This is a genomic window from Janthinobacterium aquaticum (assembly GCF_009208565.1).
In the GTDB taxonomy this organism is placed as follows: domain Bacteria; phylum Pseudomonadota; class Gammaproteobacteria; order Burkholderiales; family Burkholderiaceae_D; genus Janthinobacterium.
The window spans coordinates 171,237-283,907 of the sequence record NZ_WFLK01000007.1 but is presented as its reverse complement, the minus strand read 5'-3'; the positions used below and the strand labels follow the sequence as shown (position 1 = coordinate 283,907).

106 protein-coding genes and 2 tRNA genes are annotated in these 112,671 nt (G+C 62.0%); 77 read left to right on the top strand and 31 right to left on the bottom strand.

Annotated features, from left to right (window positions below; all coding sequences use genetic code 11):
- Positions 1–204: 204 nt before the first annotated feature.
- The 3 genes from GCM43_RS13860 to GCM43_RS13850 form a co-directional block, all read right to left on the bottom strand.
- Complete coding sequence (locus GCM43_RS13860) at positions 205–555, bottom strand: ribonuclease E inhibitor RraB (RefSeq protein ID WP_152245188.1); 351 nt, start codon at positions 553–555, stop codon at positions 205–207.
- An 82-nt stretch (positions 556–637) separates the two neighbouring features.
- The gene (locus tag GCM43_RS13855) at positions 638–2,140 is read right to left on the bottom strand and encodes a sensor histidine kinase (RefSeq protein WP_152245234.1); all 1,503 of its coding nucleotides are present in this window, start codon (positions 2,138–2,140) and stop codon (positions 638–640) included.
- Entirely contained in the window at positions 2,140–2,844 is a 705-nt protein-coding gene (locus GCM43_RS13850) for a response regulator (RefSeq protein WP_152245186.1), read from the bottom strand. The genes GCM43_RS13855 and GCM43_RS13850 overlap by 1 nt, the downstream gene beginning before the upstream one ends.
- A gap of 201 nt (positions 2,845–3,045) precedes the next feature.
- Here GCM43_RS13850 and GCM43_RS13845 point away from each other — a divergent pair, with 201 nt between their 5' ends.
- From GCM43_RS13845 to GCM43_RS13825, 5 genes are all read left to right on the top strand, one after another.
- Positions 3,046–4,107, top strand: coding sequence for a porin (locus tag GCM43_RS13845; protein WP_152245184.1), 1,062 nt, complete (start codon positions 3,046–3,048; stop codon positions 4,105–4,107).
- 21 nt (positions 4,108–4,128) lie between these two features.
- A complete protein-coding gene (locus GCM43_RS13840; RefSeq protein WP_152245182.1) occupies positions 4,129–5,094 on the top strand; it encodes a Bug family tripartite tricarboxylate transporter substrate binding protein in 966 nt (321 codons plus the stop codon).
- A 44-nt stretch (positions 5,095–5,138) separates the two neighbouring features.
- Positions 5,139–6,236: an ABC transporter substrate-binding protein gene (locus GCM43_RS13835; protein ID WP_152245180.1), complete on the top strand. Its 1,098-nt coding sequence runs from the start codon at positions 5,139–5,141 to the stop codon at positions 6,234–6,236.
- 84 nt (positions 6,237–6,320) lie between these two features.
- A complete protein-coding gene (locus GCM43_RS13830; RefSeq protein WP_152245178.1) occupies positions 6,321–8,111 on the top strand; it encodes an ABC transporter permease in 1,791 nt (596 codons plus the stop codon).
- A gap of 37 nt (positions 8,112–8,148) precedes the next feature.
- Positions 8,149–9,216 carry an ABC transporter ATP-binding protein gene (locus tag GCM43_RS13825; RefSeq protein WP_152245176.1) on the top strand — a complete coding sequence of 356 codons (1,068 nt, stop codon included), beginning with the start codon at positions 8,149–8,151 and terminating at the stop codon, positions 9,214–9,216.
- A gap of 10 nt (positions 9,217–9,226) precedes the next feature.
- Here the strand turns inward: GCM43_RS13825 and GCM43_RS13820 are convergent, their stop codons facing one another.
- Both GCM43_RS13820 and GCM43_RS13815 read right to left on the bottom strand, forming a co-directional pair.
- Positions 9,227–10,018, bottom strand: a complete 792-nt coding sequence (locus GCM43_RS13820) for a DUF2145 domain-containing protein (RefSeq protein WP_152245174.1) — start codon at positions 10,016–10,018, stop codon at positions 9,227–9,229.
- Positions 10,019–10,022: 4 nt separating this feature from the next.
- Positions 10,023–10,427: a hypothetical protein gene (locus GCM43_RS13815; RefSeq protein ID WP_152245172.1), complete on the bottom strand. Its 405-nt coding sequence runs from the start codon at positions 10,425–10,427 to the stop codon at positions 10,023–10,025.
- Positions 10,428–10,560: 133 nt separating this feature from the next.
- On the opposite strand from GCM43_RS13815, the gene GCM43_RS13810 reads away from it, so the two are divergent.
- Positions 10,561–11,304, top strand: a complete 744-nt coding sequence (locus GCM43_RS13810; RefSeq protein WP_152245170.1) for a helix-turn-helix domain-containing protein — start codon at positions 10,561–10,563, stop codon at positions 11,302–11,304.
- A gap of 12 nt (positions 11,305–11,316) precedes the next feature.
- Here GCM43_RS13810 and GCM43_RS13805 read toward each other — a convergent pair whose 3' ends face one another.
- Together GCM43_RS13805 and GCM43_RS13800 are read right to left on the bottom strand one after the other, a co-directional pair.
- Complete coding sequence (locus tag GCM43_RS13805; RefSeq protein ID WP_152245168.1) at positions 11,317–12,798, bottom strand: DUF3999 family protein; 1,482 nt, start codon at positions 12,796–12,798, stop codon at positions 11,317–11,319.
- Positions 12,795–16,163 (bottom strand): DUF2339 domain-containing protein, encoded by a 3,369-nt coding sequence (locus tag GCM43_RS13800; protein WP_226929482.1) that lies wholly within the window; start codon positions 16,161–16,163, stop codon positions 12,795–12,797. The genes GCM43_RS13805 and GCM43_RS13800 overlap by 4 nt, the downstream gene beginning before the upstream one ends.
- Positions 16,164–16,398: 235 nt before the next feature.
- Between GCM43_RS13800 and GCM43_RS13795 the strand changes: the two genes are divergently transcribed.
- The 8 genes from GCM43_RS13795 (at position 16,399) to GCM43_RS13760 (ending at position 27,691) form a co-directional block, all read left to right on the top strand.
- Positions 16,399–18,285 carry an MFS transporter gene (locus tag GCM43_RS13795; RefSeq protein WP_152245166.1) on the top strand — a complete coding sequence of 629 codons (1,887 nt, stop codon included), beginning with the start codon at positions 16,399–16,401 and terminating at the stop codon, positions 18,283–18,285.
- Positions 18,286–18,685: 400 nt separating this feature from the next.
- Entirely contained in the window at positions 18,686–19,915 is a 1,230-nt protein-coding gene (locus tag GCM43_RS13790; protein ID WP_152245164.1) for an efflux RND transporter periplasmic adaptor subunit, read from the top strand.
- Between the two features lie 15 nt (positions 19,916–19,930).
- The gene (locus GCM43_RS13785; RefSeq protein ID WP_152245162.1) at positions 19,931–23,077 is read left to right on the top strand and encodes an efflux RND transporter permease subunit; all 3,147 of its coding nucleotides are present in this window, start codon (positions 19,931–19,933) and stop codon (positions 23,075–23,077) included.
- Position 23,078: 1 nt separating this feature from the next.
- Complete coding sequence (gene adeC, locus GCM43_RS13780) at positions 23,079–24,527, top strand: AdeC/AdeK/OprM family multidrug efflux complex outer membrane factor (protein ID WP_152245160.1); 1,449 nt, start codon at positions 23,079–23,081, stop codon at positions 24,525–24,527.
- Positions 24,528–24,598: 71 nt separating this feature from the next.
- Positions 24,599–25,210 (top strand): TetR/AcrR family transcriptional regulator, encoded by a 612-nt coding sequence (locus tag GCM43_RS13775; RefSeq protein WP_152245158.1) that lies wholly within the window; start codon positions 24,599–24,601, stop codon positions 25,208–25,210.
- A gap of 90 nt (positions 25,211–25,300) precedes the next feature.
- Positions 25,301–25,377: transfer RNA gene (locus tag GCM43_RS13770), tRNA-Pro, on the top strand.
- A 397-nt stretch (positions 25,378–25,774) separates the two neighbouring features.
- Positions 25,775–26,284: a hypothetical protein gene (locus GCM43_RS13765; protein WP_152245156.1), complete on the top strand. Its 510-nt coding sequence runs from the start codon at positions 25,775–25,777 to the stop codon at positions 26,282–26,284.
- Between the two features lie 897 nt (positions 26,285–27,181).
- The gene (locus GCM43_RS13760) at positions 27,182–27,691 is read left to right on the top strand and encodes a hypothetical protein (protein WP_152245154.1); all 510 of its coding nucleotides are present in this window, start codon (positions 27,182–27,184) and stop codon (positions 27,689–27,691) included.
- A 405-nt stretch (positions 27,692–28,096) separates the two neighbouring features.
- Here GCM43_RS13760 and GCM43_RS13755 read toward each other — a convergent pair whose 3' ends face one another.
- On the bottom strand, positions 28,097–28,417 hold the full coding sequence (locus GCM43_RS13755) for an Arc family DNA-binding protein (RefSeq protein ID WP_152245152.1): 321 nt from the start codon (positions 28,415–28,417) through the stop codon (positions 28,097–28,099).
- Between the two features lie 81 nt (positions 28,418–28,498).
- On the opposite strand from GCM43_RS13755, the gene GCM43_RS13750 reads away from it, so the two are divergent.
- The 14 genes from GCM43_RS13750 (at position 28,499) to GCM43_RS13685 (ending at position 37,031) form a co-directional block, all read left to right on the top strand.
- The gene (locus tag GCM43_RS13750) at positions 28,499–28,678 is read left to right on the top strand and encodes a hypothetical protein (RefSeq protein WP_152245150.1); all 180 of its coding nucleotides are present in this window, start codon (positions 28,499–28,501) and stop codon (positions 28,676–28,678) included.
- 167 nt (positions 28,679–28,845) lie between these two features.
- Complete coding sequence (locus GCM43_RS13745) at positions 28,846–29,184, top strand: hypothetical protein (protein ID WP_152245148.1); 339 nt, start codon at positions 28,846–28,848, stop codon at positions 29,182–29,184.
- Complete coding sequence (locus tag GCM43_RS13740) at positions 29,181–29,441, top strand: hypothetical protein (RefSeq protein ID WP_152245146.1); 261 nt, start codon at positions 29,181–29,183, stop codon at positions 29,439–29,441. The genes GCM43_RS13745 and GCM43_RS13740 overlap by 4 nt, the downstream gene beginning before the upstream one ends.
- Entirely contained in the window at positions 29,438–29,917 is a 480-nt protein-coding gene (locus GCM43_RS13735; RefSeq protein WP_152245144.1) for a hypothetical protein, read from the top strand. The genes GCM43_RS13740 and GCM43_RS13735 overlap by 4 nt, the downstream gene beginning before the upstream one ends.
- A gap of 311 nt (positions 29,918–30,228) precedes the next feature.
- Positions 30,229–31,101, top strand: a complete 873-nt coding sequence (locus tag GCM43_RS13730; protein WP_152245142.1) for a hypothetical protein — start codon at positions 30,229–30,231, stop codon at positions 31,099–31,101.
- Positions 31,102–31,217: 116 nt separating this feature from the next.
- A complete protein-coding gene (locus GCM43_RS13725; RefSeq protein WP_152245140.1) occupies positions 31,218–31,430 on the top strand; it encodes a helix-turn-helix transcriptional regulator in 213 nt (70 codons plus the stop codon).
- 14 nt (positions 31,431–31,444) lie between these two features.
- On the top strand, positions 31,445–31,834 hold the full coding sequence (locus tag GCM43_RS13720; protein WP_152245139.1) for a hypothetical protein: 390 nt from the start codon (positions 31,445–31,447) through the stop codon (positions 31,832–31,834).
- A gap of 106 nt (positions 31,835–31,940) precedes the next feature.
- Positions 31,941–32,864 carry a hypothetical protein gene (locus tag GCM43_RS13715; protein ID WP_193315616.1) on the top strand — a complete coding sequence of 308 codons (924 nt, stop codon included), beginning with the start codon at positions 31,941–31,943 and terminating at the stop codon, positions 32,862–32,864.
- Positions 32,861–34,330: a DEAD/DEAH box helicase gene (locus GCM43_RS13710; RefSeq protein WP_152245135.1), complete on the top strand. Its 1,470-nt coding sequence runs from the start codon at positions 32,861–32,863 to the stop codon at positions 34,328–34,330. Before GCM43_RS13715 ends, GCM43_RS13710 begins: the two co-directional genes overlap by 4 nt.
- A complete protein-coding gene (locus GCM43_RS13705) occupies positions 34,330–35,319 on the top strand; it encodes a topoisomerase (RefSeq protein WP_152245133.1) in 990 nt (329 codons plus the stop codon). Before GCM43_RS13710 ends, GCM43_RS13705 begins: the two co-directional genes overlap by 1 nt.
- Entirely contained in the window at positions 35,306–35,629 is a 324-nt protein-coding gene (locus GCM43_RS13700) for a hypothetical protein (protein ID WP_152245131.1), read from the top strand. Before GCM43_RS13705 ends, GCM43_RS13700 begins: the two co-directional genes overlap by 14 nt.
- A 222-nt stretch (positions 35,630–35,851) precedes the next feature.
- Entirely contained in the window at positions 35,852–36,184 is a 333-nt protein-coding gene (locus GCM43_RS13695; protein WP_152245129.1) for a hypothetical protein, read from the top strand.
- Positions 36,181–36,396 (top strand): hypothetical protein, encoded by a 216-nt coding sequence (locus GCM43_RS13690; protein ID WP_152245127.1) that lies wholly within the window; start codon positions 36,181–36,183, stop codon positions 36,394–36,396. Before GCM43_RS13695 ends, GCM43_RS13690 begins: the two co-directional genes overlap by 4 nt.
- 131 nt (positions 36,397–36,527) lie before the next feature.
- Positions 36,528–37,031: a hypothetical protein gene (locus GCM43_RS13685; RefSeq protein WP_152245125.1), complete on the top strand. Its 504-nt coding sequence runs from the start codon at positions 36,528–36,530 to the stop codon at positions 37,029–37,031.
- 209 nt (positions 37,032–37,240) lie between these two features.
- Here GCM43_RS13685 and GCM43_RS13680 read toward each other — a convergent pair whose 3' ends face one another.
- Positions 37,241–37,510, bottom strand: coding sequence for a hypothetical protein (locus GCM43_RS13680; RefSeq protein ID WP_152245123.1), 270 nt, complete (start codon positions 37,508–37,510; stop codon positions 37,241–37,243).
- Between the two features lie 484 nt (positions 37,511–37,994).
- On the opposite strand from GCM43_RS13680, the gene GCM43_RS13675 reads away from it, so the two are divergent.
- Positions 37,995–38,068 (top strand) — tRNA-Gly (locus GCM43_RS13675).
- Positions 38,069–38,443: 375 nt separating this feature from the next.
- Here GCM43_RS13675 and GCM43_RS13670 read toward each other — a convergent pair.
- The gene (locus tag GCM43_RS13670; RefSeq protein ID WP_152245121.1) at positions 38,444–38,806 is read right to left on the bottom strand and encodes a DUF2513 domain-containing protein; all 363 of its coding nucleotides are present in this window, start codon (positions 38,804–38,806) and stop codon (positions 38,444–38,446) included.
- Positions 38,807–39,016: 210 nt separating this feature from the next.
- Here GCM43_RS13670 and GCM43_RS13665 point away from each other — a divergent pair, with 210 nt between their 5' ends.
- The 28 genes from GCM43_RS13665 to GCM43_RS13530 all read left to right on the top strand — a co-directional run bounded on the left by GCM43_RS13665 (position 39,017) and on the right by GCM43_RS13530 (position 63,714).
- Positions 39,017–39,208, top strand: coding sequence for a hypothetical protein (locus GCM43_RS13665; protein WP_152245119.1), 192 nt, complete (start codon positions 39,017–39,019; stop codon positions 39,206–39,208).
- An 11-nt stretch (positions 39,209–39,219) separates the two neighbouring features.
- Positions 39,220–39,813: a hypothetical protein gene (locus GCM43_RS13660; protein ID WP_152245117.1), complete on the top strand. Its 594-nt coding sequence runs from the start codon at positions 39,220–39,222 to the stop codon at positions 39,811–39,813.
- Positions 39,813–40,244, top strand: a complete 432-nt coding sequence (locus GCM43_RS13655; protein ID WP_152245115.1) for an HNH endonuclease — start codon at positions 39,813–39,815, stop codon at positions 40,242–40,244. Before GCM43_RS13660 ends, GCM43_RS13655 begins: the two co-directional genes overlap by 1 nt.
- 101 nt (positions 40,245–40,345) lie before the next feature.
- Positions 40,346–40,651 (top strand): terminase small subunit, encoded by a 306-nt coding sequence (locus GCM43_RS13650; protein WP_226929481.1) that lies wholly within the window; start codon positions 40,346–40,348, stop codon positions 40,649–40,651.
- Positions 40,652–40,661: 10 nt separating this feature from the next.
- The gene (locus tag GCM43_RS13645) at positions 40,662–42,323 is read left to right on the top strand and encodes a terminase large subunit (RefSeq protein WP_152245113.1); all 1,662 of its coding nucleotides are present in this window, start codon (positions 40,662–40,664) and stop codon (positions 42,321–42,323) included.
- Between the two features lie 20 nt (positions 42,324–42,343).
- The gene (locus tag GCM43_RS13640; RefSeq protein ID WP_226929480.1) at positions 42,344–43,534 is read left to right on the top strand and encodes a phage portal protein; all 1,191 of its coding nucleotides are present in this window, start codon (positions 42,344–42,346) and stop codon (positions 43,532–43,534) included.
- On the top strand, positions 43,515–44,201 hold the full coding sequence (locus tag GCM43_RS13635; RefSeq protein ID WP_152245110.1) for an HK97 family phage prohead protease: 687 nt from the start codon (positions 43,515–43,517) through the stop codon (positions 44,199–44,201). Before GCM43_RS13640 ends, GCM43_RS13635 begins: the two co-directional genes overlap by 20 nt.
- Positions 44,202–44,210: 9 nt before the next feature.
- Positions 44,211–45,593, top strand: coding sequence for a phage major capsid protein (locus GCM43_RS13630; RefSeq protein WP_152245108.1), 1,383 nt, complete (start codon positions 44,211–44,213; stop codon positions 45,591–45,593).
- A 44-nt stretch (positions 45,594–45,637) separates the two neighbouring features.
- Entirely contained in the window at positions 45,638–46,081 is a 444-nt protein-coding gene (locus GCM43_RS13625; protein ID WP_152245106.1) for a hypothetical protein, read from the top strand.
- Positions 46,081–46,635: a head-tail connector protein gene (locus tag GCM43_RS13620; protein ID WP_152245104.1), complete on the top strand. Its 555-nt coding sequence runs from the start codon at positions 46,081–46,083 to the stop codon at positions 46,633–46,635. Before GCM43_RS13625 ends, GCM43_RS13620 begins: the two co-directional genes overlap by 1 nt.
- Complete coding sequence (locus tag GCM43_RS13615; RefSeq protein WP_152245102.1) at positions 46,632–46,967, top strand: phage head completion protein; 336 nt, start codon at positions 46,632–46,634, stop codon at positions 46,965–46,967. The genes GCM43_RS13620 and GCM43_RS13615 overlap by 4 nt, the downstream gene beginning before the upstream one ends.
- An 11-nt stretch (positions 46,968–46,978) precedes the next feature.
- On the top strand, positions 46,979–47,218 hold the full coding sequence (locus tag GCM43_RS13610; RefSeq protein WP_152245100.1) for a hypothetical protein: 240 nt from the start codon (positions 46,979–46,981) through the stop codon (positions 47,216–47,218).
- The gene (gene gp17 / locus GCM43_RS13605) at positions 47,215–47,622 is read left to right on the top strand and encodes a tail completion protein gp17 (protein ID WP_152245098.1); all 408 of its coding nucleotides are present in this window, start codon (positions 47,215–47,217) and stop codon (positions 47,620–47,622) included. The genes GCM43_RS13610 and gp17 overlap by 4 nt, the downstream gene beginning before the upstream one ends.
- A 93-nt stretch (positions 47,623–47,715) precedes the next feature.
- A complete protein-coding gene (locus GCM43_RS13600) occupies positions 47,716–48,168 on the top strand; it encodes a hypothetical protein (RefSeq protein WP_152245096.1) in 453 nt (150 codons plus the stop codon).
- Between the two features lie 117 nt (positions 48,169–48,285).
- The gene (locus GCM43_RS13595) at positions 48,286–48,738 is read left to right on the top strand and encodes a hypothetical protein (protein WP_152245094.1); all 453 of its coding nucleotides are present in this window, start codon (positions 48,286–48,288) and stop codon (positions 48,736–48,738) included.
- 80 nt (positions 48,739–48,818) lie between these two features.
- Entirely contained in the window at positions 48,819–49,142 is a 324-nt protein-coding gene (locus tag GCM43_RS13590) for a hypothetical protein (protein ID WP_152245092.1), read from the top strand.
- A gap of 34 nt (positions 49,143–49,176) precedes the next feature.
- Positions 49,177–49,680 (top strand): HK97-gp10 family putative phage morphogenesis protein, encoded by a 504-nt coding sequence (locus tag GCM43_RS13585; protein WP_152245090.1) that lies wholly within the window; start codon positions 49,177–49,179, stop codon positions 49,678–49,680.
- Positions 49,681–49,693: 13 nt separating this feature from the next.
- Positions 49,694–54,403, top strand: coding sequence for a hypothetical protein (locus tag GCM43_RS13580; protein ID WP_152245088.1), 4,710 nt, complete (start codon positions 49,694–49,696; stop codon positions 54,401–54,403).
- Positions 54,400–55,866 carry a hypothetical protein gene (locus GCM43_RS13575; RefSeq protein ID WP_152245086.1) on the top strand — a complete coding sequence of 489 codons (1,467 nt, stop codon included), beginning with the start codon at positions 54,400–54,402 and terminating at the stop codon, positions 55,864–55,866. Before GCM43_RS13580 ends, GCM43_RS13575 begins: the two co-directional genes overlap by 4 nt.
- A complete protein-coding gene (locus tag GCM43_RS13570) occupies positions 55,863–58,760 on the top strand; it encodes a phage tail tip fiber protein (protein ID WP_152245084.1) in 2,898 nt (965 codons plus the stop codon). Before GCM43_RS13575 ends, GCM43_RS13570 begins: the two co-directional genes overlap by 4 nt.
- 3 nt (positions 58,761–58,763) lie before the next feature.
- Positions 58,764–59,618, top strand: coding sequence for a hypothetical protein (locus GCM43_RS13565; protein WP_152245082.1), 855 nt, complete (start codon positions 58,764–58,766; stop codon positions 59,616–59,618).
- 27 nt (positions 59,619–59,645) lie between these two features.
- On the top strand, positions 59,646–60,911 hold the full coding sequence (locus tag GCM43_RS13560; RefSeq protein WP_152245080.1) for a hypothetical protein: 1,266 nt from the start codon (positions 59,646–59,648) through the stop codon (positions 60,909–60,911).
- A gap of 1 nt (position 60,912) precedes the next feature.
- Positions 60,913–61,350: a hypothetical protein gene (locus tag GCM43_RS13555; RefSeq protein ID WP_152245079.1), complete on the top strand. Its 438-nt coding sequence runs from the start codon at positions 60,913–60,915 to the stop codon at positions 61,348–61,350.
- The gene (locus tag GCM43_RS13550; RefSeq protein ID WP_152245077.1) at positions 61,329–61,763 is read left to right on the top strand and encodes a phage holin family protein; all 435 of its coding nucleotides are present in this window, start codon (positions 61,329–61,331) and stop codon (positions 61,761–61,763) included. The genes GCM43_RS13555 and GCM43_RS13550 overlap by 22 nt, the downstream gene beginning before the upstream one ends.
- Positions 61,760–62,341 (top strand): glycoside hydrolase family 19 protein, encoded by a 582-nt coding sequence (locus tag GCM43_RS13545; protein ID WP_152245075.1) that lies wholly within the window; start codon positions 61,760–61,762, stop codon positions 62,339–62,341. The genes GCM43_RS13550 and GCM43_RS13545 overlap by 4 nt, the downstream gene beginning before the upstream one ends.
- Positions 62,338–62,721 carry a hypothetical protein gene (locus GCM43_RS13540; protein ID WP_152245073.1) on the top strand — a complete coding sequence of 128 codons (384 nt, stop codon included), beginning with the start codon at positions 62,338–62,340 and terminating at the stop codon, positions 62,719–62,721. The genes GCM43_RS13545 and GCM43_RS13540 overlap by 4 nt, the downstream gene beginning before the upstream one ends.
- Positions 62,718–62,993 carry a hypothetical protein gene (locus GCM43_RS13535; protein WP_152245071.1) on the top strand — a complete coding sequence of 92 codons (276 nt, stop codon included), beginning with the start codon at positions 62,718–62,720 and terminating at the stop codon, positions 62,991–62,993. The genes GCM43_RS13540 and GCM43_RS13535 overlap by 4 nt, the downstream gene beginning before the upstream one ends.
- Before the next feature lie 187 nt (positions 62,994–63,180).
- Positions 63,181–63,714 carry a hypothetical protein gene (locus tag GCM43_RS13530; protein ID WP_152245069.1) on the top strand — a complete coding sequence of 178 codons (534 nt, stop codon included), beginning with the start codon at positions 63,181–63,183 and terminating at the stop codon, positions 63,712–63,714.
- Between the two features lie 183 nt (positions 63,715–63,897).
- Here the strand turns inward: GCM43_RS13530 and GCM43_RS13525 are convergent, their stop codons facing one another.
- From GCM43_RS13525 to GCM43_RS13515, 3 genes are all read right to left on the bottom strand, one after another.
- Positions 63,898–65,355 (bottom strand): tyrosine-type recombinase/integrase, encoded by a 1,458-nt coding sequence (locus GCM43_RS13525; protein WP_226929479.1) that lies wholly within the window; start codon positions 65,353–65,355, stop codon positions 63,898–63,900.
- A gap of 351 nt (positions 65,356–65,706) precedes the next feature.
- Positions 65,707–65,916 (bottom strand): helix-turn-helix transcriptional regulator, encoded by a 210-nt coding sequence (locus tag GCM43_RS13520; protein ID WP_152245067.1) that lies wholly within the window; start codon positions 65,914–65,916, stop codon positions 65,707–65,709.
- Complete coding sequence (locus GCM43_RS13515) at positions 65,913–66,149, bottom strand: hypothetical protein (RefSeq protein WP_152245065.1); 237 nt, start codon at positions 66,147–66,149, stop codon at positions 65,913–65,915. Before GCM43_RS13515 ends, GCM43_RS13520 begins: the two co-directional genes overlap by 4 nt.
- Positions 66,150–66,224: 75 nt before the next feature.
- Between GCM43_RS13515 and GCM43_RS13510 the strand changes: the two genes are divergently transcribed.
- Positions 66,225–68,153, top strand: a complete 1,929-nt coding sequence (locus GCM43_RS13510) for a right-handed parallel beta-helix repeat-containing protein (protein ID WP_193315615.1) — start codon at positions 66,225–66,227, stop codon at positions 68,151–68,153.
- Between the two features lie 271 nt (positions 68,154–68,424).
- Here the strand turns inward: GCM43_RS13510 and GCM43_RS13500 are convergent, their stop codons facing one another.
- Together GCM43_RS13500 and GCM43_RS13495 are read right to left on the bottom strand one after the other, a co-directional pair.
- Positions 68,425–68,649 carry a type II toxin-antitoxin system HicB family antitoxin gene (locus GCM43_RS13500; protein ID WP_226929478.1) on the bottom strand — a complete coding sequence of 75 codons (225 nt, stop codon included), beginning with the start codon at positions 68,647–68,649 and terminating at the stop codon, positions 68,425–68,427.
- On the bottom strand, positions 68,646–68,828 hold the full coding sequence (locus GCM43_RS13495) for a type II toxin-antitoxin system HicA family toxin (protein ID WP_152245061.1): 183 nt from the start codon (positions 68,826–68,828) through the stop codon (positions 68,646–68,648). The genes GCM43_RS13500 and GCM43_RS13495 overlap by 4 nt, the downstream gene beginning before the upstream one ends.
- 373 nt (positions 68,829–69,201) lie before the next feature.
- Here GCM43_RS13495 and GCM43_RS13490 point away from each other — a divergent pair, with 373 nt between their 5' ends.
- A complete protein-coding gene (locus tag GCM43_RS13490) occupies positions 69,202–72,987 on the top strand; it encodes an ATP-binding protein (RefSeq protein WP_226929477.1) in 3,786 nt (1,261 codons plus the stop codon).
- Positions 72,988–73,164: 177 nt separating this feature from the next.
- On the opposite strand, the gene GCM43_RS13485 is transcribed toward GCM43_RS13490, so the two are convergent.
- Positions 73,165–74,055 carry a LysR family transcriptional regulator gene (locus GCM43_RS13485; RefSeq protein WP_152245057.1) on the bottom strand — a complete coding sequence of 297 codons (891 nt, stop codon included), beginning with the start codon at positions 74,053–74,055 and terminating at the stop codon, positions 73,165–73,167.
- 132 nt (positions 74,056–74,187) lie between these two features.
- Between GCM43_RS13485 and GCM43_RS13480 the strand changes: the two genes are divergently transcribed.
- The 8 genes from GCM43_RS13480 (at position 74,188) to GCM43_RS13445 (ending at position 84,668) form a co-directional block, all read left to right on the top strand.
- Positions 74,188–75,039: a fumarylacetoacetate hydrolase family protein gene (locus tag GCM43_RS13480; protein WP_152245055.1), complete on the top strand. Its 852-nt coding sequence runs from the start codon at positions 74,188–74,190 to the stop codon at positions 75,037–75,039.
- Positions 75,040–75,062: 23 nt separating this feature from the next.
- Positions 75,063–77,165, top strand: coding sequence for a hydantoinase/oxoprolinase family protein (locus GCM43_RS13475; protein ID WP_152245053.1), 2,103 nt, complete (start codon positions 75,063–75,065; stop codon positions 77,163–77,165).
- Positions 77,165–78,910 (top strand): hydantoinase B/oxoprolinase family protein, encoded by a 1,746-nt coding sequence (locus GCM43_RS13470; RefSeq protein WP_152245051.1) that lies wholly within the window; start codon positions 77,165–77,167, stop codon positions 78,908–78,910. The genes GCM43_RS13475 and GCM43_RS13470 overlap by 1 nt, the downstream gene beginning before the upstream one ends.
- A 4-nt stretch (positions 78,911–78,914) precedes the next feature.
- Positions 78,915–79,295 carry a hypothetical protein gene (locus tag GCM43_RS13465; protein ID WP_152245049.1) on the top strand — a complete coding sequence of 127 codons (381 nt, stop codon included), beginning with the start codon at positions 78,915–78,917 and terminating at the stop codon, positions 79,293–79,295.
- Positions 79,296–79,309: 14 nt separating this feature from the next.
- A complete protein-coding gene (locus GCM43_RS13460; protein WP_152245047.1) occupies positions 79,310–80,356 on the top strand; it encodes a CobW family GTP-binding protein in 1,047 nt (348 codons plus the stop codon).
- A 46-nt stretch (positions 80,357–80,402) separates the two neighbouring features.
- Complete coding sequence (locus tag GCM43_RS13455) at positions 80,403–81,839, top strand: MFS transporter (protein WP_152245045.1); 1,437 nt, start codon at positions 80,403–80,405, stop codon at positions 81,837–81,839.
- A 105-nt stretch (positions 81,840–81,944) separates the two neighbouring features.
- On the top strand, positions 81,945–82,964 hold the full coding sequence (locus GCM43_RS13450) for a porin (protein WP_152245043.1): 1,020 nt from the start codon (positions 81,945–81,947) through the stop codon (positions 82,962–82,964).
- Positions 82,965–83,054: 90 nt separating this feature from the next.
- A complete protein-coding gene (locus GCM43_RS13445; RefSeq protein WP_152245041.1) occupies positions 83,055–84,668 on the top strand; it encodes a methyl-accepting chemotaxis protein in 1,614 nt (537 codons plus the stop codon).
- A gap of 69 nt (positions 84,669–84,737) precedes the next feature.
- Here GCM43_RS13445 and GCM43_RS13440 read toward each other — a convergent pair whose 3' ends face one another.
- Positions 84,738–86,972, bottom strand: a complete 2,235-nt coding sequence (locus GCM43_RS13440) for a TonB-dependent siderophore receptor (RefSeq protein ID WP_152245039.1) — start codon at positions 86,970–86,972, stop codon at positions 84,738–84,740.
- A gap of 325 nt (positions 86,973–87,297) precedes the next feature.
- Here GCM43_RS13440 and GCM43_RS13435 point away from each other — a divergent pair, with 325 nt between their 5' ends.
- Positions 87,298–88,491 (top strand): FAD binding domain-containing protein, encoded by a 1,194-nt coding sequence (locus GCM43_RS13435; RefSeq protein ID WP_152245037.1) that lies wholly within the window; start codon positions 87,298–87,300, stop codon positions 88,489–88,491.
- A 4-nt stretch (positions 88,492–88,495) separates the two neighbouring features.
- On the opposite strand, the gene GCM43_RS13430 is transcribed toward GCM43_RS13435, so the two are convergent.
- From GCM43_RS13430 to GCM43_RS13410, 5 genes are all read right to left on the bottom strand, one after another.
- Positions 88,496–89,227 (bottom strand): glycosyltransferase family 2 protein, encoded by a 732-nt coding sequence (locus GCM43_RS13430; RefSeq protein ID WP_152245035.1) that lies wholly within the window; start codon positions 89,225–89,227, stop codon positions 88,496–88,498.
- Complete coding sequence (locus GCM43_RS13425) at positions 89,224–89,874, bottom strand: class I SAM-dependent DNA methyltransferase (RefSeq protein ID WP_152245033.1); 651 nt, start codon at positions 89,872–89,874, stop codon at positions 89,224–89,226. Before GCM43_RS13425 ends, GCM43_RS13430 begins: the two co-directional genes overlap by 4 nt.
- Positions 89,871–90,662 (bottom strand): PIG-L deacetylase family protein, encoded by a 792-nt coding sequence (locus tag GCM43_RS13420; RefSeq protein WP_226929476.1) that lies wholly within the window; start codon positions 90,660–90,662, stop codon positions 89,871–89,873. The genes GCM43_RS13425 and GCM43_RS13420 overlap by 4 nt, the downstream gene beginning before the upstream one ends.
- Complete coding sequence (locus GCM43_RS13415) at positions 90,650–91,684, bottom strand: acyl-CoA dehydrogenase family protein (RefSeq protein WP_152245031.1); 1,035 nt, start codon at positions 91,682–91,684, stop codon at positions 90,650–90,652. Before GCM43_RS13415 ends, GCM43_RS13420 begins: the two co-directional genes overlap by 13 nt.
- Before the next feature lie 94 nt (positions 91,685–91,778).
- The gene (locus GCM43_RS13410; protein WP_152245029.1) at positions 91,779–92,186 is read right to left on the bottom strand and encodes a hypothetical protein; all 408 of its coding nucleotides are present in this window, start codon (positions 92,184–92,186) and stop codon (positions 91,779–91,781) included.
- Positions 92,187–92,305: 119 nt separating this feature from the next.
- Between GCM43_RS13410 and GCM43_RS13405 the strand changes: the two genes are divergently transcribed.
- Positions 92,306–92,590 carry a hypothetical protein gene (locus tag GCM43_RS13405; protein WP_152245027.1) on the top strand — a complete coding sequence of 95 codons (285 nt, stop codon included), beginning with the start codon at positions 92,306–92,308 and terminating at the stop codon, positions 92,588–92,590.
- Positions 92,591–92,603: 13 nt separating this feature from the next.
- Here the strand turns inward: GCM43_RS13405 and GCM43_RS13400 are convergent, their stop codons facing one another.
- Positions 92,604–93,305: a FadR/GntR family transcriptional regulator gene (locus GCM43_RS13400; protein ID WP_152245224.1), complete on the bottom strand. Its 702-nt coding sequence runs from the start codon at positions 93,303–93,305 to the stop codon at positions 92,604–92,606.
- 108 nt (positions 93,306–93,413) lie between these two features.
- Here GCM43_RS13400 and GCM43_RS13395 point away from each other — a divergent pair, with 108 nt between their 5' ends.
- Genes GCM43_RS13395 through GCM43_RS13385 form a run of 3 tightly spaced genes read left to right on the top strand, consistent with a single transcriptional unit; the run spans position 93,414 to position 96,369 of the window.
- Positions 93,414–94,208 (top strand): (Fe-S)-binding protein, encoded by a 795-nt coding sequence (locus GCM43_RS13395; protein ID WP_152245025.1) that lies wholly within the window; start codon positions 93,414–93,416, stop codon positions 94,206–94,208.
- Complete coding sequence (locus GCM43_RS13390; protein WP_152245023.1) at positions 94,205–94,927, top strand: LutC/YkgG family protein; 723 nt, start codon at positions 94,205–94,207, stop codon at positions 94,925–94,927. Before GCM43_RS13395 ends, GCM43_RS13390 begins: the two co-directional genes overlap by 4 nt.
- The gene (locus GCM43_RS13385; RefSeq protein ID WP_152245021.1) at positions 94,924–96,369 is read left to right on the top strand and encodes a LutB/LldF family L-lactate oxidation iron-sulfur protein; all 1,446 of its coding nucleotides are present in this window, start codon (positions 94,924–94,926) and stop codon (positions 96,367–96,369) included. Before GCM43_RS13390 ends, GCM43_RS13385 begins: the two co-directional genes overlap by 4 nt.
- A 336-nt stretch (positions 96,370–96,705) precedes the next feature.
- Here GCM43_RS13385 and GCM43_RS26505 read toward each other — a convergent pair whose 3' ends face one another.
- Complete coding sequence (locus GCM43_RS26505) at positions 96,706–96,945, bottom strand: DUF3563 family protein (protein ID WP_152245019.1); 240 nt, start codon at positions 96,943–96,945, stop codon at positions 96,706–96,708.
- Between the two features lie 304 nt (positions 96,946–97,249).
- Between GCM43_RS26505 and fucP the strand changes: the two genes are divergently transcribed.
- On the top strand, positions 97,250–98,554 hold the full coding sequence (fucP, locus tag GCM43_RS13375; RefSeq protein ID WP_152245017.1) for an L-fucose:H+ symporter permease: 1,305 nt from the start codon (positions 97,250–97,252) through the stop codon (positions 98,552–98,554).
- A 186-nt stretch (positions 98,555–98,740) separates the two neighbouring features.
- On the opposite strand, the gene GCM43_RS13370 is transcribed toward fucP, so the two are convergent.
- Positions 98,741–99,655, bottom strand: coding sequence for a LysR substrate-binding domain-containing protein (locus tag GCM43_RS13370; RefSeq protein ID WP_152245015.1), 915 nt, complete (start codon positions 99,653–99,655; stop codon positions 98,741–98,743).
- A gap of 154 nt (positions 99,656–99,809) precedes the next feature.
- Here GCM43_RS13370 and GCM43_RS13365 point away from each other — a divergent pair, with 154 nt between their 5' ends.
- Positions 99,810–101,315: an acetyl-CoA hydrolase/transferase family protein gene (locus GCM43_RS13365; protein ID WP_152245013.1), complete on the top strand. Its 1,506-nt coding sequence runs from the start codon at positions 99,810–99,812 to the stop codon at positions 101,313–101,315.
- A gap of 124 nt (positions 101,316–101,439) precedes the next feature.
- Here the strand turns inward: GCM43_RS13365 and GCM43_RS13360 are convergent, their stop codons facing one another.
- Complete coding sequence (locus GCM43_RS13360) at positions 101,440–102,159, bottom strand: TetR/AcrR family transcriptional regulator (protein ID WP_152245011.1); 720 nt, start codon at positions 102,157–102,159, stop codon at positions 101,440–101,442.
- Between the two features lie 289 nt (positions 102,160–102,448).
- On the opposite strand from GCM43_RS13360, the gene GCM43_RS13355 reads away from it, so the two are divergent.
- Entirely contained in the window at positions 102,449–103,570 is a 1,122-nt protein-coding gene (locus GCM43_RS13355; RefSeq protein WP_152245009.1) for a M14 family metallopeptidase, read from the top strand.
- Positions 103,571–103,580: 10 nt separating this feature from the next.
- The gene (locus GCM43_RS13350; RefSeq protein ID WP_152245007.1) at positions 103,581–104,045 is read left to right on the top strand and encodes a CYTH domain-containing protein; all 465 of its coding nucleotides are present in this window, start codon (positions 103,581–103,583) and stop codon (positions 104,043–104,045) included.
- Between the two features lie 182 nt (positions 104,046–104,227).
- On the opposite strand, the gene GCM43_RS13345 is transcribed toward GCM43_RS13350, so the two are convergent.
- The 5 genes from GCM43_RS13345 to GCM43_RS13325 form a co-directional block, all read right to left on the bottom strand.
- Positions 104,228–105,481 carry a DUF2863 family protein gene (locus GCM43_RS13345; protein WP_152245005.1) on the bottom strand — a complete coding sequence of 418 codons (1,254 nt, stop codon included), beginning with the start codon at positions 105,479–105,481 and terminating at the stop codon, positions 104,228–104,230.
- A 212-nt stretch (positions 105,482–105,693) separates the two neighbouring features.
- Positions 105,694–108,414, bottom strand: a complete 2,721-nt coding sequence (gene acnA, locus GCM43_RS13340) for an aconitate hydratase AcnA (RefSeq protein WP_152245003.1) — start codon at positions 108,412–108,414, stop codon at positions 105,694–105,696.
- Positions 108,415–108,531: 117 nt separating this feature from the next.
- A complete protein-coding gene (locus GCM43_RS13335) occupies positions 108,532–109,086 on the bottom strand; it encodes a hypothetical protein (protein ID WP_152245001.1) in 555 nt (184 codons plus the stop codon).
- Between the two features lie 13 nt (positions 109,087–109,099).
- Complete coding sequence (locus GCM43_RS13330; RefSeq protein WP_152244999.1) at positions 109,100–110,101, bottom strand: HpcH/HpaI aldolase/citrate lyase family protein; 1,002 nt, start codon at positions 110,099–110,101, stop codon at positions 109,100–109,102.
- Positions 110,102–110,245: 144 nt separating this feature from the next.
- Positions 110,246–111,235, bottom strand: coding sequence for a malate dehydrogenase (locus tag GCM43_RS13325; protein ID WP_152244997.1), 990 nt, complete (start codon positions 111,233–111,235; stop codon positions 110,246–110,248).
- 305 nt (positions 111,236–111,540) lie between these two features.
- On the opposite strand from GCM43_RS13325, the gene GCM43_RS13320 reads away from it, so the two are divergent.
- Entirely contained in the window at positions 111,541–112,419 is an 879-nt protein-coding gene (locus tag GCM43_RS13320; RefSeq protein ID WP_152244995.1) for a GntR family transcriptional regulator, read from the top strand.
- The last annotated feature ends 252 nt before the right edge of the window (positions 112,420–112,671 follow it).

The window sequence follows — 112,671 nt, the reverse complement described above, 5'->3', positions numbered from 1 at the left end:
CTAAGGGCGGATACGGCATCCAGTTACCCGGTCTTGATATGCCTACCAAGAATTTTGACAGCGGTTAATGTTGTTCGCAACACCATCAACTGCATGAGAGGAATAATACAAGGTCGGATTAGGCCCTTCGGGCCGTAATCCGACACCACCGCATGCGTCAACCATGTTGTCGGATTACGCGGGGCTTTGCCCCGCTAATCCGACCTACGCCGCCCCTACCGGCCCCACATCAACGCCGTCATAGCTGGCCAGCTTCTGCTCGCTGGCAAACGCCATCAGCTCCCCATTGCGCGCGTGCAGGCTTTCAACGTCGTGTACTTCTGCTTTTTCCACGTGCAGCACCCATACCTCGGGCGCTGCCGCGTCTTCCAGTTCGGGCTGGTAAAGCTCGACCGGGCGATAGCCTTGCAGCGCCAGCAGGCCGGCCGCCTGTTCCAGCGACTCTGGCGTCGGATTGGTAAAGTAGTAGCCCCACAGCAGCGGTTTGGACAGATCCCACGGTGCGTTGTCGCGGATATTGTCAAACAGTTCGATCACATCGTCTTTGCTCATCATGGCAGTGTTCTTTCATGGTTGGTTTGCGGCGCGATCTTACCATCGCCCTGTCATGCGCGGCGCTGCCATGCTCAATTCAAGGTCAGGCAGCGGTTGGCTGCAGCGCGCCAAAAACCACGCGCACCATCAAGCCGTGACCATTCGCCGCTGTCTGCAAGGTCAATTGCGCGTGATGCAGATCGGCGATATCGCGCACGATCGCCAACCCCAGGCCGGCGCCGCCCGGGTTGCTTTCCAGCGCTGCGCCGGCGCGGTAGAACGGTGTAAATACGCGTTCGCGCTCGTCGGTCGCCAGGCCGGGGCCGCTGTCTTCCACTTCCAGCAGCACGCCTGCTTGCATACCTTCATTTCGCAGGCATACGCGCAGGATCACGCTGCCGCCTGGCGGCGTATAGCGCAGCGCGTTGTCGACCAGATTGGCCACCAGTTCATGCAGCAGCAGCGCCTGGCCGTGCACCGGTGCTTCATCGGCCGCTTCGAGCGACAGATCGATCTGCTTGCCCACAGCCGTCATGGCCATTTCCAGGCCGACCTGCTGCACCACTTCACGCAGCGACACCGTCTGCATTTCCAGGTGCTCGCCGCCGTGCTCGATGCGCGCCAGCGTCAGCAGGCGGTTGGCCAGCAGCACGGCCGAATCGGTGGTGGCGGCCATGCTGGAAACGATATTGCGCACGGCCGCCATCGACGGCTCGCCGGCGCCCTGGCGGTCGCATTCGCGCAGCGCCATTTCGGCCTGCGTCTTGAGCACGGTGAGCGGTGTGCGCAGCTGGTGCGAGGCGTCGGCAATAAAACGCCGCTGGCTGGCGATCAGTTGCTGCAGCCTGGCCATCGAGCCGTTCATGGCGGTCACCAGCGGACGCATTTCACGGTGCACCAGGCTGGGGTCGACGTCCGACAGGTCCGACAGCGAGCGCGTTTCCACCTCGGTTTTCAGGCGCATCAGAGGCTGCAGTACCAGCCGCACGGCAAACCATACCAGCGCGGCCATCAGCAGCACCATGGCCGCCTGCCACAGCAGGGTATTGAGCAGGATCTGGTTCGACAGGCCGCGCCGTGCGTCCAGTGTTTCAGCCACCTGTATCAGCGCGATGCCGCGCATGGTGTCGTCATAGACTGGCTGCAGCAGGGCGGCAATGCGGATCGGCTTGCCGTGATAGTAGGCGTGGTAAAAGCGCACCAGGGCCGGATAATTTTCCGAACGCGGCACGTTTTTCGGCACCGCCGGCAGGTCGCCATAGCCCGATACCAGCTCGCCGTTGATGCCCGTGACCTTGTAGTAGATGCGCCCCAGCGTATCGGTTTCAAAACTGTCGAGCGCCACATACGGCACCTCGGCCACCACCTTGCCATTGACAATTGACACGCGTTCGGCCAGCGCGCGCGTGGACGCCAGCAGCGAGCGGTCGTAGGCCATGTCGGCCGCATCGAGCGCGTTGCGGTAGACGAAAACGGCGTCGAGCAGCACCAGCATCACCAGCGGAATCAGCAGCCAGCGCAGCAGCTGGCTGCGCAGGCTGCCCAGGCGCTGGCTGGCTGCTGCGCGCTGCAGCCGCTCCAGCCAGGGCACGGCGCGCGCCGGCATCATTTTGCAACTGGCATGGCGCTGCGCGGCTGCAGCAGGTAGCCGATGCCGCGCAAGGTGGTGATGGCGGCGCCGTCATCCTGGCAGCTGTCGAGTTTCTTGCGCACGCGGTGGATCAGCAGCTCGATCGCATCAAGGTTGACATCGTCGGCCAGCGCAAAAACTTCATCGAACAGCTTTTCCTTGGCCACCGCGCGTCCCTGGCGCGAGATCAGCGCTTCGAGCAGCGCATGCTCGCGCGGACTGAGCGACAGCGCCGCACCGCCATAGCTGAACATGCGCGTGACGGTGTCGAAGCTGAGCGCGCCGCAGCTGTGCACCAGCGCTTCGTTGCCCTGGCTGCGGCGCAGCAGCGCCTTGACGCGCGCTTCCAGTTCGGCCAGTTCGAACGGCTTGGCCAGGTAGTCGTCGGCGCCCAGGTTCAGGCCCTGCACACGGTCGTCCAGGCCGCCGCGCGCGGTCAGGATCATCACCGGCGTCTTGCCGCGCGCGCCGCCACGCGCACGCAGGCGGCGCAGCACATCCAGGCCATCCATTTTGGGCAGGGTCAGGTCAAGCAGCACCAAGGCATACTCCTGGGTATGGAGCAGGGCGTCGGCATCGGCGCCGTTGTGGGCGGTCTCCACCGTCAGGTGCGCGTCGCGAAGGGCTTTGGCCAGCCAGTGCGACAACTCCAGATGGTCTTCCACTAATAAAATACGCATGGTCTTCGCCATTCATTGATATGGATGCAGTGTAAGCCACGCTGGCGGCTGCCGCGTAGCTGCGTTGCCGTACCTGTGGCAAGGTGGCGACATCATCGCCACTGAAAGCCAATTGAAAGGAAGCCGAATTTATAGTGGAGTCCTGATTCACGAAAGTGATCAGCCATATCACCAAAAACTATAATCAAGGGACGCTACACCATGAAGAAATCCGCTTATTCCGTTGCCGCCCTGGCCTTGCTGGCCGCTGCCAGTGCTGCGCAGGCGCAGTCCAACGTCACGCTGTATGGCCGCCTCGATGCAGGCGTCAGCAGCACCACCAATGCCGGTCCCAACAAGGACTCGGTCACGCAAGTCAGTTCCGGCGGCATGAACACCTCGCGCTGGGGCATCCTGGGCAGCGAAGACCTGGGCGGCGGCCTGAAAGCCGTGTTCAACCTCGAAGGCGGCATCCTGGTCGATACCGGCGCGGCCGACGGCGCGCTGTTCAAGCGCCAGGCCAATGTGGGCCTGGAAGGCGCGTTCGGCAAAGTGGTGCTGGGCCGTTCGTTTACCACCGTGTACGACTTCGTGCTGCCTTACGATCCGATGGCCTATGCGCCGTTCTATTCGTGGGCCACCTCGGGCAATGCATCGGGCCCGAGCAAATACGGCATGACCACGGCGTTCGACAATCTGGTCAAGTATTCGGGCAAGTCGGGCGACCTGACCTACGGTGTATCGTACGGTTTCGGCGAGCAGACCACCGGCACCTCCGACAGCGCCAAGCTGTCGAGCGCCTTGAACTACAAGGCCGGCCCGGTCAGCGTGCTGGCCACCTACGAGCGCATCAACGGCAACACGATTGCCGGCGGCGCGCGCGACAAGACCACCGTGGTGCACCTGGCCGGGATGTATGAAGATGGAGCCTGGAAGGTGCAGGCGGCAGCGCGCGACTACAAGCTCGATCCGGCAGCGGCCGGCCGTGCCGACGTGCGCGGCACCTTGTACTGGGGCGGCGTCAGCTACAAGACCACGCCTGCCATTACCCTGACCGGCGTGGTGTACTACCAGAACGTGAAGAACGTGGCCGCCAACCTCGACGCCGATCCGGTCATGTACGTGGCGCGCCTGCGCTATGCACTGTCCAAGCGTACCGACCTGTATGTGGCTGGCGCCTACGCCAAGGCCAAGCATGGCCAGCTGGTCAGCCTGTCGCGCGATGACGCCGGCTTTGGCGACACCCAGCGCGGCCTGATTACCGGTATCCAGCACCGCTTCTAACCCTGCGTGCGAGCCTTCGAGATGCTGCGTTCATTGTTCCTGTTATTGGCCAGCCTGCTGTGCGCTGGCGCGCACGCTGCTGGCAGTGTCGAATGCGTGGTGCCGTCCAAGCCGGGCGGCGCGATGGACCTGACCTGCAAGCTGGCGCAAAAAGGGCTGGCGCAGGAGCTTGCCGCAGCGCCAGGGCCGGTACGCCTGTCGTATCTGCCCGGCGGCATCGGTGCGGTGGCGTGGCATTCGATGGGCTCGCAGCGCCGGCGCGCCGAAGCCAATACGCTGGTGGCGTTTTCGGGCGGCTCGCTGCTCAACCTGGCGCAAGGCAAGTTCGGCAATGCCAAACCGGGCGATGTGCGCTGGGTGGCGGCGCTGGGCGCCGACTACGGCATGATCGCCGTGCGCGACGACTCGCCGTACAAGAACCTGGCCGAGCTGATTGGCGCGCTGCGCCAGCATCCGGACAAGGTGCTGATCGGCGTGTCGGGCACCATCGGCAGCCAGGACTGGCTGAAGATGGCGCTGATCGCGCGCCAGGCCGGCATCGACCCGAAGGTGCTGCGCTTCGTGGCACTCGAAGGCGGCGGCGAAGTGTTTACCGCGATGCAGGCCAATTATGTGCAGGTGGTCTCGGGCGACACCTCGGAAGCGACGCTCAATGCGCGCGGCAACCATGCGCGCGTGCTGGCGGTGCTGTCGGAAAAGCGCCTGCCGGGTGTACTGGCCGGCGTGCCGACCGCACGCGAACAGGGCGTTGACGTGGTCTGGCCGATCATACGCGGCCTCTGGATGGGGCCACAGGTGCCGGACGCCGACTACCAGCGCTGGGTCGCTACATTCGAGCGCGCCATGGCTACGCCGCAATTTGCACAGTGGCGCGAACAGGCCGGCCTGTCGCCGTTTGCGCTGACCGGCGCGCCACTGACGAAGTACGTGAACCAGGCCTATGAGCGCTATGTCAGGCAGGCCACGGAACTGGGCCTGATGCGTTGAAAAAAACAGCAAGACATCACATCAATCACAAGACGGAGACAACCATGCAGACCAAAAACATACTCGGCATCACCCTGGCCGCTGCCTTTTCCAGCCTGGCAGGCGCCGCACTGGCGCAAGTGCCGGCCGGCTATCCTGCCGACTACCAGAAGATCATCGACGCGGCCAAAAAAGAAGGCAAGCTGGTGATTTACAGCGCCACCGACAGCAAGGCCGCCGCCCCGTTGATCAAGGACTTCAGCGCGCTGTACCCGGGCATTTCGGTCGAATACAACGATATGAATTCGACCGAAGTGTATAACCGCTTTATTTCCGAAGTCGCTGCCGGCGGCAATACCGCCGACGTGATGTGGTCGTCGGCGATGGACCTGCAGATGCGCCTGGCCTCGGACGGCTACGCGCTCAAGTACAAATCGGTGGAAGCGGCCAAGATTCCCGGTTGGGCCATGTGGGACGACCAGGCTTACGGCACCACGTTCGAGCCGGCCGCCATCGTCTACAACAAGCGCCTGCTCGATCCGAAGGAAGTGCCGAAGAACCACGATGATTTCGTCAAGCTGATCGCCACGCCGAAGTTCAAGGACAAGGTCACCACCTATGATATCGAGAAGTCGGGCGTGGGCTTCATGTTCATGTCGCAGGACGCCAAGGAATACCCGCAGTTCCTGGCGCTGGAAAACGCGTTCGGCACGGCCAAGGTGCGCGTGCAGTCCTCGACCGGCACCATGATGGAGCGCATCTCGTCGGGTGAAAACCTGATCGGCTACAACGTGCTGGGCTCCTACGCGCTGGTGCGCGCCAAGACCGATCCGTCGATCGGCGTGGTGCTGCCGAAAGACTACACGCTGATCCTGTCGCGCGTGCAGTTCATCAACAAGAACGCCAAAAACGTCAATGCCGGCAAGCTGTGGCTCGATTACATCCTGTCGCATCGTGGTCAGACCGTGATCTCGAACGGCGCCAAGCTGTTTGCGATCCGCGCTGACGTGACCGGTGAAACTACCTCGGCTGACCTGATCAAGGAAATCGGCGCGGCCAACGTCAAGCCGGTGCCAGTCCATCCGATCATCCTGCAGTTCCTGGGGCCAGCCAAGCGCATGGCGTTCCTGAAGCAGTGGAAAGAGACCGCCGGTAAAAAATAATACCGCGCCGTTTTCAAGTTTTGCAAGCCGTCCGCAGCGTCCTGCTGCGGACGCATGCCGCACCCTACACACACTGGATTCATCATGCAAACTGCTATCTTGCCGCTGCCTGCACGGTCGCGCTCCGGCTTGTCACGCCTGAACTGGCCGCGCGGCGTGGTCGTGACGATCACGCTGGTCGCCATTTTTCTGCCGCTGTTCCTGATTTTTTATCAGAGCTTTCTCAACGCGCCGTTCTTTATGCCGGTGCGCGAACTGGGCTTTGATTCCTACCGTTTCATCTTCGACGATCCCGATTTCTCGATGGCCTTCAAGAATGGCCTGATGCTGGCCTTTGGCCTGACGGTGATTGCCGTGCCGCTGGGCGGCATGCTGGCCTTCCTGATGGTGCGCACCGACCTGCCGGGTCGCGGCTGGGTCGCGCCGATGCTGCTGGTGCCGATCTTTGTGTCGCCGATGGTGATGGGCTTTGGCTATGTGGTGTCGATGGGGCCGGTGGGCTTCTACTCGACCTGGGCCAAGGAGCTGATCGGTTTCGTGCCCTGGAATATTTATTCCTTTACCAGCATCGTCATTATCGCCGGCCTGACCCACGTGCCGCATGTCTATCTGTACGCGTCGTCGGCGTTGAAAAGCCTGGGCTCGGATGTGGAAGAGGCGGCGCGCGTAGCCGGTGCTTCGCCGGTGCAGGTGATGATGAATGTGTCGCTGCCGATGATCATGCCGGCGCTGGCCTATGCCGGCGTGCTGGTGTTCTTCCTCGGTTTTGAAGTGTTCGGGCTGGTACTGGTGTTGGGCGATCCGGAAGGCCACCTGGTGCTGCCGACCTATCTGTACAAGCTGACCAACAAGCTCGGTACGCCGTCCTACCATCTGATGGCCGCAGTGGCGGTGTGCCTGGTGATGGTGACCATGCCGCTGGTGATGATACAGCGCTGGCTGCTCAAATCGGCCAACAAATATGTGTCGATCAAGGGCAAGGGCGCGCGCAGCAAGGCCATGCCGCTGGGCCGTTGGAAGTGGCTGGCCTTTGCCTTGCTGGCCGGCTGGCTGATTTTCACCATCGTGCTGCCGCTGTCGGGCATCGTGCTGCGCTCGTTCGTGCAGTACTGGGGCGAGGGCGTGCACCTGGCCGACGTGCTGACGCTGCAGCATTTCCGCGATATCTTCGACCAACCGTCGCTGGTGCGCGGCATCGTCAATACCATCCTGATCGGCGTGGTCGGTGGCGCGCTGGCCGTGGCCTGCTACAGCTTTATCGCGCTGGCCATGCACCGCAAGCAGGACGGTATCACGCGCCTGCTCGACTACAGCGTGCTGGTGCCGCGCGCCGTGCCGGGCCTGCTGGCCGGCCTGTCGTTCCTGTGGGTGTTCCTGTTCGTGCCGGCCTGGCTCGATGGCGTATTGAAAGGCATGGACAACGGCGTGGCCCTGTGGCTGAGCGGCCACGTAATTCCGGTGCTGCGTGAAGTGCGCTCGACCATTTTTGCGCTGTGGCTGGCCTATTCGGTGGTGTGGATGGCGTACGGCATGCGTTTGATTTCCACCGCGCTGCTGCAGGTTGGCCCGGAACTGGAAGAGGCGGCGCGCGCCGTTGGCGCCAGCCGCGGCCAGGTCACACGCGACGTCACGCTGCCCCTGATCAAATACGGTTTGCTGGGCGCCTGGCTGATGGTGTTCCTGATTTTCGAGCGCGAATACTCGACCGGCGTGTACCTGCTCTCGCCAGGCACCGAAGTGATCGGCGCAATGCTGGTGTCGCTGTGGGCCGGCGGCTCGACCGACCTGGTGGCGGCGCTGTCGTTCATCAACATCACCCTGGTGGCCATCGGCCTGGGCATCGCGCTGCGCTTTGGCGTCAAGTTACACAACTGAGTTACATAACTAAATAAAAATACACTGAGACCACATCATGAATGAATTGACCGTCAATGAGCTGCACCTGGACTACGGCACCGGCGCCTCGGCCAACCCTATCCTCAAGGGCGTATCGATGCACCTGAAAAAAGGCGAAGTGGTTGCCTTGCTGGGGCCTTCGGGCAGCGGCAAGACCACTTTGCTGCGCGCCGTGGCCGGGCTGGAAAGCCCGAAAGCGGGCACCATCGAGATCGGTGCACGCAATGTGTTCGATGGCGCCAAAAACTTTGAGATGCCGGCCGAACAGCGCAACCTGGGGCTGGTGTTCCAGTCGTATGCGCTGTGGCCGCACAAGACCGTGTTCGACAACGTCGCCTATGGCCTGAAACTGCGCAAAATGGGCAGCAGCGATATCGCCGCGCGCATCAAGGAAGTACTGTCGCAGCTGGGCCTGGGCCACCTGGGCGAGCGCTATCCGCACCAGTTGTCCGGCGGCCAGCAGCAGCGCGTGGCCATTGCCCGCGCGCTGGTCTATAACCCGCCCGTAATCCTGCTCGATGAACCGCTGTCAAACCTCGACGCCAAGCTGCGCGAAGAAGCGCGTGCCTTTTTGCGCGAACTGATCGTGCGCCTGGGGCTGTCGGCGCTGATGGTCACCCATGACCAGGGCGAAGCGATGGCCATTTCGGACCGCATCCTGCTGCTCAATAACGGCAAGATCGAGCAGCAGGGCACGCCGCAGAGCATGTATGAGACGCCCGACACCTTGTTTACGGCTGAATTCATGGGCAGCAACAACCGCCTGCCAGGCAAGGTCCTGCAGCGCAACGGCCCTCAGGTGAGCCTGCAGATCGACGGCACGCCGATGCAGGGCGTGGCGCGCGGCAGCAATACGGGTCTTGATGTGACCACCATGATACGGGTGGAAGAAGTGAAAATCAGCGCCACCCGCGTCGACAATGCCATCGAGCTGCCGCTGCTGACCTGCATGTATCTGGGCGACCGCTGGGAGTGCCTGTTCCAGGGCGCCGACAACCTGAGCCTGCGCGCCTATTCACGCTACAAGCTCGAGGCCGGCAAATACTGGCTGCAGATGCCGGCTGATAAGCTCTGGGTGTTTTAAGCGGGCAGGGTTAGTCGCCGCGCACCACGATCTCTTTGACCTCCGGCTGGCGCTGGCGCACGAAGCTGCTGATCGAGTCGACGGTCACCACATCGATGCGGCGCGTCATGCGCCGTTCGAACGGGTGGTCGTCAAAGGCGATATTGGCGCGGAACATGCGTGCGCCCAGGCGCGTGGCGGCTGGAATGCTCAGCGTCTGGGGCGCGTAGCTGGCGCTGCGCAGCCAGGTCTGTGCTTCAGCGCGCGTTTCGATCTGGCCCGGCTCGGCGCTGGCGGCGGCCAGCGTTTCCAGCACCCACTGGTTGGAATTCTGGTATTTGGTGGAAAAAGGGTAGGCCAGCATATTGTAGTGCGGCTCATGCAGGCGCTTCGGGGTATTGCTGGCCAGCAGACGCGCCAGTTGTTGCTGGGTCTCCTGCGACGGAATCATGATCATGCTTTCATACATGAACACATCGTCCATAAAGAAGTTGCCCAGCCCTTCGTTGTACAGCGACGACTGTGCCGTGCCGCATTCGTTCAGTTCATGCACCACCAGCCAGCGGCCTTTCGGGTGGTCGCGCCAGGCCAGCGCCATATGCGAGTAGCGCACCTGGTATTTCGACAGGTCCTGGCCGGCGCGTGCCAGCAGCGCCACCTGGGCGCCCGAGGCGTCAAGCGCCTGCAGGGTTTTCTGCGCCAGGTTCATCGACTTGATCAGGGTGGCCGCATCGGTCTGCTTTTCTTCGCACGAGCGGCCTGCCTGGGCTGCACCGGTGGTGGCCACGGCGGCGCACAGCACGATCAGTTTGAGGGTACGCATGGCATCAGGCTTTCGAGTGATGCAGCAGCGCCTTGCCCAGCTCGTTGGGAATAAACGCAATCGCCTTGCCGGACAAGACCAGCGCGTAGCCGGTCGACATCGCCACCACGCTCACTACCGTGCCCGCTGCCAGCGACAGGCCCTCGGCTGCCTTGGCGCTCATCTGGATCGAGGCGCCACCGGCTTCCGAGGCGCCTTTCAGCACCACCACGATGCCTTCGCCGACGTTCTCGATACTGGCCACGACGATTTCGCCGGAACCGGCCAGCATCGACAGCGAGCCGGCAACCACAACAGCCGAACCCTGGCTCAGGTGCTCCGAGCCGCGCGACAGGTTTTCCGAGGCGGCGTGGGAGAGGCCGGGCAAGGCCAGGGACAGGCTTAACAACAGGGGCAGCAGGCGTTTCATGGTATCTCCTTCAAATGTGCCAATTGGCAACGTCATGATTGTCGATGGGCGGTTTTTAGTCAATGCTGGCGCTACTCGTCTAGGCAAGGCATACTGCAAGTATCATAATATGCTACTTATTCAAGGGAATCCCATGCAGCAAACCCATGCCCTGGTCAACGCCCTCAAGCGCTTGCTTAAAACGCGTGCCATCACGTATGCCGAACTGGCGCAGCGCATTGGGGTTTCCGAAGCCAGCGTCAAGCGCATGTTTTCGCAAAAGCAGTTCACGCTGCAGCGGCTCGACCAGGTGCTGGTGGCCATCGGCAGCGACTTCGCACAGCTGGTGGCGGCGGTCCAGTCGGCGCAGGCGGCGCCCACGCTGATTACGGCGCTCACGTTCGAGCAGGAAAAGGAAATTATCGAAGACACGCGCCTGTTTATCGTGGCCGTTTCGGCTTTGAACCTGCTGCCGCTTGAACAGATACTGGAAATTTACGATATCAGCGAGGCGGACGCCGTCAAATGCCTGCTGCGGCTCGATAAAATCGGTTTCCTGGAACTGCTGCCCAATAACCGGGTCAAACTGCTTGTGGCGCGCACCTTTGCCTGGATACCGAACGGACCGATCCACAGCTACTTCAAGCGGGAGGCCTACGACGATTATCTCAATTCGCAATTCGATGGCGAGTCCGAACTGCTGCGGCTGGTTAATGTGATGCTGTCCAAAAAGTCGACGGTCGCTTTGCTGGAGCGGCTGAAACAGGTGGCTGTCGAGTTTTCACAGCAGCATCAGGAAGACGCGCGGCTGCCATCGTCCGAGCGGCGCGCGATCAGCTTTATGCTGGCGGTACGCCCGTGGATGCCGCAGACGTTCAAGGCGCTGCTGCGGCAGTAAGGCGGCGCTGGCCTAATTCTGCTCGCGTCCCTGCTCGCGCTCTTGCTGTTGGTCCTGCTCCTGCTTCATTTGCGTCAGCAAGCGCCAGGCAAAAAAGCCCAGCACGACCACGCCGAGCAACAGCGCGCCCCACAGGGCGGCGAGCCGCCAGGGCCGCGCTGCGTCGGCTGACGCCGGTGCTGCGGCCGGTGCGCCGGCCTGCGCAGTGAGCGCACCAACGGTAGCAGCAGGCAGTGCCAGCAATTCAGCGGACTGGAAGCCGGGCGCGACCTGCGACAGGCTGCTTGCCGCAGGGGGGGCCTTGCTGTTGCCAAACGCCAGCTGGTAGGGCGGTTTGCCACTGGCCAGGAAAAATAACGTATCGGGTGTCCAGCCCAAACGCAGTGCCGGCGCCTGGGCCAGGTTCGAGCTGGCGCTGCCCTGCAAGATCCATTGCGTGGTCTGTACTACCGGCATGGACAGGTCGCCCGACACGCGCTCTTTGCCGCCATTGCCGGCATTGCTGATGCGGTAGAACGTGGTATTGAGCAGCGGATCGATATAGCTGCCCTGGGCGGGGCGCGCCTGTCCATGGTGGCGATACAGGCGATGGCGCTGCGTGACTTGTTCAGCCTGGCGTAACACACCCAGCGTGACCGGCAGCACCGTATTGGGCTGGTCGAGTTGCAGGCCGATGCTGTCGGCGGGAATGGCGGGCGGGGTGGCGTACAGCCACTGGCTTGCGTCCTTGCCCGGTTTGCCCTGCAGCGTGATGCTGGCGCGCGGCGGGGCCACGCTGGCCTGGCTGACGGCTTGCGCGCTGATGCTGGCAAACGCCAGCGGCTGGCCGTCCTGCCAGCTCAGGCGTGCGTAGCGGAAACTGCGCGCCGCAAACTCCATGCTGTCGTTGGCCAGCGTTTGCGTGTCGCTGTTGCGCAGCCAGTTGAGGGTGGTGGTGCCGATGGCGTCCCATTGCTTGAGGTCGTCGCTGACCTCCAGCAGCACCTGCGCGCTGTAGTTGCCGGTGCCGCCGGGCAGGGTAAAGCGCAGGCCGGCAATGCGGCTGTGCTGGTCCTGCCGGCCCAGGTCGAGGATCAGCGCCTGCAGGACGTCAGCCTGGTCGCCAGGCCGGCTGCGGACGCTGACCGACAGCAGCCGGCCGTCGCTGGCCGTGCGGATGTCCACATTCTGCAGGCCCTCGCTACTGGCCGATGAACCGCTCAGCGGGAACACCCGTACCGGTAGTTCGCGCTGCTCGGTGTTGCTCTGCACGGCAGGCGCACCGATGGCAAACGCCAGCGCCTTGCCGTTGGCGTCAAACAGGCGCAGATCGGCCAGGGTGCTGGTGCGCGCATGCAGATAAACTTCTTTGGGCAGTGGCAAGCGCGCCACGCCGCCTGTTGCTGGCTGCACCGTCATGCGCCACGCATAGTCCTGCAACCGGTCCGTTGCCATTGCGCTGGTGCTGGCAGCGCATGTCGCCAGCGCAAGGAAGATCGTCAAACGCCTGTTCATGCTGCTCCCGTTTCTGGTTGGGTTGGCCGTTCGGCTGACATGTCGGCCGCCGCCTTGGGAAACGGCGCCAGATAGCCGATCAGCACCATCAGCAGGCCGACGCCGACAAAGGAAACAATGCGCGCAATACCCCCCGCATTGGACAAGTCGATCAGGAACAGCTTGGCCACCACCAGCGCCAGCAGTACGGCGCCGGCGCTCCACTGGCCGCGCCGCTGCGTGCGCGCCGCATGGCGCATCAGCAGCAGGGCGGTGACGCTCCAGACCAGCGACAGCATCGCCTGCACGAACTGCGAAGCGAGCATGGCGTCGAACTGGTAGGGCACGCCCATGTAGTTCGACACTGTGCGCAGCAGCATCAGGTTGAACCATGCGTAGGCAAAGCAGCCTGCCAGCAGCGGCAGGCGCGGCTGCCATGGCGCCAGCCAGGCTGGCGTGCCCACGCGCAGCAAACGATAGGTGACCAGGCCCAGCAGCATGGCAAAGGCGCTGCTCAGGTCCAATGGATTAAGCAGTGGTAGGTAGGGCAGCGGCGCCATGGCGCCATTGTCGGCAAAGTTCCATAGGGCGATCAGCACCAGCGACCAGGCGGTGGCCAGCGGGATCAGATAGCGCTGGTACCAGCTGACAATTGGCGCGACCGGCCAGCCGCCGGCGCGGCAGCGGCGGATCAGCCAGGCCAGTACCAGCATCATGGCCCAGGCCGGCAGGTAGCGCGACCAGGCCGGGCTGACAGCGTCGCCCCGGCCAGCCAGCCAGGCATCGATATGCATGGCGCCCACCGGCCACAGCATCAGCCACGGTGCGGCCGTGCGGATGGTATGGAGCAGGCGCAGCGCGCGCAGGTCGAGGCGCCAGCCTGCGCGCGACCAGCTGCGCATCAGATACTCGTTTGTCGCCAGCAGGCAGGCAAACGCCAGCCATGCCACAGCTGTCGGCAGGTATTGGCGCACATACAGCGCCATCAGCGTGTTCGCGCTCCAGAAGGCCAGTGCAAACCAGGCGGGCACGGCCAGCCAGCGCAGCTGCGGCCAGTGCAGGCGGCGCGCCGCTTGCACAAACAGCAGGGCACTGGCGCACACCGTGATCAAATACAGCGCCGCCCACTGTTCGCCGTTATGAGGCTGCAGCGCGGGATCGCCGTCGACCATGCGCAGCAGCCAGCTGGCCAGCGGCACCAGCACGCCGGCAAACCACAGCAGGCCGCTCCATTGCAGCAGTGGCAGCGCGGCTGGCGCCATCAAAGCATCGCCCTGGAGCGAGCGCTGCTGCGCCAAGCGTGCGCTGGCCAGGGCAGCCGTGGCCAGCAGCAAGGCGCTCAGGAAGGAACCAGCAAACAGGTTGGCAGGGTGGCCATCCCAGCTCCAGCTGGCGCGGCTCAGCATGACCGCGCCGGCTACCACCTGCACGGCCAGCATCAGCGCGCGCGGGCTGTGCCACTGCTCGCGGCGCGCCAGCGCGGCCAGCAGGCCGACCACCGCCAGCGCGCTGACGGTCAGCAAATTGAGCTGCGTGGTGGCCTCGGTACGGATCAGGATTTCAGTCCACAGGCCGCCCAGCAGCCAGGCGGTGGCGGCAACCAGGAACAGCACCGACAGGGGCGCGATCAGCTGCTGCAGCGGCATGGTGTGCTGCACGCCATGCTGGCGGCGGAAGTTGATCGCCATCAGCAGCGCAGCGGCGGCCAGCAGCAAAAAGCCCAGCCACAGGTTCGATTGCAGCGCGACAGCCGTGTCCATGCCGGCCAGGATGCCGACGAAAGACAGCCACGCGCCCACCTGCACCACCAGGCCAAACACCCAGGCCAGCGGCTGGCGCTGGCGCAGGCCGACCCAGACGATGCCGGCGCCTTCGAGCGCCCAGGCAGCCGACGTCCAGCGACCGTCGAGCGCAAACGGAATGGCCAGCGTGCCGAACACAATGCCCAGCGCCAGGAATGCTTCGGCCAGCAGGCGGAAGGCGCCATTGGCGCGGCGCCATAGCGCCACTGCCAGGCCGGTATAGAGCAGGCCGGCGATCAGCGCCGAAAACGCCAGGCCGAAGTGCATGTCTTTGACCAGGCCGTATTGCAGCCCCATGGCGGCCAGCGGCGTGCCGAACACCAGCGTGCCATCGACATAGTGTTTCAGGCGCGGCGCCTGGCGCGCGCAGTAGGCAATCGCGATGCCGATATAAAACAGCACGAACAGCACCAGGAACAGCTGGGTCGACAGATAGTTTTCCGGCGTGTAGCGCAGCACGCCCCAGGTGGTCGATACGGCAAAGGTAAAGCCAAAGCTCAGCACATTCAGGATGCGCCACGAGCGCCTGAGGGCAATCGCAAACACGCCCGCATTGAGCAGCGCGTAATAGCTGAACAGGCCAATATGGCTGCCGCTGCCGGTCGAGACCAGGATCGGCACGGCAAAGCCGCCGACGATGCCGAACACGGCCAGCCAGACGGCGTTCTGCAGCACCGCCAGCAGGCAGGTCAACACGGTCAGCAGAAACAGGATGCCAAAAGCCAGGCCGGCCGGCAGCAATTCGTATAGCCTGAAGGCGCCAAAGGTGACCAGCATCAGGATCGCCATCGCCGTGCCCTGCAGCGGCAGGCTGATGCCGGGACGCGCCAGGCGGATGCGCCAGGCCCAGGCCAGCAGGGCGACGTCAAGCAGCGCAATGCCGGCCAGGCGCAGTTCGATTGGCACCGTAATCTGCGCGGCCACGTATTTGAGCAGGAAGCTGACACCCAGGAACAGGATCAGCAGACCAAGCTTGGCCACCAGATTGCCGGTAAACAGCCACGCCTTTGCTTTGGCCAGCAGGCCATTGCCGCTGTCGATCCAGGCGGGGGTATTGGGCAACGCTGGCTGCGGCGCTGGCGCTGATGCAGGGGCCGCTGCAGGGACGGGGGCTGGAGCGGCTGCGGCGACCGGTTCAGGCACAGCTGCGGTATCGGGAACAGGGGCAGGCGGCGCCGGCACACGCTTGTCGAGCGACATCGTAATGACCGGTGCCATCACCTGGGCAGACCTTGGCAGCACGCTGGCCTGCGCTGGCACCGGCACTGACAGAGGTGCAGGAGGCGTTGCCGGCGAACGATCAGGCACAGGCACAGGCACAGGCACAGGCGCAGTTGAAACTGCAGCAGGACCAGCCGCGTCCACGTTTGCACTGGCCTTGCCCGGCGTTTCAGCGCCTGCAATTGGCGGTGAGGCCGCAATCACCTGTTCGAGCACCTGCAGGCGCTCCTGCATGCTGTTCATTTCCGTGCGCAGGCGCACGGTCATCTGTTCGAGGACAGCGATTTTATTGCGGCCTTTTACCGCCACCACAAAGGCGGTAACAAGCACACCCAGCAATATCAACGGTATCAATGCAAACATGGTTGGTTTCCTGGCAGGTCAGGGCGCGGCAGGATGGCGCCCGTTGCGAGATACATTACCTTATTATCAAGAAGCGGGATTTTCTTTATAGCTGCGTGGCAACGTGAGCGCACGCCAGAGCATGCATGGCCCTGAGGATAGTGAGCTTGATGAAGGGCAATACTTCGACATTCAGATTGTCGTGCGCAGCATAGTGCTGTATTTTAAGCATTCCTTTACAGCCCAGTTCCCTACCATGAGTCAACAAAGCCAGTTTGCCTTATTGTCACAGCGCCGTTTCGGGCCGTTTTTCTGGACCCAGTTCTTTGGCGCCTTCAACGACAATCTGTTCAAGACCGCGCTGATGGTAATCCTGGCGTACGACGCCCTGAGCTGGACCACGCTCGATCCGTCAACCATTACCAACCTGATTCCCGGCCTGTTTATCCTGCCCTATGTGGTGTTTTCAGCCACCGCCGGCCAGTTGGCCGACAAGTTCGAGAAAGCCGGACTGGCCCGCTTCGTGAAATGGATGGAACTGGTCATTATGGGCGTGGCTGCCGCCGGCTGGATGACCCATACGCTGTGGTTGCTGGTGGCGGCAGTGGTCGGCATGGGCGTGCATTCGACGCTGTTCGGGCCGGTCAAATATGCCTATCTGCCGCAGCAGCTCAAACCCGAGGAACTGGTGGGCGGCAACGGCCTGATTGAAATGGGCACCTTTGTCGGTATTCTGTTCGGTGAAATCCTCGGCGCGGTGCTGATCGTGTACAAGCCGCTGGGCGTGGAACTGGTGGCGGGCGCCACCATTGCCGTGGCCGTATTCGGATTGATCGCCAGCTACCGCGTGCCGCGCACGCCGGCGCCCGAGCCAGACCTCAAAATCAGCATCAATTTCGTGGCCGAGTCGTTTCGCAACCTCAATTTCTCGCGCAAGAACCGTTCGGTGTTCCTCGCCATGCTGGGCAATTCCTGGTTCTGGTTTTACGGTGCGCTGATCCTGGCGCAGTTCCCCGTGTACGCCAAGGATTTCCTGCATGGCGACCATAGCGTATTCGTGCTGCTGCTGACCGTGTTTTCAATCGGTATCGGCGCCGGTTCCCTGCTGTGCGAGCGCCTGTCGGGCCACAAGATCGAAATCGGCCTGGTGCCGTTCGGCTCGATCGGCCTGTCGCTGTTCGGCATCGACCTGTATTTTGCCAGCAATGCCTATGCCAATACGCAGATCGTCGATGCGCTGGCCTTTGTCAGCCAGGCCGGCGTGCCGCGCATCCTGATCGATATCGTCATGATCGGCGTCTTCGGCGGCTTTTTCATCGTGCCGCTGTTTGCGCTGATCCAGACGCGCTGCGATCCCAAGCATATTTCGCGCACGATTGCCGGCATGAATATCCTCAATGCCCTGTTCATGGTGGCGGCGGCCGGCGTGGCCATCGTGCTGCTGGGGCAGGGCTTCACGATTCCCCAGCTGTTTTTGATTACCGCCATTTTGAATGCGCTGGTGGCCGCCTATATCTTCTCGCTGGTGCCCGAGTTCCTGATGCGCTTCCTGGCCTGGCTGCTGATCCAGACCGTACACCGCGTCAAGGTGGTCGACGGCGAGCGCATCCCGACAGAGGGCGCCGCCGTGCTGGTGTGTAACCATGTCAGCTATGTCGACGCGGTGGTGATCATGGCAGCCAGCCCGCGTCCGATCCGGTTTGTGATGGATCACCGCATCTTCAAGACGCCGCTGCTGGGCTGGATTTTCCGCACTGCCAAGGCCATACCGATTGCCCCGGCCAAGGAAGATCCTTTTCTGATGGAAAAGGCCTTTATCGATATCGCCCAGGCGCTGCATGAAGGCGAGCTGGTATGCATTTTCCCCGAGGGTAAGCTTACGCGTACCGGCCAGATCAGTGAGTTCAAGGGCGGTATCGCCAAAATCATTGAACGTAACAAGGTGCCGGTCATTCCGCTGGCGCTGCGCGGCCTGTGGGGACATCTGCTGAGCAAGCGCAATGGCCATCTGTTCGAGCGCGCCTTCAAGGGCGGGCTGCGCTCGCGCCTGGCGCTGGCGGTTGGCCTGCCAGTGGCGCCGGAACTGGCCACGCCCGAACTGTTGCAGCAAAAAGTGCAGGAGCTGCGCGGCAAGTGGAAGTAATGAAAACTGTAGCGGCGAGTTGCAAGATACTAGCCGTTCCAGCAAGTGCTCATGCTGCCCCGCAGCATAGCCCTCGGTAGTTCATCCCTGCGGTGGCTTTACGCCACCGCAAGTGCCAAGCAAACAATTGAGCAGCCTGTTAAAGTAGGTGTTCAGTCCATTTTTCCCGCTGTACCCTTTGATGCTGTCTGCGTGCCGTTGATATTCATCACGGCCGCATGCTTACTGACTTTCCAGTCATTTTGTTGTCTTATCAATCATAGTTTCTAGAAAAAGTTGTCAAGATTCAATTGTAATTTCGCTTGACGATTTTAGAATGATCGTTCATTCTTTGATCTGCGTTAATAGATTTCCCCATTTCTAACGACACCAGCCAGCTTTTTTTTCCAGAAAGTCCAAGATGCAATCAACATTCTCCTTGCCGTCGCCGCGTACGAGCGGCGCTATTGCCGTGCTGTGCGCCACTGTTATCATGGCCGGCTGCAGTAAAAAACAGGCAGGACCGCCGCCGCAGCAGCAGGCGCCGCAGGTCGTCGTGTTTACTGTTAATCCGGCCGCGTTGCCGATCATGGCCGATCTGTCTGGCCGCACCAATGCCTATGAAGTTGCCGATGTGCGCCCGCAAGTGGGCGGCATTATCAGAAAGCGCCTGTTTACCGAAGGCGCCGATGTGAAAGCGGGCACGCCGCTGTACCAGATCGATCCGTCGACCTTCCAGGCTTCGGCCAATTCGGCCAAGGCCGCACTGGCCAAGGCGCGCGCCAATTTGCTGACGGCCGGTCCGAAAGCGGCACGCTACAAGGAACTGGTGGCCATCGAAGGCGTGAGCCGCCAGGAATACGATGACGCCGTCGCCAGTTACGAGCAAGCCAAGGCCGATGTGGAATCGGCAACGGCAGCGCTGGAGTCGGCCAATATCAATCTGCGCTACACCACTGTGACGGCGCCGATCAGCGGCCGCACCAGCCGCTCGACCGTCACCGCTGGCGCGCTCGTGACCGCCGGCCAGGCCGATGCACTGACCACCGTGCAGCAACTCGATCCGATTTATGTCGACGTGACCCAGTCCAGCACCGACCTGCTGCGCCTGCGCCGCCAGCTGGCCGATGGCAGCCTGAAAAAATCGGGCGATGGCCAGGCCAAAGTCAATCTGGTGCTGCCTGACGGCACCAAATACAGCCAGGAAGGCAAGCTGCAGTTCTCCGGCGTGAGCGTTGATCCGACCACCGGCAACGTGGTGCTGCGCGCGCTGTTCCCGAACCCGAAAGGCGAGCTGCTGCCAGGCATGTTCGTGCGGGCACAACTGGAAACCGGTATCGACGAGAAAGCCATTACCGTGCCGCAAGTTGGCGTCTCGCGCAATCAGAAGGGTGAAGCCACGGCCATGATCCTGAACAAGGAAAACAAGGTCGAGCAACGCATCCTGACCACCAACGGCACCGTTGGCACCAACTGGCTGGTCACGTCCGGCCTGGCTGCCGGCGACCGCGTGATCGTCGAAGGCCTGCAGAAGATCAAGCCAGGCGCACCGGCTGTTGCCGTGCCCGCTGCTGCCCCGGCAGCGCAAGGCGGCGCCCAGGGCGCTGCACCAGCGGCCGCAGCGGCATCGGCCAGCGCCAGTGCCCAATAATTCAGGAGAATATTAATGGCCCGTTTTTTCATTGACCGCCCGATTTTTGCCTGGGTGGTCGCGATCGTCATCATGCTTGCGGGCATTTTGTCGATCTTTACCTTGCCTGTCGCGCAATACCCGAGTATCGCGCCGCCATCGATTTCGATCAGCGGCTCCTACCCGGGCGCTTCGGCCAAGACCGTGGAAGATGCCGTCACCCAGGTGATCGAACAGAAGATGAAAGGCATCGATGGCTTGCGCTACATGTCTTCGTCGAGCGATTCGACCGGTGGCATCAGCATCACGCTGACCTTTACCAACGGCACCAACCCCGATATCGCCCAGGTACAGGTGCAGAACAAGCTGCAGCTGGCCACGCCGCTGCTGCCTTCCGCTGTGACGCAGCAGGGTCTGGTTGTTGCCAAGGCCACCAAGAACTTCATGATGGTGTACGGCTTCATCTCCGAAAACGGCAGCATGAACCAGACCGACTTGAGCGACTATGTGGCTGCCAACGTGCTCGATCCGCTGAGCCGTGTAGCGGGCGTCGGTGACGTCACCCTGTTCGGTTCGCAGTACGCGATGCGCATCTGGCTCGATCCGGCCAAGCTGCAAAGTTACCAGCTGACGCCAGCTGACGTCATCACGGCGATCCAGGCACAGAATGCCGAAGTGTCTGCCGGTGAACTCGGTGGCGCGCCTGCCGTTGCCGGCCAGCAGCTGAACGCGACCGTGTCGGCGCAAAGCCGTCTGCAAACGGTGGAACAGTTTGGTGCGATCCTGCTGAAAACCACCACCGGTGGTGCGATGGTCAACCTGAAAGACGTGGCGCGCATGGAGCTGGGCCGCGAGAACTACAACACGGTAGCCCGCTACAACGGCAATGCCGCCACCGGCCTGGCCATCAAACTCGCTACCGGCGCCAATGCGCTCGATACGGCCGAAGCGGTCAAAGCTGCTGTCAACAACATGAGCAAGCAGTTCCCGGCCGGCATGAAGGCTGTGGTCGCGTTTGACACCACGCCGTTCGTCAAGCTGTCGATCGAAGAAGTGGTGAAAACCCTGGTCGAAGCGGTGATCCTGGTGTTCCTGGTGATGTATCTGTTCCTGCAGAACTTCCGCGCCACCTTGATTCCAACCATGGCCGTGCCGGTGGTGCTGCTTGGCACCTTCGGTATCCTCAACGCCTTTGGCTACTCGATCAATACGCTGACCATGTTTGCGATGGTGCTGGCCATTGGCCTCCTGGTCGATGATGCGATCGTGGTGGTGGAAAACGTCGAGCGGGTGATGACCGAAGAAGGTTTGTCGCCGCTGGAAGCGACGCGCAAGTCGATGAGCCAGATTACCGGTGCACTGGTCGGTATCGCGATGGTGCTGTCGGCCGTGTTCGTGCCGATGGCCTTCTTTGCCGGCTCGACCGGTGTGATTTATCGTCAGTTCTCGATCACGATTGTGTCATCGATGGTGCTGTCGGTGATCGTGGCAATGGTATTTACGCCAGCGTTGTGCGCCACCATCCTGAAGCCGGTTGAAAAAGGCCATCACGCCACCAACAAGGGTTTCTTTGGCTGGTTCAACCGCAGTTTCGACCGCAGCAGCGAAAAGTACCAGGGTTTCGTGGGCAAGATGATTACCCATCGCCTGCCATCGATGCTGATGTATGTGCTGCTGCTCGGTGCACTGGTGGTGGTGTTCATGCGCCTGCCGACCTCGTTCCTGCCGGAAGAAGATCAGGGTATTCTGTTTACCCAGATCCAGCTGCCGACGGGCGCCACGCAAGAGCGCACGCTGGGCGTGATCAAGCAGGTTGAAAACCACTTCCTGACCAATGAAAAAGCCACCGTGGCATCGGTGTTTGCCGTGGCCGGCTTCAGCTTCGGTGGTAACGGCCAGAATACCGGTATTGCCTTCGTGCGCCTGAAAGACTGGTCCGAGCGCAAGGCGGGCGACGCCAAAGCGTCGGCAGTAGCTGGCCGCGCCATGGGCGCGCTGCTGCAGCTGAAAGATGCGATGGTGTTTACGTTTGCCCCGCCAGCGGTGCTGGAACTGGGTAACGCCACCGGTTTCGACATGCAACTACAGGACAATGGCGGCCTGGGTCACGACGCCCTGATGGCGGCGCGTAACCAGCTGCTGGGCATGGCTGCACAGAACCCGGTCATGGTCGGCGTGCGTCCGAACGGCCAGGAAGATACGCCGCAGTACAAGATCGATGTTGACCAGAAGGCAGCCACTGCGCTGGGCCTGAAGATCGATGACATCAACCGCGTGCTGAGCGTGGGCTGGGGTAGCTCGTATGTGAATGACTTTATCGACCGCGGTCGCGTGAAAAAGGTCTACATGCAGGGTGAACCGAACTCGCGTATGGTGCCGGAAGACCTGAGCAAATGGTATGTGCGCAACAGCGCCGGCGAAATGGTGCCGTTCTCGGCCTTTGCTACCGGCAAGTGGATTTACGCTTCGCCACGCCTGGAGCGCTACAACGGTCTGCCGTCGGTCGAGATCCTCGGTACGCCTGCACCGGGCCAGAGTACTGGCGCGGCCATGAACGCCATGGAAGAAATGGTGGCCAAGCTGCCAGCAGGCATCACCCTGTCGTGGACCGGCACCTCGCTCGAAGAGCGCGAATCCGGTTCGCAAACGCCGCAGCTGTACGCCATTTCGCTGCTGATCGTGTTCCTGTGCCTGGCCGCGCTGTACGAGAGCTGGTCGATTCCGTTCTCGGTGCTGCTGGTGGTGCCACTGGGTGTGATCGGTGCCGTGTTCGGTACCTGGTTCTTCGGCCTGTCGAACGACGTGTACTTCCAGGTGGGCCTGTTGACGGTGGTCGGTTTGTCGGCGAAGAACGCGATTCTGATCGTCGAATTTGCCAAGGAAATGCAGGAATCGGGCATGTCGCTGCTGGACGCGACCTTGCATGCAGTGCGTCTGCGTCTGCGTCCGATCCTGATGACCTCGATCGCTTTCGGTCTGGGCGTGCTGCCGCTGGCCATTTCCAGCGGCGCCGGTTCGGGCAGCCAGAACGCCATCGGTATCGGCGTGCTGGGCGGTATGCTGACGGCGACCTTCCTCGGTATCTTCTTCGTGCCGGTGTTCTTCGTGCTGGTGCGCGGTTTCTTCTCGAAGTCCGACGACAAGACTGCGCCAGCCGTCACGCTTTCCAAGGATGCACATTAATATGAAAAAAACGCTGATTTCCATGGCGGCGCTGGCCTTGCTGGCCGGCTGCAGCCTGGCTCCAACTTACGAGCGTCCGGCTACACCGACCCCGGCCAGCTGGCCGACCGGCCCGTCGTACAAGGCCGATGCGGCCGGTGCCAACGCGCAGCCGGTAGCCGACATTGCCTGGCGTGACTTCTTTGCCGACGCGCGCCTGCGCCAGGTGATCGAACTGGCGCTGGCCAACAACCGCGACCTGCGCGTGTCTATTCTGAATATCGAAAAAGCCCGCGCCACCTACGGCATCGAACGCGCTGCGCTGATCCCGAGCCTGTCGGCGTCGGGTGGCCAGAGTGCGACCCGCGTGCCGAACAACCAGAGCCCGAACGGCGAAGGATCGATCACGCGCCAGTACACAGCCAACCTCGGTATTTCGGCTTATGAGCTCGACTTCTTCGGCCGCGTGCGCAGCCTGTCCGATAGCGCGCTCGAGCAATACCTGAGCACGGAAGAAGCCCGCCGCGCCCAGCAGATCAGCCTGGTGGCCGAAGTGGCCAGCAGCTATCTGAACCTGGTCGCTGACCAGCAGCGCCTGGCCGTGGCGCAGCAGACTTTGCAAAGCCAGCAGTCGTCCTATGAGCTGGCCAAGCGCCGTTTCGACGCCGGCGCCACCTCGGGCCTGGACAAGTACGACGCCCAGACCAGCGTGGAGCTGGCCCGTTCCGACGTGGCCACCTACACCAGCCAGGTCGCGCTCGACCAGAACGCGCTGACGCTGCTGGTGGGCAGCAGTGTACCGGCCGAACTGTTGCCGCAAGCCGAATTTGGTGCAGTCACTGCGCTGGCCGATGTGCCGGCCGGCCTGCCGTCGGAGGTGCTGCAACGCCGTCCTGACGTGCTGGCAGCCGAGCGCACGCTGCGCGCTGCCAACGCCAATATCGGCGCGGCGCGCGCAGCGTTCTTCCCGCGTATTTCGCTGACGGCTACCGCCGGTTCGCTGAGCAATAATCTGTCGGGCCTGTTCAAGGGCGGCAGCGGCACCTGGAGTTTCCTGCCGCAGATCAGCCTGCCGATCTTCGATGGCGGCGTGAACCGCGCCAATCTCGATATCGCCAAGGTCAACCGTGAAATCTCGGTGGCGCAGTACGAAAAGGCGATCCAGGTTGCCTTCCGTGAAGTGTCCGATGCGCTGGCCCAGCGCGGCACCATCGACGAGCGCCTGCAGTCGCAGGTGGCGCTGGTCGAGGCGTCGGGCAAGAGCTACACCATCCAGGAAGCGCGCTACAAGCAAGGCGCCGAAACCTACCTGAATGCCCTGATCTCGCAGCGCGCACTCTACAGCGCACAGCAAAGCCTGATCACGGCACGCCTGTCGAAGTCGACCAACCTGGTGACGCTGTACAAGGTCCTGGGCGGCGGTTGGCAGCCTGAGCAAACGGCCGTTGCAACGGCCGGCGGCGCCCAGTAAGCACGGGTGTCGCAAACGCCGGTCCGTTCCATGTCCGCATGGACTGGACCGGCGCGCCAAGGAAAAACATCATGACTCAAGAAAAGAAGCATCCGGACCCGGAGCGTGCGAGCAATCGCCGCAAACAGGTGCTCGATGCAGCGGCCTGCTGTTTCAGCCGCCGCGGTTTTCACGGCGCCAGCATGGCCGAGATTTCCAAGACGGCCGGCATGAGCGCCGGCCATATCTACAATTACTTCGACAGCAAGGACGCCATCATTGCCGCCTTCGTCGAGCAGAACATGGAGCGCGTGTCGAACATCATGCACGACCTGGCCCAGCGCGACGATCCGCTGCAGGCCATGGTCGACGATGTGGAAGAGCGCGTGAAGGAATGCCTGGACCCGGGTATCTGGGCCGTGCCGCTGGAAATCCATTCGGAAGCCGCGCGCAACCCGAAGATCGCCGCCACCATGCAGGCAGCCGACCAGCGCTCGCGCGCCCAGTTGCTCTCCATCGTCATGGCCGCACGCGAAAAGCGCGGCCTGCCGGCAGGCGAGGCGCTGGTGGAAGGACGCATCAACGCCATGATCGCCATGTATCAGGGCCTGGCGGTACGCCATGTGCATAATCCCGGCGTGCTCAATGCCGAACTTGTCGAGGGTATTCGCGTCGCCATGCGCGCACTGGTGATGGGCGAGTAAGGGCCTTGCCGGCAGCACTTGATCCAGGCCACGCCACGCAAGGAAAACATGGCAAAAACCCAAACGCCTCTGCTATAATTCTTGCCTTGTCGGGGCGTAGCGCAGCCTGGTAGCGTACGTGCATGGGGTGCACGGGGTCGGAGGTTCGAATCCTCCCGTCCCGACCAAAAAATAAGTATTGAAATCAAAGGGTTACGGAAACGTAGCCCTTTTTTTCGTCTACCGCTCTTGCCATTGGCTTGTCGCTTGGTAAGAGGTTTGGTAAGAAAAAATCGTCGTCCTATCGCGTATTCGCACGAACTAATGCGGATAATTAGCCTTGTAAATTAGTAAACTTAACGTTGTTAATATTTCATATAATCAAGTTGGGTTGCATACAGGATGCGGCCCCGCAGCCACACCGTGCTGCGCCACAGAACTTGAAAAGGTATAAGATATGGCAACCCGTCCGTCGAATCCACAACCTACGCAGCAACGCCCTCCAGCAAACCCAGGCAGCCAACAGCGTGGGCATGTTCCGAGGCCTGCCAGTCCGCCTCCTCCGCCACCACAGAAAAAATAGCCATGACTGAATTCGAGTACTTATGGAGCCGCAGAAGTGATGTGCGTTTGCGCGCGCTTACGAATCGCATCTACTATCAAGAGCGCCAGCGTATTTTTGAACTGCGTGAGGGGATCATCAAAGTCATTTCAATTTTCGGAGGTTCTTTGGCATTCGCGAAGATGGCCAGTCCGGACTGGGTTGGATGGTGCGCAGCTACAATTACACTCTGCACGGCGGCTTCATTAGTTTTCGGGTTCGGCACCAAAGCTCGGGATAGCGCGAAGCGGAGCTCGGAATGGGCGCTGCTTGAACGTGACATCGAATTGGCTGGAGAGAGGGAATTTACTGAGCTTAACCTGTCGACTTGGCGTTCGCGTTGCAACGAAATAGAAGCTGGCGAACCTTCAGCCCATCCGGGCATGTTCGAGAAGGCGTATCTTCGCGCCTGCGCAGCTCTATCCTGTACGCCAACAGGACCAGCGACCTTGGGTTTTTGGCACCGCAACTTTCCGCCGTTCTTCATACCCTAACCCGCCCTGAGCGGGTTTTTTTACGCCTAACCCAAAGGAGCTGGCAAACTTGCCCGGATTTGAAGTCGGAGCAAGTCTGCCGGGTTCGTGGTCAGCACGAGCGGTTTGATCTGCTGCAGTGCAGTGCCGAGCGGCATCGGTGTCAGTTGCTGGCTCAAAACCTACGCCGCGTAGGCTTTGCCCTGGCGCCGAGCTGCTGGCCGGCCAATACCGGCGATGCGCCGGGTTTGCTTCCGTCGACGTGCTGCAGCGCCAGGCCTTGGAGCGATTTCAAATCGGAGCAAGCGCCGCCGGTTTGCAAGGGACTTGAAGTCCCTTACAAATTTGCAACCCTCTTAAAGAAGGTCGCAAATCTGCGCCATACTCAAAGTAAGCCGCAAACCGAAGGGGGTAACGAATCGTCATGCCCTTGCCGCCGCGCGCCTGGCCGCCGGTGGAGTGCTGGTGCTGCGCCGCATGCGGTACCGGCCGGCGAGCCGTATCAAGCGCCGCGCGAGGTCGCTACTGTCGGAGCGTTCTTGCTCCAGCCATCCTTGAAGCCTGCTGAGAAATCATCCCAAGTTCCAGCCGCAAGCCAGAGGAAGGCCGCGGTCACAAGCAGAGTGCGGTTGCTTTTAATGAATCCGAACGAGAGAACAGCAGCACCGGCAACTAAGCACAACATGGGAACAACTTGCATCGGAAATCTTTCAATAGGATTGCTGGGGGGGGGGGCTGTCGGCAAGGAAGAATTGCCCGCTAGACGCGACAAGAGAATAGCAGACTGACAAGGTTAAAATCTCACGAATTGTCACGAAATGGCTCCCTAGGCCACAGCACCCGCCAGACATTGATGCCCCCGCCGCAATGCGTCGAATGCGAGCAGGACGGCAGGCGGGGGAATGCCTGGGCATAGTCTTGGCCGGCCGCATCTCTTCACGGCGAATAGATACGCTGAGATTTGAGCGCATCTCAGGCAAGCAGCGCGGCCGTCGACAGCACCAGCAGGGCGTCCAAAAGCTGGACACCCTTACGCCGACACTCCAGAGAATTTTGGAACGCAAGCGTACCGTGGCACTTGCGTGGGGTGAATATTTAGCTGACGTTGCGCACCCCGCCGACCGCGCGCCGCCGCGCGACGATGGCTCAAAAGTGAGCCGTCCTCGTCTCAAGTCAGGCGTTGCGCCGGTGCCGGCCACGCCGACCAGGCGCCAGGCCACCACCAGCAAGCCCGTCTTGGAGAAGGCCATGCGCGATGCCGGCCAGCCCGACGAAATTCGTCGCCTTGCCGATGACAAGCAGTGCGGCGCCAACTGGCGTAAAACCGGGAAAATCCCGGAATTACACGAGCACAAACCAGCCGGACGAAATTCGTACGCTTGGCCTGGCGGGATGCAGCAGCATGAGCAGTGCCAGTCACTCGGCTGAAATCTCAGCTCAGTGCAGCTGGCCTAAATTTTTAGGGCAGTGCTCGCCAGCATATTCTGGCCAGCTGCAGGTCGACCAGCAAGGCAGCCAGCGCGCCAGCGAGAGTGACCGCGACGCCGGATAGAATTAGCCGGGGGCCGACGCCAGAAAAATTCCTGGCGTCTTCGCAGCACGCGCTGATGCCAAAGGGGATGGCGAATCACCACCCCCTTGGTGCAACTGGTCGCGGCGACACCATTGCGACCAAGTGCGTGTATTCAAATGCCACTGGCCCAAATTCTCGGGCCAGCGCTCGCCATCGGCGCGGCGCAAGGGTCAGATTTGGAATCTAACCCTTCGATGCCGGCATCGAGAGCGGCAAGTGCACTACCTGAATTCCGGCAGCGGTCAGCGGCTGGCAGGATGCTAGGCCTTCGGCTTGGGCAGTGCGCGCGCAGGCTTCGGCTTGCTCTCAACGAGATGCTCTGGAATTTCAACCTCGATCGGACCTTCCCCGCCATTAGCAATAGTGAACGTGTAGCGCAGGTCGGGATTTCGCTTGGCCATGCGTCCAAGAATATCGAAGACCATCGCCAGATCGGCATCATTTGACCCTGCGTTGAGGCTTTGTTCCAGGCGCGCAACAAGTTCGCCGTTCACGCTGCGCCCCGCCTTGTCGGCCTCGACCTTCAGCTTTTCATAGAGCCCATAGGGCATTCGGAACTGACTTCGATAAATATCTTCCATGTCACTATCTTGACACTGCCGAACGGAAGCGTATAGTGACCGTAAGGCACTAAAATAGTGACAAAAATTAGAAAGTTAAGCATGGACGAAGAAATCGTACGCATCACCATCCGCATGCCAAAGTCGGTACACGCTGATGCAGACCGTCTGGCGAAAGAACAAGACCGCAGCCTGAACGGTCAGCTGGTCCAGCTGATACGCCTCGGCGTGGCAGCGGCAGAAAAAGCAAAGAACGAGTCCGCTCGCGAAAAGCGCGAATAACAACAGGATCTGGATACGAAGAGAATTTATAGGATGGCCAGAACGGCCAGAAGTTTGAAGTGACTCGCGGGAGGAAGGCTGGCAGGCCAACCTCCCGGGTCATGCAACACCGACTCGGCGGAACCGAGTGGAAGTGGCGCCGGATGCTTGGAACATCTGGATGCCGCGTGGATCAACACACCCTTTTGAAAGAAGATATGAACCAACAGGCAAATGTTAACACCGAGATTTCGGATGCGCAAGCGAATCATGCAAGTTTTACATTGTTGCGGATCAATGAAATCGAGCAGTTGTCCAATGACATCGCGGCCCAGGCCGTCGATGCGAAAATCCTGCTCGATCAGGCTTGCATCCAGTTGGATGATCTGGACGACTCGACGCCCGATGTTCGCAAAGTGGCGTCCATCATCAACTGCTTCCTGACCTGTGCGATGCGCAACGTGGCGCTGATCGCTGAGGAAAATGAAGCCGTGCTGCGGTTGACATTGAAGGACGGTGCGGTATGAGCGCCCACATCCACACCACCGCGCCGGCCTTATCTGTCGATCAGCTTTTCCGGACCGCGTTTTACAACGGCCGCACGCCGCGCAGCACCGAATACCAAGCCGGCACCCGTGCAGCATTGGCCTTCCGCATCGAGCGCAAGGATATCGATCCACCGTATCGGGCCGGCACGGCTGCCGCTGACGCCTACTTTGCCGGCATCGCCGAAGGGCATGCACTCTGGCGCTCGGCCGTGGCCAAGATCGGCGGTGCCGCATGAGCGCCGCATTCGATCTGGATCCAAACAGCTCTGGCAATGAGCCTATGTACAACGTCCTCACCGCGCAATACGAGCCGCTGTATTACATGCTCACGCACGCCGACGCGGAGCGCATCATCAAGGAGCGCCAGGCCATGCCCGACTTGTATCCCAGTTGGCAGGGCGTCTTGATTATCAAGCGCGTGATGCCGCATCGGGAAGAGGCGAAATATCCTGCTGCAGCACGGCGGAAGGCCTGGCCAGATGTGCTGCCAGCGGTACCACCAGGCGCTTCCCATCCGAAAATCTACTATCGCGGCGGCAATCTTGGCCTCGGGTTTGATGAAGTCTTCATCGCAGTCGAGTGCGGCGAATGGCGCGGCCACATCAGCCTGGAAGAAGCGCTGTTCAACATCGACCACTTTACCGAGGAAGGGCGGCAGCGGATTCTGCTGTGCCTGCCGTGCCAGTTCGAGATGGCTGGACCGCGAAGCTAATCTTTAATCGCGCGGGCGGCCGCCGTTAGGCGCATGCGAGTTGGTGGCGCCGCCCAACGTTAAACGGGATGGCATGACGTATGGTGACGAGCGTTCGAGTATTTCTTGCCTAGTTGATGCGGGTGGATATTTTCTAATCGGCGCTCGGGTTCTCGGATATGACGCCAATCCCATGATGTTGTATGTACGGGGCGGCGGAATGAATCGTGGCGACGTCAAGCACCAGTCGTCCGTGCTGTACCAAATACGACCGTTTCACGTGTTAATCTTGCTCAACAATCACGAGCGTTAAAATTATCTGGAGTTGCGTTATGTCAGACATGAGCAATATTCTTCGCTTCGAGAGCGATGCGAAACTTATTGAAAAAAATGCATCGGTTGCAGCGAGCCGCACTGCCATTGCACTCGAATCGCCCGAGGAGGAGCGCGATCGCCTGGGTCGCCTGAACGAGGTCGCCGGTCAATTTTATAAAGACAACATGACAGCACGACTTCCGGCTCCGTCAGCAAGCTCAAGACTTGCAGAAGAGCGCGCCAGGGTGCGGCAAAATATGGAAATGCTTATCAAAAATCAGCACCCGCCAAAGGAATTGCCTTACTGGCTTCAGCTTGATAGTTGGACGGCTGATCAAGGTCTTCCTGTGTTGTGCGGATATTGCCAAGATTTCGATTGTGACGAAGGTTTTGAAGGTAGTTATATCCGGCTTGATGGACTTCGTCTTTTTGATGATGCCGCCATGGGATTTCTCGACGGTTCTGAGTTACTTCGAATACGACGCGAATTCACCGGTCGTCATCGGCGAATGGTCGTCCAGTGGGAAAGCGGCAGGCGTGACGATGGCCCGCTTCCACCTGGCACGTTTATCGAATGGGCTTTAAAAAAGGGAATAGAAATTCCGTGGCTGGAATGGGCTCAGGAAAATGGTTGCTATCGTGCCAAACCAATTGTTTCTGGCAAATCCGACTCTGATCGCGCAGATAGTGATTTAAACCCGAAGGAGCGCGGAACATTTAGTGTGATTATCGCTGCACTATGCAGCGAAGCAGGAGTCGACTATAGCAGCAGGGAGGCGACAAGCGAGATAGGGCGGCTTGTAAATGGTATTGGTCACTCCCTCCACCCTGACACTATCAGGCCGATCCTCAAGGGTATCCCCAGTATTCTTAGTGCTAGGGTGAGGTAGCACTATTTACCCGAATTCGGTTTCTAAATAGCCGACTTCGGACACTTATGCCCGCCCAAGAATAAAGATACATCCATCGGCCACAAGCGGCCTCAACTGGATGGATGTATCTCAAAATGGCACAACTCCCTGAAACTGGTTTTCTCCGCATCAAACAAATTATCGGCGACCCTAAATCGGTTCCGCCGGTCCCTCCTTTAATCCCCGTTCAAAAGACCTGCTGGTGGCAAGGTGTTGCCTCCGGTCGTTTTCCGCAGCCTGTGAAAATGGGCCGGAAATGCACCATGTGGCGCGTCGAAGATATTCGCGCTTTGATTGCCTCGCTTTAATCGGGGAGGTGGTCATGCGTGAATTAATCGAAGACTTTGAGAATGAGCGCCAAGCATGGCTTGCTGGCGTTGTATGTCGGCAGTTCATTCCGGCGCTGGAGCTTCCCGAATTTTCCGTCGCTGTTATTTACATGGTTGGCAGCTTATCAACCGGCGGTATTGAGGCTGATTCCGAGACGATGTCCAATGCCAAGCGCATTTACAGCGGCTTGGTTCAAAAGGCCGAGGCCGGTGGCTTTCAGGAGGCCGACATTCTCTCGGTCTATTTCCACAAACATCGCTGGACTCCAGTGGCAGCAGAACTGGCCGCGGAATTAGTTGAGTGCGCCGGCGGCATCGATGCATTCCTCGACTTATTTGACCTCTTGGCGCGCGATACAGAATCGATGGGTCTTGTCCAATGAACGCGCGCACCCTCCTCAAGCGTGCACTCATGTGGCTGCACGGCCGTGGTTTGGTTTCCGGCGCTACCGTTACCCGCGCCTTCGCGCGCTTCGATCTGTGGAGCGCATGATGGCTGAAATCTCAAACCTGCCGATCGCCACCATCAGCATTGACGGCGGCACGCAATCCCGCGTCGCCTTGAATGAGGCTACCGTCGCCGAATACGCGGAGGTGATCCGCCTGGGGGGAGAGCTCCCGCCGGTGGTCGTGTTCAACGATGGCGCCAGCGACGGCCTATGGCTGGCGGACGGCTTCCACCGCTTCCATGCGCACCGCGCTGCCGGCGCCATGGATATCGCCTGTGACGTGCGAGTCGGCACCAAGCGCGATGCTATCCTTCATTCTGCCGGCGCCAATGCGTCGCACGGCCTGCGTCGCACGAACGAAGACAAGCGGCGCGCCGTCATGACCTTGCTGGCCGATCCTGAATGGTCGTCTTGGACGCAAGGCAAGATCGCCGAAGCTTGCGGGGTAAGCCGGGAATTTGTCTCGCGACTCTCTACTTCTGCCCCTTCATCATGCGTTCGGTCACAAGATGCGACGCGTACCGTCGAGCGCAACGGCGTCACCTATCAGCAGAACACCGCCAACATCGGCAAGGCCACCCCCAAGGGCGAGCTTGCGACAGCATCGTCGGCCCGCTCGCCTGAATCGACTTCGAACGAAATTCGTACGCAGTCGGCGCCGACCGCCCAGGCCAGCATGCAGGACGAAGCGCCGGACCTGGCGCAACTGGCTGACGAACTCCAGAAGGAAAACGAGGCTTACCAGCGCCAGATATTGAGCCTGGAGGCCGACGATCCCAAGGTGGAGCTGGTACGCCTCAACCAGCACCTGGACCAACTTAACGGCCGACTGCAGGGGGAGATCAATACGCGCAACGAGGCGCAGAAGATGGTGAAGCGCTACGCTGCTATCTTGGAGAAAATCCGCAAGGCGCTCAACGTCGAGAACAATCGCGACATCCTGGCCGCATTGGGGGCGCGATGAACCAGATCGAACTCCGTGACTACCAGAATGCGTCCATCGACGGCCTGCGCGCCAATATTAAGGCTGGCGTGCGCAATCAGATACTGCTCGCGCCCACCGGCGCCGGCAAGACGGTGCTGGGCGCCTACCTGCTCCACGAAGCGCACGGCAAGGGCCGGCGCGCGATCTTCGTGTGCGACCGCATTTCGCTGGTGAACCAGACCAGTGCGACGCTGGATCATTACGGTATCCCGCACGGGATCATGCAGGCCCAGCACTGGCGGTTCAAGCCATGGGAAAAGGTCCAGATCGCAAGCGCGGCCACGCTGGCGCGCCGCGGCTGGCCGGACGCCGACCTGATCATCGTCGACGAATGCCATGCCCAGGTGAAAGACACGATTGCGCGCATCGCAAAGCGGGACGTCATCACGGTCGGCCTGACGGCGACACCTTTTTCGAAAGGCTTGGGGAAAATCTACGACGCAATGGTGGCGGTGACCACAACGAACAAGCTTATCAAGAGCAAGTTTCTGGTGCCGTTCCGTGTGTTCGCCGCCAGCGAGCCTGACATGACCGGCGCCAAGGTGGTTGGCGGTGAGTGGACGGAAAGCGAGGCGGCCGACCGGGCCATGCCGATCATCGGCGATTGCGTGGCCGAATACCTCAAGCATGGCGAGAACAAGAAATTCATCGCCTTCGGCTGCAATGTCGCGCATGCGGCCGAAATGAAGCGGCAGTTCGCTGACGCCGGCGTGGTGTGCGAGCTGTACACCTACAAAGAAGGCGATGAGCTGCGCAATGAGACTGTGGAGGAGTTCCGCAAACCGGACAGCTACATCCGCGGCCTGATCAGCGTCAGCGCGCTCAGCAAGGGTTTTGATGTCTCCGATGTCGAGGTCATCATCATGGCCAGGCCGCTCAAGTCGAGCCTGGCCGAACACATCCAGATTTTGGGGCGCGGCCTGCGCATCCACCCCGGTAAGGAGTCGTGTTTGATCTTGGACCATGCCGGCAACTGCATGCGCTTTTGGGATGCAATGTCGGAGTTTTTCGAGACTGGCGAGGTGGAGCTGGACGACGGCGCCAAGAAGGAAAAAACCAAGCCCAAGCCGAAGGAGCGCCAGGCGACAAAGTGCGCCATCTGCCACCACATCCATGAGTGCGCGGCGTGCCCATCGTGTGGCCACGTCCCGGAGCGAAAAAGCGGCGTGCAGCATGTCGCCGGCACCCTGAAGGAAATGATCCACACAGGCGACCAAGTGAGTCTCACACAGACCCTGTGGCCGCAGTTGTGCCACTACGCCATGGGTGCCTGTGGCGATGACCCTGTGCGGGCCGAAAAACGGGCTCTGGGCATGTTCAAGGGCATGACAGGCCAATGGCCAGTGCACGCAAATTTTTCCAAGGTCCAACGCGTTAAACCGACGCGCGAGACGATGAACCTGATCCGGCGCAACCAGATCGCATTTTCGAAACGACCAAAATAATGGATTTCAGAGCACAACTTGAAGCAATCGGCTTCATGCCGACTACGGTCGAGCCGGATGGGAAGTGGCATCGTTGCAAGACGGTCGACCATCCGAAGAAGCGCAACGGTGCCTACCGTCTGGCCACTTGCGGCACGATAGGTTTTTACCAGAACCATGCCACTGAAAGCGAGGTCACGACCTGGCGCGCGGGCAGTGAAACGGAGCGTCCGGATCCTATGATTTCCCAGGCGCGCATGCGGGAGGCGCTGAACGAGCGTCGCCGCAAGGCAATCAAGGCCACGGAGGATGCGCGCGCCTACTGGCGCGCCTGCAAGCCACTGCGCCACGGCCACCCTTATCTCGATGGCAAGCTGCTGACCATGCAGGGCTGCGCCGGCTTGCGCGTTGACGATGAAGGATGGCTGATTGTGCCAGTCGACATAGGTGGCGCTATTGTCAGCCTGCAGCGCATATCCCCTGACGGCTCCAAACGGTTCTGGAGCGGCGCCAGCGTCAAAGGCGGGTGCTATGTGCTCGACACGCCACGCGCATCAATGACGGCCCTTGTCGAGGGGCTGGCGACCGGCCTGGCTGTGTTCCAGTCGGTGCCGAACTGCCGGGTGATCGTGGCGTTCGACTGCGGAAACATGGACCCGGTCGCGCGGCGCCTGGTCATTGCAGGCCTGGCTGTGGTGGCCGCCGACAATGATTACGCTACCGAGGCACGCACTGGCAGGAACCCCGGTCTGGTACACGGCCGCAGCGCCGCTGAGCTGATCGGTTGCGGTATCGCCTGGCCCGAGGGGATTGTGGGCACCGACTATGCCGACATGCTGGCCGAGCTGATCGCGAGTGGCCGACAGGCGAACGACGCCGCGCCGCGGCGCGACCAGGTGCGTGACGAAGCAATCATCAAGGTGGCGAAACACCGCGTAGCGCAGAGCATCAAGCGGGCGATGAAATTCGTTGCTCATCGCCGCAAAGGGGAGTGTGATGGCAGTCGTTGAATTTTTGGCGATAAAGAACTGGGATACGTTCCAGCACTACAGCAAACGCAATCCACCCTGGATCAAGCTGCACAGGGCCATCCTTGATGATTATGCGTTTTGCTCGCTACCTGATGCTGCGAAGGGGCACTTGATGATGCTGTGGCTCTACGGCAGCCAGAACGATGGCAAGGTGCCGAACGATCCAGTATTCCTTGAGCGAAAGCTGTCGTGTCAAAACCTCGACTTGGATATCTTCATCCGAACAGGTTTTTTGATTCCGATGGATCGCGGAAAGATAACGCTAGCGCCGACGCATGCAGCTCGCTAGCACCAATGCTAGCGCCGTGCTAGCAACTGACAAGCATCTCAATGTCTATTCTCAGAAGAGCACGCTAGCAGCTTACTTGCAACTCAGAAGATGTTAACGGCAAAAGCAACCCCAAAAGCCGCCATGCGCAGCAAGCTGCTTAAAACCAAAATCAAGGGCAAACCCAAAGCGTCTGACGCGACGGATACAGGCCCGAAAAATCAAACTTGAGGAAGTGAAAAAATGACCAAGCAAGCAATGTTTACCCCAAACGCAGACGGCTATGACATCAGCCCGGCCGGCGTGCTGCTCCTGTGCGCCGATACTGTCTACGGCGACCCTGCCGAGACGACGCCGGAGGGCATTCGCAATGCGCGCGCCATGATGGAATCGTTGCTCTCTGCTGCGCGTGCTGGTGGTTACACTCAGGGCGATGTGTTGCACACGCTACTGGCGCGCAAGCAGCTCAATCGGCGCGTGATGGATATGGCCCAGGCGGCCTGTGACGCTGCTGGCGCTGAACGCCTCGCGATGGAAATGCGGGATGCTGGCTTGCAAAAAGGTGGTGCGCATTGAAATCCATCCGGAAACACACACGTCGCCTTATCTCCAAGCGCGCCGCATACACCACGGCCACCTTTGCCGCCGGCATCTTCATTGGCTGGTATGCCGGCGTGGACTTGCTTGAGCGCGGGCTCTATCCAGCTTTGACGCTTTACTCGGCTCTGAGCGCGGCATTGATCGTCTGGACTTTTCCAGGCTGGAACCGGGCTGGTGGTGACCAGTGAGCGCAAGGCGGCGAAAGAAAGCCTCTGTCGCAAAGCGACAAAGCACATGGCGGCGGTTGACAAAACAGCCCGAAATTACCAGCAGGTTGTCACCGCCCTTTGACAACCCGAAGCACTCGAACAGGAACGAAATGAACGTAATCCAGAAATACACCAGCGCCCTTGGTTCATCGAACCTGCGCGACGACGCGCACCATCACAGCACCGAGGTGCTGGCCGCCGTGGCGCTGTGCCGCGACCTGGGTACCAAACTTTACCGCGTGAAGTACGCCGGCGACGCCAGCAGCTACCCGGCGCTGCTGGAGGCCTGGCGCGAGATCGTCAAGACCAAGGCTGGCCACCGCACCTGGCCGGTCGACGTGAGCTCGGCCAAGGTGGCGCGCCTGTCGCTGGATCACTGGCTGAACGATGTTTGCCCGGCCTGCACAGGGCGCGCCTACGAGGCTGTGCGCGGCCAGCCCACGGTGCTATCCGATATCGCCTGCAGGGCATGCGCCGGCACCGGCACGCGCTCGGTGCAGGCGCAGCACAAGCTGCTGCATTTGGTCGAGGATATGGTCGAGGCGCTCAATGCGATGGCGGCGCATGCTGCTGGCCAGACAATGAAGCGCATGGCTAGCGACATGAATTTTTAATGCAGAATGCGTGCACTGTTCGTAAACACAGGTATATAATCGACCCACTGCGCGCTTTACGATCCACCCGGCCGCATAATTCAAGCCAAGCGCTACGGCGCGACGCAGGGCAGCGGCCAACCTGAAGCCGAGACCATTGATGTCCTGTTACGCCTGAACGAAAGCCCGCCTCTTTGCTGACGCGGGCTTTTATCTTTTAAGCGAGCTTATTATTTATTCGGACGGCAGTGAGATTCTACAATTTTGCACGTATTCGGCGTACCGCCTGTTTGGGCTGCATTCTTTCGGCATGCCGCAAGCGCATTATTTCTAGCCGATTGGATATCATTCGCCCAATCGTGGCCGCCGTGTCCTTTTGTGGGAAGGGCCTTTGCGTAACAGCTTCCATTACCAGCTGGCTGCGCGTGAGCGATATGAGGCCATGTTGTAGCGGATGAAGCGATAGAAATACTTGTGAAAAATAAAAGTAATTTTTTCATGCTAGCTCCAGATTTATTTTTTGCCAAAAGGCATTTCAATGTAAATCTGGCCCGAAAAATTAGCAACATTTTAATTAATTTTCGTTGCTTAAAACGCACTATATTTTTAGTCGAAACTTAAGCCATCCGGGCAATGCTTGCCATCCGAGCTGGCTACAGCGTTAAGGCGCCACGTTAGCGCGCACGGGTCAAAAATCGGCCGATGAGTTCCGGAGCACCCACCCGGAGATACTCAGGGGACGCCACAAAGCGAAGCTATCGAATTCACGGCCTTCGGGCCACCACCAGCCGGGCGCGTCTTCGGGCGCGTGCCAAACCGGCGCCAGACGCTGCAACTGGCAACCACACGCCTGCCGACTGCGACAATGCCAGGCCGCGGCCTGAAATCGCGCACCCTCAGTCGGCAGCCGTTTGGTTCGCTGTACCTGCGTTAATCCCGAGGCTTCGGCAGAGGATGAGACCGCAGGGCGGCAAATGCAGTTTCGCGGGCGTAGCTCAATGGCAGAGCTGCTGCCTTCCAAGCAAACGACGAGGGTTCGATTCCCTTCGCCCGCTCCAGTTTCACCGCACGCTTGGCCGCGCGGCCCAAGGCGCCGGGCCGCAACCCCAGGCAACCGCAATCCGAAAGGTCTGTTATGCAAAACGCTGTTGGAAGTGATGAGGGTGTCGCTGTCGAACGCGTCGGCTACGTTGGCCGTCTGGATACTCCGCTTGAGGTGAGTGTGATAGACCCGGCATCACTGGAGGCACTGCGCCAGGCCCTGCCGACCAGCCAAATACCGGCCAGCCAGGACGACAAATTGCGCGCGCTGGCTGAGTCATGGCGAGCATGTGCTCGCGCACGTTACCGATGCGCAGATATGACGAGCGACCCGGAAGGGAAGCGCGCCATGAATAGCGCGGCGATGATTTATTTCAACTGTTCCGAGGAGCTCACGGCAGCCCTAAACGTGTCTTCGCCTCCGTTACCGCCCACTCCTTGATGACGCTGAAGGCGACACCGCCGACCGGTGCGATAACATTCTTTTTAGCCTTCTCCCATAGAGTTGGATCCTTGATGGAATCGATAAAATCGTGCCCCTCCCAAGTAAGGCGAACTGGGTATGCGCGCTTCGGGCTGCTGGTTGTGGCAAGTAGCGTGCCCTCTAGAAGTCCGGCCTCAATGAGCAAGACCATGTGCTCGTTGATAATCTCCGGATCGTAGTCGTCGTGCTTGAACTTCAATGGAATATTGCTTGGTGGTCGCGCTTCAAACTCCAGCAGAATTGTTCGAATAAGGTCAAAGTCTCGTTTCATTTTCTCTTCCGTAGTTGATGAATGTGCCTACTGCCGGGAAGCAATCGGGCGCTCCTCATTGTAGCGAAATTGATAATTTGAAATATCACCAATGGTTACGCTGCTGGTGAGTGTCCGCCCGCTCCAGCTTCCCCCGCCCGGCACGCCGGGTTTGGCCGCCTGCCGCCTGCCGCATCACTGCGCTGGCGGCTTTTCTATTTGAGGTTGCATATGCAAGCACTGCACTGGCGTGACGAGATCATCCGCGCCAGCCGGGCGGGCGATATGCACCGCATCGACCAGCTGGCCGCGCAACTGGCCCAGGCCGAAGAGGCGCGCCGGCTGCTGCGGGCGCTGACGCACTGCCCAACATGCGCTGCCAGTGTGGCAGCCGGGCTGATGTCTAAAGCCACTACTACCTGAAAGGCAATACCATGCTTACCGCCACCAGCAAGCAATCCATGCTCACCGGCATGATCGAGAAACATATCCGTCGGGATGCCGAGCCTATGGCACGTGCCGATGCTGACGCGCTTAAAGCGGTCATCTTGGCGGAACTGGAAAAGATCGGCGTAAACCATCAGTACACCAGTTTGCACAGCTTCATCGATGATGTGGAAGCTTGCCGCCTCGGTGCGCTTATCGAGGCCCGTACCACAGCAGTGGCCGACCGCATGGTCGCCGATAGTCAGCCGGTCAGCGTCGCCCGCAAAAGCGAGTACATTGCTGCTGCAGTGGCTTCTGGCGTCAGCTCCGGCCTCGATGCCAAGTCGCCCGAGTTCCTTGGTGCGACCGACACCGTGCCTGCTGCTGTTACGCCGCAGGTGGCGAGCTTGGCCATGGCGCATGGCGATGCGCTGGTGTTGACTACCCCGCACCAATTGAGCCGCGAGCAGTTGGCCGCGATGAAGCAGCGTATCCGCTCTGATCTGGACGCTGACGTTCGCATTCTGATCATTGATGGTGGCGTCAGCCTGGCTGTGCTGACCGGCCTGCCCGCTGCCGGCGATGGTGTTACTGGCGACTGATGGCTACGCGCCTCACAACCCTCAAGTCAAAGCTGCAAACGCTGCCGGGCCGCATGGTGACGGTAAGCGCGGACTCGTGGCGTTCCGGTAAGGAGGGCAGCACGGCGCGCGGCTACGGTTACAAGTGGCAGCAGGCCCGCGCTGCCTACCTGGTGAAGCATCCCTTCTGCGCTTACTGCCTGCGTGACGCTGGCATCAGTTACGACCAGGATGCGGTGGCCATCGGCCTCGCATGCATGAACAAGGGCATTGGTCTGCCGCACGCCCAGGTGGTGGATCACATCGAGCCGCACCGTGGTGACATGAAGATGTTTTGGGACTCGACCCGGTGGCAGAGCCTTTGCACGACGCACCACAGCCGCGATAAGCAGCGCGAGGAGGCGGCAGGACGAGCGATCGATGGTGCTGCGCTCATTCGCGAGGTCCGCTGAAGCTATAGGGAGGGGCGGGGTAAATCTCTGGGGCATCGAAAGCCCTAGACCACCTGCTTTCTCACGCGCAGAAAATTTTCCCATTTTCAAACGGAATTCAAATGGCAGGCCAACCTGGAAAAAGTGGCGGGGCTCGCGTCGGCGCTGGCCGAAAGCCGAAGCCGCCCAATTTAAGTACGTCGACTGCGCTGCTGACGAAAGACCCGAAAGATTTTTTAGTGGCGGTGATGAACGATCCCGCTACCGAAATGAAGACTCGGACCGACGCTGCAAAGGCGCTCATGCCATTCGTGCACAAGAAGCTGGGCGAAGGCGGCAAGAAAGATCAGAAGCAGGAGGATGCGAAAACGGCGGCGAACATGTTCGCACCCATGGCGCCGCCGGCGCTCAAAGTTGTGAAGAAGTGAAGAGGTAGTAATGGAATGGTCAACTGCATGCTTGGACTGGGAAGAGCGTCTATGCGCGGGAAATCCAATTATTCCGCCACCGATTTTCCCTGACAAGGCTGATCAGGCGCTGGCCATCTTCAAGGAACTGCGGGTGGTCGACCTTCCCGGCAAGCCTACGTTCGGGGAGTGCAGTGAGCAATGGGTGTTCGACTTCGTGGCCGCCATCTTCGGCGGCTACGACGGCGAGACCGGCAAGCAGTTGATCCGGGAATATTTTCTGTTGATCAGCAAAAAGAATTCGAAATCGACTATCGCGGCTGGGATCATGCTGACAGCGTTGATCCTGTGCTTTCGCGAGGAAGAGGAGCATTTGATCCTGGCGCCGACCAAGGAGGTGGCCGACAACAGCTTCAAGCCGGCCGCCGGCATGATCCGCGTCGACGATAGGTTGTCGGCGATATTCCATATTCAAGACCATGTGCGGACGATTACACATCGTGTCACGCGCAACAGCCTGAAGGTCGTCGCTGCCGATACTGACACCGTCTCGGGGAAAAAGTCGGGCCGGGTGCTGATCGACGAGCACTGGGTGTTTGGCAAGCGCGCCAACGCCAGCGGCATGTTCATGGAAGCAACTGGTGGCCAGGTGTCGCGGGAAGAGGGTTGGGTGATCTACCTCACCACGCAGAGCGAGGAACCGCCAGCTGGTGTGTTCAAAGAAAAGCTGCAGTACTACCGGGATGTGCGGGACGGCAAAATCGACGACCCCAAATCGCTGGGCGTGATCTACGAATTTCCGGAAGCGATGATCAAAGCCAAGGGCTACCTGGACCCGGCGAACTTCTACATCACCAACCCGAACATGGGGCGCTCTGTCAGCGCCGAATGGCTCGCAGACAACCTCAAGAAAAATCAGGCCAAAACGGACGGATCGTTTCAGCAGTTTTTGGCCAAACACTTGAATGTCGAAATCGGCATGAACCTGCGGTCGGACCGCTGGGCCGGTGCTGACTTTTGGGAGGGGGCTGCTGAGTCCGGCCTGACCCTCGATGCGCTGCTTGATCGCTGCGAGGTGGCGGTGGTGGGTATTGACGGCGGCGGCCTGGATGACTTGCTTGGCCTGGCAGTACTGGGGCGCGAAAGCGAAACCCGGCGCTGGCTCCTTTGGGCGCATGCCTGGGCGCACGAGATCGTACTGAAGCGCCGGCTAGAGATTGCGCCGCGGCTTCAGGACTTCGCTGCTGCTGGCGAGCTCACCTTGGTGGAGCGCCCAGGGCAGGACGTTGCGGCCGTGGCCGATATCGTTTGCAGAGTACGGGACGCAGGCCGCCTGCCGGAAAAACAGGGAATTGGCGTTGATGGCGCTGGCATTACCGATGTGATTGATGAGCTGGTGGCGCGCGAATTTACCACCGATGACATCGTGGCTATCTCGCAGGGCTGGAAACTGAACGGCGCCATCAAGACCACCGAGCGCAAGGTGGCTGGTGGCGAGCTTGTGCATGGCGGCCAGGCATTGATGGCCTGGTGCGTTGGCAATGCCCGCACAGTGCAAAGCGGAAACGCGATATCGATCACGAAGCAAGCCAGCGGCACCGGCAAGATCGACCCGCTGATGGCGGCTTTTGATGCGGTGACGCTGATGGCGCATAACCCCATGCCCAACGGCAAATCTTTCTGGGACAACTAGTGAATTTTTTCAAGCGAATCTTGGGTAAGAAATCCAAGCAGCTGGACTATGACCAGATTGCGGACCTGCTCGATGGTGGAAGTGTCAGCCATGTGGCCGGATTGCCGGTCAACAGCCAGACAGCGCTGCAGGTCTCCACGGTACTGGCATGCGTGAAGGCTATTGCCGACGGTTGCGCCACGCCGGATCTGCACGTCTACCGCGAGGATAGTGCTGGCCGTCGGCAGAAGGCCACCGGCATCCCGGAATATCGTTTGTTGGCGCGCCGGCCAAACGAGTGGCAGACCTCCTTCGAGTGGCGCCGCCAGATGACGATCCACGCAGCGCTCACCGGCACGGGCCTGTCGATCAAGGTGCGAGGTGATGATCGGCGTGTGCGCGAGTTGATACCTGTCCAGCCAGGGCAGTGGAGCGTCACCAGGACGTCGCGGTACGAGCTGGTGTATCGCTGCTGGGATGAGTTCGGCTTGATCGGTGAATTCGCACCGGACGACGTGTTTTTGCTTAACGGCGTGCAATGGGACTGGGTGACTACCCTGGACGCAGTGAAGTTGGCGCGCTCGGCCATCGGCCTGGCCATGGCGACCGAGCAAAGCCAGACAGCCATGCATGAGAACGGGCTGCGCACCAGCGGCGCCTATTCCGTTGAGGGCAACTTGAACAAGGAACAGCACGAACGCTTGTCACAGTGGCTGCGCGACAAGGGCGGGGTGCGGAATACGGGCGTGCCCCTGGTGCTGGATCGGGCCGCGAAGTGGGTAAGCACGGCGATCAGCGGCGTTGACGCGCAGCATGTTGAAACGCGGCGCTTGCAAATTGAGGAGATTTGCCGGTTTTACGGCGTGTTTCCGATCATGGTAGGTCATTCTGACAAAGCTGCAACATTCGCCAGCTCCGAGACGTTCTTTTCAGCGCACGTGAAGAACACGCTGGCGCCATGGCATGAAGCCTGGATGCAGCGGCTCGATGAAACGCTGCTCGATGGTAACGGGGCGCTGTTCACCGAGTTCGACACGCGCTACCTGCTGGCCGGATCTATGGCAGATCGCTCGCAGTGGGCGCGGACCATGGCTGAGACGGGCATCTATACCCGCAACGAGATCCGCGACGAAGAAGGGAAGGATCCGCTGCCGGGCCTGGACGAGCCGCTTACCCCTATGAATATGAGTACTAACAAGAAAGAAGGCGGCAATGACACGAAGAAGTCTTGAGCGACGTCACACGAGTGGCGGCCGCGTGGTGCGGGCCTTTGCGCTGCAGATCAAGTCCACCAGCGAAGATGGCTCCATCGAGGGCTACGGCTCGGTCTTTGGCGTGCGCGATGACTATGGCGACATCATCATGGCCGGCGCGTTCGAGGCCTCACTGGCGGCGCACAAGGTCGCCGGCACCTTGCCGGCCATGCTGTGGCAGCACGACGCGACCGAGCCGATCGGCGTCTGGACCGAGATCGTCGAGGACGCAAAGGGGCTGCGCATCAAGGGCCAGCTGGCCCTCGAAACCGCACGCGGCCGCGAAGCCCATGCGCTCTTGAAGATTGGTGCGCTCAACGGCCTGTCCATCGGCTTTGAGGCAATCGAGTGGTCGTATGACGGCGAGTTGCGAATTCTTGCCGTGGTCGACCTGTGGGAAATCTCGCTGGTTACCTTTCCAGCCAATCGCCAGGCGCGTATCACCAACGTAAAGGCGGCTGATGTGGCCGCCATCAAAACCATTCGTCAAGCCGAGCAAGCCCTGCGGGATGCGGGCGTCTCGGCGGACACGGCCAAGGCATTGATTGCCGGGGTCAAGCGCATCACCCTTGCTGAGCGGGACGCTCATGGGGCGGCTGCAGCCATGAAGGCGGCCAACCGGCTGCTCCATAACCTCAAAAACTGAAAGAAGACCATGAAACGTAAAATTCTGCTGGCCACCATGGCCATTCACTTTGCGGCCTTTCAGGCCAAGGCGGCGCGCCCGTATGAAAAGCGCGAAGAGCCGACGCTGGCCACCGTCGCCGAAGCTATCGAACAGATCGGTGCTGCGTTCGAAGAGTACAAAAACACCAACGACGAGCGCATCAAAGCGGTCGAAGAAGGCAAGTCCACCTCCGATCTGGACGCCAAGATGGAAAAGATCGAAGAATCGATGGACGACCTGTCGGAACAAAAAAGCCGCCTGGAAAAGCTGGAAACGAAACTGGCACGCCCGGGTGCGTTCAGCGGTGCCGGCCGCGAGCAGCGCGAAAGTAACGAGGATCTGGCTTACAAGGCAGCCTTTTACGACTGGATTCGCGCGCCGAAAGACCCGGGCCGCGAGCATCGCCTCAGCCAAACGTACAAAGCACTGGAACTGAAAAACGCGGCCGATAGCCGCGAGAGCCGCGCTGCGCAGGCGATGGTGGGCGTCAACGCTGCAGGCGGCTACGCCTTGCCGAAGATCGTTGAAAACGCCATTGCGGCACTGTCGCTCGATTTTTCGCCGATCCGCCAGATCGCCACCGTTCGCACCGTGGGCTCGACCAACTACAGCGAGCTGTTCGACGTCAACGGCGCCGGCTTTGAATGGCTGGGCGAGGGCGACACGCGCAACCAGACCAACACCTCCGACCTGGCTGAAATCGTGCCGACCTTCGGCATGGCATCGGCAAAGCCGCAGGCGTCGGAAGAATCGCTCGATGATCTGTTCTTCAACGTCGAAGACTGGCTGATCAATTCGGCCAGCGAAGCGATGGCCACTGGCGAAGGCGTTGCATTCATTTCCGGCAATGGCGTCAAGAAGCCAACTGGCATTCTGGCTGGCCCGGCACCTGTGGCGACCGGCGACAATTCCCGCGCCTTCGGCACGCTGCAGTATTTCGCATCCGGCCAGGCTGCAGGGCTGCCGACCAATCCGGATATCTTCTTTGACATGATCTATGGCGTGCGTGCCCGTTACCGCAACAACGCGCAGTGGTTGACCTCGAAAGCCGTGCTGGCCGATCTGCGTAAATACAAGGACGAAAATGGCCAGTACCTCTGGCAGCCGGCACTGACCGCTGGCCAGCCTGCCACCTTCCTGGGCTTCGGCATCACCGAAGCGGAAGATATGCCGGCCGTGGCAGCAAACGCTTTCCCGCTGGCTTTCGGCGACTTCAAGGAAGGCTACCTGATCTGTGACCGTGTCGGCATGCGCGTCACTCGCGATGAAATCACCACACCTGGCTTCGTGAAGTTCTACGTGCGCCACCGCGTGGGCGGCAAGCTGCGCAATACCCAAGCGATCAAGCTGCTGAAAATCGCCGCATCCTAAAAACTCAAGGGGAGGCCTGACGGTCTCCCCGCAAGGAGAGTGCTTTGAAACTGATTGCCAAACAAGATTTCTCCTGGGCGCACGGCGGCTCGGATGTGCGCCAGTATGCCAAGGGTGATCGCATCGAGACCGATGATGCCGACATGACCCGCGTCGCGCTGGATGAAGGCTGGGCCGAAGTCGGCGATTGGGAAGACCCGATCCCGGTGCGCGAGCCGACCAAGGAAGAGCTGCTGGCCGCACGCGACGCGCTGCTGCGCCGCGAAGCCGAACTGCAGGAGCAGGCCGAGCGCCTGGACAAGCAAGCTGCTGCCAACCAAGCCGAAGCTGATCGCCTGGCGCAGCTTGCCGACAGCTACGCCGCCGACGGCGCGCGACTGGCCGAGGCTACCAAACAACTGGCTGCCGACCGTGCTGCTTTTGACGCGGCCAAGGCCGCTGCGCCGGCGCCGACGACCGGCAAGGGCAAGGATAAGGCTGCTGCGTAATGGCCATCTGCATCACGCCACCGAGCGTCCTGGCAGTCGACCTGGATATGATCAAGAAGAATATGGTCATCGATGGCGACCACATGGATGATGTGGTCAAAGGCTGGGCGACCGGCGTGATATCGAAGCTCGAGCACGAGCTCGATCAGTGCCTGATGGCGCAGACTTGGCGCGTGACGCTGGACGCCTTCGCGCCTGAGATCGCCTTGCCGCACCCGGTGCTCGATATCGTGTCGGTCAAGTACTTTGATCCGGACGGCGCCGAGCATCTGCTGCCCGCCAGCGGCTATCGCGTCCGCGCTTCCCGCTATGCATCGGCGCTGGTGCCGGGTCGCGGCGCGCGCTGGCCGGCGACGCTGGATGATACCGACGTGGTGACCATCGATGTGCAATGCGGTTATGGCACGACGTCCGAGGCGACGCCTGACAACGTACGGCTCTACATCCTGGCCAAGCTGGTTGAGCAATTCGATCCCATCACGCGCACCGAGCGCGACACCGTGCAGTCGGCATTCATCGACCGCCTGCTGGACGCCTGCAAGGGCTACGCATGAGCGCTCTTAAATTCCGTGACCGTATTCGCATCGAGGCGCCGCCGGAGATCGACCCTGATACCGGCAAGCCGGCTGGCGGCTGGACCCTGGTGGCCGAGGTTGGCGCCAAGATTGAAGATGCCAGGCCGGGCAACACGGACGCCACGCAGCAAGGCCTGCGCCTGGCGCATGACAGTGCGACGGTATGGATCCGGTACCGCGACGGCATCACGTCGGACATGCGCATCGTCGAGCTGACGAAGCGCCGCCGCACGCTGTCCATTACCGGCGGCCCGGCCTCGATCCTGGGCGGTCGCGAGCTCGAATTCACGGTCGAGAAATTCTCGTCATAGAAAGGGCGAACATGAAGATCAAAATGACCCAATCCTTGCCCGGTTCTCTGGATGGCGTGACCGTCATCGACCTGGCGGCAGGTCAGGAATACGAGACCGTCGACAGCGCGCGCGGCACACGCCTGGCGCTGGCCCATATCCGCAAGGGCGTGGCCGTTGCGGTAGCGGTGCCGGACATTGAGCCGGTGCGCAGTGAGGTCGCGCCGGCGGCGGTTACGAAGAGCAAGGCCAAGCCGGCGCTGGCTAAATGAGTTCGGTCGACGTGATCCGTGCGCTGCTGATGGCACATGCGCCAGTTCGCGCACTGGTGGAGGCCAAGAACATCGTATTGGGTACGGTGCCGCAGCGCGCCGAATTACCGGCCATTGGCATCCGTGAAATCAGTCGCGTCGAGCTGGCCACTGCCTCACTCAGCCAGGCGGCGGTGCTGGTGCGCGCCCGGGTGCAAGTGACGGTACTGGCCAAAACCTACGATAGCCAGAAGGCTGTGCTGCAGGCAACTAAGCTGGGCCCAGGCCCGCATACCGGCGAGGTCGCAGGCATCGCCGTGCGCAGCGTCATGCGCGAGCAGGTCGGGCCGGATATCAGCAACGACGATGCCGACATCTTTCAGCAGTCGCGTGATTTTCTTGTCAACTACGTCGAGCAGAACTGATCCAGCACCACTTCCGCTCTTCCCGAGCCACATATTTTGCAGCCCGCCCGTATCGCATTCCAGCGAGCGGGCTTTTTTTTGAAAGGTAACATCATGGCATTTGAAGATGACTTCGAAACAGTCGCCGGCACCAAGCTTTATGTCAGCGCGACGCGCCCAACCGCCGATACGGCCGTTGCATATGCAGCACTCACCTGGGTTGAGGTGGGCCTGATCACCAACGTCGGCAGCGTCAACGGTCGCGAATACAGTACCGCGACGCTGTCAACCGTCGGCAATGCGCACGATCGCGAGAAGAAGGGCAGCTACAAATTGCCTGACGCTGCGTTCGAATGCGCATGGAATGAGGCCGACGCTGGCCAGATCATCATCGCTGCCGCCGCCAATGACTACAGCATTCCGGCCTTCAAGCTGAAAAAGCAGGGTACTGCGGAGCGCTTCTTCACCGCCCAAGTGAAGAGCTTTATCGAAAACAACGGTGCCAGCAATGACGCCGTCAAGGGCAACTTCGTCCTGCTGCGCCAGAGCGACACCATCACCGCTTAACCGTCCCGGCGCGGCGCCAGCCGTAGCCATCACCATCACTGGCCTGGCCGTCTTCTCTATGGAGAGGCGACAGGCATGGTGCACATATCCCACCTATAGAAGAAAGGTAACACCATCATGACCTTCAATATCAAGCAACTGGCTATCGCCGCAGCAGCAGAAATGATCGTGCGCGACGCGGCCGGTGAGCCGCAGGCCGACGAGCAAGGTAACGCGCTGACCATCACGCTGCACAGCCCCGGCACCAAGGAATTCCAGAAGGCCCGCCACGCTGCCGAGGAGCGTAACAGCGCGCGCGTCTTCAATCGCATGCAGGGCAAGGCGGACGCCAAACAAAGCGCTGACGACAAGATCAAGGAACGTGCCGAATTCCTGGCCGCCTGCACGATCAGCTTCAACAATTTCGGCGACGGCCAGGGCGCCGGCTATGAGCTGTTCAAGCGCACCTATTCCGATATCGAAATCGGCCACATCGCCGACGACGTCGAAAAATTCTTGGGTGAGCGGAGCAATTTCAAAAAAAAATTGCTGACCAGCTCGCCGACTACGTCCGGCACGCTGCCTGGCTAAACGCAATTCCGGATGCGCCGAAGCGGCCTGCCGGCGCGCCGCCGGCGCCTCCCGAGGTGTCGCGCCGCGAGGCGTTGCGATTGAACAAGACACCCATCGAAATGCCGCCGCTGGAGTGGGGCGGTTACCTGGTGGATTACCTATTTGAATTCGGCCCGACAGTAGCAGCGGGCATGGGTAACGGGCCTATCACCGGCGTCGAGCTGCTGGCTTGGCAGGAGCTTCTCAGTGTTGAGTTTCAGCCATGGGAGGCGCGACTGCTGCGCCGCCTGTCTAACGAGTATCTGGACGAATCGCATAAGGCGACGGCGCGAGACTGCCCGCCGCCATTTGCTGCCGCTCCAGTGCTCAAGCAGGCGCGAGCGGAAAACATGCAGCGCAGCATCGATCAGTTCCTGGCGTAATTTCACCACAACCGCTATTTCTAAGAGGGCCGGCATGACAAATTCAATCGTGGTCGGCCTGGATGACTGGCTGAAATTTCTGGATGACTCGTCGAAGAAAATGCAGCAGGGCGCGCGCGCCGGCCTGTATGCCGGCGCCAAGGTGATCGAGGCGCAGGCGAAGGAGAACTGCCCAGTGGGCAAGCCAGCTGGCGAGAACGCGAAGATGTACGGTGGCTATCCCGGCGCCCTTCGCGACACCATCCGCGCAACGGTATGGGAGAAGGGCGACCGTGTGTTCGCCTCAGTAAAGGCTGGTGGCAAAACGCCGAGCGGCGCGATTGTTTATTACGCACACATCATCGAGTTCACCGGTGCGGCCGCGCACGTTATCCGCGGTCGAAATGGCCGGCGCCTGTCATTTGGCGGCCGCTCGTATTTGGCGCTGAACCATCCAGGCATGCAGGCGCATCCTTTTCTGCGCCCGGCGCTGGACGCTCGCACCCTCGATGCAATCGCGTTGGTCGAGGAAGAAGTCAAAGCGGTCCTGAAAAAATAAACTGGAGTTGCGCATGTTTCATGGCATTGAAGTTCGCCTGATGGCTGATATTGAAAAATATAAGCAGGGCATGGCCGAGGCCAAGAAGATCGGCGGCGAGTCCATGGGCTTCATTGCGTCCATTTTTGACAAGCTCAAGAGCTTGGCCGGCGGTATGTGGGATTCGCTGAAGTCAGTATTCTCGGGTATCGGTGAAAAATCCAAGGGGGCATTCAGTTCGCTCTCGGATTCGGCATCGAGCGCATTCGGGAAGGTCATTGGCGTGCTGCCTGGCTTCAACAGCGCCATGAGCAAGACCAAAGACAAGATGGGCGAAACGGAAGAAAAGTCCGACAGCCTGATCAAGAAAATAGGTATTGGCCTTGTCGTGGCCGTTACCGCCGCTGCAGCTGCCATCGCCGTGCTGGTGAAAAAGGGCTTGGATGCCGATTCGGCGCTGGCCGGCCTTGCCATCTCAAGCGGCATCACGGCGTCGCAGATTTCGCGCTTTGAGGCTACGGCTGCACGCTCAAACGTTAGCGCCACGGAGTTTGGCAGTTCGATGGTCAAACTGCGCGACAAAATGAAAGAAGCTGCGGCAAGCGATGGCAGCACGTTTTTCAGTAAGCTCGGCGTCGATATCGTCGATGCAAACAACGCACTGCTCAAGACCGACGACGTGACCATCGCGGTGGCGAAGAAGATCGCCGCCATGTCGAGCGAAGCCGAGAAATATGCTGCTGCGTCGAAGGCAGGCTTTGAGGGCAAGGTTCAGGTACTGGAAGACATTGCGCGCGCCAGCGACCTGTCGGCCACTACGACCGATGAACAGGCCGCTGCCGTGGTGCGGCTGGGAAAAATCTGGCATGACATCCTGCCTGGTGGGAAGAGCATGTGGGCCCAGATCAGCACTTTCCTGACCAGCAGCCTGACCCCGGCTGTGACAGAAGCGTCGCTGACCATCCTGAAGTCAAAAAATACCATCGTCAGCGCGTTCAACGATATCTATGGCAGCGGGTCAAGCCTGCCGAGGTTCGGCGAGCAGATCAAGGAGTGGGGGCAATCCGCATCGCAATGGTTTGATAAGGTCGCCGAGGCCGCGACGAAGACGACGGTGTCGATCCTGAAATACGTGGCCATCAAAACTGGCTTTGGCGATCCGAGCGCGCTTGGCAAAGGCGCCGCACCAGCGCCGGTACCAGGTGCTGTTCCCCTGACCGGCAGTGGCAATCCATCGATCACCAAGGATTCGGAGAAGGAGTACGACGCCCTTACCAAAGCTATCGAGCAGAAAATTGCAGTGCAAAAGATGGAAATTCAGACAGGCGCTGCGCTGACGGAAGGGCAGCGGCTGCTTATCAAAATGAATGCCGAATTGAGCGACGGCACCATTACGATGACCGGAGCGCAGAAAGCCAAACGCACCGAAGAGCTGAACCTGCTGATCGCGCAGGAGAAATTGAACCGGCAAGCGCAGGAGGCGCGCGCCAAGGGTGATGCTGCCGCCAGCAAGGAAGTCGCCGGCCTGACCACGCTGATCGCGGCCATCAAGGCAAAGACCGCTGAAAACGAGATGGAGCTGGCCACCGGCCTGGCGGCGACCGAAAACCAGAAATTCGCCATCAAGTTGAACCTGGAAGAAGAGCGCAGCAAAAAGAATCTGTCCGGTGCCGACCTGGCGCGGCTGAATGCCTTGAAGGCTGAGGCCGTCGCTCAACTTGCAGCAAACAAGGTTGCAGAAGAGGCAGTCAAGGCGCAGCAGACCGAGAGGGATGTAGCGAAGTTCATCAACGAGAGCACGCTGGCACGCCAGGAGTCCGCCGCCGCCCTGACCGTCGAATCTCAAATGCTGGGTAAATCGGCCGATGCCCGCGAGCTGGCCATGGTGGCGGTGCGCGAGCAGACGGCGCTGGAAAAGTTCCTGCTGCAGGAAAAGGTAGCGGGCAAAGTGGTCGAAGAGGGCCAGATCAAGCGCCTGAAAGCGGAGGCGGACGAGCGGACACGCGTAGAGCAGGCCACACTGGCGCAGACCAAGGCGCTGGGCTACGCTGCCCAGTTGGCTGAAGAAAACCGCCGCTTTGCTGCTGAATCGCTGTTCGATGAAAAATCGCGCGCTGCTGCGCTGCTGAAAATCGACGCGGCCATGTGGCAGGAGCGCATCGCCCTGGCCGGCGCCGGCACCGATGCGCAGAAGCGCTTGCAGGAAGAATATTCGACCTGGTACAGCAACCAGCTAGCTAAACCGGAGATTGAGGCCAACCGTAAAATGTGGGAGTCGATCGACAGCACCGCCCACGACACTTTTGTCTCGATTTTCGATAGCGGAAAATCCGCATTCGATCGCCTGCGCGACACGCTGAAAAACGGCCTGCTCGACCTGCTCTATCAGATGACCATCAAGAAATGGATCCTGAACATCGGCGCATCGGTGTCTGGTACCGGCGTCGCTGGCCTGGCATCTGCCGGCGGGCTGGGCGGTACCGGCGCTGCCGGTGGCCTGGGTGGCGTTGGCAGCCTGGTGCAAAGCGCCAAAACCGCCTACACCATCGCGACGCAAGGTTTCGCCGGCCTGACCGCCGGCCTCGGCACCAGCGTGGTCAGCCTGGGCACGCTATTCGGCTCGACCGCCATCGAGGCATTCGGCGCTGGCCTGGGTAGTACCGGGCTGGTGGGCGCAGCAGATGCTGCAGGCCTGTATGCCGCCTCGGGCGGTGTAGGTAGCGCTGGCGCAGTGACGGCCGGTGCCTACGCTGGCGCCGCTGTCACTGCGGCTGCTGGCATCGCTGCTGGCGTGCTGGGTGGCAAACTGATCTCCGGCCAGTTTGGCAGCAATGCCACCGTGATCGGCGGTACCGGCATCGGTGCGGTCGCCGGCGCGTTCTTGGGCGGTCCGGTGGGCGCGGCCATCGGCGGTGCGCTGGGCGGTGTGATCGGCGGTATCGGCAATCGCCTGTTTGGCATGGGCGATAAAAAATACGGTGAGACGGGCATTACCGGTACGCTGACCGGTACCGGCTTCACGGGTAACGATTACGCGAAATGGTCGCAAAAGGGCGGCTGGTTCCGCAGCGACAAGTCGGGCACGGACACCAGCGCGGTTGACGCTACCACCTCGGCAGCGTTCGTCGAAACCTACGCTGCTATCCGCAATGTGTCGGCTACGCTGGCCAACACGTTGGGTGTGGATACGGCCAGCCTGGCCACGCGCGCGCAGGCGCTGAACATCAACCTGACCGGCCTGAAAACTGAGGCCGAGCGCCTGGACGCGGTGACCACGTTTTTCGAGGGAGTCGGCAACACCATTGCGGCCGAGCTGGTGCCGGGCCTGTCCCAGTTCCAGCTGAAGGGGGAGGCGCTCAGCACCACACTGCAGCGTGTGTCGCAGGACTACGCCGGCGTCGATGCTGCGCTGCAGCTGATAGGCCGCACGTCGCAGCAGGCGTTCGGCGCCGTGGGCGTGGCCACCATCGGCGCGCGCGAGAACCTGATCAAGCTGGCCGGCAGTCTGGATGCATTGACTTCAGGCACCAGCTTCTTTGCCGAGAACTTCCTGACCGAGGCCGAGCAGATGGCGCCGGTGCTGTCGAGCGTGGCCGACACGCTGGCGGCGTTGAATATGTCCGGCGTGAAAACGGTCGACCAGTACAAACAGATTGTGCTGGGCCTGGACCTGTCCAGCACGAGCGGCCAGGAGATGTACATCAAGCTGTTGGCTCTGGCGCCGGCGTTCAAGGCGGCGACGGACTACACCAGCCAGCTGGCAGCGGCGACCGGCGATTACGCGGCAGTGGCAAAAACCGCCAGCGAGATCGCCAGCGAGCACCGCGACCTGCAGCAGCAGCTCAACGAATTGACGAAATCCGAAACGGAGTTGCTGGCCATCCAGCGCGCCGGCATCGCCGACGTCAATAAAGCGCTGTTCGATCAGGTGCAGGCGGCCAAGGCGGTGGTAACCGCAAAAGACGCTGTAGCCAAAGCGTATGAGACTGAAGCGGCGGCAGCCAAAACGCTGCAGGGGACTTGGAAGGCGTTTGGCGCCTCGCTGGTCGGTATGAATGCGAGTTTGGCGCTGGGCAATCAGTCGATCCTGACGCCCGAGCAGCGTTATGCCGAGGCGCGCGCACAGTTCGAGAAAACGCTGGCCGCAGCCAATGCCGGCGACACGACGGCGCAGTCTGGCCTGTCTGCCGCCGAGCAGGCGTTTCTGTCGGCCTCGCAGGTGGTCAATGCGTCGGATGCGAAATATGCGTCCGACTATGCCCGCGTGATGGCGGCCAATGATGAGGCGCTGAAATGGGCATCGCAGCAGGTCGACGTGCAGCAGGCCAGTCTGGATGCGCTGACGACACTGGTGTCGGGTTTGGTCACGGTCAACGACAGCGTGCTGACAGTACCGCAGGCCATCGCCAATCTGCAGGCGGCGATGGGCGTGGCCAATGGCCAGGGCGTGCAATTTACTAATGCTCCTGTGGTGGCGCCCGTTGCGCCAGCACCTGCGGTGGCGATGTTCGACACGGCGCGTTATTCGGCTGCGTCGAATGCAGGTTCCGAAGCGCTGGTGGCCGAGGTCAAGGCGCTGCGCGAGGAGCTCAAAGGTTTTCGCGGCGATCAGGTCGCACAGACCAAGGGCCTGGTGCGGGCCACGGTCGAGTCGAACGCTGGCGCCGCAAAGACCATTGTTGCCGGCGTTGAAAAATCTGCCCAAACATCGCCATGGCGAAAATCAGTGGAGTATGCAGAATGACGGATGTACAGTTTTTGGCCTGGCTGCAGGATGCTGCTGCCGTTCGGGTAGTGCTGATCGAGGCGCAGGCCAACGTTGCCGGCGTCGAGGTCACGCGCTACATTTCCTCGCGGCTGTACATCACCGGTCCGGCCGATGTGCCGGCCAACGTGGAATATCAGCCGCTGGCCACCGGCGGCCTGGCATTCACCGAGCAGGTCAGCCTGACCGGTGAGGCAGGCCTGTCGGGCGGCGATATCGAGCTCGACAACGCCGACGGCGCGCTCGACAGCTGGCTGGCCGACGTTTGGGTCAACCGGCGCTGCCGCGCTTGGGTCGGTGATGCCGCCTGGTCGCGCGCAGATTTCCGCCTGATATTCGACGGCGTGATCGCCGACCTGGCCGTGTCCGGACGCGAGTCGGTCAACCTGACGCTGCGCGATAAATTGCAACGCCTGAACACACCGATCAGCGAGGCCAAGCTGGGCGGTACCAGTCCAAACAGCGACGCTGTGCTGCCGGCACCGTTCGGCGAATGCCACAACGTGACGCCGTTGCTGACCAACCCGGCCACGCTGGAATACGGGTTCCTGGGCGCTGTCGAGCAGATCGCCGAGGTGCGCACCAACGGCAAGCCGGTGCCATTTGACCTGGCCGGGCCTGGCCGCTTTACGCTGCCGATTAACCCGCTGGCCAATGCCGTGACAGTCAGCGTGCAGGGCGATAACGTGAGCGGCTACGCGCCGCGCATCGCCCCGCTGGTGCAGCGCATCGCCACCGGCTATGGCAAATCGTCCGACCGTTTCACGCTGGCCGATATCGACCAGGCCAATTTTGCCGCGTTCGATGCGGCGCATCCGCAGGTGGTGGGCCTGTATGTCGCCGACCGCACCAACGCGGCGCAGGCCATCCAGCAGCTGGCGGCCAGCGTCGGCGCGCAGGCGCTAATGTCACGCACCGGCCAGTTGCGCCTGGTGCAGGTCGCGCTGCCTGGTACCGGTGCGCCGGTGGAAATCGGGCCGGACCAGATGCGTGAGGGCAGCCTGCGCCCTGTGCAGCGCCTGCCGGTGGTGGCCGCCGTCAAAATCGCCTACGACCGCAATTACACCGTGCAGGCCGGGCTGCAGACGGGCATCCCGCCCGAGCACGCGGATATGTACGCCACCGAATGGCTGACAGAGACTGCTGTCGACGATACGGTGCAGGCGCTGTACCGCCTGAGCGACGATCCGGTGCAGGTCGAAACCTGCCTGAAAACGACGGCTGACGCGCAGGCCGAGGCCGCGCGGCGCCTGGCACTGAACAGCGTGCCGCGCACCATTTACGAATTTGACGGAGAACCCGAGATGATGATGCTGGAACTGGGCCAGGCCGTGTTGCTGCGTGACGAGCGCTACGGCCTGCAGGATGGCGTGCCGGGCGTGGTGGTGCTGCTGGCGCACCAGTGGCTGACTGGCCGTGTAACCGTCGGGGTGATGGTTTGAGCGCCCTGGTAGGCGCACGCGATGTGCGCATTATGAATACGGTACCGCGCTATGCGGCGCCGACCGACCGCGCGCTGCTGCTCACGCCCAGCGCCACGCTGTTCGAGGTGTCGGTGGGCGGCGCGCCCACGCCCGAATCGATCACGTTCGCGGCGCTGATGCTGGGCGCTGTCGGCGATATCACGTTTTCCAGTAAGCCGGCGGTACCGCTGGCCGTCGCCAACGGCAATGCCGTGCTGCGCTACGCCGACATGAGCGCCAGCGTGGTGACGGTGACGGCCAGCGCCGTAATCGACGGCCTGACCTATTACGCCCGGCAGACCGTGGCGAAACAGCAGGCGCTGGACCTGACGCCGCCGCCGGCGCCGACGGGCCTGGTGGCGACCGGCACGCCGGCCACCATCGTGCTGCGCTGGGGCGCGGCGCCGGCCAGTTACAGCAACCTGTCACACACAGAGGTATGGCGCGCCACAGTCAACAGCCTGGCGCAGGCCGCGTTGGTCGGCCGGGCCGATGGGCGTGAGTATGTCGACCCGGTCGGCCCTGGTGCCACGCGCTACTACTGGATACGCTACGTGTCGCGCGCCAGCATTCCCGGCCCATTTAACGCCAACGGCGGCACGGTGGGCGCGTCTGATGTCGAGGTCGAGCACCTGCTGCAGGTGCTGACGGAGCAAATCACGGAAAGCCAACTGCATGCCGAGCTGGGCCAGAAAATCGAGCTGATCGAGCCGATGCAGGATGCGATCGTTGATCTGCAGCAGGCGTATGGCGATACCGCATCGGCCGCTGCCTCCGCAGCCCAGGCGGCGCAGGCCGCCGCAGAGGCGCTGCTCGATGCGGCGCGGGCAGATGCCGCCGCCGGCGGCGCCAGCCAGTACGCCGGCCAGGCGAGCCAGTCGGCAACCAATGCCAGCACGGCAGCGAGCGCAGCATCGACGGCTGCCGGCCAGTCATCGCAGTCCGCCACTAATTCCAGCGGCAGCGCAGCGGCTGCCGCCAACTCGGCCAGCACTGCCGCTACCGCAGCTGGTGCCGCCGGCGCCAGCGCCACTGCAGCATCGACCAGCCGGGATACTGCGGCCGGCTCGGCGACCGCAGCTGGCGTGCAGGCAGCTGCGTCCTCGCAGTCGGCGGTTGAGGCGAAGGCAGCGCGCGATGCGGCCAGCGGCTCGGCCAGCGCTGCGCTGCAATCGGCCAGTACCGCGAGCGCGTCGTCCACGGCTGCCGGTGATGCTGCCAGCCAGGCGGCCAGCAGTGCGCTATTGGCGGTGGAATCGCGCAATGCGGCTGACGGGTCCGCTGCCGCTGCTGCTGGTTCGGCCAGCACTGCCGGCACGAAATCGACCGAGGCCGGCCAGTCAGCCGAGGCTGCGCGTGTCGACCGCATAGCAGCCCAAGCTGCGCAAGGGCTTGCTGCCGGTTCGGCCCAGGCTGCCAGTGGCTCAGCATCGACCGCCGACGCGCGTGCGACAGCAGCCGGGCAGAGCGCTGCGGCTGCGAGTAATTCCGCCAGCACGGCCGGCACCGCTGCCAGCCAGGCCGGCGTGTACCAGCAGCAGGCCGCACAGTCTGCGACCAATGCCGACGGCAGCGCGTCGTCGGCCGCCTCGTATCTGCAGCAGTCGCAGGCGTTGCTGAATGATCCCATTACCGGGCTGCAGGCGTCGTATGCGGCTGTCAAGGTTCAGGCTGTCGCAACGGCAAACAGCCTGGCTGGCACGCAGGCCAAATACTCTGTCCAGCTCGATGCCGACAATGTGGTCGGCGGCCTGGAATTGCTGGCAGGCGGTGGTCGACTCGATTTCGGCGTGCGCGCCACCACATTCTTCATTGCTGCGCCGGCCGGCAGCGGTATTGCCGCGGCCGTGCCGTTTATCGTGCGCACGATGGAAACCGTGATCGGCGGCGTGACCATCCCTATCGGCATGTACGTCGCCGATGCGTTTATCCAGAACGCGAGCATCACCAATGCCAAAATCGGCGGCGATATCTGGTCGAGCAATTTTGTGGTCGGCCAGTCCGGCTGGCGCCTGTATCGCAGCGGCGATATGGAGATCAATAATTTGCGCGCGCGTGGCTATGTATTAGGGGGCGCATTTGTCGATGTCAACTGGCCAACTACCGGAACCGGTTATTACTTGGGCCCGGATGTTTTTCGTATGGGCAGCTATGCCAGTGGTAAATATTTTGAGGTGGCCGGCAACGGTAACGTAATCGCCCCGGGTTTTACTATCATCAATGGGAGGGCAACATTTTCGGGCAGCGTGGTTTCTGGCGTCGCCCCCGGATTTCGAATTGAGCAGGGGCCAGACGACCCGGTGTACGCGATGTGGGCCGGCAGCGGTGCCAAAACCGATGCCAACGCTATATTTTTTTTGAAACGCAGTGGCGCCGGTTATTTTGGCGGCTCACTGTCGGCCGGGACGCTCAGAACAGCAGTGACCAATCCGTCATACGACCCGGCCGCCCAACTGGTCGACGGCCCATTCGGTTCCAACGGCGGCACGATCAACGTGGTGTGTAGCCTGTCGTGGCAGCATGGGCGCTCGTCACGCGGCGATAACTACGTAGCTGGCAGTGGCAGCAACGCCGTGACGATTTGGCTATATCGCACTATCGGCGCTGGCGCCGAGGCGCTGGTGCAGACGGCGACGTTTTCGGGGGCAACCAGTATTGTTAATTCGAGCGACCCCGATACGCAGTCGACGTGTTCGCAGAGTATTGACGGGTCGTTCACCTATACCGATACGGCGGCCAGCAACCAAAACCGCATCTATCGTGCAGTGGTGGCGATCACTCAGCAGAACGTGACAACGACGCCGCGCCCCGGCGGCGGCAGTGCCGATCCAGACGTCCTGTATCAGCGCCTGACTCTCATTACCACGGAATAACGCATGCCAAATCTCCGCATCATCCACGATAACGTCGCCGACCGTGCCACCCTGACGGCATCGAGCCAGGCCGCCTCGCTCGGGCCGGCCAATCTGCAGTCCCGGCGCAAAACGGCCGTGCTACGCGCCACCGGTACCGCCCAGACGATTACTGCCACCTGGCCCACACAGGAGGTGATCGCCTGCGTCGCGCTGTTCTATACCAACCTCACCAGCACGGCCCGCATGCGCGTGCGCGCCTACGCCCAGCCCGGCGATGCGGTGCCGGTGCTCGACACCGGCTGGACGCGGCCGTGCTGCGAGGCGCCGCTCGGCACGTATCCGTTCGGCGAACTGCCGCTGGGCTGGAATGCGTACAAATGGGGCGGCGCAAACACTTGGGCGCGCGGCGGCGGCAGCAACCTGGTGAGCTGGTTCGCTGCCGTGCTGGTGCGCCGACTGGTCATCGAGGTGACCGGCGACGGCACGCCAGAGGGCTATATCGAAATGTCGCGCCTGGTGGCCGGCAATTACTGGGCGCCGGAATACAACGCCTCGTATGGCGCCTCGCTGCAGCTGCAGGACAGCAGCGAGGCCTACCGCACCAGCGCCGGCACGGCAAGCGCCACCGTGGGCACGACCAGCAACCGGCTGAGCGTCGACCTGGAACACCTGACGCCGCCAGACCGGGCGCGCCTGATGCGCATCCTGCGCGAGTGCGGGCCGCTCCGCCCGATGCTGTTCAGCCTGTTCCCCGAAAACGCTGATCCACTGCTCGAGCAGGACCACATGATTTACGGCCGCGTCGCCAACCTGGACGCGGTCGCCACGCCGTACTACGACGGCTATTCCGCACCACTAGAAATCGAGGGGATTTGAATTATGACAATGAAATTTTTACCGGGCATGACCAACGTGCTGGAGGTGCTAAACCAGATGTGGGAGGCGTTTGCGGCCGGGCCGTATAACGCGTTGCCGTTGACGGGCGGGACGATGACGGGGCCGCTGACGGCGCCACAGGTTACTGCGACCAGCAGCCTCTCGGCCCGGGTTGTCGGCGTAGCGGCGCAGGAGGTGCTGAAGTTGAGCGTCATCTCCCAGACGACAGGCAATACTCGCACCGTGATAAAAATGGGCTATTCCGGCGACGGTTACGGCACGCGCATTGTGAGTGGTGGCGACCCGACAGTCGGCTATTCTGGATATACTGCGTTTGAGACAGGCGACGGTCCGTCTGGGTATCTGGAGCGGATGCGAATTACGAACCGCGGCTCGGTTCTGGTCGGGACTGAGGCGGATAATAACGCCGATCTGCTGCAGGTCGCCGGCTCGGGCGGGTTTTCCCCCGTCGGCGCCATGGGCACCGCGCTGATGCGGGCCGGCCTGTCAGGTAGTGTAGAGACCCTGGTGCTGCGCGCCGGCAATGGCGCACTATTGCCAACAGCTGCGTCCGCAATGTATCTGGGAAAAAATTCTAATACTGATCGCGGCATTTCCACGCTCGGCACGGTCAATACGCTGGGCAACGATTATGCCGAGTACATTTTCAAATGCCTCCTATGTGGCCTGATCGCCAAGGGCCAGATCATCGGAATCACCGCCGACAACACCATTACCGACCGCTGGGCCGATGCCGTCATGTTCGCCATCAAATCAACAGCGCCGTCGTTCGTTGGCGGCGACTCGTGGGCAAGTAGCGCTGGACCACGACCAGAGCCACAGGCCGGGCCAGTACCCATCCCAGCACCTCGGCGCATCGACGTGTTGGAGCAGTTGCCGGTGCCCGATACCAATCCGCCCGAATATCGGGACGTGGTAATACCTGGCGATACCGATGCCGAGTGGGCTGCCAAACAGGCGGCCTACGCTGCAGCGCGCGCTGCCTACGATGCAGCCGCGCAGCTGGATGCCGATGCGCTGCATGCATTCGAGACGGCGCTCGAGGCTGCGCGCCAGACGGTCGACCGCATCGCCATTGCTGGCCGTGTGCCCGTGAACGTGTTGGGCGCGCAGCCTGGCGACTATATCGTGCCGGTGCAGGATGGCCAGGGCATTACAGGCATTGCCGTGCATGCGGACGATATCAAAATGCCTCAGTACCTGCGCGCCGTCGGGCGCGTGATCTCGATCGAGCCGGACGGCCGGGCCTATGTGATGGTCAAGGCGGTGTGATATGGAGACTCAAAATCATCCTGCCCCCGACCGCGCCAGCACTGTGTTCCGCCTGTACGTTGGAGGCAACGCCATCGTGACCTGGTATGTGGCCATGACAGACCCGCGCTCGCTGATGCACCTGGTGGCCTCGACGCGCGACGGCGCCATCCTGATCTGGATGCTGATGGGCGTCGGCCTGGCCGCGCTGCTCGATGCGCTGGTCAACGACGTCCTGCCAGCCCGGTTTCACTGGCGGCTGGGCCGGCGCCAGCGGCATTATGTACTGGCCGCGCTGGCGTTTTGCTATATCGCTCAGCTCTATGTCGAGTTTTTCAACATGCGTAGCGGCGGCCTGCTGGCCTATTACCTGTGGAACGCCGCCACGATCATGACCATCGCGTTCATCGACGCCCACCAACGCAACCAGGACGCCCAATGCTCGACCGTATGCAACTGAAAAAAATCTGCTGGACCTGGCTGGGCTCGTTCTGGAGCGCCGGCGCAGCAGCAGCGCAGGCCACGTTTGGCAGCGATCTGTCGAGCATTCCGCCGGCGGCGGTGGCGGTGGCCGTGGTGCTGGCCCTGATCGGCGGCGCTGCAGCGACACTGCGCAAGATCGCCAGTCCGACCATCGTTATTAAATCGGTCCCGCTGGAAGTGTCGAGCGATCTGCTGCTGTCGCTGCTGGCCGGTCTGGTCACCTATTTCCTCTGCGCCTGGCAGGAAGTGCCGATCCTGCTGCAGGCGGGGCTGATTCCGCTGGCCGGGTTCGGCGGTGCGCGCGTGCTCGAGGCCTATCTGGCCGCCGGCTTGGCCAAGCTGTCCCGCTTCGGCGGCCCACCATCACCACCACCTGAAAGCACACCATGATCACACTGCAGCAACTCAACAGCATCATGCCCAATGCCCGCTCCAAAGCGGGTATTTTTTTGCCCGCGCTCAATGCTGCTATGGCCGAATTTGGTATAACCACGCCGGCGCGCCAGGCCGCGTTCCTGTCGCAGATCGGCCACGAGTCTGGCCAGCTGCTCTACGTGCGTGAGCTGTGGGCCCCGACGGCGGCGCAGCTGCGCTATGAGCGCGATTTCTCGGCGACCTGGCCACCTCGCGTGCGCACCGACCGCAACCAGCTGGCGTACGACCTGGGTAACTCCGTAGCAGGCGACGGCAGCCGTTATCGCGGCCGTGGCCTGATCCAGATCACCGGCCGCACCAATTATGCCGCGTGCGGCAAAGCGCTGAGCCTCGACCTGCTGGCGCAGCCGGCGCTGCTGGAGCAAACCATCAATGCTTGCCGCAGCGCCGGGTGGTTCTGGCAGTCGCGCGGGCTCAATGCGCTGGCCGATGCCGGCGATCAGGTGGCGGTAACCCGGCGCATCAATGGCGGTACCAACGGACTGGCTGATCGCCAGGCGCTGTTTGCGGTGGCGCAGCGGGTGCTGGCGTGAGCGCGCTGTCGGTTGTGGCCGGCGGCGCCTGGCGCGTGGCCGCCATTGTGCTGGCCGCGCTGCTGCTGGTGGTCGGTACCGGCGCTGGCACGGGCTGGTGGCTGGCCACCGGCGCGCGCGATCTGGCGCGGGCCGACCTGAAGGAGCGGCAGGGCGTCAACACCGAGTTGCGCGCCTCAATCGCCGAGCAAAACCGCGCGGTTGACGGCATGGCTAGGGAAACGGCTGCAGCCCAGCGGCGTGGCGAGGAGGCGCGTGCGCTGGCAGCACGGCGCGGCCGCAAACTGGACGCGGCGCAGCAGCAGCTGGCTGGTGTGCGCGCCACCACCTGTGACGAGGCTATGCCGGCGGTGCGGGCGATGCTGGAGGCGGTACGATGAAAACCCACAATCAGCCCGGATTGGTAATTTTAGCGGTGCTGCTGGTCGTGCTGCTGGCCGGCTGCGCCAGCGTGCCGCCAGCGCCAGTGCATGTCGAGGTGCCAGTGGTGGTGCCGTGCATCGGGGAGGTACCGCAGCGCCCGGTCTACGAATTCGACCAGCTGCCGGCCAGCGCGGCGGATGGTGAGATCATCCTGGCGCTGGCGCGGGACTGGACGCGAGGGCGCGCTTACGAGGGTGTGCTGGAGGCTGTTGTGGCGGGGTGTCGGTAGCCGAAAAATATTACCACTTTCGTGGCAGCAGCGACGTATACGATAAGATATATCGAGTGGCCGGTATCGGCCAGAAGCGGCCGGTCGTGCAAATGGCGCCGACAATGAAGCCTGGGACGAAGTCGACGCCTATCATCAGCGAACAACACCACCTGCCCTTACAGCAAAGAGAAGAAAGAATCCAACAATGCCCGATGATATTGCTGAACGCTTCAGGTCATTCGCTGACCAACACAATTATTACCGGCGCCTGCGAGGGGCCGAAACGCATTGGTTTTTCGTGGAGGCCGAAAAGGCTTTGCGTCATGGTCTGTACATTGCAGCCGTACTGTCCTTTATAAACGGTATCGAAGCCAGTATCCGCACTAATGTTCTTTACCACCAAGGCAAGTTTGACGAAGAGTCCATGAGCAAAGTGAACATCATGAAGAACCGGTTGTTACACGAAGCTCGAGCAATCGGATTGAAGGTCGAAATGCTAGCGTTCCCAGGCGAATTAGATTTCGAGGAAAAGCTCAAGGACAATGTTACGGTTGAGCTCGTAAGGGTGCGAAACAACCTGTGCCACGGTAATGTGTTCGAATACTTTCAGAAAGTTACTGGTACAAGCGAGACTATTTTTACCTCCGAATGTTTGCAAAATCTCGCTTTGACTCTCAAGGATGTAAGCGAGAAATGGACAAAGGAGATTGAGCGTTTCAAGGAATCGCAGGGCCGCTGAGCGAGGCGCGTTAGGATTGCTTAGGACGGCCGCTTCGGGGCGAAAGCGGGCGCAGCGCTTCACTGCCGAAATGCCTGCCAAAACGGTATTTGGCGACACTGAATTGTGCCACCAGAATCTCGGGAGTCTTGCTTTACTCGTGAGATGCATCCAGATTTGGCGACATCGCACTGGCCTAACTTTTCAGGTCAGCACCGCCGCCAAGCTTTCCCCCAGCGCCGACCATGCCGCTCGCTTCTCGTTCGCATAGTCGTGCAGCATGTAATGCCGTCGCACCTTACTGCCCGGCAGAACGTGGTTCTGGCAGCGGTCGATTTGCTCAAGCGATATACCCAGCGCCTGCATCATCGTCGCGCCCGTGCGGCGCAGGTCGTGCGGCGTCCAGGAGCCATTCTTGCCGCCGGCCAGAACCAGCGTATCGTCGCTGCGGCGATTCTTCAGTGGCGCGCGCGGCGTGCCGTCCCTGTTCTTCTTGAACATCGACTGGCGGTCGCCGACCTGCTTGCTGATCGACTTTCCCTCGATGCTGCCAGCGTTATTCCGGGCAGGGAAGCACCAGGCGCTGTGGCCTGTGTGTGCATGCAGCTGCTTGAACTGATCAAGCGCGAACGCTGACAGGTACACGGTCAGGTCGGCGATGTTGTCCTTCACGTTTTCCTTCGGGATAAACCAGGTGCCGGCCGCCAGGTCGACGTGCTCCCATCGCGCCATGGCCGTCTCGCCGACGCGGCACATGGTCGACAGCATGATCCAGATCGCGCGCTCGGTCGTGGCCTCAAGCGGCTGCCGTGCGACGCGCTTGTCCGGCGCCGCTTCGTATTCGGTATGCATTGCGGTGATGATGGCGTTCAGCTCGCGGATCTCGTCGGCCGACAGGATCCGGTCGCGCATGTTGTCGAGGTCGTAGTCGGGGCTGACGATCTTCTCGATTTCGATCAGCTCCATCGGGTCACCGTCAACCAGCAGCTTGCGCCATGGCTGCCGCTTGCGGGCCCAAGCAAACATCTGCGTTAAGCTGTTGCGCTGCATGACGGCTGATCTGTTGACGCCGCGCTCGACCATGGCGCGCAAGACGGCGCGCAGGTGGTGCTCAGTCACATCCTTGATGGCCACGGCGCCGATGGCCGGCAACACGTCGGCGGCGAACATGCGCTTGAGCATAGCGTTGCCGTCTTTGCGGCGAACGCCGTCGGTGGTCCAGACCTCGAACATGTCTTGGACGGTGAGGCTGTCGGTGGCGGCCTGTGCGCTCTGAGCCGCCGCGACCTGGGCGCGCGCATCAACCTCGGCCGCTTGCCTCAATATTTCAGATTGCATAAACTCCTTCGGCTGCAGGCCTCGTTTTCGCCAGTCCGAAATTTCAGCGGCGATACGGCGCGCCGTCTCCAGCGTCAAGCGCGCAGCCGGCGACAGCTTATACAGCGCGATGTCGAACTCGGGCAGGCTGGCTTCATGGTCACCCAGTGTGATATAAATCGACTTGCTTCCTATCTTATACGCATACATCCATACCCGCGAAAGGGTGCCGGTCTGACCCCGTCGAAACCGCAGATACAAGCCGTTTCCATCGGCGAGGCTCTCATCATTTTTCGTGGGGCGGTACTTGTCGATTTTCGTTGCGGTGAGCTTCTGCGCTGCCATGGTCCAGACCCTTTGCTTTTCTCACCAGCGGACGCTTTAGATAAGCTGGTAAGAAGTTGGTAAGAAATATTCGTCGGATTGAAGTGTACAGCAGCGGAGTAGTGCGAACAAATAATTCGCCAAGTCATTGATATTTATGAGGAATGCGCGGGGGTTTTGGCCTTCAACGGATTAATGCGGATCGGTAGAGAGTCACATGGGGTGCACGGGGTCGGAGGTTCGAATCCTCTCGCCCCGACCAAAGAAATCAAGGACTTAGGCCAATCTTCGGATTGGCCTTTTTCTTGTCTGGAGGGTTCGTGCCTTAGCCGTGCCTTAAATAATCTGGGCTTTCGCCGTACATTGGCGTACTTAATCGGCTTTTCCACGCTCGTCGCGCACCTTTTTCTGCCATGCGGCGATTTCGTCAGCGTCCCACGCAATCGACCTTGGACCGATTCGTACGGCCTTCGGAAACGTGCCCGCCTTCATGTTGTCGTAGATGGTCTGGCGTGCCTTGCCGGTGGCCTCGATCACCGCCGGCATGCGCATGAATTTGGTCACTTCGTTCATATCGCTCATATTTCGCTTTCAGTTGATTTCAATTCTTTGATCAGGTCGACCTGGCTCGGGTCGCTCTTGTCCTGCACGTAGATATAGGCCTGGCCACCTGGTGCGCGCGCTTCGCAGTCCGGTAGGCCCAGGCTCACTGCAATCTCGCCAGCCTGGCGGCAGGTCGCCGCGCTGTTGCTCTCGAACAGGCAGCCGGCGCACTCGGCACCCAGGCCGGCAACCGCCTTCTCACGCCAATTCAAATTCCACAAACTCCGTAGCAGCGCCCATTTCCACCAGCCATTACAATCGGCGTTCAATTCATGACGGAGGTTGTAATGAGCGATTCAGGTCCAGCAAACAAAGCGCGCCGCAACATGCTTGCCGCGGCCCTGGCCGCCGGCGCAACGGCGCCAACGATGGCCGGGATCATTTCCACCAACTCGTCAGAACCCAACATGGCAGCAAGCCTACTATCCCAGCCCAAGCAGCTATTTCAGGAGGCAAACCGGAATCCGATGGTTGGTGGACAGTTTTTTACCTATGCTGCCGGCACGTTGACGCCGAAAACAACGTATCAGGATGCTGCGTTGACCATCGCCAACACCAATCCGACGATCGTCAACGCCAGGGGGGAGCTGCTTATGTATGGCGCCGGCACCTACCGCGTAATACTGAAAGACGCTGCCGGCAATACGATTTATGACGTCGATAACATTGAGAGCTCACAGTCAATTGTAGATTCTCTACGTGGCGATCTTGCAGCGGCGACCGGTACCACTTTGGTTGGCTATGCATCGCCTTCGAGTTCAATTCCCGCCAAGCGGACCACGCGGGAAAAGTTGTCCGAGCGCATCTCCTTACTCGACTATAACGGCGCCGATCGATACGGCAACAACGATAACGGCGATCTGATTCAACGCGCTGTGAATGAGGCCGTTGAGCACGGAATATATGGCGTGGATACGCCTGGCGTATTTCGCACCGACCGCGCGATCGTGCTGTCAGGTGGCGTCATATTCGACGGCCGCGTTACGCCAGGCTATTACGCGGGCATGCCTTACTACGCCTACCCTGTCAACGCAAAAGACGGGCCAAAGGGGCGCATCATCGCTGGCACCGCCATCACTGGCGGCATGATTCAGTTTGACGACGCGCTCTATAGCGCCCACGGTTTTGGCATCCGGAACATTATCATCGACGCCAATAAGATGGCCGAGAACGGCATCTCCATGAATCCTGCCGTGCTGACCGAACGTGTCTGCCGGCTGACTGATGTGTTGGTGCAGGGGACTGTGAAGGACGGTATTCGCATGCAAAACGTCCTGGTGCAGATGTGGCGCAACGTCACCATTGCCTCCTGTCATGGTTTCGGATTGAACTTTGCCTCTGGCGTCTCCGATTCACAGATCGAGAATTTGTATGTCCACGCGTGTGATGGGGGCGGTGTTCAAATCGGAGATGGTTGCACGAATATCCATTTCAGGGGCGGAAAAATTGAGGACAATTATGCCAACGGCATGCAGTTTTCCACGCTTACACCAGGCAATTCGCTTATTTACCTGACCGATTTCAGCGTCAACACCAACAATGGTGACGGCCTGTCAAACAATGGCGCCAATATTTTTGCGGATGGCTGCACGTTCTACGGGCACGATAAATCAGCGGGCTCGGCGGCCATCTATAACGCCGCAGGCAACATCATCGTGCGCGGTGGCAGCATCTTCGGCAATACCTGCAACTTCCATCAGAATGGCGGCGTCATTGATGTCCAGGGTACTGAACTCAATCCCGGGAAATCACGCAATGTCGTGCAGGTAGCTGGCTCCCTGAGTGTGCAGGGCGATACGATTGGCGGTGTGCCATCGATGCGCAACCCCGGTGCCCGGCGCCGCACGATAGGCATTGGTGGCTCATCATCAGCATCTGTGACGTTCGCCAACGCGTTGGATGGCGGCCTGGGTGGTGCATATTTTGATATGAAATCGTTTGATTTATCGGTCACGTATGCGCAATACCCCCAGGCACCCGACCCATCACACAGTTTTATTGGTCAAGTCATCGTCGGCAAGGCCGGCGCCGGAAACGGTGCAACTATTCGTGTTGTGGCGGCCTCCAATGCTGCATTTATCGCCAGCGTGACGGCCGCAATAGTCGGTAACGATATCGTCATCACCATCAACACTGGCGCATCGTGGGGTAACGGCTCAGGCCACACCACCGCGTATGTGAGCCTGGTTGATATTGGCCATAACGTGTACGGCTAAAAAACTTCCGGTCAACGCTTACACCAACGCCGGTGCGCCAAGCCGCGTTCCTGTCGCAGATTGGCCACGAATCCGGTCAGCTGCTCTACGTGCGCGAGCTGTGGGGGGCGACGTCGGCACAGCTGCGCTACGAGCGCAATTTCTCGGCAGCCTGGCCACCTCGAGCGCGCCTAGACTGCAACCAGTTGGCGTTCGACTTGGGCAATGCGCAGGCCGGCGACGGCAGCCGTTATCGCGGCCGTGGGCTGATTGAGATCACTGGCCGCACCAACTACGCCGCATGCGGCCGCGCGCTTGTCCATTGCCCTATGGCGGAAGGGACGGGAATATTGGCTTCGCCTTCAAGCATCAGCTCAACGGCTTCCTGCGCAGCGTTGTTCAAATCTTGCAGATTGTCGGCGGCAGTATTGACGCCAGGCAGATCGGGGAAAGAAGCGCCATAAGCGCTGTCTGTGTTCTTCCATACGTAGAGTGGATATAACATTTTTGATCTCATTTCAGGTCGGCTTGTTTCAGGATCGAATTGACCGTACCTGTTGGCAGGTCCTTTTTCGGGGGCGGAACGATCACCGATTTCCCCGTTTCAGGATGCCGGTACTTGTGATGGCTGCCGCGGGTAGAAACGTGTTCCCTGCCAGCGGAGCGTAATTGCTTGATCAGGCTCGCGCTGTTCATTCTGCTAATTTCACACAAAAACTACTTAAAAATTTATTTTTAGGTGTAATTTTTGTGTATTTATTGGGGACGGTATTCCGAATTTTTCTAAATATCGCAATATCCGGTGTAGACGCCAGCCGATCCGGTGTCGGCGGCTTCATTGTTCACCATGTGCCGTTGCAGATGTAGCTCTGAAGTGCGCCTGCGCACGGTGTAGAAGCAACATTCTGATGAGCAAGCACGGCTTGCTGGTACGTCCGTCATATAATGGGGCGCTGTGCGCAACTGCCACACTCACCTCTCCTGGCGAAAGCCTGTCATTATGTCCCTTATCCACGCTGCTGTTCCCCCCGTTAATCACGACTTAAGCTGGCTTGCCGGCGGCGGTGAAATGGGCGCCCTGATCCGCTCCATGGACTGGTCGACAACTTCGCTGGGGCCGCTCGAGAGCTGGCCGCAAAGCCTGCGCACGTCGGTCAGTCTGTGCCTGTCGTCGACCTTTCCGATTCTGGTGGCGTGGGGACCGCAGGACGTGCAGATCTATAACGACGCCTACCGTCCCATCTGCGGCGCCAAGCATCCGGAGTCGATGGGCGAACCGTTCAAGGTGTGCTGGGCCACGGCCTTGCCGGTGGTGGGCGACGCGTTCGACCGCGCGCATCAAGGCGAGGGCGCGTATATCCGCGACCAGCGCATGTTCCTCGACCGCTACGGCTATCTGGAAGAAGCCTTCATGACCTTTTCGTTTTCGTCCATCCGCGACGAATCGGGCAAGGTTGGCGGCGTGTTCCATCCGATTACCGAGTCGACCGGGCAGGTGCTCAATGCGCGGCGCACGCAGGGCCTGCGCGACCTGAGCGCGGCTATCGGCACGGCGCGCACGGTGGCCGAGGTGGGCGTGCAGATGGCCAGCCAGTACGACAGCATGGCGCTCGATGTGCCTTTCCTGCTGTTCTACCAGATCGATGCGGACGGCGACGGCGTAACGCTGTGCGGCCACGCCGGCATTCCGGTCGGCAGTGCGATGGCGCCTTTGGCAACGGGCGTCGACGACGCCGTCTGGCCGTTTGCTGCGGTTTCACGGGCCGGAACGATGCAGCAGGTGGCAGGCCTGGCCGCGCGGCTGGAGCTGGCCGCATGCGGCCCTTATGAGCAGTTGCCCGACAGCGCAGTGGTGCTGCCGGTGGCGCTGCCGGGGCAGGAGGCGCTGTTCGGTTATCTGGTGGCCGGCGTGAGCGCCTGCCGCGCGCTCGATGACGACTACCGGAACTTCTATGCGCTGCTGGCCGGCGCCGTCAATACGGCGGTGGGCAATGTGATGGCGTATGAGCGCGAGCAGCGGCGCGCCGAGGAACTGGCTGAAATCGACCGCGCCAAGACCGCTTTCTTTTCCAATGTGTCGCACGAGTTCCGTACGCCGCTGACCCTCATCCTGGGCCCGCTCGACGAGGCGCTGGGCGACACGGCGAACCCGCTCGATGCGGTGCAGCGCAAGCGCATCGAAGTGACGCACCGCAATTCGCTGCGTCTGTTAAAACTGGTCAATTCGCTGCTGGACTTTTCGCGCATCGAGGCCGGCCGCGTGGTGGCCAATTATGTGGCCAGCGATCTGCTGCAGGTCACGGCCGACCTGGCCAGCGTGTTCGAATCGGCCATGGAGAGGGGCGGCCTGGCGTATGTACTCGACTTGCACGACTTGGGCGAACCGGTTCATATCGACCGCGACATGTGGGAAAAAATCGTCTTCAACCTGCTGTCGAACGCGTTCAAGTTCACGCTGCAAGGCCAGGTGACGGTGGCGCTGCGGCGCCACGAGGGCATGGCGCGCCTGTCGGTGATCGACACCGGCGGCGGCATCCCGGCCCATGAGCTGCCGCGCATGTTCGAGCGCTTCCACCGCATCGAAGGCGCGCCGGGCCGCACGTATGAGGGGACCGGCATCGGCCTGGCGCTGATCCAGGAACTGGTGCGCCTGCATGGTGGCGCGATTGCCGTCCATAGCGTCGAGGGTGAGGGTACGCGCTTTGACGTCGACCTGCCGTTTGGCAGTGCGCATCTGCCGCAGGATCGTCTCAGCGGCAACTTCGACGACGCCGGTTCGCAGCAGCACGGTGCCTCCTTTGTCGAGGAAGCGCTGCGCTGGCTGCCCGATGCGGCCGATGGCGTCGGTAGCGCCGACGCCGCGCCGCGCGCGATGCCCGACATGCTGCCTACGGCCGATGCGGCGCCGCTGCAGCGCCCGCGCATCCTGGTGGTAGACGATAACAACGATATGCGCGCCTATATCAAGTCGCTGCTGAGCGTGTATGCCGATGTCACCGCCTGCGCCGATGGCGAGGAGGCGTTCGCGCTGCTGCAGCGCGATCGGCCCGACCTGCTGGTCAGCGACGTGATGATGCCCAAGCTCGACGGCTTCGGCCTGATAGCACGGGTGCGCGCCACCGAAGCGCTGCGCTACCTGCCGGTCATGCTGCTGTCGGCGCGCGCCGGCGAAGAGGCCAAGATCGAGGGCCTGCGCGCCGGCGCCGACGATTACCTGGTCAAGCCGTTTGCGGCCAGCGAGCTGCAGGCACGCGTGCAGCGCCAGGTCGAACTGGCGCAGGAGCGGCGCGTGCAGCGCCATGAGGCGCTCAAGCAGGAAACCTATTTCCGCCGCCTGATCGATGCCTCTTCCGTCATGCTGTGGACCACCGATCGCGATGGCTACTGTACCTATCTCAGCAAGCGCTGGTTCGACTATACGGGCCGCACGCCGGAACAGGATATCGGCTTTGGCTGGCTGGAAAACGTGCATATCCACGACCTGCCGCACACGCGCGAGCAGTTCCTGAGTGCCAATGCTGCGCACCGGCCGTTTTCCATCGACTATCGGCTGCGCGGGCGCAACGGCCAGTACCGCTGGGCGATCGACGTGGGCGTGCCGCGCTTCGGCGATGACGGCGAGCCGCTTGGCTATGTCGGCACCGTGGTCGATGTGCATGATCTGAAAATGCTGCAGGAGCGCAGCCAGACGCTGGCCAATGAACTGGGCGAGAAAAACCGCCTGCAAAGCGAGTTTCTGGTCACGCTGGCGCACGAGCTGCGCAACCCGCTGGCGCCGATCCGCAGCGGCCTGGAACTGCTGCGCGCCGGCGTGCCGGCGCCGGTGCAAGACGATGTGCGCGGCATGCTCGAGCGCCAGGTTGGCCATATGGTGCATCTGGTCGACGACCTGCTCGACATGGCGCGCCTGACCAGCGGCAAGCTCGCGCTGCGCCTTGACGTGGTGCTGCTCGACGCCATCGTCAGGCAGGCAGTGGAGATATCGATGCCGCTGGTGCAGGCGGCCGGCCATCAGCTCAGTATCAGGCTGCCCGAGCAGCCGATTGCGCTGCAGGTGGACCGCCACCGCATCGCCCAGGTGCTCAGCAACCTGCTCAACAACGCCGCCAAATACACGCCGCACCAGGGCCGCATCGTGCTGTCGGCGCGCATCGAGCCGGCGCAGCTGGTGATCGAGGTGGCCGACAATGGCGTCGGCCTGGCACCCGAGGCGGTAACCGGGGTGTTCGATCTGTACGCGCAGGTGGCGGGCAGCGAGGGCATGTCGCAAGGGGGACTCGGCGTCGGCCTGAGCCTGGCGCAGCGCCTGGTGCAACTGCATGGCGGCCAGATACTGGCGGCCAGCGAAGGGCTGGGCCTGGGCAGCTGCTTCAGCATCTGCCTGCCTTATACGCCGGCCATCGGGGCAGCTGCGCTGGCGCAGCCGACACCGTCCACTGAGGCAGCCAATATCACAGCCAATGCGGCAGCCAGCGCGCCTGGCGCACCGCGCCGGGTGCTGCTGGTCGATGACAACGTCGATGCGGCCGAAACGCTGGCCCAGCTACTCGAACTGACCGGCTACGAAGTGATGCTGGCCTATGACGGCGCTACGGCGCTGGCGCGCGCCGCGCAGTTCCAGCCGCAGATCTTGCTGCTCGATATCGGCCTGCCCGACATGGACGGCTATGCGGTGGCGCAGGCGCTGCGCGCAACGGACGGTTTTGCCAGCGTCACGCTGGTGGCGCTGACGGGCTGGGGCAGCGAACAGGATCGCCTGCGCTCGAGCGAAGCGGGCTTCGACCTGCACCTGACCAAGCCGGTTGATTTCATGGCGCTGAAAGCGGCCCTGGAGCAAGTGGAGACCAGGCAGTAAAGACGACGCTATTTCAAAGGCTGCCCGATGTTTTTTTCAAACGGGCACAAATTGGGGAGAGGCAGGGGCAGGCTGGCTGGCATCAGCTTGGTGTTCCTGTGGCTCTCTATCGGCACCATCATGCACTTCGTTGCCACCGACACCGGCCACGAGCGGCCGTGCAAGCTAAATCAATTGTCACATTCCCAGTGCGTCTTCCTCAATGAACTTCATGACGGCGCGGCAGGCCAGTGTCAGCTGGCCATGGCGCGACATGGCCAGTGCGATATGGCGTGACAGTTCGGGTTTGATCACGCGTGAAGCCTGCAGGCGCAACTCTGTGTTCGCGCCGGAAATCGCATAGGGTCCAAGCAGCGCATAAATCCCGCCATCGCTGACGATGCGCGTTTGCAGCGCCAGCGAATCGGCTTCTGCCGCTACATCGAGCGTGATGCCGCGCTCGGCGGCGACCTGGTCGAGCCGGTCGCGCCACGAGTTCGGGCGGCAAAACAGCACCAGCGGCAAACGGTGCAGAGCGTCGAAGCTGACCGTCTCGGCACGCGTAAGCGCGTCGCCCGGCGGCCCCACCAGAAAAGTCGGTACCTGTGCCAGATAGATGTCGCCATGGTTCGGTGTGGCGCTATGCCGGTATAGCACCGCCAGATCGACATCGCCGTTGTCGAGCCAGGTTTCAAGCTGGGCGCCCTGGCCTTCGCGCACGATCAGCTGGATCAGCGGATGGCGCTGTTTCAACTGATGGTACAGCGTGCTGGCCAGCGGATGAGCCGTCGATGGCAGGATGCCGATGCGCACCGCGCCCACCGGCGTGCCTGCGGTGGCGCTGATATCGTTGGCCAGCTGTTCGGTCTGCGTGATCCAGCTACGGATGCGCGGCGCAATGCGCCGCCCCAGTTCGGTCAGCACAACGCCACGCCCGGTGCGCTGGAACAATCGGCCACCGCATGCGCGTTCCAGCTCGCCGATCTGACGGCTGATGTGCGGCTGCGTGGTGCCATGAACGGCGGCCGCCTTGGTCAGGCTTCCCAGCTCGCTCACGTCGATAAACAGTTTCCATGCTGTGTAGTCCACTGCGCTCTCCGTTATGCAAAATATGGCATATCTGAAATGCCGGATTGATGACTTCTCGCATATCGTAGCATGTCCTACACTCATCTTTAACACTGGTCAAACCAGCTTACTGATGACAAAAGGAGACATGCAATGAAACTGGTCGCATACAAATACAATGGCGTCGCCACTTACGGCGTCCTGTCCGGTTCGCAGATTATCGAAGCCGATGCCAGCATGCTGGCGCGCTATCCCGATATCCGCGCCGTGCTCGACGCGCAGGCCTTGCCGGAACTGTCCGCCAGCGTGGCAGGCAAAGCTGCCACGCTGGCGCTGTCCGACGTGGAGCTGCTGCCACCGGTGGGCAATCCGCGCAAGATCTTTTGCGTCGGCCTCAATTACAAGTCCCATGTGGCTGAAACCAAGCGGCCCGATGCAGCGCACCCGGCCATCTTCGTGCGCTTTGCCGATTCGCTGACCGCTGACGGTGCGCCGATGCGCTTTCCCGGCGCCAAATCGGCCATGTTCGACTATGAAGGCGAGCTGGCGGTCGTGATCGGCAAAACCGGTAACGATATTGCCGAAGCCGATGCGTTCGACCATATCGCCGGCTACGCCTGCTTCAACGACGGCACGGTGCGCGACTGGCAGCGCCATACCCACCAGTGGACCCCGGGCAAGAATTTTGCCGGCACCGGCGTTTTCGGCCCGGCCCTCGTCACGGCCGACGAGATCGCCGACATTACCCAGTCACAGCTGACCACGCGCCTGAACGGCGAGATCGTCCAGCAGGCGCCGATCTCCGATCTGATCTTTACGCTGCCCGTCATCATCGCCTACCTGTCGAGCTTTACCACCCTCTACCCCGGCGACATCATCGCCACCGGCACGCCAGGCGGTGTTGGCGACCGGCGCGATCCACCTGCCTACATGAAAGCAGGCGACGTGGTCGAAGTGGAAATCAGCGGTATCGGCCATTTGCGCAATACGGTGCACGTCATCTGAATCAACCAAACGGAGAATTTTGCATGACTAGCCCAAGCAATCCAGGCAAACGCAGCGCCGGCCATCTGCGCATCGCAGTCGATATCGGCGGTACCTTTACCGACCTGGCAATCCTGAACGAAAAAACCGGCGAACTGTCCTTTGGCAAGGCGCTGTCCACCCACGGCCAACTGGTCGACGGCATCCAGAACACGCTTGACAACGCCGGCGCGCATGTCGAGAACGGCGGCCTGTTCCTGCACGGCTCGACCATCGCCATCAATACGCTGCTCGAGCGCAATGGCGCCAAAACCGCGCTGCTGATTACCCAGGGTTTCCGCGACATTTACGAGATCGGCCGCGTCAACCGCCCCGACGCCTACAATCTGTTTTTCTCCAAGCATGATCCGCTGATCCGCCGCTCGCTGCGCTACGAAGTGCCCGAGCGCCTGCTGGCCGACGGCAGCGTCCATGTGCCGCTCGACGAAGCACGCGTGCGCGAACTGGCGCGTGAGCTGAAGGCTGAAGGCGTCGACGCCGTGGCCATTTTGCTGCTGCACTCGTATCGCAACGCGGCCCATGAAATCCGCGTGCGTGAAATCGTGCGTGAAGAATTGCCGGGTGTGTTTGTCACCGCTTCGCACGAACTGTCGCAGGAGTACCGCGAATTCGAGCGCGTTTCAACCGTGGCGGCCAATGCCTATGTGGGCCCGAGGGTGTCGGCCTATCTGGGCGAACTGGAAACCCACCTGACCGAGCAGGGCTTTCCGGGCGACTTTTACGCCGTGCAGTCGACCGGTGGCCTGTTCCCGCTAGAGCATGCACGCCGCGAATGCGTACGCATGCTCGAATCGGGTCCTGCTGCCGGCGTAATCGGTGCGCAGGCCATCTGCGCCCAGCTTGGCCTGGGCGACGCCATCGCCTTCGACATGGGCGGCACCACCGCCAAGGCTGGCGTGATCAGCGAGGGCAAGCCGCTCACCAGCAGCAGCGCCCTGATCGGCGGCTATGAAAAGGCGCTGCCAATCCAGATTCCGATGATCGACATTTTCGAGGTCGGTACGGGCGGCGGCAGTATCGCCCGCCTGGAGGGTGGCAAGGCGCTGCGGGTGGGCCCACAAAGCGCCGGCTCCAATCCGGGACCGGCATGCTATGGCCGCGGCGGTCTTGAGCCGACCGTCACCGACGCCAACCTGCTGCTGGGCCGTCTGGACGAAAACAACTTCCTCGGTGGCGAAATGCTGCTCGACAAACAGGCCGCGCACAGCGCCATGGCCGAGCGTATCGGCAAGCCGCTCGACCTCGATCCGATCAAGGCTGCCGATGGCATTCTGCGCATCGCCGTTACCTCGATGTCGCACGCAGTCAAGGCAGTGACGACCGAACGCGGTCTCGATGCCGGCCGCTTCACGATGGTGGTCTACGGCGGCGCCGGCCCGCTGCATGCGTCGGCCATCGCCCGCGAACTGGGTATCCGCAAGGTGCTTATTCCATATGCGCCCGGTTATTTCTCGGCATACGGCATGCTGTTTTCCGACCTGCGCTACGACTATGTGCGTTCGGTGTTCCGCAAGCTTGACGAGGTGTCGTTCGAAGACATCGAGGCGATCTACGCCGAGATGGAAAACGAAGGCCGCGCTGCGCTGGCACAGTCCGCCGTCACGCCCGAGTCCATCGTCATCGAGCGTGCCGCCGACATGCGCTATGTGGGCCAGGAGCATGCAGTGGCGGTTGATCTCGAGACTGAATACTTCGAGCAGCAGGACCGCAGCGCCATCAAGCAGCGTTTCGACGCCGTTCATGCAGTACGTTACGGCACCTCGGCGCCGGCCGAGCCGGCCGACCTGGTCAGCCTGCGCGTGACGGTGCTGGGCGTGATGCGCAAGCCGCCGCGCCACGCGGTCGAAGAGGGCAGCGCCACGCCGCCGTCCGAAGCGCTGCGCGCCAAGAAGCCGGTGTATTTCCGCTCGGCGCAGGGTTTTGTCGACGCCAGCGTCTACAAGCGCCACCTGCTGCGCAGCGGCAACCGGATCGACGGCCCGGCGCTGATCGAGGAACACGCCTCGACCACCGTCGTACAGCCGGGTGACTCCGTGCTGGTCGATACCTGCGGCAACCTGCAAATTTCCATCGGGAGCGAACTGTAATGAAGGCCACACAAACGGTTGACGCCGTTACCGTCGAAATCATCCGCAACGGCCTGATCGCCGTGACGGAGGAAATGAAGTCCAATCTGACCCGCACCGCTTACAACCTGATCATCTACGAAGCGCTCGACTTCACAGTCGGCCTGTTTACCGTCGAGGGTGATTCGATTTCGATCGGACTGGGCCTGCCAATGTTTATCCGCGGCATGAGCGAAACGGTCAAGGCCAAGATCCGCCACTTCGGCCTGGACAATATCGAGCCGGGCGACATCCTCGTCACCAACGATGCCTACACCACCGGCAGCCACCTGAACCACTTCACGTTCACCATGCCGGTGTATCACGAAGAGCGCCTGATCGGCTTTACCTGCTGCATGGCGCACTGGCTCGACGTGGGCGGCACGCTGGGCCAGATCACCACCGACATCTATTCGGAAGGGATCCAGATCCCGATCGTCAAATACCGCAAGCGCGGCGTCGTCAACCAGGACCTGGTCGACATCATCGCCATGAACGTGCGCCTGTCCGAACGCGCCATGGGCGACCTGCGCGCGCAGATCACCGCCATCACCACCGGCGAGCGCCGCTTCCTGGAACTGGTGCAGCGCTACAGCTGGCCGGCGGTGCAGGGCGCGGTCGCGCAGATCATGGATCACTCCGAAGCACTGGCGCGCGCCAACACGCTGACCATTCCGGACGGCGTGTACGAAGCCGAATCCTTCATGGACGACGATGGTCTCGAAGTGGGCAAGCGCATTCCGATCCGCGTCAAGGTCATCGTCAGCGGCGATGAAATGACGATCGACTTCAGCGACGTCGCCAAGCAGGTGCGTGGCTTCTACAATTCCGGCTTCACCACCGGCATTGCCTGTGCCCAGGTGGCCTACAAATGCCTCACTACGCCGACCGATTATCCGGTCAACGACGGCAGCTTCCGTCCGCTCAAGGTCATCATGCCGATGGGCACCGTGATCAGTGCCGAACGGCCATTCCCGATGCGCGTCTGGATGACCTTCCCGATGACGGTGATCGACACCATCTTCAAGGCGCTGGCACCGGCCATCCCCGACCGTTCCATTGCCGGCCACCACGCCGACCTGGTCTTCCCCAACATCCACGGCATCTCGCCGGAGGACGGACGCCTGTTTATCGTCGGCATCGGGCCGCTCGGTGGCGGCTGGGGCGCCAAGTCGCGCGAGGACGGTGTCTCGGCCACGGTCTGCATCAACGATGGCGACACCCACAACAGCCCGACCGAGCAGCTCGAAGCGAAGTATCCGGTGCTCGTCGAGAGCTATCGTCTGCGCGAGGACAGTGCCGGTCCGGGACGCCAGCGCGGCGGCCTGGGCGCCGAAATGGTGGTGCAGGCGCTCTCGCCATTTGCTGTTACCACCCGCATCGACCGCGTCCACTGCAAGCCATGGGGACTCGATGGCGGTCACGACGCTGCAGGCAACGGCATCGGCATCCGCCGCAATGGCGTGTGGGACGAGGAGCTGCCGAACGCCAAAATATTCAACGTCCGGCTGGCGCGCGGCGATGCCTACAAGATGCGTTCGGGCGGCGGTGGCGGCTTCGGCTCACCGGCCGAGCGCGATCCCGAACTGGTGGCGCACGATGTGCGTGAAGGCTACGTCAGCGCTGCGCAGGCAGCAGACGCCTACCGCGTTGCACTGACTGATCAGGGGCAGGTGGACGTCGACGCCACCGGCCGCCTGCGCAGCAGCCAGGCCGTGGAGCGCTGAGGCCATGGCGCCGGCCCACACTGTCTCAGCGGCCAGCGATGCGCAGGAGCTGCTCGATATCTGGCAGCGCCTGTCGAGTCAGCACGTCGCCCTGGCGACGGGCTGCGCTTGCGGCATTGGCGGCGTCACTTTGCGCCTGCAGGACTTCGAGCAGGACATCGCCGATTACCTGCTGGCGCAGGCCGAGCGCGGCCAGCGCGCCGATATCGTCGCCTTTCTGCGCTGCCATGGCTTTGACGAAGCGGCCGGCGTCTGGCATCTCGACACGCTGCTGGCCGCACTGATCGCGGCGCCGACCGTCGCAGCCGCAGACCCGGGCGTCGCCGATTTCATCCTGTCGCGGCTGGGCAAGACCTTGCGTTCGTTTGCCAAACTGCACGGCTAAAAAAAGGAAACGATATGAACCAGGCAAACCACCCTGCAGCAGCGACGCTGCCGGTGACTGTGCTGACCGGTTTTCTCGGCAGCGGCAAGACCACCTTGCTCTCGCACATACTGCGCGACCCGGCCTTTGCGCGTACTGCCGTGATCATCAATGAATATGGCGCGGTGGGGCTGGACCATGAACTGCTGGAACAGACCCGCGAAGAACTGGTGCTGCTTGCCAACGGCTGCGTGTGCTGCACGGTGCGCGGCGACCTGCTGGCGGCATTGAACCGTCTGCGCGTCGATGGCGGTGCGCTGGGCGTGAACCGGGTGCTGGTGGAAACTACCGGCCTGGCCGACCCGGCGCCCATCCTTCACACGCTGATGTCGGACGAAACGCTGCGCGAGCACTTTCATTTCGACCGCCTCATCACCACGGTCGACGCGGTCAACGCCGGCTCCACACTGGATCAGCACGCCGCCGCCGTCAATCAGGTGGCGCTGGCTGATCGTCTGGTGCTGACCAAGGACGACCTGGTGAGCGAAGCAGCGCTGCAGACGCTGCTGCAGCGCCTGCAGCGGCTTAACCACGGCGCGCCGGTGAGCGTGGTGCGCCATGGCGAGATCACGCCGCAACTGCTGTTCGGCGGCGGTGCGCCGGAGCATGATCGCGGCCATGACGCCGGCCATCAAGCCAGGCACCAACACGACCACGACTCCGCTCATGAGCATGAGCATGAGCACCGGCACGGCCAGGCGCATGCGCATCATCACGACGACGGTATCCGCTCCTATGCGATAGTGCTCGACGAGGCGATTTCGCGCCAGGCTTTTGAATCCTGGCTGGCACTGGTCACCGCCATGCGCGGACCGGACCTCCTGCGCATCAAGGGACTGGTCCAGGTGCGCGAGCATCCGGACCGGCCGGTAGTGATCCATGGCGTGCAGCATGTGTTCCACCCACCGCGCACGCTCGATGCGTGGCCCAGCGAAGACCAGCGCACGCGCCTGGTGTTCATCACGCGCGGCATCGAACAGGAGGAGATCGACGGCACGCTGGCCATCTTTACCCAAAAATAAAAAACCGCCGCGCAGACGGCGGAACAACACCAATAATGGAGACAATATGAGCATTGCATCATACCCGGCCGGATCTCAGCAAAAAGATCTGGCTGCTACACCATCGGGCGTATCCGGTACCCGCGCCGCCGGCCTGCTGTTCCGGCTTGAAAATGTGCACATGTGCCGCTGGCACACCAAGGCGCGCATCGTCATGGGCACCGCCACCTTTTTCGATGCCTTCGACGCTCTGTCGCTGGCCTTTGTGCTGCCGGTGCTGATCGGCCTGTGGCATATCACGCCGGGCCAGGTGGGACTGCTGATCGCCGCCGGTTATCTCGGGCAGGTAGTCGGCGCGCTGTTCTTCGGCTGGCTGGCCGAACGGATAGGCCGCGTGCCCAGTGCGGGCATTACCATCGGACTCATGTCGGTAATGAGCATCGTCTGTGCATTCACGGGCAGCCTGCATATGCTGTTTCTGGCGCGCTTTATCCAGGGCGTCGGCGTTGGCGGCGAAGTGCCGGTGGCGGCCACGTATATCAACGAACTGTCCCAGACCCACGGACGCGGGCGCTTTTTCATGCTGTATGAAATGATCTTTCCGATCGGTCTTCTGGGCGCGGCGCAGATCGGCGCTTTTGTGGTGCCACGTTACGGCTGGGAGTGCATGTTCCTGGTTGGCGGTTTGCCGGGGCTGGTCATCACTTGGTTTGTCTGCCGCCTGCCCGAATCGCCACGCTGGCTGATCGCGCGTGGCCGCTACGACGAGGCGGAAAAAATCGTCGCCAGCGTTGAAGCGAAGTCGCCGGGGCGCCATATCGACCCGGCCGACAGCAGCGCCATCGAGCAGCGTGTCGCCACGATTACCAGCAACCTCCAGAAGCAGCGCAAGAGCTCCTGGAAAGAGCTGTTTTCACCACTGTATCGGCCCCGCACGCTGATCGTCTGGGTGCTGTGGGCCAGCGCCTATTTTATTGCCAACGGCATCAACAACTGGCTGCCCAGCCTGTATAAAACGGTGTATCACCTGCCGCTGCAGGAAGCGCTGCGCATGGCCTCGATGTCCAATGTGCTCAGTACCTGCGCCGTCATCTGCTGCGCACTGGTTATTGACCGCGTCGGCCGGCGCCGCTGGGCCATCGGCAGTTTCTGTGTCGCCGGCATCTTGCTCGTCACGCTGGTTGTGGTCGGTACCGATAGCGCCACCAATGTGATGATACTGGCCTCGGGCGCCTATGCGGTGATGGGCACGACCACCGTCATGCTCTACCTGTACACCTCGGAAATCTATCCGACCCGGATGCGTGCCATCGGCACCGGTCTGGCGACGTCGTGGCTGCGCGCAGCGTCGGCGGCGGCACCGGCAATGGTTGGCCTGGTGCTGGACAAACAGGGCATTGCCATGGTGTTCCTGGTGTTCGCCGGCGTTACCATCGTCGGCCTGGTCGGAAGCTGGCGCATGATCGAAACGAGCAATCGCTCACTCGAAGAGATATCTCCCTGACCTGCAGCCATTTCGATACTGCAGAGACACATTGTTTGCGTCAACAAGCTCCCGGGCCTGGCCCGGGAACGCAACGCGATAACGCACCAAAATAAAGGAGATATCATGTCCAGAATCTGTTTTCCCATGATGGCCGTTGCAGCCCTTGCCGGCGCTGTCGCCATCGACGCCCGTGCCCAGTCATCGGTCGAGGTGTATGGCCTCGTTGGCGCGTATGCCGGAAAAATGCAGCGCAGCGGCGACGCGGCGGCTGTACAGCAAATCAATGGCGGTGGCCTGACCACCTCGTTTATCGGCTTTCGCGGCAAGGAGGACCTGGGGGGCGACCTCAAGGTGATCTATGCGCTCGAAAGCTTTTTTCGTCCCGATACGGGCGAACAGGGCCGCAGTGCGGCCGATCCGCTGTTCTCCCGCAATGCGTGGGTGGGCCTGGAAGGAAGCTGGGGCCGCCTGACGCTGGGCCGCCAGACCAATCCGGCCTATCTCGCGATGACCCAACTGAGCCCCTTCGGTTCTTCGGTCGTGTTTTCACCGCTGGTGCTGCAGACCTTTGTCGCCAGCTATGGCAGCAATGTGCTGGGCGACACGGTCTGGAACAACGTCGTCCAGTACACGACGCCAACCGTCAACGGCTTTCGCGGTACGGCGCAGTACGGACTGGGCGAAGTGGCCGGCCGTCCCGGGGTGGCCAATCTTGGCCTGCACGGCAGCTATACCAGTGGCGCGTTCGTGGCCTCGCTGTCGGCACAGCGGCTGAGGGTCAATGTGCTGACGCCACTGGCAGCCGAGCAAAATGCCCTGCTGGGCGGCGCCAGCTACGATTTCGGCCTGTTCAGGCTGTATGCCAATGGCAGCCGGACCAGCATTGATCGCGGCCGCTCCACGCGTACCGGCGACCTTGGCGTTTCCGTTCCCGTCTCGGCAGCCGGATCGCTGCTGGCCGAGACCGCCCGCTCGCGCATTGAAACGCCGGGCGCGGCCGATACGCACCGCACGACTTCGTCCTTCGGCTACGGCTACCGGCTGTCCAAGCGCACCGATGTCTATGCGATCTATTCGCGTGACAAACGCAGCGGCGCCAGTTCCGCAGGCAGCGAAGCGGTCGGTTTGAGGCACGCCTTCTGACCGGGGCATCAACTGAGGCGGCGCGGTGGCGCAGGATACAGCCCGCCGGGTCGCCTGCATATATATAACAAAAACTAAAGGGGACAGGGCATGCGCTGGTTCTATAATCTGAAAATCGCCACCAAGCTGTTCGTCGCGTTCGGCCTGGTTCTTCTGCTGACGCTGGCGATGGGTATCAGTTCCATTCATGCGCTGGGCCGCGTCAACCAGGCCAGCCATGACCTGGCGAAGGACTGGATGCCCAGCGTGCAAATGGCCATGAGCCTGCGCACCGACCTGGCAGAGATGCGCCGCTGGGAGCTTGCCCACCTGCTGGGAACCGAAGACAAGGATATGGCCAGCTACGAAAAGCGCATGGACGAGATCGCGGCGCTCACCAACGCCGACCGCGCCGCGCTCGGCAAGCTGGCCACCAGCGCCGAAGAACGCGCCCTGGCCGCCGACTACGACCGCGACTGGGCCACGTTTATGGCGGAGCATGCCAAGGTGATGGCCTTGTCTCGCCAGCATCAGAAGGCCGAGGCGCGCGCCTTGCTGATCGGGCCATCGGCCAAGGCGCTGGCCGGCATTTTCACCACCGTCAACAAGCTGGTCAAGCTCAGTATCGACGGCGGCGCCGCTGCCAGCGACGCTGCCGCCGTCACCTATGACAACGCCCGCCTCACCACCGTCGTGCTGCTGGCCCTCAATATCGGTATCGGCGTTGCCCTTGCGGCCGGCATCGCGCGCGTCGTCTCGGCGCCGTTGCAGCAGGCGGTGACGCTGGCGCGCGCGGTGGCCCGCGGCGACCTGACGCAGGCTATTGCGGCAAAGTCTGCGTGTGAAACCGGGCAGCTGATGCTGGCGCTGAGCGACATGAACGGCAATCTGGGGCAACTGGTCAGCCAGGTGCGCGGCAGCACCGAGGCCATCGCCACTGCTTCGGCGCAGATTGCAACGGGTAACCTGGACCTGTCGTCGCGTACCGAAGAGCAGGCCAGTTCGCTGGAGGAAACGGCAGCGTCGATGGAGCAGCTGACGAGCACCGTCAGACAGACCGCAGACAATGCCCGCCAGGCCAACGAGCTTGCGCTGTCGGCTTCAGGCATCGCCGTACGCGGTGGCGATGCGGTGGCAAAAGTGGTTGCAACCATGGAGTCGATCAACGCTTCGTCGGCGAGGATCGTCGACATTATCAGCGTGATTGACGGCATCGCCTTCCAGACCAATATCCTGGCCTTGAACGCGGCAGTCGAAGCGGCGCGCGCTGGCGAACAGGGGCGTGGCTTCGCGGTGGTGGCGAGCGAAGTGCGCACGCTGGCGCAGCGTTCTGCAGTGGCGGCAAGCGATATCAAGGCGCTCATCAGCGACTCGGTCGATAAAGTCAGCACCGGATCGCAGCAGGTCACTGTGGCTGGAGCAACCATGGATGAAGTGGTGAGCAGTATTGCTCACGTGACGCAGATCATGCGCGAGATTACTTCGGCCAGCGTGGAGCAAAGCCAGGGTATCGAGCAGGTCAACCAGGCCATCACGCAAATGGATCAGGTCACGCAGCAGAATGCCGCTTTGGTCGAGCAGGCCGCCGCGGCCGCCGAATCGCTGCAGGAACAGGCGGTCAGCCTGAGCGACGTGGTGCGGCAGTTCAAGCTGACGCAAGCGGCCGGCCAGCCGCCCGCACTTGCGGGAGCAAATTCCCTGGCGCTGATCGGCCAGAGCGCGTGAAGCCTGCCGGGATGCTCGTGACGCGGTAGGTGCCCGTCACCCGGCGCGGGCTTCACATATTGCGCTGCGTCAGAACTTCGCGCGCAGCGTCACCATTACATTGCGCGGGTCGCCGTAGTAGTACGACAGGCCGGTCGGGCCGTATTTCTTGTAGTAGACCTTGTCGGTCAGGTTGTTGACGTTGACCTGCACCGAATAGCCGTTGCGCAGCTCATAGGCAGCCATGGCGTTGAAGATCGAATAGCCGCCCTGCCTGGCCGTCAGTGCGCCCGAGCGCACGTACGAGTCGTCCTGCATCGCCACGCCGCCGCCAAAGCTCAGGCCTTGCAGCGCGCCGCTGGCGCGGTAGCTGGAGAACAGCCGCAGCTGCTGGCGCGGATCGATACTGCGCAGCGGCTGGCCCACGTTGGCCTTGGTCGCATCGACCAGGTATTTGGTACGGGTATTGGTGTAGCCGCCGGTCAGCTGCCAGCCGGGCATGATTTCACCGGCCACTTCCAGTTCCCAGCCTTCGCTTTGCGTCTTGCCGTCGGCGATGCGGCAGTAGCCGGTCGGGTTGGACGGACCGCAAGGATTGTTCGAGGTGGTGTCGTCCACCGCGCGGCCTTGGTTGTTGATGCGGAACAGGCCGGCCGAAGCGGTCAGCTTGCCGCCGAAAAAATCACCTTTCAGGCCGGCTTCATAGTCTTCACCGGTGATCGGCTTTAACAGCTTGTTGTTGGCGTCCTTGACGTTTTGCGGCGTGAAGATTTCGGTGTAGCTGAGGTAAGCGTTGATCTGCTGCGTGATGTCGTAGGTGACGCCGGCAAACGGCGTGATCTCATGTTTGATCTCGTAGTTGCTGGCCGGCGTGGCCGGCGCTTTGTAGTCCCACCAGCTGGCGCGCGCGCCGACGATGACCGCCAGCGGGTCGGTAATCGACAGGCGCGCGGTACCGAACAGCCCCTGCTGGCGCGTGTAGGTTGGCGTAAGGTTGTTGACGGCGTTGGCGTCCTTGTCGATATAGCTGGTGTACGGGTTCCAGTTGCGGATATCGACATTGGTCAGCGGATTGAGGTTGAACACGCCGGCGGTGGCGCGCGTCTTGGTGCGCAGGCTTTCACCGCCGAATACCAGCTGGTGCTTGCGGCCGAACAGCGTGAACGGGCCATTGGCGGTCAAGCCGGTTGCTTCCTGGTCGCCGGCGTCGCCCGTGTATTGGGAGGTGGTTACGCCGAACAGGTAAGGATTGGTGGTCGAGGAGCGCGTGAAGTAGCTTTGCTTGAAGCCGTTGTCATCCATGCGCATGCGCGTGTATTCGCTGCTCAGTTTGACCGTCCATTCATTTTCAAAGCGGTGTTCCAGCTCCACGTACGCCTGCTGGTTATAACGGTTCCAGCGATTCCAGTCGGCGCCCAGATAGGTGTTGCGCGGCAGGTTCAGCGAGGAGCCGTCGAAGTTGCCCGGCAGGCCGCCCCAGGCGCCGGTGGCATCCAGCTCGGTATGCTGCAAGCTGGCAGTCAGGGTGGTGCGTGGGCTGAGGTCGATGGCCAGCGCGCCGTACAGCACCTTGCGGTTTTCGTCCTTGGCATCCTGGAAAAACTCCTTCTTGTCCTTGACGGCCACTATACGCCCACGAATGCTGCCGTCCTCGTTGAGCGGCCCCGAGACATCGGCCTCCAGGCGGCGCCGATCCCACGAGCCGACCGTCAAGCCCAGATTGGCCTGGAAGGTTTTGGTGGGGCGCTTCCTCACCATATTGACGGTGGCCGACGGGCTGCCCGAGCCGCGCAGCATGCCCGAGGCACCGCGCAGCACTTCCACATGGTCGAGCACGGCGGTGTCGGGTTGAATAAAGATTGAGCCACCTTGGGTGATCGTCAGGCCGTCGACCTGCATGGCGTCGATCGAATAGCCGCGCGAAAAATACTGCACGCGTTCGCTGTCCACATAATCGACCGTTACGCCCGGCGTATTTTGCAGCACCTCGTTCATGTCGAAAAAGGCCCGGTCATCGAGCAGCTGGCGCGTAATCACGGTCACCGGCTGCGGAATCTCGCGGTTCGATTCAAAACCCTTGAACAGCGACGATTTGCCCGAGGCCAGCGAGCGCGAGTTTTCGGTGGACGTGCCCTTGTCGGCGGTGCCGGTAATGGTAATGGCCGGCAGCGTGGCGTCGGCCTGGCTGGCGGCATCGGCCGGTGGCGCCTCGGCATGAACCGGCGCGATAACGGCGGCGCTGGCGCACAGCAGGCTGGCCTGGATGGCGCGTCGCAGAGGAGGGAAGACAAAGGCAGGGTGGACGTGAACGCGGTGGCGGGGCATAGATTTCCTGGTAAGCAAATGGACTTCTTGTTGTAAAACAAGATTGAACATTCAAATCGTAATGAGAATATAAATGAGAATCACTCGCAATTATAGCTTTCAACCAGTTGACAAGTCCATACTGATAATGCGTTGGCAATATTGAAAGGGCACCATCCTATACCTGAGGATGAGTCGTCCTATACGCATGTGGCAGTGACTTTTCCTGCCATGCCGCTATGCTGTTTCCTGTGTGAGCGCCGCTGCCGGGCGGCCATTTTCAGGAGAAAACCATGCAATTGACTTTGTCACAGGCTGTTATTGTTTCCCGCCACCAGGTGGCGCCATGAGCGCCGCCCGGCCACGCGCCCTGATTATCGGCGGCTCCCTGGGCGGCCTGTTTGCGGCAGTGTCGTTGCGCGCCATCGGCTGGGACGTAAAGGTATTCGAGCGTTCGGCCGGCCTGCTCGACAGCCGTGGCGGCGGACTGGTGCTGCAGCCAGAAGTCGAAGCCGTATTCGATGCGGCGCAGGTGCCGCATGTCACGCCGCTGGGCGTGCGTTCGCGCGAGCGCATCTACCTGGACCGGCAGGACCGCATCGTCAGCCAGGCCATGATGCCGCAGATGCAGACCTCATGGAACACGCTGTACGGCAGCATGCACCGCGCGCTGCCCGATGGCGTGATCCATGCTGGCGAAAAGCTGCTGCACTTCGGGCAGGACGGCAAGACGGTGAGCGCGCATTTCGCCAGCGGCCGGGTCGAGCAGGGCGACCTGTTGATCGGCGCGGACGGTTCACGCTCGACCGTGCGCAGCCAGCTGCTGCCCGATGTGCAGTTGCACTATGCCGGCTATGTTGCGTGGCGTGGTCTGGTGGCCGAGCGCGATGTGCCGCCCGAGGTGGAGGCCAAGCTGAGCGACAGCTTTGCCTTCCAGCAGGGCGATGACCATATGTTGCTGCAGTATCTGGTGCCGGGCGAGGACGAATCGCGCACGCAAGGGCAGCGCCGGCGCAACTGGGTCTGGTACCGCAAGATCGCCGCCGGCGCCGCGCTCGACGCCGCGCTGCTGGACCGCCATGGCGTCCGGCATGCGTTTTCGCTGTCGCCGGGCAGCATGCGCGACGATGCGATCGTGGAACTCAGGCGCGACGCCGAGCGCCTGCTGGCGCCCAGCTTTGCGCGCCTGGTCGAGGCGACGGCAGAGCCGTTCATGCAGGCCATTCTCGACCTGCAGGTGCCGAAGATGGTGTTTGGCCGTGTGCTGCTGCTGGGCGACGCCGCATTTGTGCCACGCCCGCACACGGCGGGCGGCGCAGCCAAGGCGGCCAGCAATGCGCTGACGCTGGCACGCAGCCTGCGCCATGCCGTCACGGACGATGGCGACGGCATCGATGCCGCACTGGCGCGCTGGCAGGGCCAGGCGCTGCGCCAGGGCATGCGGCTGACGCAATGGGGCATGGCACTGGGCGAGCGCATTATGGATCTGCCGCCATCGGCTGGTGAGGCCGACGGCGCGCCGCGCAGCGGCATGTTCTGAAAGGCTAGCCTATCGCCAGCGCTGGCGCCGGGACTGCGGCTGCGGTCGGGATGGCAGCTGCCACCTGCAGCAGCGTATCGCCAAAGCCGCCTCTGGCCCTGGCGTCGCGGCGCGCACTGGTGGTAACGCGCGGTGCGGCGCTCCAGGCGATGCGCGCGCCGCTGGCCTGCAGCGCCGTGACCAGCGCCACATCTTCACTGCAGGCCAGCGACGCAAAGCCGCCGGCGCGCAGGTAGGCGCGCGCGCACACGCCAAGGTTGGCGCCATGGATATGGCGGTGGCCGTCGGCATCGGTATAAGTGCTGGCAAAGTGCTGGCGCAGGGCCTGTGCATGCTGGCGGTGCGGCGACCAGTCTTCGACGGCGACGGTGCCGCACACCACTTCGGCCTGTTGCGCCAGCTGGCTGCACAGCCAGTCGGGCGCTACCAGCGTGTCGGCGTCGGTAAAGGCCAGCCAGCGTGCGCCGCGCGCCAGCAGCACCCGGGCGCCGGCGGCGCGCGCCGCACCCACATTGCGCTGGTCGATGGCGATGCAATCGAGGCGCCAGCGCACATCGGCGTTCATGGCGTGCTGCAGCACGATGCGCTGCGAGCGGTCGCTGCAGGCGTCAAGCACCACCAGGATCGATACGGCTTCGCCCGCCAGATCGGGGCAGGTTGCCGCCGCCTGTAGCGCCGCCAGGCAGGCGCCCAGGCAAGCCTCTTCGTTATGTACCGGAACCACAATGCCGATCATGCAAAACCCTCCCGCTGCGCGACCGAGCGCGCGTCATTGGACCAAATTCCCAGCAAAAAATCGGGTTCTTCATGGCGCACCAGGCAGTGCAGGCCTGGCCGGTTCTGGAAGGCGGCGTGGACCCGCACGGTCGACTGCACGCGCTCGGCAAACGGTGCGCGCCAGTGGCACAGTGCGATGCTGCCGCCCGGCGCCAGGCTGGCGCTGGCGTGTTCAGCCACCTGCGCCAGCTCTTCCGGCGACAGGTAATAGCCGATTTCACTGAGCAGTATCAAATCGAAGCGCTCGGCGCCGTTGCCGGTGCGCGGCCAGTCTTGCGGCAGGCGCTGATGCAGCAGCGTGACCTTGTGCTCCAGGCCCTCGTCGCGCAGGCGCTGCTGCGCCGCGTGCAGCGCCTGGCTGGACAAGTCGGCGGCCAGCAGGCGCTCGCAGCGCTGTGCCAGCGCGACGGTCAGTTCGCCGTTGCCGCAGGCCGGCTCGTAGGCATTGCGGTAGCGCGCCTGCGGCAGGCAGGCCAGCAGCAGCGCGCGTTTGCGCGCCTCGTACCAGCGCTGGCGCACCAGCCAGGGGTCGGCGTCATGCTGGTACAACTGCTCGAAGTAGGCGGCGCGCGCCTCGGGCGCAAGGGGGGCGGTAGCGGGCGTCATGAAAAATAGATCTCGTAAGGATGCAGCAGGCGTTGCAGGGCGGCCGGCGACACGATGGCGTCCTGGCCGGTGGAAGGATCGGGCTGCAGCTGGCTGGCAAAGCAGGCAAGGGCGGCGCGCTTGCGCGCCAGGACCTCGGGCGGCAGCGCCAGCCGGTGCGCGCGATGCCAGGGCACGCGCGCGTCGCCGGGGGCAGCCCAGTGCCAGCCCCAGACCGGCATTTCCACCAGCCTGGCACCGCAGCTTGACGCCGCTGCCGCGCTGGCCCAGCCGCAGGCTTCATGGTCGGGATGGCCGTCCAAGCGCCAGGTGGTCAGCAGCGTGTCGCCGGGGCGCAGCAGCGTTTCAAGCATGGCGCGCAGCAGCGTTGCATGGGCCTGGACGGCGCCGTCGGGCAGTTGCAGCCGCTGCCAGGCCGGTTGCTGCCAGCCCAGTGCGGCCAGCGCCTGCGCCGACTCCTGTGGCCGCACCTGCCGCAGGCGCTCGCGCGGCCACAAGGTGGAGCCGGGGTGGCTGGCGTCGCCGTCGGTAACGGCCACCAGCAGCACTTCGCGGCCCAGGCCGGCCAGCAACTGCAGCAGGCCGCCGCAGGCCAGCACTTCATCGTCGGGATGCGGTGCCACAATCACGGCGCGCGCGCGGTCAGGCCCGGCGGGCACCAGTTGCTGTGCGCTGATGGCAGGCAGCGCGGCCAGGCCGCCCCAGTCCTGCCACAGCTGGTCGGGCGTACCGGCGCCTTCGATCCGGCGTTCGCCGGGCGTGGTTGGCGCCTGCATCAGAGCGCCCATGGATGGTCGCTGACGCCGGCCACGATGCCGCCCAGCGTTGCCTGGTCGCGCTCGGCGTGGCTCTGGCGCAGGAACACCGGCAGGTCGGCCGCCAGTCGTGCAAAGCGCGCATCGCGGCACAGCGGGCCGGCGCCCAGCGCGCGCGTGGCCAGTTGCAGTACCTGCGTGGCGCAGTCTTCTACCGTCAGGCGCAGACGCAGCGCCAGTTCCATCGCATCGTGCCGAGGCTGACGGTCGATTTCCTGCGCGCCTTCGCGCAGCAGTGCGGCGCTGGCGCGCAGCAGGCAGTCGATCTGGCCCAGTTGCGCCAGGCGTACCGGGTCCGGTGTGGCCTGCTGCGCCCGGGCATGCAGATGGCTGGCCACCGCGCAGGCCGCGCCATGCCAGGCGGCGGCAATGCCGGCGCCGCCGTGCCAGAAGCCGGGCCGCGCCAGGTAGGCGCCAGGTGCACCGACGGGCAAGGCGCGCGCACCGGAAAACACCACCTCGACACTGGCGCTGCCGGCCATGCCAACCGCCTGCCAGCCGTCGCCGGTGACCTGCACGCCAGGCTGATTCATGGCCACCGAGGCCAGGCAGGCTTCACCTGCCTCGTTCCAGCAGCTGACCAGCGCATGGCTGAGGCCTGCTGCGCCCGAACACCAGGCCTTGCGGCCATCGAGCACATGGCGTCCGTCCGGCAACTGGCGCAGCGCCACGCGGGCACCAGGCGCCTCGGCGCACCACACGCCCCAGCTGCTGCCGGCGGGCGCGCCAGCGCTGTCGATTTCAGCCAGGATGGCCAGCGCATCGGTATGGCCTTCAAACAGCTTGAGCAGCGACAGGTCAATGGCAGCGACGGCGGCCAGCGCCTGCCAGCGCTGCAGCGTGGCGCCATGGCCGGGCAGGGGCAACTGGTCGAGACCGGCGTCGATCAGGCGGCGCAGGCCCTGATGCGGCGTCGCGTCAGCGAGACAGGGCAGCAGCGCGCCCAGCGATGCGCTGTGGGTACTTGGTGACAGGGAAACGATTGCATCAGACATGGCCAGCTCCTTTGCAAGCAGTCTAGCTTTCTGCTTTGGCAATGTATGTTCGATTCTGCACACAGCCGCGCTGCGCGCCGAGGCGCGCCCATGCCTACGGCTGCTGCCTTTTCACGGCACGGTGCAGTGCGTCGATCAGGCCGGGCAGCGCCTGCTGCAACGCTGCCACGCTGGCCTCGGCCAGCTCGGCGCGCGCTTCGACTTTGCCCGACGGCTGTCCCCAGGCCACCTGTGCCTGCAGCTGCGCCCGGGTTGCCAGATTGCTGACGCTGACCAGCAGCGCCACTTCATCGGCAGCGTTTTCCTGTGCTGGCTCAAGCAGGCAGGAAATACCGAAGTGATAATCCTCGAAGGCGCTGGCGGTGCCGCTGGAAAAAGCAAACACGGAGGCCAGCACGCCTGGCGCGCTCGCCGTCAGTTGCGGCAGTGCAGCCTGGAAAAGCGGCAGCAGGGCGGCCTCGATCTGGCTGGCCAGTGGGTGGGTGTGGGCAAGAACGTTCATGGCTGGTGCGCGCTGGTATTGATAAGTAGTCGGGGCCGTATTATAGGAGCGGCAGCAGGGCATCAGCAGAAATCGGGCGCCATGATGGCCTGGCGTGCAATCACAGGAAAGGAGCGGCAATGTTGCGACGATGGTGGAACCGGCTCTGGGGAGGGCGCAATGCTTATGTGGTGCAGACCGACAAGCCTGGCGGCAAGTCCCGCTTCGGCAGGCAGCAGCGCGAGAGCAGTGTGGCCGATGGCAACGTCAACTGGACTTTAACCGGTGGCGATGGCGCGCACGGCGGCAGCTGTGGCAGTCAATCTGGCAGTGGCGGCGCTTCCGGTGACTGGGGGTGCTCGTCAGACAGCGGCGGCTCCTCCGATGGCGGCGGTGGCGATGGCGGTGGGGGCGGCGGTAACTGAGCGCCCTCGCCGCTCAGGGCGTGGCATCGTCGACAGCATGTGCGCGCACGAAGTCGATATGGTCCTGCATGGCGTCGCGCGCCAGTTCCGCCTGGCCGTCGCAAATCGCGCTGCATAGCGTGCGATGCTGCGCCAGCAGCGACTGCGAGGCTGCCTGGTCGTGCAGGCGCAGGCCGGTGCCGCTTTGCGCAATATGCTCGCGCAGCATGCCCAGTACGCTCGCATGCAGGTGCAAAAACATGGTGTTGTGCGACGCCTGCGCGATGGTCTCATGCAGCCGCGCATCGTGGCGGGCTTCGGCCGCCATGTCACCGTCCTGGCGCGCCTGTTCCAGCTGCGCCAGTTGCGCCATGATCAGCGCGCGCTCTTTATCAGTGGCGCGCTGCGCCGCAAAGTAGGCGGTGGCCCCTTCCAGCACATGGCGAAACTCCAGGATGTCGCTACGCAGCGCCGGGTGGTCTGCCACCAACTGGCTCCACGGCGAGGCGATGCCGGTGCGCAGCTGGTCGGTCACGAACACGCCTGAGCCGCGCCGGCTGCGCAGCAGGCCGCGCGCGGCCAGTCGCTGCACCGCTTCGCGCACCGTATTGCGCGATACGCCGTGCCGTTCGGCCAGCACGCGTTCGGCCGGAAGACGCGCGCCCACCGGCAGGCTGCCGTCGAGCAGCGCCGTCTCCAGCGCCCGCATTACCATCTCCACGCGGTTATGTGCCATCTGTGTAATGTCGTCGATACTCAATTGGTTGGGCCAATTTGTGTTTTGTGCGGCCAGCGGCGATTATGCGCCAGCCAGTCGCCGTTCACAACTTGATGGAGTATCCCCATGCAGCCAGGCCCCCGACAGTACCCAGCCGATTATCCAGTCCCCACGCAGCACGTTTATCTGTTTGCCACCTGCCTGGTCGATCTGTTCGTGCCGCAGGCAGGTCTTGACAGCGTGCGCCTGCTCGAGCGCGAAGGCTTGCAGGTACATTATCCGCGCGGCCAGAGCTGCTGCGGCCAGCCCGCCTACAGCAGCGGCAATCCCGAACAGGCACGCGCGGTGGCGCGCGCCCAGCTCGGCCTGTTTGGCGAACCGTGGCCGGTGATCGTGCCATCCGGGTCGTGCGCCGGCATGATGCGCCATCACTGGCCGGCGCTGTTCGAAGACGATCCGGTCGACGGCCCGCGCGCGCGCGAACTGGCCGGGCGCGTCTACGAGCTGGCCGAGTTTTTGGTCTGCGTGATGGGTTGCGATTTCAGCGCCGGCGCGGTTGCCGGCCAGCGCGATGAAACGGTGGTGCTGCACACCTCGTGCGGCGCGCGGCGCGAGATGGGCACGCGCGGCCACGGCGTGGCGCTGCTCGACCAGTTGCCTGGCGTGACGCGGGTGGAGCACCAGCGCGAATCGGAGTGCTGCGGCTTTGGCGGCACGTTCTCCTTGAAACACCCCGATATCTCGGGTGCCATGGTGGCCGACAAGGTCGCCTCGGCCTGTGCCACCGGCTGCGAGCGGCTGGTGTCGGCCGACTGCGGCTGCCTGCTCAATATCGGCCATGCCGCCGCACAGCGCGGCGCGCCGCTGCCGGTCGAGCATATGGCCAGCTTTCTGTGGCGCCGCACGGGAGGTGCAGCATGAATGGCATGAACAACGCGCGCGAGCGCATGCTGGGCCGTCTGCGCGCCAGTGCGCCGCAGCAGGGCACGCCTATTGCCGATATCGACGCCAGTATCGACGCGCACTATACGGCGCGTCGCATGGCAGCGTCGCCGCGTAGCCTGTTGGAGAGCATGCAAAACGCCTTGCGTGCGGCGCAGGCCCAGGTCGATTGCGTCAGCGCGCATGCCTGGCCGGCTTTGCTGGCCGCGCGGCTGGGCGCGCAGCAGGTGCGCCGGCTGTTGATGGACACCGCCAGCGCCGAAGGGCGCGCACTGCAGGCGGCGCTGCCGGCGGAAATTGAAGCGCTGCCGTTTGCGCGTCCGCTGGCCGAGTGGAAAAGCGTATTGTTCGACAGCGTCGACGCCGGCTTTACGGTGGCGCGCTCGGGCATTGCCGCCACCGGCACGCTGGTGATTGCGCCCGATGCCGGCACGCCGCGCACGGTCTCGCTGGCGCCGCCGCTGCATGTGGCGCTGGTGTATGCGAGCACCCTGCACGCCGACTTGCATGCGGCTGCGCGCACGGAGCGCTGGGCCGACGGCATGCCGAGCAACCTGGTGCTCATTTCCAGTCCGTCAAAGACGTCCGATATCCAGCAGACGCTGGCCTATGGCGCGCATGGTCCGCGCTGGCTGTGGGTGCTGCTGGTTGATGATCTGGCCGACGGCTTGAACAATCGTGAAGGAGAGCAGCCATGAAGGCGCACAATCTGCAGTTTGTGGCGCCAGCCGATTTTCATGCGCGTGCACGCGCCGCGCTCGATGACCCCAAGCTGCGCCAGAGCTTTCGCGGCGCGATGGATTTTTTGCAGGACAAGCGCCGCGTGCAGTTTCCCGATGGCGAAGAACTGGAGCGCCTGCGCGACCTGGGCGAAGCGGTGCGCCAGCACGCGCTGTCGCGCCTGCCCGATCTGCTGGTGCAGCTCGAAGACAAGCTGGTCGAGGCTGGCGTGCAGGTGCACTGGGCCGAAGATGGCGAGCAAGCCAACGCGATTATCCATGCGATTGCCGAGCGCAACGGCGCCAAGCGGCTGATCAAGGGCAAGTCGATGGCCAGCGAGGAGATCGAGCTCAATCACTATCTGGAAGCGCGCGGCGTAAGCTGCCTGGAGTCGGACATGGGCGAATATATCGTCCAGCTGGCCGGCGAGAAGCCATCGCATATCGTAATGCCGGCCATTCACAAGACCAAGGCCGATATCGGCAGCCTGTTTGCCGAGCATATTGCCGATACGCCCTATACGGAAGACGTCGACAGCCTGATCCAGGCCGGCCGGCGCGCCTTGCGCCAGGCGTTTGTCGACGCCGATATCGGCCTGTCCGGCGTCAATTTTGCCGCCGCCGACACGGGCACGCTGTGGCTGGTGGAAAACGAGGGCAATGGCCGCCTGACCACCACCGTGCCGGACGTGCATATTGCGATCATGGGCATGGAAAAGGTGGTGGCCAGGCTGGAGCATATCGTACCCCTGTCGAGCCTGCTGACGCGTTCGGCCACCGGGCAAGCCATTACTACTTATTTCAACCTGATCTCGGGACCGCGCCGCGAAGGCGAACTGGACGGGCCGCGCGAAGTGCATCTGGTGCTGCTCGACAATGGCCGCAGCCAGGCCTATGCCGACGAACAGCTGCGCGCCACCCTGCAATGCATACGCTGCGGCGCCTGCATGAACCACTGCCCGGTCTATACACGCATCGGTGGCCATGCCTATGGCACCACTTATCCGGGGCCGATCGGCAAGATTATTTCGCCGCATCTGCTGGGGCTCGAATCGACGGCCGACCTGGCCACGGCGTCGAGCCTGTGCGGCGCCTGCGGCGAAGTGTGTCCGGTGCGCATCCCGATACCGCAGCTGCTGGTGCGCCTGCGCACCGAGGCCAACCGCCATCCCGACGAGCAGGTAGCCCACCCGCTGCGTGGCCAGGGGGCCAAGTTCAACCGTGGCGAAAACCTGGTGTGGCGCTTCTGGAGCGGTGCTTTTGCGCATCCGTCGCGTTATCGCGCCTTCCGCTGGGCCGCCACGCGCCTGCGGGCGCTGACACCGGCGTCGCAGCTGGGATGGACGCAGCACCGGCTGCCGTTGACGCCGGCGCCGCGCAGCCTGTCGGACCTGCTTAATGAAAAGGGACAGCAGGAATAGCCACAAAGGCGGCTGCGTCTGTGGTCGTAGTAAAACTAGAAAAACTTGTACATTTATGTATAAAACCGCTTGATGCGTTGCAGCATGATGCTGCCTGGGTTCTGTTTCCGGCGCCATGCCGGAATAGACCTTCAGAGAAAAGATCGGGCAGGCGGCGTTGTGGCCTGGCCCGGTATAGCCCATCCTGTGCTCAAGCGCGGGGCGAGCAGGATGGTGCTATCGATACCGCGCAAGGCGGTTGAGACTGGCGACTGTCACAAGCTTGGATGATGGCTTGCGTCGCGTTTGATACGACTTCACTTCATTTGCAACTGACTTCCACTTGCCTGGTTCTGATTAACGCGACAGGCCGCTCATCCAGCTTGGATGCGGGTTGCTGCGGGACAATTCGCGCATGCGGTATTCCAGATCGTAGCGGTCGGTCGACTCGGCCAGGTAGGCTTCTTCGTAAGCGCGTTCGCGGTGGTCATCGCTTTGCAGCAGGTAGGCGCTGGCGCGTTTGAGGACGGCTGCCAGGGTGGCGACGATGTTGTTGCTGTTGGTTGTGTGATAGCTGAAAGTGGTGGTGGCAGACATGACAAGCTCCTTGTAAAGTGGGCGTTGCATCAAGTGGTGCAGCGCAACATAAGTATACTATTCTCAAGATATAAGTACACTTTTGTTTTCAAATGTCAGCTATTCAATTATCAAATAACAGGCGTGAAAACTGCGTAAACCGGGCCTTTCGGGCATAATGCCGTCGCGGGATGGTAGTTTTACTACGCTGCTCAGTTACTTGTTGGTGTTGTTTTCAAACAAGATCTCCGCAGGCATCCCAACGCAACAATCGGCAATGCAATCGCAGTACAAGACGATCCTGGAATTGAACATTGGAGAATGTATGGAACACGTAAAGCAGGGCCTGGGCGCGCAGCGCAGCCAGGCCGGCACGCAAAACAACACTGGCGCCCTGATCATTGTCACGGTGCTATTTTTCATGTGGGGTCTGCTGACCTCGCTTAATGATGTGCTGATCCCCCATCTGCGCTCAATCTATACCCTGACGTATGTGCAGGCGATGCTGGTGCAGTTCTGCTTCTTTGGCGCCTACGCCATCGTGTCCTTGCCTGCCGGCATGCTGATCAAGCGCATCGGCTATCAGAGTGGCGTGGTCACCGGTCTGCTGATCGCCGCGGCCGGCTGCGCCATGTTCTACCCGGCCTCGACCGGCAGCTACGCGCTGTTCCTGGTGGCGTTCTTTATCCTGGCGGCCGGCATCACGGTGCTGCAGGTGGCGGCCAATCCGTATGTCACGGAACTGGGCGACCCGCAGACGGCGTCGAGCCGTTTGACGCTGACGCAGGCCTTCAATTCGCTGGGCACCACGGTGGCGCCGACGCTGGGCGGCATCCTGATCCTGTCGGGTACGGTATTGACGGTGCAGCAGTTCGACCTGCTGCCGGCAGCCGAGCAACTGGCTTACCGCGCCAAGGAAGCGGCAGCCGTGCAGGGCCCGTACCTGGCGCTGGCCGCCACGCTGGTGGTACTGGCGGTGCTGTTTGCACTGGCCAAGCTGCCGAAAATCTCGCACGCCGATGATGTGCAGGAAACACGCGATGGCCACAAGGTCTCGATCTGGTCGCACCGCCACCTGGTGCTGGGCGCCGTGGCGATCTTCCTGTACGTGGGTGGCGAAGTCAGTATCGGCAGCTTCCTGATTAACTTCCTGGGCGAGAGCCATATTGCCGGCCTCAATGCAGCCGATGCCGCGCACTTTGTCAGCTACTACTGGGGCGGCGCCATGCTCGGCCGTTTTGTCGGCTTTGCCGTGATGCGCTATGTCAGCCCGGGCAAGACGCTGGCCTTCAATGCAGCCGTGGTGATCGCACTGATCCTGGTGGCAGTGTTTGCCAGCGGCCATACCGCCATGTGGGCGTTGATCGCAGTCGGCCTGTTCAACTCGATCATGTTCCCGACCATTTTCAGCATGGCCTTGAACAAGCTGGGCGCACAGACGGGACAGGGCTCGGGCATCCTGTGCATGGCGATCGTGGGTGGCGCCATCGTGCCGTTTATCCAGGGCTTCCTGGCTGATCACATGAACCTGCAGCTGTCATTCATCGTGCCGGCGCTGTGCTACACCTTCATTTTGTACTTCGGCTGGAAATATGCGTCGATGTACGAAGCGGGTACAGAGCTGAAATAAGGCATTGGCCTGCGTGTTTCATGCGCCGTCGTGGCGTCGCGTAGGTCGGATTAGGTGGGGTCGCCGAGGCCCTTCGGGCCGTAATCCGACAAACACCCGCAGCGCCAACAATGTTGTCGGATTACGGCCTGCGGCCTAATCCGACCTACGTGTTTGACACGCCGTCGCGTTGTCGCGTAGGTCGGATTAGCGCGCAGCGCGTAATCCGACACCCCCATCATCCGTTCCCAGCACTTCAGAGCACACCTCCAGCCACGCGCGCGCCGCATGCGACAGATACTGGCCGCGCCAGATATGGGCGACCTGCCAGGCTATTTCCGGCTCGACGATGCGCACCGCCTCGACCTTTTCGCCGGCCAGGCGGTGGATCAGCGGCTCGGGCAGCAGCGCCACGCCCAGTCCTGACGCAGCCATCGCCACCAGCCAGTCCCACTGGCCGCTCTGGGCCGCTATCTGCGGCGTGAAGCCGGCCTGCGCAAAGTGCTGGCGCAGGCTGCGCGTGAGTGCAAATTCATCTTTCAGCAGTACCAGCGGCAGCTCTGCCAGCGCCTTGAAGGGCAGGGTGGTGCGCTGCTTCTGGAACGTGCCCGGTTCGGCCAGCGCCCAGATCGGATAGCTGGCCACCGGTGCGCTAACCAGTTCCAGCGTGGGCTCGGCCGGCAGCACCGTCATGCCGATTTCCAGCTCGCCTGCGGCGACCTTGCGTTCGATCTGCTGTCCCGTATCTTCCAGCAGGCGCAGTGCGATCTGCGGATGGCGCGCGCGAAACGCCTTGAGTACCGGTGTAAACAGCACATTGATCATCGGCGGCACGCCCACCGTCAGGCTGCCTTGCTGCAGGGCCTGGGTGTCGCGGATTTCCAGTGTCAGCTGGCGCATGCTGGCCAGCATGTCCTGGCCATGCTGGTAGACGATGCGGCCGGTGTCGGTCAGCGACAGCTTGCGGCCATCGCGCACCAGCAGTTGCGCACCGACTTCGTCCTCGAGCTGGCGCACCATCTTGCTGATGGTCGACTGGGTCAGGTGCAGCGCTTCGGCCGCCTGCGTAAAGCTCGACAGGCGCACAGTTTCAACAAAATAACGCAGGGATCGGATATCCACGACAGTAACGCTCCTGAAAGCATGAAAATATCGACTGAATCCGGCGAATTTAATTCATGCAATCCATGTGACGGCGATTTTATACTGAAGCCACTTATGGCGCTGGTGTATGACCGCCATGTGGTTTGAGAATATAAAGAAGAACGGAGCAAAGATGCATCAGGATCATTATCAGGATCGAATTCGCCACCCCGGCCTGCTCGGCAAAGTCATGAGCGCCGCCGAGGCAGCCAGCTTGTTTCACAGCGGCATGCGCGTGGGCATGAGCGGCTTTACCCGCGCCGGCGACGCCAAGGCGCTGCCGCGCGCGCTGGCCGAGCGTTCGCAGCAGGAACCGTTGGAACTGACCTTGATCACCGGCGCTTCGCTGGGCAACGGCAGCGACGGCCTGATGGCCCAAGCCGGTGCACTGGCGCGCCGTATGCCGTTCCAGGTCGACCCCATCTTGCGCGGCAAGATCAACCGCGGCGAAGTGCTGTTTATCGACCAGCATCTGTCGGAAACGGCCGAGCAGCTGCGTTCGGGCAACCTGCCCGGCATCGATATCGCCGTCATTGAAGCGGCGGCCATTACCGCCTCCGGCGCGATTATTCCCACCATGTCGGTCGGCAACTCGGTGGCCTTTGCCCAGCAGGCCGAGCGGGTGATCGTGGAAATCAACCTGTCCACGCCGCTGGCGCTGGAGGGCTTGCACGATATCTATACGCCGCAGCCGCTGCCGGGCCGCGAGCCGATTCCGCTGACGCGCGTCGACCAGCGCCTGGGCGGCACCGCCATTGCCATCGACCCGGCGCGCATTGCCGCCATCGTCATCACCGACAGCCCCGACAGTCCGTCGAACGCCCTGCCGCCCGACGCGGAAACGCAGGCCATTGCCGGTCATGTGATCGCCTTCCTGGAAGGCGAGGTCAAAGCTGGGCGCATGGGGCCGCAGCTGCTGCCGCTGCAGGCCGGCATCGGCACGATCGCCAATGCGGTGCTGCATGGCCTGATCGGCTCGCCTTTCCACGACATGACCATGTACTCGGAAGTGCTGCAGGACAGCGCCATCGAGCTGCTCGACTCGGGCCAGCTGAGCTTTGCCTCGGCCTCGTCGATCACGCTGTCGGAAAAAGTGCACCAGAAGCTGATGGACAATATCGACCATTACCGCTCGAAGATCGTGCTGCGTCCGCAGGAGATCAGCAACCATCCCGAGATCGTGCGCCGGCTGGGTATTATTGCGCTCAATACGGCGCTGGAATTCGATATCTACGGCAACGTCAATTCCACCCATGTGTGCGGCACGCACATGATGAACGGCATCGGCGGCTCGGGCGACTTTGCGCGCAACGGCCAACTGTCGCTGTTCGTGTCGAAGTCGGCCGCCAAGGGTGGGCGCATATCCAGCGTGGTGCCGATGGTGTCGCATGTCGACCATACCGAGCATGACGTCGATGTGCTGGTGACCGAGTTCGGCTACGCCGACCTGCGCGGCCTGGCGCCGCGCGAACGCGCGCCCCTGATCATCGAACGCTGCGCCCATCCCGACTACCGCGAGCAGTTGCGCGCCTACTACGCCAAAGCAGCCGCGCGCGGCGGCCATACACCGCACGTGCTGCAGGAAGCGCTGGCCTGGCATGTGCGCTACCAGGAAACGCAAAGCATGTGCGATGCCTGAAACCTGGGGTCAGGTCTTAATGCCGCTAAGTTAAGGAAAACGCCTGGCAAACTAAGTAGGTCGGATTAGCCGCATAGCGGCGTAATCCGACAATATCAGCTGCCAATTGTCGGATTACGCTACGCTAATCCGACCTACTGTCCTGATGAGCTTGTGTAGCAATGGCCGACCTGACCCCGATTTTCGTCGATGGCGCAAAGCGCAGCCGTATGCCTTCCGTGACCACGCTCAGCAAGTCTTCGGTATGCGCATCGAGTGCCATATACGGCGTCCACGGGTCGCCTTCGTCCATCACGATGCGCAGCGACACCAGCCCGTGCAGGGACTGCCAGAATATCTGCGTCATCGCATGCAGTGCCGCTTCCTCCGCCTGCACCTGGCCGGCTTCGGCCAGCGCGGCAAACTGCTGCAGCGCGTAAGCGTACGGGTCCTGCTCGGCATTGCCATGTTCGACCATCGCCGCGTCGACTTCGGCGTGCGGGCGCAGCTCCATGAAGATCAGCGCATATTCGTCCGGGTGGGCAAAGCCGTACTGGATATAGGCGCGGCCCATGCTGCGCACGCGGTCCCACGGATCGGTTTGCGCTTCGCTGGCGCTGCGCATGGCCCCCACCAGGTCGAGCAGGTCCTTGTCCATCGCCTGCGCAATCAGCGTGGCCTTGTCGCGAAACAGCGCATACACCACGGTGGTGGAAAAACCGGCCGCTTCGGCCACCTTGCGGATCGATACGGCGCGTGCGCCGCCCTGCTTGATCAGGCGCTTGACTACCTCGATGATATGTTCGCGTCGTGCGTGGGCTTCCCGGACTTTTCGTTCTTGTATATTGCTTAGCTTTTTATCCACGACTCTTTCTGGCCACTTATTAAAAGCAGCGATTATAGGGCGGCATCACCCCTGAAAATGTTTCAGAGCCTGTTACAAATCAGATTTTTGTCCGGTGCAGCCCGCCACTGGCCGTTTTTTGTTGCCGGCTACGCCAGCTCTGCCGACGATGCCCCGGATTGGTGCGAAAACGCGGTGCCCAGCCTTTGCTAACGCGGCCAAAGGGCGGAAAATAGCGAAAGGGCTTACACTGGCCGCACTTGTCCGGCAAGTGCTCCGGGACGCTTAATCAACATCACAGGAATCCACCATGACCATTAAAATCAGCCAGAATTTCGACTCGGGCGCGATCGACGTTGTCAGCGCTGCCAGCGCCAACGCGATCGACCTGAAACTGCGCAAGGACAGCCACGCCGATATCCATCAGTGGTTCCATTTCCGCCTGCAAGGCGCGCGCGACCAGGCCTGCACGCTGCGTTTCCTGAACGCTGGCCAGGCCACCTATCCGGCCGGCTACGAGGGCTATCAGGCCGTGGCCAGCTACGACAGCGAAAACTGGTTCCGCGTGCCGACCACTTTTGACGGCCAGGTCATGACGATTTCCCATACGCCCGAACTCGACAGCGTCTACTACGCCTACTTCGAGCCGTATTCGTGGGAGCGCCACCTGCGATTGCTGGGCGAAGTGGCCGAGCATCCGCTGGCGCGCGTGACTGATCTGGGCTCGACGGTCGATGGCCGCGACATGAATCTGGTCACCATTGGCGACCCGCAGGCGGAAAAGAAAATCTGGGTCATCGCACGCCAGCATCCGGGCGAATCGATGGCCGAATGGTTTGTCGAAGGCCTGATCGACGCGCTGCTCGACGACGCCAACCCGATCGCGCGCAAGCTCTTGCAGCGCGCCGTGTTCCATATCGTGCCGAACATGAATCCGGACGGCTCGATCCGTGGCAATCTGCGCACCAACGCCGCCGGCGCCAACCTGAACCGTGAATGGATGACGCCGTCGCTTGAATCGAGCCCGGAGGTTTTGTGCGTGAAAAACAAGATCCATGAAACCGGCGTCGACATGTTCTTCGACATCCACGGCGACGAAGCGCTGCCGTACAACTTTGTGGCCGGCAATGAAATGCTGGAAAACTTCACGCCGGCCCAGGCCGCACACCAGAAGGCCTTTATCGAGCGTTACAAGCAGGCCAGCCCCGACTTCCAGGACAAATACGGCTATGCCGCCAGCAAGTACAAGTCGGACATGCTGACGCTGGCCTCGAAGTATATCGGCCACCATTTCGGCTGCCTGGCGCTGACGCTGGAAATGCCGTTCAAGGAAAACGCCGACCTGCCGCATCCGGCAGTGGGCTGGAACGGCGCGCGCAGCGCCACCCTGGGCGCGGCCATGCTGCAGCCTATCCTGCTGTCGCTCGACTGACAGGCGCAGCATGGGCGTCGAGATCGAACGTAAATTCCTGCTGTTCGGCGACGCCTGGCGCAGCCTGGGCGAGCCGGTGCTGCTGCGCCAGGGTTACCTGTCGTCGACCCGCGAGCGGGTGGTGCGCGTGCGCATCGAAGGCGAGCAGGCGGTGCTGACCATCAAGGGGGCCAGTGTGGGCGCCACGCGCGGCGAATGGGAGTATCCGATCCCGCTGACGGACGCCGCCGAATTGCTCGACGGCCTGTGCGAGCAGCCGCTGATCGAGAAATACCGGCGCCGCATCACGCATGCCGGCATGGTGTGGGAAGTCGACGAGTTTTTAGGCGCCAACGCCGGCCTGGTGGTGGCCGAGATCGAACTGGAATCGGAAGACCAGGCCTTCGACAAGCCGGAGTGGGTGGGCGAGGAAGTGTCGGATGATGCGCGCTATTTCAACGCCAACCTGATACGGCATCCGTATTCGCGGTGGTGATGAGGTGAATGTAAAAAAGGCGGAGCTGCGGTTCCGCCTTTTTTACGTCATGGGTTGGTGATGTCTGCCGCGCAAACAATGTTGTCGGATTACGCGCTTACGCGCTAATCCGACCTACGGACGGGGCGGCAACGTAGGTCGGATTAGCGCGTAGCGCGTAATCCGACACCACCGTTGACCCATCAATGAAAATGCTCGGTACCTTGCGGGGTATCTTCCGGCATTTCCGGATGCGCCAGCTCGCCTGACGGATCGGCAAACAGCGGGGCGCCGCAGTCGTCGCAGTATTCGCCGACAAAGCGCTCGCTGTGACGCTTGATCTGCGTCACGCCGGCCGCTTGCAGGTGTTCGACGATTTCATCGACCGGGGTCTTCTGCTTGCCCTGGGCGGCGATGCCGACCTGGATCAGGCCTTCGATCGGCGTACCGTCTTCATCTTCCTGGCCATACAGCGGCCAGACGATGCCATAGATCACTTCCGGCGCCTGGCGCAGCGTGAAGGCGATGCGGTATTCGTCGACCTGGCCTTCGGCTGATTCTTCGCCAAAGCCGGCCACTACCGCGCGCAGTTCGGACGGTTCGATGGCCAGCGTGTGCGTCAGGTAATGCACGGCGGCGCGTACCGAGACCGGACGGATCAGCTTGTCCGCTTCGCGGCAGGCCACATAGTATGCTTCGGGCAGCAGCAGTTCGATGCCGCAGCCGGGCAGCATGCGCGCCAGCGTCGGCGCAGCCTGGGTGCGCCATTGTTCGAGCGCTGCGCTGCGTTCGGCAACAAAGTCGGTTTGCAAGGCAGGCACCTGCCAGCGGAACAGCGGCGCGCCGGCAGGGGCCACCACGGCCACCAGCAGATAGCGCGTATCGGCCAGGAACGGCGCCGTTTCAGCTTCTTTTGCTGATGGCTTGACGGTCGTGCCTTTCAGGGCCGCCAGCGCCAGTTTCTGCGTCTTGGCATAGGTCTCGACATGGCTGCGCGGCAACTGGTCGATCGAATACAGCGTGGGCGCCATCGCCATCTTCACGCCATCGGCCAGCAGGTGGGCCGCAAAATGGGTCGACAGCACATTGACGGCGTCGGTGGCCAGCGGGCCGGAGGCAATGGAAAAACGCGTCCAGGCCAGTACCGGCACGGCCACCAGCAGCGCGTCGTAGCGCACCTCTTCATGCACGATGGAAGCCGATTCGCTGACCGCTTCCACGCTGTCCATCAGCACGTCATAGGCGTTCAGATCCTGCCTGAACAGGCTGCCCAGGGTGTTGTCGATGGTGTCCTGGTGTCCGGTCCTGAGTAATTTCTGGAGCTGCGTATCGAGGCTGTGTTCCCAGGAACGCTCTTCGAGACGGCTGGCTGCCTGTACGACCGCCTGGGCAAAGGTGACCAGGCGCTGGCTGTCGGCAGTCAGTTTATGGGATGAATCTTTGGAAGGACGACGCATAGCGGAATAAGAGTCTCTGAAAGTGAAAAAAATGGATCAGTCAAAACGATGATCAACCCTTATAACCGTATTGTAGTGGATTAGGCCACACGGATGCACAAGCTGTTTCCAGATCATGGCGCAACGGGCAAATTTCAAGCGCGCGCTGGTGGCGCCGGCCAAAAAAAACGCCGGTCGGAACCGGCGTTTTTTCATTGCGGCAAGTCGCCGGCTTATTCGGCCAGCAGCTGGCGCAGTACGAATGGCAGGATGCCGCCGTGCTTGTAGTAATCGACTTCGATCGGGGTGTCGATGCGCAGCAGCACCGTCACATCCTGCGAGCTGCCGTCGGCGCGGTGGATCACCAAGGTCGCCAGTTGTTGCGGCTTGATCTCGCCGTCCAGGCCTTTCAGGTCGAACGTCTCGTTGCCGGTAATGCTCAGCGTCTGCACGCTGTCGTCGCCGATAAACTGCAGCGGCAGCACGCCCATGCCGACCAGGTTGGAGCGGTGGATGCGCTCGAACGAACGCGTGATCACCGCTTTCACGCCCAGCAGCTGGGTGCCCTTGGCAGCCCAGTCGCGCGACGAGCCGGTGCCGTACTCTTCGCCGCCGAAGACCATGGTTGGCGTGCCTTCGGCCACATACTTCATGGCCGCGTCGTAGATCGACATCTGTTCGCCCGACGGCTGGTGGATCGTGATGCCACCTTCGACCGCCGAGCCGTCGGCCTTGGCCGGGATCATGCGGTTCTTGATGCGCACGTTGGCAAAAGTGCCGCGCATCATGATTTCATGGTTGCCGCGGCGCGAGCCGTAGGAGTTGAAGTCCGCTTTCAGGACGCCGTTTTCCTTCAGCCATTTGCCGGCCGGGCCGCTTTCCTGGATCGAGCCCGCTGGCGAGATATGGTCGGTGGTGATCGAGTCGCCAAACACGCCCAGCGCGCGCGCGCCGGTAATGCTGGTGGCGGCAGCCTTTGGCGTCATGGCAAAGTCGTCGAAGAACGGCGGCTCGGCGATATAGGTCGACTTCGGCCAGTTGTAGACCTGGCCCGACACGGTCGAGACTTTCTCCCACAGCTTGCCTGGCGCGCCCTTGACGTCGGCGTAGTTGTTCTTGAACACCTCGGCGTTCATGGCGAACTTCATCATTGCCGACACTTCGGCCGAGGTTGGCCAGATGTCGCCCAGGTACACATCGCGCCCGCCCTTGCCCTTGCCGACCGGCTCGGTCATCAGGTCGCGCGTCATGTTGCCGGCAATCGCGTAGGCGACCACCAGCGGTGGCGACGCGAGGAAGTTGGAACGGATGTTCGGGTGGATGCGCGCTTCGAAGTTGCGGTTGCCCGACAGTACGGCCGAAGCCACGATATCGTTGGTGTTGATGGCCGCGTTCAGCTCCGGCGTCAGGTCGCCGGCATTGCCGATACAGGTGGTGCAACCGTAGGCGGTCACGCCGAAGCCCAGTTTTTCCAGGTAAGGCAAGAGGCCGGCAGCGGTCAGGTATTCGGTTACCACGCGCGAGCCGGGCGCCAGCGAGGTCTTGATATGCGGCGCTACCGTCAAACCGGCTTCCACGGCTTTCTTGGCCAGCAGGCCGGCCGCCAGCATCACGCTCGGGTTCGAGGTGTTGGTGCACGAGGTGATCGCAGCGATCAGCACGTCGCCGTTCGATACTTTGACGCCATTGCTGGTTTCATACACGGCAGCCAGGTCGGCCGGGTTCTTGTTGAAGCCGTTTTCCGAGGTCGGCTTGGCGAACAGTTCGGCAAAATTGGCTTTCACGTTGCCGATTTCAATGCGGTCCTGCGGGCGTTTCGGGCCGGCCAGCGACGGCGCCACGGTGGCCAGGTCCAGCTCGACCACGCGGGTGTAGTCGATCTCGCCTGCCTTTGGCACGCCAAACAGGTTCTGCGCCTTGAAATAGCCTTCGAAGGCGGCGATCTCGGCCTTGCTGCGGCCGGTGCCCTTGAAGTAGTCGATGGTGGCGTCGTCCACCGGGAAGAAGCCCATGGTGGCGCCGTATTCTGGGGCCATATTGGCGATCGTGGCGCGGTCGGTCAGCGTCAACGATTCGGTGCCTTCACCGAAGAATTCGACGAACTTGCCGACCACTTTTTCTTTGCGCAGCAGTTCGGTAATGGTCAGCACCAGGTCGGTGGCGGTGCAGCCTTCGCGCAGCGCGCCCGACAGGTTTACGCCGATCACATCCGGCGTCAGGAAGTAGACCGGCTGGCCCAGCATGCCCGCTTCGGCCTCGATACCGCCCACGCCCCAGCCGACCACGCCGATACCGTTGATCATGGTGGTGTGCGAGTCGGTGCCGACCAGGGTGTCCGGGTAGTACACATCGCCGGCTTTCTTGCCGCTGTGGTGTACGCCGCGCGCCAGGTATTCCAGGTTGACCTGGTGCACGATGCCGAAGCCCGGCGGCACCACGCCAAAGGTGTCAAACGCTTGCATGCCCCACTTCATGAACTGGTAGCGCTCGTTGTTGCGCGAGAATTCCAGCTTCATGTTCAGGTCCAGCGCTTTCTTTTCGCGGTAGTGGTCGATGGTGACCGAGTGGTCGACTACCAGGTCGACCGGCACCAGCGGCTCGATCTTCTTGGCGTCCAGGCCCATCTTGGCGGCCACGTTGCGCATGGCGGCCAGGTCGGCCAGCAGCGGCACGCCGGTAAAGTCCTGCAGCACCACGCGCGCCACCACGAACGGAATCTCGTCGGTGCGCTCGGCGGTCGGGCCCCAGTTCGCCAGCTGGCGCACATGTTCTTCGGTCACTTTCTTGCCGTCGCAGTTGCGCAGCACCGATTCGAGCACGATGCGGATCGATACTGGCAGGCGCGAGATATTGACGCCCAGGCTGGTTTCCAGCGCCGGCAGCGAGTACAGCTTGCCAGTCTTGCTGCCTGAAAGTTTGAAATCCTTGAGCGTATTGAGCGTGTTGCGAGACATGACTTCTCCTGGTTGGCTATTCAGCTGCTATGGCTAATTTGATGTTGTTCGCTGGGGCCGCGAAATATAAGCGGCATATATAACATAAAAGGCCCCATCGGGGCCCTGGCTATTGGATCAGCTGCCGCTTGGTGCGACCACGCCCAGCCCAGCCGGCGCTTCGATTGCGACGGCCGGTTTGGCCTGCTCGGCATCCTTGCATTCGTTGGCCAGCTGGCGGTTCTGCTTGGAATCGAGCAACATGCCCTTGGCCGGAATGCCGATCCAGATCAGGCCGTACAGGCGGTTTTCAAAACGGTTGGCGCCGGTGGTGGTGCCGACGCGGCTCAGGCGATGCAGGCGCTTTTGCCAGCGCAGCGCGATATGCGAATCATCGGTGGCGTTGCTGTAGATGGTAATCTTGTTGCCCAGTTCGCAATGGAACTCGGTGGTTGCCGAGCCGGTGGTGTCCGGTTCATCGGCCTCTTCATTCGGTTCTGCCGGCATGGCGGCAGGCTTTGCCGCAGCCTTGGCCGGCGTCTTGGCTTTGGTCTTGGCCGTTGCCTTGGCCTTGACGGTCTTGACCTTGGCCGGCGCCTTGGTGTCGGTGGCGGCAAAGCTCGCCGGCGCCAGGGTCAGGGTCATCGCGCCCAGCGCGACGCTGCAGGCAAGGGCTAATTTGGAGAGGGACATCGTGGTATTCCTGTCAGTTTTCGGTGGAGCTGGTGTCGGGCGGATTAAGTAATGCGACCGCTGCCTCGGGCAGGCCCAGGCCCGCCAGTCTGGCGCGTTGCAAAACGGTCCAATAATATCGGTAGCTGGCGCGGTCATGCAAGCGGCCATTTTGCGCAATCGGTCCCCAGTGGGCGCGTTGCGCTTCGGTGAGGATGTTGGTTGCTTCATTGACCTCGGACAGGCGCGGCGTGAAGGCCTTGATGATCGGCTTGATCTGGTCGGGGTGGATGCTCCACATGCGCGTGTAGCCGAACTCGGCCGTCGCGCGCTGGGCGTCGTTGGCTACCACGGCCGAATCGCGCACATCGGTGGTGACGTTATGCGAGGCGACCTTGCCGTGTGCGTGGCAGGCGCTGGCCACTTCGAGCTTGGCGCGCACCACCAGCGGATGGGTAAATTGACCTGGCGTGCGCATGGCGGCGGCCGGTACGGCGCCGTAGTGCGACGAGACGAAATCCATGATGCCGAACGACAGGCATTCGACCTGAGGCAGGGCGGCGATCGCGTAGGCGTCGTGCAGTGCGCCATGGGTCTCGATCAGGATATGCACCGGCAGGTTGTCGCGTCCGGCCCGTTTGGCGTGCAGGTTGATCAGGTCGATGGCCAGCATCGCGTCCTGTACGCCGCCGACCTTGGGCACGGCAATGTAGGCCAGGCGCTGGGCGGCTGCGGCGCAGATGATTTCCACGTCGCGCGCGAAAAACGGGCTGTCGACATCGTGCACGCGCACGCCGATGCGGTTGAACGCGTTGGCGTCGCTGGCGATCAGGCCGGCGACCAGTTGCGCATGGACTTCTTCGTTGCCGGCGCTGGCGCCGTCTTCGCAATCGAAGGTGATGTCGAACAAAGGACCAAGCTCTTGTTGCAAAGCAATCGATTTACGCATCAGCTTTTCGGAGCCGGCGTAATGGTCACAAGCGGCGAGCAGCAGCGGCTGGCGTTTGCCTTGGAATAAAACCTCGGAAGGATGCATGTAAGGCTTTTCTCTTCAGGTGAAGCTATCGAGTGAATCTGCAGATGCACTGTTTGATGAAGCGGCGAGGCCGCCCGCGACCGGCGCGGACGGCCCAGATACTGACAGCGGACGCCACGCGGCGCCCGCACTGGCTGCACTGACTTAAGGCAGCAGGTGTTTCACGCCTTCGCGTTCTTCGGTCAGTTCTTTCAGGGTCAGGTTGATGCGCTCTTGCGAGAATGCATCGATTTCCAGGCCTTGAACAATCGTGTACTCGCCGTTTTCGGTGGTCACAGGGAAGCCGAATACGGTGCCTTCAGGGATACCGTAGGAACCGTCCGATGGCACGCCCATGGTGGTCCACTTGCCGTTGGTGCCCAGCATCCAGTCATGGATATGGTCGATGGCGGCGTTCGCTGCCGACGCTGCCGACGACAGGCCGCGCGCTTCGATAATGGCGGCGCCACGCTTGCCGACGGTTGGCAGGAAGGTGTTGGCGTTCCATTCCTGGTCGTTGATCAGGTCCTTGACGTTTTTGCCGTCCACGGTGGCGAAACGGTAGTCAGCATACATGGTTGGCGAGTGATTGCCCCACACGGTCAGCTTTTCGATGTCTTTGACAGCGGTGCCGGTCTTGGCAGCCACTTGCGACAGCGCGCGGTTGTGGTCCAGGCGCAGCATGGCGGTGAAGTTTTTCGCTGGCAGCGATGGCGCCGATTTCATGGCGATGTAGGCGTTGGTGTTGGCAGGGTTGCCGACCACCAGCACTTTCACGTTGCGCGAAGCAACAGCGTCGAGCGCCTTGCCTTGCACCGTGAAGATCTGGGCGTTTGCTTCCAGCAGGTCCTTGCGTTCCATGCCAGGGCCGCGTGGACGCGCGCCAACCAGCACGGCAACGTCGACATCCTTGAATGCGGTCAGCGGATCGGAGTGGGCGGTCATCTCGGTCAGCAGCGGGAACGCGCAGTCGTCGATTTCCATCATCACGCCCTTCAGGGCTTTCTGTGCTTTTTCGTCCGGAATTTCAAGCAATTGCAGGATGACAGGCTGGTCTTTGCCGAGCATGTCGCCGTTGGCGATGCGGAACAACAGAGCGTAGCCGATCTGGCCGGCGGCGCCGGTCACTGCAACACGCATAGGGGTTTTAGCCATGATGAATCTCCAAAAATGGGAAAGAAAACGGGCTGGAAGCTGGTCGTACGCTTGTCCGGAAAAACTGTAATGATACCAAAAGCGACAGTTGCCAGCCAATTGCCTGTGCCAGCGGCCGTCTCCTCATTTTCATGCTGCGCCAGAGTGGCTGGCGAGCAACAAAAATGCATGGTTCACCAGTTTTGTCGGGGGCAGTGTAGGCCTCCGGTTTGTATCTGTCAATCGTATCTTATGTCTTATATAAGACAGATAAGTTGTCGGTTTTTACTGGACGCGAAACTTGATTTGTGTTGAAATGACGGCCTATGAATTCCGCCTCGACCAATCTGACCAACAATGCCACTGCTGCAAGCGGGGCGGTCAGTCCGAGCGCCGATGTCCCTGTGGCGCCAGTTGCGCCTGTCGCTGCGGCTGCGGCTGTGACTGCTACTCAGGCGCCGCCAGCGGCCCCTTCGGTCCCAGCCGTCTCTCCCACTTTCAGTCCACTGTATCAGCAGATCAAGGCACTGATCACGCAAAGCCTGCAGTCGGGCGAATGGAAGCCGGGCGAACTGATTCCCAGCGAAGTGGAACTGGCCGGCCGCTTCAAGGTCAGCCAGGGCACGGTGCGCAAGGCGATCGACGAGCTGGCGGCGGAAAACCTGGTCATGCGCCGCCAGGGCAAGGGCACGTTCGTGTCGACCCACCACGAGGCGCGCGCGCACTTCCGCTTCCTGCGCCTGGTGCCGGACGAAGGCGTGCCGCATTATCCTGAAAGCAAGTTCATCGAAGTCAAGCGCGTGCGCGCGCCGGCCGACGTGGCGCGCCTGATGGACCTGAAGTCGGGCGACGCCGTCATCTTTATCAAGCGCGTGCAGTATTTCGACGGCGTGCCGACCATTGTCGAAGAACTTTGGCTGCCCGGGCAGATCTTCAAGGGTCTCACGGCCGAGCGACTGGTCGAATACAAGGGCCCGATGTACGGCCTGTTTGAAACCGAATTCGGCACGCGCATGATCCGCGCTTCCGAGCAGATCCGCGCCGTGTGCGCCGACGCCGGCGCGGCGCAATTGCTCGATATCGACGTCAATACGCCGCTGCTCAGTTCGGAGCGGGTCTCGTTTACCTACGGCGACAAGCCGGTCGAACTGCGCCGCGGCTTGTACCTGACCAGTCATCATCATTATCAGAATGAACTCAGCTGACAGCAGCGCTGCACTTTGTACAGTGTGCCTGCGCTCGGCTGAAGTTCGTCGTTTGAAATGCGCTTGCCGCGAGGCGGGCGCAGGAGACAGCAGGCAGGGTGGCAAAGCCGATGAAGCCAGGCGGTTTTGCCAGCCTTCCTGTAATTAAATTACGTGAACCACGGAAAGTGGCGCGGTGTTGTGTAGTAAAAAACCATTTTGGTTATATGTAACAATAGATATTGGTGCCGCCTGCGAAAATCGGCGAAAATC

What these genes read in the sequence shown, in the direction of transcription:
- GCM43_RS13860 (WP_152245188.1), bottom strand. Translation starts at nt 555, where the DNA reads ATGATGAGCAAAGACGATGTGATCGAACTGTTTGACAATATCCGCGAC.
- GCM43_RS13855 (WP_152245234.1), bottom strand. Translation starts at nt 2,140, where the DNA reads ATGCCGGCGCGCGCCGTGCCCTGGCTGGAGCGGCTGCAGCGCGCAGCA.
- GCM43_RS13850 (WP_152245186.1), bottom strand. Translation starts at nt 2,844, where the DNA reads ATGCGTATTTTATTAGTGGAAGACCATCTGGAGTTGTCGCACTGGCTG.
- GCM43_RS13845 (WP_152245184.1), top strand. Translation starts at nt 3,046, where the DNA reads ATGAAGAAATCCGCTTATTCCGTTGCCGCCCTGGCCTTGCTGGCCGCT.
- GCM43_RS13840 (WP_152245182.1), top strand. Translation starts at nt 4,129, where the DNA reads ATGCTGCGTTCATTGTTCCTGTTATTGGCCAGCCTGCTGTGCGCTGGC.
- GCM43_RS13835 (WP_152245180.1), top strand. Translation starts at nt 5,139, where the DNA reads ATGCAGACCAAAAACATACTCGGCATCACCCTGGCCGCTGCCTTTTCC.
- GCM43_RS13830 (WP_152245178.1), top strand. Translation starts at nt 6,321, where the DNA reads ATGCAAACTGCTATCTTGCCGCTGCCTGCACGGTCGCGCTCCGGCTTG.
- GCM43_RS13825 (WP_152245176.1), top strand. Translation starts at nt 8,149, where the DNA reads ATGAATGAATTGACCGTCAATGAGCTGCACCTGGACTACGGCACCGGC.
- GCM43_RS13820 (WP_152245174.1), bottom strand. Translation starts at nt 10,018, where the DNA reads ATGCGTACCCTCAAACTGATCGTGCTGTGCGCCGCCGTGGCCACCACC.
- GCM43_RS13815 (WP_152245172.1), bottom strand. Translation starts at nt 10,427, where the DNA reads ATGAAACGCCTGCTGCCCCTGTTGTTAAGCCTGTCCCTGGCCTTGCCC.
- GCM43_RS13810 (WP_152245170.1), top strand. Translation starts at nt 10,561, where the DNA reads ATGCAGCAAACCCATGCCCTGGTCAACGCCCTCAAGCGCTTGCTTAAA.
- GCM43_RS13805 (WP_152245168.1), bottom strand. Translation starts at nt 12,798, where the DNA reads ATGAACAGGCGTTTGACGATCTTCCTTGCGCTGGCGACATGCGCTGCC.
- GCM43_RS13800 (WP_226929482.1), bottom strand. Translation starts at nt 16,163, where the DNA reads ATGTTTGCATTGATACCGTTGATATTGCTGGGTGTGCTTGTTACCGCC.
- GCM43_RS13795 (WP_152245166.1), top strand. Translation starts at nt 16,399, where the DNA reads ATGAGTCAACAAAGCCAGTTTGCCTTATTGTCACAGCGCCGTTTCGGG.
- GCM43_RS13790 (WP_152245164.1), top strand. Translation starts at nt 18,686, where the DNA reads ATGCAATCAACATTCTCCTTGCCGTCGCCGCGTACGAGCGGCGCTATT.
- GCM43_RS13785 (WP_152245162.1), top strand. Translation starts at nt 19,931, where the DNA reads ATGGCCCGTTTTTTCATTGACCGCCCGATTTTTGCCTGGGTGGTCGCG.
- adeC (WP_152245160.1), top strand. Translation starts at nt 23,079, where the DNA reads ATGAAAAAAACGCTGATTTCCATGGCGGCGCTGGCCTTGCTGGCCGGC.
- GCM43_RS13775 (WP_152245158.1), top strand. Translation starts at nt 24,599, where the DNA reads ATGACTCAAGAAAAGAAGCATCCGGACCCGGAGCGTGCGAGCAATCGC.
- GCM43_RS13765 (WP_152245156.1), top strand. Translation starts at nt 25,775, where the DNA reads ATGACTGAATTCGAGTACTTATGGAGCCGCAGAAGTGATGTGCGTTTG.
- GCM43_RS13755 (WP_152245152.1), bottom strand. Translation starts at nt 28,417, where the DNA reads ATGGAAGATATTTATCGAAGTCAGTTCCGAATGCCCTATGGGCTCTAT.
- GCM43_RS13750 (WP_152245150.1), top strand. Translation starts at nt 28,499, where the DNA reads ATGGACGAAGAAATCGTACGCATCACCATCCGCATGCCAAAGTCGGTA.
- GCM43_RS13740 (WP_152245146.1), top strand. Translation starts at nt 29,181, where the DNA reads ATGAGCGCCCACATCCACACCACCGCGCCGGCCTTATCTGTCGATCAG.
- GCM43_RS13735 (WP_152245144.1), top strand. Translation starts at nt 29,438, where the DNA reads ATGAGCGCCGCATTCGATCTGGATCCAAACAGCTCTGGCAATGAGCCT.
- GCM43_RS13730 (WP_152245142.1), top strand. Translation starts at nt 30,229, where the DNA reads ATGTCAGACATGAGCAATATTCTTCGCTTCGAGAGCGATGCGAAACTT.
- GCM43_RS13725 (WP_152245140.1), top strand. Translation starts at nt 31,218, where the DNA reads ATGGCACAACTCCCTGAAACTGGTTTTCTCCGCATCAAACAAATTATC.
- GCM43_RS13720 (WP_152245139.1), top strand. Translation starts at nt 31,445, where the DNA reads ATGCGTGAATTAATCGAAGACTTTGAGAATGAGCGCCAAGCATGGCTT.
- GCM43_RS13715 (WP_193315616.1), top strand. Translation starts at nt 31,941, where the DNA reads ATGATGGCTGAAATCTCAAACCTGCCGATCGCCACCATCAGCATTGAC.
- GCM43_RS13710 (WP_152245135.1), top strand. Translation starts at nt 32,861, where the DNA reads ATGAACCAGATCGAACTCCGTGACTACCAGAATGCGTCCATCGACGGC.
- GCM43_RS13705 (WP_152245133.1), top strand. Translation starts at nt 34,330, where the DNA reads ATGGATTTCAGAGCACAACTTGAAGCAATCGGCTTCATGCCGACTACG.
- GCM43_RS13700 (WP_152245131.1), top strand. Translation starts at nt 35,306, where the DNA reads ATGGCAGTCGTTGAATTTTTGGCGATAAAGAACTGGGATACGTTCCAG.
- GCM43_RS13695 (WP_152245129.1), top strand. Translation starts at nt 35,852, where the DNA reads ATGACCAAGCAAGCAATGTTTACCCCAAACGCAGACGGCTATGACATC.
- GCM43_RS13685 (WP_152245125.1), top strand. Translation starts at nt 36,528, where the DNA reads ATGAACGTAATCCAGAAATACACCAGCGCCCTTGGTTCATCGAACCTG.
- GCM43_RS13680 (WP_152245123.1), bottom strand. Translation starts at nt 37,510, where the DNA reads ATGAAAAAATTACTTTTATTTTTCACAAGTATTTCTATCGCTTCATCC.
- GCM43_RS13670 (WP_152245121.1), bottom strand. Translation starts at nt 38,806, where the DNA reads ATGAAACGAGACTTTGACCTTATTCGAACAATTCTGCTGGAGTTTGAA.
- GCM43_RS13665 (WP_152245119.1), top strand. Translation starts at nt 39,017, where the DNA reads ATGCAAGCACTGCACTGGCGTGACGAGATCATCCGCGCCAGCCGGGCG.
- GCM43_RS13660 (WP_152245117.1), top strand. Translation starts at nt 39,220, where the DNA reads ATGCTTACCGCCACCAGCAAGCAATCCATGCTCACCGGCATGATCGAG.
- GCM43_RS13655 (WP_152245115.1), top strand. Translation starts at nt 39,813, where the DNA reads ATGGCTACGCGCCTCACAACCCTCAAGTCAAAGCTGCAAACGCTGCCG.
- GCM43_RS13650 (WP_226929481.1), top strand. Translation starts at nt 40,346, where the DNA reads ATGGCAGGCCAACCTGGAAAAAGTGGCGGGGCTCGCGTCGGCGCTGGC.
- GCM43_RS13645 (WP_152245113.1), top strand. Translation starts at nt 40,662, where the DNA reads ATGGAATGGTCAACTGCATGCTTGGACTGGGAAGAGCGTCTATGCGCG.
- GCM43_RS13635 (WP_152245110.1), top strand. Translation starts at nt 43,515, where the DNA reads ATGACACGAAGAAGTCTTGAGCGACGTCACACGAGTGGCGGCCGCGTG.
- GCM43_RS13630 (WP_152245108.1), top strand. Translation starts at nt 44,211, where the DNA reads ATGAAACGTAAAATTCTGCTGGCCACCATGGCCATTCACTTTGCGGCC.
- GCM43_RS13620 (WP_152245104.1), top strand. Translation starts at nt 46,081, where the DNA reads ATGGCCATCTGCATCACGCCACCGAGCGTCCTGGCAGTCGACCTGGAT.
- GCM43_RS13615 (WP_152245102.1), top strand. Translation starts at nt 46,632, where the DNA reads ATGAGCGCTCTTAAATTCCGTGACCGTATTCGCATCGAGGCGCCGCCG.
- GCM43_RS13610 (WP_152245100.1), top strand. Translation starts at nt 46,979, where the DNA reads ATGAAGATCAAAATGACCCAATCCTTGCCCGGTTCTCTGGATGGCGTG.
- gp17 (WP_152245098.1), top strand. Translation starts at nt 47,215, where the DNA reads ATGAGTTCGGTCGACGTGATCCGTGCGCTGCTGATGGCACATGCGCCA.
- GCM43_RS13600 (WP_152245096.1), top strand. Translation starts at nt 47,716, where the DNA reads ATGGCATTTGAAGATGACTTCGAAACAGTCGCCGGCACCAAGCTTTAT.
- GCM43_RS13595 (WP_152245094.1), top strand. Translation starts at nt 48,286, where the DNA reads ATGACCTTCAATATCAAGCAACTGGCTATCGCCGCAGCAGCAGAAATG.
- GCM43_RS13585 (WP_152245090.1), top strand. Translation starts at nt 49,177, where the DNA reads ATGACAAATTCAATCGTGGTCGGCCTGGATGACTGGCTGAAATTTCTG.
- GCM43_RS13580 (WP_152245088.1), top strand. Translation starts at nt 49,694, where the DNA reads ATGTTTCATGGCATTGAAGTTCGCCTGATGGCTGATATTGAAAAATAT.
- GCM43_RS13575 (WP_152245086.1), top strand. Translation starts at nt 54,400, where the DNA reads ATGACGGATGTACAGTTTTTGGCCTGGCTGCAGGATGCTGCTGCCGTT.
- GCM43_RS13565 (WP_152245082.1), top strand. Translation starts at nt 58,764, where the DNA reads ATGCCAAATCTCCGCATCATCCACGATAACGTCGCCGACCGTGCCACC.
- GCM43_RS13560 (WP_152245080.1), top strand. Translation starts at nt 59,646, where the DNA reads ATGACCAACGTGCTGGAGGTGCTAAACCAGATGTGGGAGGCGTTTGCG.
- GCM43_RS13555 (WP_152245079.1), top strand. Translation starts at nt 60,913, where the DNA reads ATGGAGACTCAAAATCATCCTGCCCCCGACCGCGCCAGCACTGTGTTC.
- GCM43_RS13550 (WP_152245077.1), top strand. Translation starts at nt 61,329, where the DNA reads ATGCTCGACCGTATGCAACTGAAAAAAATCTGCTGGACCTGGCTGGGC.
- GCM43_RS13545 (WP_152245075.1), top strand. Translation starts at nt 61,760, where the DNA reads ATGATCACACTGCAGCAACTCAACAGCATCATGCCCAATGCCCGCTCC.
- GCM43_RS13535 (WP_152245071.1), top strand. Translation starts at nt 62,718, where the DNA reads ATGAAAACCCACAATCAGCCCGGATTGGTAATTTTAGCGGTGCTGCTG.
- GCM43_RS13530 (WP_152245069.1), top strand. Translation starts at nt 63,181, where the DNA reads ATGCCCGATGATATTGCTGAACGCTTCAGGTCATTCGCTGACCAACAC.
- GCM43_RS13525 (WP_226929479.1), bottom strand. Translation starts at nt 65,355, where the DNA reads ATGGCAGCGCAGAAGCTCACCGCAACGAAAATCGACAAGTACCGCCCC.
- GCM43_RS13520 (WP_152245067.1), bottom strand. Translation starts at nt 65,916, where the DNA reads ATGAGCGATATGAACGAAGTGACCAAATTCATGCGCATGCCGGCGGTG.
- GCM43_RS13510 (WP_193315615.1), top strand. Translation starts at nt 66,225, where the DNA reads ATGAGCGATTCAGGTCCAGCAAACAAAGCGCGCCGCAACATGCTTGCC.
- GCM43_RS13500 (WP_226929478.1), bottom strand. Translation starts at nt 68,649, where the DNA reads ATGAGATCAAAAATGTTATATCCACTCTACGTATGGAAGAACACAGAC.
- GCM43_RS13495 (WP_152245061.1), bottom strand. Translation starts at nt 68,828, where the DNA reads ATGAACAGCGCGAGCCTGATCAAGCAATTACGCTCCGCTGGCAGGGAA.
- GCM43_RS13490 (WP_226929477.1), top strand. Translation starts at nt 69,202, where the DNA reads ATGGGCGCCCTGATCCGCTCCATGGACTGGTCGACAACTTCGCTGGGG.
- GCM43_RS13480 (WP_152245055.1), top strand. Translation starts at nt 74,188, where the DNA reads ATGAAACTGGTCGCATACAAATACAATGGCGTCGCCACTTACGGCGTC.
- GCM43_RS13475 (WP_152245053.1), top strand. Translation starts at nt 75,063, where the DNA reads ATGACTAGCCCAAGCAATCCAGGCAAACGCAGCGCCGGCCATCTGCGC.
- GCM43_RS13470 (WP_152245051.1), top strand. Translation starts at nt 77,165, where the DNA reads ATGAAGGCCACACAAACGGTTGACGCCGTTACCGTCGAAATCATCCGC.
- GCM43_RS13465 (WP_152245049.1), top strand. Translation starts at nt 78,915, where the DNA reads ATGGCGCCGGCCCACACTGTCTCAGCGGCCAGCGATGCGCAGGAGCTG.
- GCM43_RS13460 (WP_152245047.1), top strand. Translation starts at nt 79,310, where the DNA reads ATGAACCAGGCAAACCACCCTGCAGCAGCGACGCTGCCGGTGACTGTG.
- GCM43_RS13455 (WP_152245045.1), top strand. Translation starts at nt 80,403, where the DNA reads ATGAGCATTGCATCATACCCGGCCGGATCTCAGCAAAAAGATCTGGCT.
- GCM43_RS13450 (WP_152245043.1), top strand. Translation starts at nt 81,945, where the DNA reads ATGTCCAGAATCTGTTTTCCCATGATGGCCGTTGCAGCCCTTGCCGGC.
- GCM43_RS13445 (WP_152245041.1), top strand. Translation starts at nt 83,055, where the DNA reads ATGCGCTGGTTCTATAATCTGAAAATCGCCACCAAGCTGTTCGTCGCG.
- GCM43_RS13440 (WP_152245039.1), bottom strand. Translation starts at nt 86,972, where the DNA reads ATGCCCCGCCACCGCGTTCACGTCCACCCTGCCTTTGTCTTCCCTCCT.
- GCM43_RS13435 (WP_152245037.1), top strand. Translation starts at nt 87,298, where the DNA reads ATGAGCGCCGCCCGGCCACGCGCCCTGATTATCGGCGGCTCCCTGGGC.
- GCM43_RS13430 (WP_152245035.1), bottom strand. Translation starts at nt 89,227, where the DNA reads ATGATCGGCATTGTGGTTCCGGTACATAACGAAGAGGCTTGCCTGGGC.
- GCM43_RS13425 (WP_152245033.1), bottom strand. Translation starts at nt 89,874, where the DNA reads ATGACGCCCGCTACCGCCCCCCTTGCGCCCGAGGCGCGCGCCGCCTAC.
- GCM43_RS13420 (WP_226929476.1), bottom strand. Translation starts at nt 90,662, where the DNA reads ATGGGCGCTCTGATGCAGGCGCCAACCACGCCCGGCGAACGCCGGATC.
- GCM43_RS13415 (WP_152245031.1), bottom strand. Translation starts at nt 91,684, where the DNA reads ATGTCTGATGCAATCGTTTCCCTGTCACCAAGTACCCACAGCGCATCG.
- GCM43_RS13410 (WP_152245029.1), bottom strand. Translation starts at nt 92,186, where the DNA reads ATGAACGTTCTTGCCCACACCCACCCACTGGCCAGCCAGATCGAGGCC.
- GCM43_RS13405 (WP_152245027.1), top strand. Translation starts at nt 92,306, where the DNA reads ATGTTGCGACGATGGTGGAACCGGCTCTGGGGAGGGCGCAATGCTTAT.
- GCM43_RS13400 (WP_152245224.1), bottom strand. Translation starts at nt 93,305, where the DNA reads ATGGCACATAACCGCGTGGAGATGGTAATGCGGGCGCTGGAGACGGCG.
- GCM43_RS13395 (WP_152245025.1), top strand. Translation starts at nt 93,414, where the DNA reads ATGCAGCCAGGCCCCCGACAGTACCCAGCCGATTATCCAGTCCCCACG.
- GCM43_RS13390 (WP_152245023.1), top strand. Translation starts at nt 94,205, where the DNA reads ATGAATGGCATGAACAACGCGCGCGAGCGCATGCTGGGCCGTCTGCGC.
- GCM43_RS13385 (WP_152245021.1), top strand. Translation starts at nt 94,924, where the DNA reads ATGAAGGCGCACAATCTGCAGTTTGTGGCGCCAGCCGATTTTCATGCG.
- GCM43_RS26505 (WP_152245019.1), bottom strand. Translation starts at nt 96,945, where the DNA reads ATGTCTGCCACCACCACTTTCAGCTATCACACAACCAACAGCAACAAC.
- fucP (WP_152245017.1), top strand. Translation starts at nt 97,250, where the DNA reads ATGGAACACGTAAAGCAGGGCCTGGGCGCGCAGCGCAGCCAGGCCGGC.
- GCM43_RS13365 (WP_152245013.1), top strand. Translation starts at nt 99,810, where the DNA reads ATGCATCAGGATCATTATCAGGATCGAATTCGCCACCCCGGCCTGCTC.
- GCM43_RS13355 (WP_152245009.1), top strand. Translation starts at nt 102,449, where the DNA reads ATGACCATTAAAATCAGCCAGAATTTCGACTCGGGCGCGATCGACGTT.
- GCM43_RS13350 (WP_152245007.1), top strand. Translation starts at nt 103,581, where the DNA reads ATGGGCGTCGAGATCGAACGTAAATTCCTGCTGTTCGGCGACGCCTGG.
- GCM43_RS13345 (WP_152245005.1), bottom strand. Translation starts at nt 105,481, where the DNA reads ATGCGTCGTCCTTCCAAAGATTCATCCCATAAACTGACTGCCGACAGC.
- acnA (WP_152245003.1), bottom strand. Translation starts at nt 108,414, where the DNA reads ATGTCTCGCAACACGCTCAATACGCTCAAGGATTTCAAACTTTCAGGC.
- GCM43_RS13335 (WP_152245001.1), bottom strand. Translation starts at nt 109,086, where the DNA reads ATGTCCCTCTCCAAATTAGCCCTTGCCTGCAGCGTCGCGCTGGGCGCG.
- GCM43_RS13330 (WP_152244999.1), bottom strand. Translation starts at nt 110,101, where the DNA reads ATGCATCCTTCCGAGGTTTTATTCCAAGGCAAACGCCAGCCGCTGCTG.
- GCM43_RS13325 (WP_152244997.1), bottom strand. Translation starts at nt 111,235, where the DNA reads ATGGCTAAAACCCCTATGCGTGTTGCAGTGACCGGCGCCGCCGGCCAG.
- GCM43_RS13320 (WP_152244995.1), top strand. Translation starts at nt 111,541, where the DNA reads ATGAATTCCGCCTCGACCAATCTGACCAACAATGCCACTGCTGCAAGC.